At 59.5% G+C, this 113,353-nt stretch carries 106 protein-coding genes, 4 tRNA genes, 1 pseudogene and 1 riboswitch (1 of these 112 only partly in view); of the genes and pseudogenes, 71 read left to right on the top strand and 40 right to left on the bottom strand.

Annotation, left to right across the window (positions count from 1 at the left end):
• A protein-coding gene (locus KDX39_RS20025; RefSeq protein WP_231661555.1) for a response regulator crosses the window boundary here: on the bottom strand, positions 1-1,242 show its 5' end (the start). 1,512 nt of this gene lie to the left of the window's left edge; 1,242 of the gene's 2,754 nt are visible here — the first part of the coding sequence; its start codon is at positions 1,240-1,242; its stop codon lies off the left edge, out of view.
• Positions 1,243-1,489: 247 nt separating this feature from the next.
• Between KDX39_RS20025 and cysM the strand changes: the two genes are divergently transcribed.
• The 5 genes from cysM (at position 1,490) to KDX39_RS20000 (ending at position 7,626) form a co-directional block, all read left to right on the top strand.
• A complete protein-coding gene (cysM, locus tag KDX39_RS20020) occupies positions 1,490-2,392 on the top strand; it encodes a cysteine synthase CysM (protein WP_099229259.1) in 903 nt (300 codons plus the stop codon).
• Positions 2,392-3,747: a 23S rRNA (uracil(1939)-C(5))-methyltransferase RlmD gene (gene rlmD / locus KDX39_RS20015; RefSeq protein ID WP_231661554.1), complete on the top strand. Its 1,356-nt coding sequence runs from the start codon at positions 2,392-2,394 to the stop codon at positions 3,745-3,747. Before cysM ends, rlmD begins: the two co-directional genes overlap by 1 nt.
• Positions 3,748-3,904: 157 nt before the next feature.
• On the top strand, positions 3,905-6,148 hold the full coding sequence (gene relA, locus KDX39_RS20010; protein WP_025993800.1) for a GTP diphosphokinase: 2,244 nt from the start codon (positions 3,905-3,907) through the stop codon (positions 6,146-6,148).
• 75 nt (positions 6,149-6,223) lie between these two features.
• Entirely contained in the window at positions 6,224-7,057 is an 834-nt protein-coding gene (gene mazG, locus KDX39_RS20005) for a nucleoside triphosphate pyrophosphohydrolase (RefSeq protein WP_184320534.1), read from the top strand.
• A 26-nt stretch (positions 7,058-7,083) separates the two neighbouring features.
• Positions 7,084-7,626 (top strand): DUF2058 domain-containing protein, encoded by a 543-nt coding sequence (locus KDX39_RS20000; protein WP_099229256.1) that lies wholly within the window; start codon positions 7,084-7,086, stop codon positions 7,624-7,626.
• A 64-nt stretch (positions 7,627-7,690) separates the two neighbouring features.
• On the opposite strand, the gene KDX39_RS19995 is transcribed toward KDX39_RS20000, so the two are convergent.
• From KDX39_RS19995 to purM, 4 genes are all read right to left on the bottom strand, one after another.
• A complete protein-coding gene (locus tag KDX39_RS19995) occupies positions 7,691-7,870 on the bottom strand; it encodes a hypothetical protein (RefSeq protein ID WP_231661553.1) in 180 nt (59 codons plus the stop codon).
• Between the two features lie 402 nt (positions 7,871-8,272).
• Positions 8,273-8,986: a DUF3108 domain-containing protein gene (locus tag KDX39_RS19990; RefSeq protein WP_231661552.1), complete on the bottom strand. Its 714-nt coding sequence runs from the start codon at positions 8,984-8,986 to the stop codon at positions 8,273-8,275.
• A gap of 8 nt (positions 8,987-8,994) precedes the next feature.
• Entirely contained in the window at positions 8,995-9,645 is a 651-nt protein-coding gene (gene purN, locus KDX39_RS19985; protein ID WP_184320531.1) for a phosphoribosylglycinamide formyltransferase, read from the bottom strand.
• Positions 9,645-10,703 carry a phosphoribosylformylglycinamidine cyclo-ligase gene (gene purM, locus KDX39_RS19980; RefSeq protein ID WP_231661551.1) on the bottom strand — a complete coding sequence of 353 codons (1,059 nt, stop codon included), beginning with the start codon at positions 10,701-10,703 and terminating at the stop codon, positions 9,645-9,647. Before purM ends, purN begins: the two co-directional genes overlap by 1 nt.
• A 356-nt stretch (positions 10,704-11,059) precedes the next feature.
• Between purM and KDX39_RS19975 the strand changes: the two genes are divergently transcribed.
• The 6 genes from KDX39_RS19975 to KDX39_RS19950 all read left to right on the top strand — a co-directional run bounded on the left by KDX39_RS19975 (position 11,060) and on the right by KDX39_RS19950 (position 16,360).
• A complete protein-coding gene (locus tag KDX39_RS19975; protein WP_231661550.1) occupies positions 11,060-12,133 on the top strand; it encodes a DUF2066 domain-containing protein in 1,074 nt (357 codons plus the stop codon).
• A 39-nt stretch (positions 12,134-12,172) separates the two neighbouring features.
• Positions 12,173-13,246 carry an AI-2E family transporter gene (locus KDX39_RS19970; RefSeq protein ID WP_231661549.1) on the top strand — a complete coding sequence of 358 codons (1,074 nt, stop codon included), beginning with the start codon at positions 12,173-12,175 and terminating at the stop codon, positions 13,244-13,246.
• Between the two features lie 216 nt (positions 13,247-13,462).
• Positions 13,463-14,167 carry a DnaA regulatory inactivator Hda gene (gene hda / locus KDX39_RS19965; protein WP_054986322.1) on the top strand — a complete coding sequence of 235 codons (705 nt, stop codon included), beginning with the start codon at positions 13,463-13,465 and terminating at the stop codon, positions 14,165-14,167.
• Positions 14,161-14,925, top strand: a complete 765-nt coding sequence (locus tag KDX39_RS19960) for an NAD-dependent deacylase (protein ID WP_231661548.1) — start codon at positions 14,161-14,163, stop codon at positions 14,923-14,925. Before hda ends, KDX39_RS19960 begins: the two co-directional genes overlap by 7 nt.
• A 75-nt stretch (positions 14,926-15,000) precedes the next feature.
• Positions 15,001-15,723 (top strand): C40 family peptidase, encoded by a 723-nt coding sequence (locus KDX39_RS19955; RefSeq protein ID WP_231661547.1) that lies wholly within the window; start codon positions 15,001-15,003, stop codon positions 15,721-15,723.
• A gap of 94 nt (positions 15,724-15,817) precedes the next feature.
• Entirely contained in the window at positions 15,818-16,360 is a 543-nt protein-coding gene (locus KDX39_RS19950) for a C40 family peptidase (RefSeq protein WP_231661546.1), read from the top strand.
• Between the two features lie 171 nt (positions 16,361-16,531).
• Here the strand turns inward: KDX39_RS19950 and KDX39_RS19945 are convergent, their stop codons facing one another.
• Complete coding sequence (locus KDX39_RS19945) at positions 16,532-17,860, bottom strand: PQQ-dependent sugar dehydrogenase (RefSeq protein ID WP_231661545.1); 1,329 nt, start codon at positions 17,858-17,860, stop codon at positions 16,532-16,534.
• A gap of 161 nt (positions 17,861-18,021) precedes the next feature.
• Positions 18,022-18,237: riboswitch (cobalamin riboswitch) on the top strand.
• A gap of 92 nt (positions 18,238-18,329) precedes the next feature.
• Here KDX39_RS19945 and cobO point away from each other — a divergent pair.
• The 13 genes from cobO (at position 18,330) to KDX39_RS19885 (ending at position 29,188) form a co-directional block, all read left to right on the top strand.
• Positions 18,330-18,941: a cob(I)yrinic acid a,c-diamide adenosyltransferase gene (cobO, locus tag KDX39_RS19940; protein ID WP_004884152.1), complete on the top strand. Its 612-nt coding sequence runs from the start codon at positions 18,330-18,332 to the stop codon at positions 18,939-18,941.
• A gap of 25 nt (positions 18,942-18,966) precedes the next feature.
• A complete protein-coding gene (locus KDX39_RS19935; RefSeq protein ID WP_231661544.1) occupies positions 18,967-20,262 on the top strand; it encodes a cobyrinate a,c-diamide synthase in 1,296 nt (431 codons plus the stop codon).
• Positions 20,259-20,909: a 5,6-dimethylbenzimidazole synthase gene (gene bluB, locus KDX39_RS19930; RefSeq protein ID WP_210076123.1), complete on the top strand. Its 651-nt coding sequence runs from the start codon at positions 20,259-20,261 to the stop codon at positions 20,907-20,909. Before KDX39_RS19935 ends, bluB begins: the two co-directional genes overlap by 4 nt.
• Positions 20,906-21,814, top strand: a complete 909-nt coding sequence (gene cbiB, locus KDX39_RS19925; protein WP_099229244.1) for an adenosylcobinamide-phosphate synthase CbiB — start codon at positions 20,906-20,908, stop codon at positions 21,812-21,814. The genes bluB and cbiB overlap by 4 nt, the downstream gene beginning before the upstream one ends.
• Positions 21,807-22,808 (top strand): threonine-phosphate decarboxylase CobD, encoded by a 1,002-nt coding sequence (gene cobD, locus KDX39_RS19920; RefSeq protein WP_231661543.1) that lies wholly within the window; start codon positions 21,807-21,809, stop codon positions 22,806-22,808. The genes cbiB and cobD overlap by 8 nt, the downstream gene beginning before the upstream one ends.
• Positions 22,808-24,268: a cobyric acid synthase gene (locus KDX39_RS19915; protein WP_231661542.1), complete on the top strand. Its 1,461-nt coding sequence runs from the start codon at positions 22,808-22,810 to the stop codon at positions 24,266-24,268. Before cobD ends, KDX39_RS19915 begins: the two co-directional genes overlap by 1 nt.
• A gap of 1 nt (position 24,269) precedes the next feature.
• Entirely contained in the window at positions 24,270-24,791 is a 522-nt protein-coding gene (gene cobU / locus KDX39_RS19910; protein WP_231661541.1) for a bifunctional adenosylcobinamide kinase/adenosylcobinamide-phosphate guanylyltransferase, read from the top strand.
• Positions 24,788-25,840, top strand: coding sequence for a nicotinate-nucleotide--dimethylbenzimidazole phosphoribosyltransferase (cobT, locus tag KDX39_RS19905; RefSeq protein ID WP_231661540.1), 1,053 nt, complete (start codon positions 24,788-24,790; stop codon positions 25,838-25,840). The genes cobU and cobT overlap by 4 nt, the downstream gene beginning before the upstream one ends.
• Positions 25,837-26,409: an alpha-ribazole phosphatase family protein gene (gene cobC / locus KDX39_RS19900; protein WP_231661539.1), complete on the top strand. Its 573-nt coding sequence runs from the start codon at positions 25,837-25,839 to the stop codon at positions 26,407-26,409. Before cobT ends, cobC begins: the two co-directional genes overlap by 4 nt.
• 1 nt (position 26,410) lies before the next feature.
• Positions 26,411-27,142, top strand: a complete 732-nt coding sequence (locus KDX39_RS19895; RefSeq protein WP_231661538.1) for an adenosylcobinamide-GDP ribazoletransferase — start codon at positions 26,411-26,413, stop codon at positions 27,140-27,142.
• 105 nt (positions 27,143-27,247) lie between these two features.
• Entirely contained in the window at positions 27,248-28,456 is a 1,209-nt protein-coding gene (locus KDX39_RS19890) for an MFS transporter (protein WP_231661537.1), read from the top strand.
• Positions 28,453-28,575 (top strand): hypothetical protein, encoded by a 123-nt coding sequence (locus KDX39_RS26395; protein ID WP_257108943.1) that lies wholly within the window; start codon positions 28,453-28,455, stop codon positions 28,573-28,575. The genes KDX39_RS19890 and KDX39_RS26395 overlap by 4 nt, the downstream gene beginning before the upstream one ends.
• Before the next feature lie 61 nt (positions 28,576-28,636).
• A complete protein-coding gene (locus KDX39_RS19885; protein WP_069144793.1) occupies positions 28,637-29,188 on the top strand; it encodes a glutathione peroxidase in 552 nt (183 codons plus the stop codon).
• A gap of 140 nt (positions 29,189-29,328) precedes the next feature.
• Here the strand turns inward: KDX39_RS19885 and KDX39_RS19880 are convergent, their stop codons facing one another.
• The 4 genes from KDX39_RS19880 to KDX39_RS19865 all read right to left on the bottom strand — a co-directional run bounded on the left by KDX39_RS19880 (position 29,329) and on the right by KDX39_RS19865 (position 32,533).
• On the bottom strand, positions 29,329-30,603 hold the full coding sequence (locus tag KDX39_RS19880) for an OmpP1/FadL family transporter (protein WP_210043345.1): 1,275 nt from the start codon (positions 30,601-30,603) through the stop codon (positions 29,329-29,331).
• 159 nt (positions 30,604-30,762) lie between these two features.
• Entirely contained in the window at positions 30,763-31,242 is a 480-nt protein-coding gene (locus KDX39_RS19875; RefSeq protein WP_231661536.1) for a hypothetical protein, read from the bottom strand.
• 276 nt (positions 31,243-31,518) lie between these two features.
• Positions 31,519-31,743, bottom strand: a complete 225-nt coding sequence (locus KDX39_RS19870) for a hypothetical protein (RefSeq protein ID WP_083184807.1) — start codon at positions 31,741-31,743, stop codon at positions 31,519-31,521.
• Positions 31,744-32,227: 484 nt separating this feature from the next.
• Positions 32,228-32,533 carry a hypothetical protein gene (locus KDX39_RS19865; protein WP_231661535.1) on the bottom strand — a complete coding sequence of 102 codons (306 nt, stop codon included), beginning with the start codon at positions 32,531-32,533 and terminating at the stop codon, positions 32,228-32,230.
• A gap of 780 nt (positions 32,534-33,313) precedes the next feature.
• Between KDX39_RS19865 and rmuC the strand changes: the two genes are divergently transcribed.
• Positions 33,314-34,678 (top strand): DNA recombination protein RmuC, encoded by a 1,365-nt coding sequence (gene rmuC, locus KDX39_RS19860; RefSeq protein WP_231661585.1) that lies wholly within the window; start codon positions 33,314-33,316, stop codon positions 34,676-34,678.
• A 176-nt stretch (positions 34,679-34,854) separates the two neighbouring features.
• Complete coding sequence (locus KDX39_RS26390) at positions 34,855-34,977, top strand: PA1414 family protein (protein ID WP_143518980.1); 123 nt, start codon at positions 34,855-34,857, stop codon at positions 34,975-34,977.
• 90 nt (positions 34,978-35,067) lie between these two features.
• Here the strand turns inward: KDX39_RS26390 and KDX39_RS19855 are convergent, their stop codons facing one another.
• On the bottom strand, positions 35,068-35,382 hold the full coding sequence (locus tag KDX39_RS19855; protein ID WP_231661534.1) for a hypothetical protein: 315 nt from the start codon (positions 35,380-35,382) through the stop codon (positions 35,068-35,070).
• A gap of 207 nt (positions 35,383-35,589) precedes the next feature.
• On the opposite strand from KDX39_RS19855, the gene KDX39_RS19850 reads away from it, so the two are divergent.
• On the top strand, positions 35,590-36,192 hold the full coding sequence (locus KDX39_RS19850; RefSeq protein ID WP_231661533.1) for a tRNA-uridine aminocarboxypropyltransferase: 603 nt from the start codon (positions 35,590-35,592) through the stop codon (positions 36,190-36,192).
• 101 nt (positions 36,193-36,293) lie between these two features.
• Complete coding sequence (locus KDX39_RS19845) at positions 36,294-37,253, top strand: DMT family transporter (RefSeq protein ID WP_231661532.1); 960 nt, start codon at positions 36,294-36,296, stop codon at positions 37,251-37,253.
• Between the two features lie 6 nt (positions 37,254-37,259).
• Here KDX39_RS19845 and KDX39_RS19840 read toward each other — a convergent pair whose 3' ends face one another.
• Together KDX39_RS19840 and KDX39_RS19835 are read right to left on the bottom strand one after the other, a co-directional pair.
• Positions 37,260-37,874 (bottom strand): NAD(P)H-dependent oxidoreductase, encoded by a 615-nt coding sequence (locus KDX39_RS19840; protein WP_210043301.1) that lies wholly within the window; start codon positions 37,872-37,874, stop codon positions 37,260-37,262.
• The gene (locus tag KDX39_RS19835) at positions 37,867-39,261 is read right to left on the bottom strand and encodes a class II fumarate hydratase (protein ID WP_231661531.1); all 1,395 of its coding nucleotides are present in this window, start codon (positions 39,259-39,261) and stop codon (positions 37,867-37,869) included. Before KDX39_RS19835 ends, KDX39_RS19840 begins: the two co-directional genes overlap by 8 nt.
• Positions 39,262-39,430: 169 nt before the next feature.
• Between KDX39_RS19835 and KDX39_RS19830 the strand changes: the two genes are divergently transcribed.
• The 7 genes from KDX39_RS19830 to KDX39_RS19800 all read left to right on the top strand — a co-directional run bounded on the left by KDX39_RS19830 (position 39,431) and on the right by KDX39_RS19800 (position 47,243).
• Positions 39,431-39,958 (top strand): DUF2059 domain-containing protein, encoded by a 528-nt coding sequence (locus KDX39_RS19830; protein ID WP_004884127.1) that lies wholly within the window; start codon positions 39,431-39,433, stop codon positions 39,956-39,958.
• Between the two features lie 12 nt (positions 39,959-39,970).
• A complete protein-coding gene (locus KDX39_RS19825) occupies positions 39,971-40,264 on the top strand; it encodes a BolA family protein (protein WP_099229226.1) in 294 nt (97 codons plus the stop codon).
• 171 nt (positions 40,265-40,435) lie between these two features.
• Complete coding sequence (trhO, locus tag KDX39_RS19820; RefSeq protein WP_231661530.1) at positions 40,436-41,386, top strand: oxygen-dependent tRNA uridine(34) hydroxylase TrhO; 951 nt, start codon at positions 40,436-40,438, stop codon at positions 41,384-41,386.
• Between the two features lie 3 nt (positions 41,387-41,389).
• On the top strand, positions 41,390-42,022 hold the full coding sequence (locus KDX39_RS19815) for a DsbA family protein (protein WP_231661529.1): 633 nt from the start codon (positions 41,390-41,392) through the stop codon (positions 42,020-42,022).
• Between the two features lie 34 nt (positions 42,023-42,056).
• Positions 42,057-43,841: an ABC transporter ATP-binding protein gene (locus KDX39_RS19810; RefSeq protein WP_231661584.1), complete on the top strand. Its 1,785-nt coding sequence runs from the start codon at positions 42,057-42,059 to the stop codon at positions 43,839-43,841.
• A 123-nt stretch (positions 43,842-43,964) separates the two neighbouring features.
• Positions 43,965-46,427 carry an EAL domain-containing protein gene (locus KDX39_RS19805; RefSeq protein ID WP_231661528.1) on the top strand — a complete coding sequence of 821 codons (2,463 nt, stop codon included), beginning with the start codon at positions 43,965-43,967 and terminating at the stop codon, positions 46,425-46,427.
• A 30-nt stretch (positions 46,428-46,457) separates the two neighbouring features.
• Positions 46,458-47,243 (top strand): TenA family transcriptional regulator, encoded by a 786-nt coding sequence (locus tag KDX39_RS19800; RefSeq protein WP_099229221.1) that lies wholly within the window; start codon positions 46,458-46,460, stop codon positions 47,241-47,243.
• A 31-nt stretch (positions 47,244-47,274) separates the two neighbouring features.
• On the opposite strand, the gene KDX39_RS19795 is transcribed toward KDX39_RS19800, so the two are convergent.
• From KDX39_RS19795 to KDX39_RS19775, 5 genes are all read right to left on the bottom strand, one after another.
• The gene (locus KDX39_RS19795; protein ID WP_231661527.1) at positions 47,275-48,198 is read right to left on the bottom strand and encodes a GGDEF domain-containing protein; all 924 of its coding nucleotides are present in this window, start codon (positions 48,196-48,198) and stop codon (positions 47,275-47,277) included.
• Positions 48,199-48,498: 300 nt separating this feature from the next.
• Complete coding sequence (locus KDX39_RS19790; RefSeq protein ID WP_231661526.1) at positions 48,499-49,239, bottom strand: YciK family oxidoreductase; 741 nt, start codon at positions 49,237-49,239, stop codon at positions 48,499-48,501.
• A 27-nt stretch (positions 49,240-49,266) separates the two neighbouring features.
• Positions 49,267-49,938 (bottom strand): N-acetylmuramic acid 6-phosphate phosphatase MupP, encoded by a 672-nt coding sequence (gene mupP / locus KDX39_RS19785; RefSeq protein WP_184320490.1) that lies wholly within the window; start codon positions 49,936-49,938, stop codon positions 49,267-49,269.
• A gap of 3 nt (positions 49,939-49,941) precedes the next feature.
• A complete protein-coding gene (gene ubiG / locus KDX39_RS19780; RefSeq protein ID WP_099229217.1) occupies positions 49,942-50,640 on the bottom strand; it encodes a bifunctional 2-polyprenyl-6-hydroxyphenol methylase/3-demethylubiquinol 3-O-methyltransferase UbiG in 699 nt (232 codons plus the stop codon).
• Positions 50,641-50,722: 82 nt separating this feature from the next.
• Positions 50,723-52,075, bottom strand: coding sequence for a TRZ/ATZ family hydrolase (locus KDX39_RS19775; RefSeq protein WP_231661525.1), 1,353 nt, complete (start codon positions 52,073-52,075; stop codon positions 50,723-50,725).
• Positions 52,076-52,193: 118 nt separating this feature from the next.
• On the opposite strand from KDX39_RS19775, the gene mtnA reads away from it, so the two are divergent.
• From mtnA to KDX39_RS19705, 15 genes and pseudogenes are all read left to right on the top strand, one after another.
• A complete protein-coding gene (gene mtnA / locus KDX39_RS19770) occupies positions 52,194-53,270 on the top strand; it encodes an S-methyl-5-thioribose-1-phosphate isomerase (protein WP_231661524.1) in 1,077 nt (358 codons plus the stop codon).
• Positions 53,271-53,574: 304 nt separating this feature from the next.
• Positions 53,575-56,361 carry a DNA gyrase subunit A gene (gene gyrA / locus KDX39_RS19765; RefSeq protein WP_184320476.1) on the top strand — a complete coding sequence of 929 codons (2,787 nt, stop codon included), beginning with the start codon at positions 53,575-53,577 and terminating at the stop codon, positions 56,359-56,361.
• 210 nt (positions 56,362-56,571) lie between these two features.
• Positions 56,572-57,657, top strand: coding sequence for a 3-phosphoserine/phosphohydroxythreonine transaminase (gene serC, locus KDX39_RS19760; protein ID WP_231661523.1), 1,086 nt, complete (start codon positions 56,572-56,574; stop codon positions 57,655-57,657).
• Positions 57,657-58,751: a prephenate dehydratase gene (pheA, locus tag KDX39_RS19755; RefSeq protein WP_099229212.1), complete on the top strand. Its 1,095-nt coding sequence runs from the start codon at positions 57,657-57,659 to the stop codon at positions 58,749-58,751. Before serC ends, pheA begins: the two co-directional genes overlap by 1 nt.
• 87 nt (positions 58,752-58,838) lie before the next feature.
• Positions 58,839-59,363: pseudogene (locus KDX39_RS26690) on the top strand (prephenate dehydrogenase/arogenate dehydrogenase family protein); the annotation flags it as partial.
• Between the two features lie 18 nt (positions 59,364-59,381).
• Complete coding sequence (locus KDX39_RS19750; RefSeq protein WP_442964564.1) at positions 59,382-60,431, top strand: prephenate dehydrogenase dimerization domain-containing protein; 1,050 nt, start codon at positions 59,382-59,384, stop codon at positions 60,429-60,431.
• On the top strand, positions 60,428-61,117 hold the full coding sequence (gene cmk / locus KDX39_RS19745) for a (d)CMP kinase (protein ID WP_099229210.1): 690 nt from the start codon (positions 60,428-60,430) through the stop codon (positions 61,115-61,117). The genes KDX39_RS19750 and cmk overlap by 4 nt, the downstream gene beginning before the upstream one ends.
• A gap of 122 nt (positions 61,118-61,239) precedes the next feature.
• On the top strand, positions 61,240-62,925 hold the full coding sequence (gene rpsA, locus KDX39_RS19740) for a 30S ribosomal protein S1 (RefSeq protein WP_025261287.1): 1,686 nt from the start codon (positions 61,240-61,242) through the stop codon (positions 62,923-62,925).
• 296 nt (positions 62,926-63,221) lie between these two features.
• Positions 63,222-63,518 (top strand): integration host factor subunit beta, encoded by a 297-nt coding sequence (ihfB, locus tag KDX39_RS19735; protein ID WP_003369729.1) that lies wholly within the window; start codon positions 63,222-63,224, stop codon positions 63,516-63,518.
• A 24-nt stretch (positions 63,519-63,542) separates the two neighbouring features.
• Complete coding sequence (locus KDX39_RS19730; protein ID WP_231661521.1) at positions 63,543-63,791, top strand: lipopolysaccharide assembly protein LapA domain-containing protein; 249 nt, start codon at positions 63,543-63,545, stop codon at positions 63,789-63,791.
• A 400-nt stretch (positions 63,792-64,191) separates the two neighbouring features.
• Positions 64,192-65,613: an MBL fold metallo-hydrolase RNA specificity domain-containing protein gene (locus KDX39_RS19725; RefSeq protein WP_231661520.1), complete on the top strand. Its 1,422-nt coding sequence runs from the start codon at positions 64,192-64,194 to the stop codon at positions 65,611-65,613.
• A 212-nt stretch (positions 65,614-65,825) separates the two neighbouring features.
• Complete coding sequence (locus KDX39_RS19720) at positions 65,826-66,803, top strand: UDP-glucose 4-epimerase family protein (RefSeq protein ID WP_231661519.1); 978 nt, start codon at positions 65,826-65,828, stop codon at positions 66,801-66,803.
• Entirely contained in the window at positions 66,796-67,812 is a 1,017-nt protein-coding gene (locus KDX39_RS19715) for an MraY family glycosyltransferase (protein WP_231661518.1), read from the top strand. The genes KDX39_RS19720 and KDX39_RS19715 overlap by 8 nt, the downstream gene beginning before the upstream one ends.
• Before the next feature lie 98 nt (positions 67,813-67,910).
• A complete protein-coding gene (locus tag KDX39_RS19710; RefSeq protein WP_231661517.1) occupies positions 67,911-69,905 on the top strand; it encodes a polysaccharide biosynthesis protein in 1,995 nt (664 codons plus the stop codon).
• Positions 69,906-70,063: 158 nt separating this feature from the next.
• Positions 70,064-70,402, top strand: a complete 339-nt coding sequence (locus KDX39_RS19705; protein ID WP_231661516.1) for a ComEA family DNA-binding protein — start codon at positions 70,064-70,066, stop codon at positions 70,400-70,402.
• A gap of 56 nt (positions 70,403-70,458) precedes the next feature.
• Here the strand turns inward: KDX39_RS19705 and KDX39_RS19700 are convergent, their stop codons facing one another.
• Positions 70,459-71,079, bottom strand: coding sequence for a TetR/AcrR family transcriptional regulator (locus KDX39_RS19700; protein WP_231661515.1), 621 nt, complete (start codon positions 71,077-71,079; stop codon positions 70,459-70,461).
• A 316-nt stretch (positions 71,080-71,395) separates the two neighbouring features.
• On the opposite strand from KDX39_RS19700, the gene KDX39_RS19695 reads away from it, so the two are divergent.
• Positions 71,396-72,673: an aromatic amino acid transport family protein gene (locus tag KDX39_RS19695; protein ID WP_099229202.1), complete on the top strand. Its 1,278-nt coding sequence runs from the start codon at positions 71,396-71,398 to the stop codon at positions 72,671-72,673.
• A gap of 243 nt (positions 72,674-72,916) precedes the next feature.
• Here KDX39_RS19695 and KDX39_RS19690 read toward each other — a convergent pair whose 3' ends face one another.
• From KDX39_RS19690 to KDX39_RS19680, 3 genes are all read right to left on the bottom strand, one after another.
• A complete protein-coding gene (locus KDX39_RS19690; protein ID WP_025993849.1) occupies positions 72,917-73,123 on the bottom strand; it encodes a hypothetical protein in 207 nt (68 codons plus the stop codon).
• A gap of 113 nt (positions 73,124-73,236) precedes the next feature.
• Entirely contained in the window at positions 73,237-73,719 is a 483-nt protein-coding gene (locus KDX39_RS19685; RefSeq protein WP_231661514.1) for a GreA/GreB family elongation factor, read from the bottom strand.
• Between the two features lie 3 nt (positions 73,720-73,722).
• Positions 73,723-74,109: a hypothetical protein gene (locus KDX39_RS19680; protein ID WP_231661513.1), complete on the bottom strand. Its 387-nt coding sequence runs from the start codon at positions 74,107-74,109 to the stop codon at positions 73,723-73,725.
• Between the two features lie 162 nt (positions 74,110-74,271).
• Between KDX39_RS19680 and earP the strand changes: the two genes are divergently transcribed.
• Together earP and KDX39_RS19670 are read left to right on the top strand one after the other, a co-directional pair.
• Positions 74,272-75,405: an elongation factor P maturation arginine rhamnosyltransferase EarP gene (earP, locus tag KDX39_RS19675; protein WP_231661512.1), complete on the top strand. Its 1,134-nt coding sequence runs from the start codon at positions 74,272-74,274 to the stop codon at positions 75,403-75,405.
• A gap of 99 nt (positions 75,406-75,504) precedes the next feature.
• On the top strand, positions 75,505-76,074 hold the full coding sequence (locus KDX39_RS19670; RefSeq protein WP_083184765.1) for an elongation factor P: 570 nt from the start codon (positions 75,505-75,507) through the stop codon (positions 76,072-76,074).
• Positions 76,075-76,152: 78 nt separating this feature from the next.
• Here KDX39_RS19670 and KDX39_RS19665 read toward each other — a convergent pair whose 3' ends face one another.
• The 4 genes from KDX39_RS19665 to KDX39_RS19650 form a co-directional block, all read right to left on the bottom strand.
• Positions 76,153-77,172 carry an alpha/beta hydrolase gene (locus tag KDX39_RS19665; protein ID WP_099229198.1) on the bottom strand — a complete coding sequence of 340 codons (1,020 nt, stop codon included), beginning with the start codon at positions 77,170-77,172 and terminating at the stop codon, positions 76,153-76,155.
• A gap of 24 nt (positions 77,173-77,196) precedes the next feature.
• A complete protein-coding gene (locus KDX39_RS19660) occupies positions 77,197-77,616 on the bottom strand; it encodes an organic hydroperoxide resistance protein (protein ID WP_099229197.1) in 420 nt (139 codons plus the stop codon).
• 331 nt (positions 77,617-77,947) lie between these two features.
• Positions 77,948-80,041: a TonB-dependent receptor gene (locus KDX39_RS19655; protein WP_231661511.1), complete on the bottom strand. Its 2,094-nt coding sequence runs from the start codon at positions 80,039-80,041 to the stop codon at positions 77,948-77,950.
• A 145-nt stretch (positions 80,042-80,186) separates the two neighbouring features.
• Positions 80,187-80,660, bottom strand: coding sequence for a MarR family winged helix-turn-helix transcriptional regulator (locus tag KDX39_RS19650; RefSeq protein WP_099229195.1), 474 nt, complete (start codon positions 80,658-80,660; stop codon positions 80,187-80,189).
• 201 nt (positions 80,661-80,861) lie between these two features.
• Between KDX39_RS19650 and KDX39_RS19645 the strand changes: the two genes are divergently transcribed.
• Positions 80,862-81,608 (top strand): sulfite exporter TauE/SafE family protein, encoded by a 747-nt coding sequence (locus tag KDX39_RS19645; RefSeq protein ID WP_029243880.1) that lies wholly within the window; start codon positions 80,862-80,864, stop codon positions 81,606-81,608.
• Here KDX39_RS19645 and KDX39_RS19640 read toward each other — a convergent pair.
• The 3 genes from KDX39_RS19640 to KDX39_RS19630 form a co-directional block, all read right to left on the bottom strand.
• Positions 81,598-82,452, bottom strand: a complete 855-nt coding sequence (locus tag KDX39_RS19640; protein WP_231661510.1) for a LysR substrate-binding domain-containing protein — start codon at positions 82,450-82,452, stop codon at positions 81,598-81,600. The genes KDX39_RS19645 and KDX39_RS19640 overlap by 11 nt on opposite strands.
• Before the next feature lie 88 nt (positions 82,453-82,540).
• Positions 82,541-83,572 (bottom strand): glycosyltransferase family 4 protein, encoded by a 1,032-nt coding sequence (locus tag KDX39_RS19635; protein WP_231661509.1) that lies wholly within the window; start codon positions 83,570-83,572, stop codon positions 82,541-82,543.
• Positions 83,573-83,574: 2 nt separating this feature from the next.
• Entirely contained in the window at positions 83,575-84,699 is a 1,125-nt protein-coding gene (locus KDX39_RS19630; RefSeq protein WP_231661508.1) for a hypothetical protein, read from the bottom strand.
• A gap of 440 nt (positions 84,700-85,139) precedes the next feature.
• Here KDX39_RS19630 and KDX39_RS19625 point away from each other — a divergent pair, with 440 nt between their 5' ends.
• Both KDX39_RS19625 and KDX39_RS19620 read left to right on the top strand, forming a co-directional pair.
• Positions 85,140-85,373 carry a DUF1127 domain-containing protein gene (locus KDX39_RS19625; RefSeq protein ID WP_231661507.1) on the top strand — a complete coding sequence of 78 codons (234 nt, stop codon included), beginning with the start codon at positions 85,140-85,142 and terminating at the stop codon, positions 85,371-85,373.
• 54 nt (positions 85,374-85,427) lie between these two features.
• A complete protein-coding gene (locus KDX39_RS19620; protein WP_231661506.1) occupies positions 85,428-86,633 on the top strand; it encodes a winged helix-turn-helix domain-containing protein in 1,206 nt (401 codons plus the stop codon).
• 7 nt (positions 86,634-86,640) lie between these two features.
• On the opposite strand, the gene KDX39_RS19615 is transcribed toward KDX39_RS19620, so the two are convergent.
• Complete coding sequence (locus KDX39_RS19615) at positions 86,641-87,987, bottom strand: class II 3-deoxy-7-phosphoheptulonate synthase (RefSeq protein WP_231661505.1); 1,347 nt, start codon at positions 87,985-87,987, stop codon at positions 86,641-86,643.
• Positions 87,988-88,149: 162 nt separating this feature from the next.
• On the opposite strand from KDX39_RS19615, the gene KDX39_RS19610 reads away from it, so the two are divergent.
• Both KDX39_RS19610 and KDX39_RS19605 read left to right on the top strand, forming a co-directional pair.
• Positions 88,150-88,911, top strand: a complete 762-nt coding sequence (locus KDX39_RS19610; RefSeq protein ID WP_231661504.1) for a spermidine synthase — start codon at positions 88,150-88,152, stop codon at positions 88,909-88,911.
• A 407-nt stretch (positions 88,912-89,318) separates the two neighbouring features.
• Complete coding sequence (locus KDX39_RS19605; RefSeq protein ID WP_208617215.1) at positions 89,319-91,022, top strand: DEAD/DEAH box helicase; 1,704 nt, start codon at positions 89,319-89,321, stop codon at positions 91,020-91,022.
• Positions 91,023-91,095: 73 nt separating this feature from the next.
• Here KDX39_RS19605 and KDX39_RS19600 read toward each other — a convergent pair whose 3' ends face one another.
• Positions 91,096-91,863: a DODA-type extradiol aromatic ring-opening family dioxygenase gene (locus KDX39_RS19600; protein WP_231661503.1), complete on the bottom strand. Its 768-nt coding sequence runs from the start codon at positions 91,861-91,863 to the stop codon at positions 91,096-91,098.
• A 101-nt stretch (positions 91,864-91,964) separates the two neighbouring features.
• Here KDX39_RS19600 and KDX39_RS19595 point away from each other — a divergent pair, with 101 nt between their 5' ends.
• A complete protein-coding gene (locus KDX39_RS19595; RefSeq protein WP_231661502.1) occupies positions 91,965-92,636 on the top strand; it encodes a thiopurine S-methyltransferase in 672 nt (223 codons plus the stop codon).
• 192 nt (positions 92,637-92,828) lie between these two features.
• Here KDX39_RS19595 and htpX read toward each other — a convergent pair whose 3' ends face one another.
• Positions 92,829-93,716, bottom strand: a complete 888-nt coding sequence (htpX, locus tag KDX39_RS19590; RefSeq protein ID WP_004884238.1) for a protease HtpX — start codon at positions 93,714-93,716, stop codon at positions 92,829-92,831.
• Positions 93,717-93,982: 266 nt separating this feature from the next.
• On the bottom strand, positions 93,983-95,194 hold the full coding sequence (locus KDX39_RS19585) for a pyridoxal phosphate-dependent aminotransferase (protein WP_004884240.1): 1,212 nt from the start codon (positions 95,192-95,194) through the stop codon (positions 93,983-93,985).
• Positions 95,195-95,386: 192 nt separating this feature from the next.
• On the opposite strand from KDX39_RS19585, the gene msrB reads away from it, so the two are divergent.
• Positions 95,387-95,782, top strand: a complete 396-nt coding sequence (msrB, locus tag KDX39_RS19580) for a peptide-methionine (R)-S-oxide reductase MsrB (RefSeq protein ID WP_231661501.1) — start codon at positions 95,387-95,389, stop codon at positions 95,780-95,782.
• Between the two features lie 128 nt (positions 95,783-95,910).
• Entirely contained in the window at positions 95,911-96,396 is a 486-nt protein-coding gene (locus tag KDX39_RS19575; protein WP_099229183.1) for a glutathione peroxidase, read from the top strand.
• Here KDX39_RS19575 and KDX39_RS19570 read toward each other — a convergent pair.
• Positions 96,393-98,756, bottom strand: a complete 2,364-nt coding sequence (locus tag KDX39_RS19570; protein WP_231661500.1) for a hybrid sensor histidine kinase/response regulator — start codon at positions 98,754-98,756, stop codon at positions 96,393-96,395. The genes KDX39_RS19575 and KDX39_RS19570 overlap by 4 nt on opposite strands.
• An 89-nt stretch (positions 98,757-98,845) precedes the next feature.
• Here KDX39_RS19570 and KDX39_RS19565 point away from each other — a divergent pair, with 89 nt between their 5' ends.
• Both KDX39_RS19565 and KDX39_RS19560 read left to right on the top strand, forming a co-directional pair.
• Entirely contained in the window at positions 98,846-99,736 is an 891-nt protein-coding gene (locus KDX39_RS19565) for an ATP-binding protein (protein WP_099229181.1), read from the top strand.
• A complete protein-coding gene (locus KDX39_RS19560) occupies positions 99,733-100,215 on the top strand; it encodes a GAF domain-containing protein (RefSeq protein ID WP_231661499.1) in 483 nt (160 codons plus the stop codon). The genes KDX39_RS19565 and KDX39_RS19560 overlap by 4 nt, the downstream gene beginning before the upstream one ends.
• 152 nt (positions 100,216-100,367) lie before the next feature.
• On the opposite strand, the gene KDX39_RS19555 is transcribed toward KDX39_RS19560, so the two are convergent.
• Positions 100,368-101,126 (bottom strand): hypothetical protein, encoded by a 759-nt coding sequence (locus KDX39_RS19555; protein WP_231661498.1) that lies wholly within the window; start codon positions 101,124-101,126, stop codon positions 100,368-100,370.
• A gap of 285 nt (positions 101,127-101,411) precedes the next feature.
• On the opposite strand from KDX39_RS19555, the gene KDX39_RS19550 reads away from it, so the two are divergent.
• From KDX39_RS19550 to KDX39_RS19535, 4 genes are all read left to right on the top strand, one after another.
• Positions 101,412-101,487, top strand: a tRNA-Glu gene (locus KDX39_RS19550).
• Between the two features lie 2 nt (positions 101,488-101,489).
• Positions 101,490-101,565, top strand: a tRNA-Gly gene (locus KDX39_RS19545).
• Between the two features lie 99 nt (positions 101,566-101,664).
• A tRNA-Glu gene (locus tag KDX39_RS19540) sits at positions 101,665-101,740 on the top strand.
• A gap of 3 nt (positions 101,741-101,743) precedes the next feature.
• Positions 101,744-101,819, top strand: a tRNA-Gly gene (locus tag KDX39_RS19535).
• A 61-nt stretch (positions 101,820-101,880) separates the two neighbouring features.
• Here the strand turns inward: KDX39_RS19535 and KDX39_RS19530 are convergent.
• On the bottom strand, positions 101,881-102,306 hold the full coding sequence (locus KDX39_RS19530; RefSeq protein WP_231661497.1) for a cupin domain-containing protein: 426 nt from the start codon (positions 102,304-102,306) through the stop codon (positions 101,881-101,883).
• Positions 102,307-102,519: 213 nt separating this feature from the next.
• Positions 102,520-103,242, bottom strand: a complete 723-nt coding sequence (locus KDX39_RS19525) for a pirin family protein (RefSeq protein WP_231661496.1) — start codon at positions 103,240-103,242, stop codon at positions 102,520-102,522.
• 336 nt (positions 103,243-103,578) lie between these two features.
• On the opposite strand from KDX39_RS19525, the gene KDX39_RS19520 reads away from it, so the two are divergent.
• Positions 103,579-104,529, top strand: coding sequence for a GlxA family transcriptional regulator (locus KDX39_RS19520; RefSeq protein ID WP_231661495.1), 951 nt, complete (start codon positions 103,579-103,581; stop codon positions 104,527-104,529).
• Between the two features lie 124 nt (positions 104,530-104,653).
• On the top strand, positions 104,654-106,162 hold the full coding sequence (locus KDX39_RS19515) for an ATP-binding protein (protein WP_231661494.1): 1,509 nt from the start codon (positions 104,654-104,656) through the stop codon (positions 106,160-106,162).
• Here the strand turns inward: KDX39_RS19515 and KDX39_RS19510 are convergent.
• From KDX39_RS19510 to KDX39_RS19500, 3 genes are all read right to left on the bottom strand, one after another.
• Positions 106,142-108,913, bottom strand: coding sequence for an ATP-binding protein (locus KDX39_RS19510; protein WP_231661493.1), 2,772 nt, complete (start codon positions 108,911-108,913; stop codon positions 106,142-106,144). The two genes, KDX39_RS19515 and KDX39_RS19510, sit on opposite strands and share 21 nt — an antisense overlap.
• Positions 108,914-108,976: 63 nt before the next feature.
• Positions 108,977-109,414, bottom strand: coding sequence for a helix-turn-helix domain-containing protein (locus tag KDX39_RS19505; RefSeq protein WP_231661492.1), 438 nt, complete (start codon positions 109,412-109,414; stop codon positions 108,977-108,979).
• A 160-nt stretch (positions 109,415-109,574) separates the two neighbouring features.
• Entirely contained in the window at positions 109,575-111,002 is a 1,428-nt protein-coding gene (locus KDX39_RS19500; protein ID WP_231661491.1) for a mechanosensitive ion channel family protein, read from the bottom strand.
• A 115-nt stretch (positions 111,003-111,117) separates the two neighbouring features.
• Between KDX39_RS19500 and KDX39_RS19495 the strand changes: the two genes are divergently transcribed.
• Together KDX39_RS19495 and KDX39_RS19490 are read left to right on the top strand one after the other, a co-directional pair.
• Positions 111,118-112,026, top strand: coding sequence for a LysR family transcriptional regulator (locus tag KDX39_RS19495; protein WP_231661490.1), 909 nt, complete (start codon positions 111,118-111,120; stop codon positions 112,024-112,026).
• Between the two features lie 174 nt (positions 112,027-112,200).
• Positions 112,201-113,112 (top strand): ABC transporter substrate-binding protein, encoded by a 912-nt coding sequence (locus KDX39_RS19490; RefSeq protein WP_231661583.1) that lies wholly within the window; start codon positions 112,201-112,203, stop codon positions 113,110-113,112.
• Positions 113,113-113,353: the final 241 nt, after the last annotated feature.

The following is a 113,353-nucleotide window of genomic DNA, read 5'->3' as shown; positions in this document are numbered from 1 at the left end:
CTTGATCGCGTTGCTGACCAGATTGGTCAGGATCTGACGAAGCCGCAGCGGGTCGCCCGACAGCGCCAGCGGCGTATCGCGGTAGACCAGACTGACCAGCTCCAGCTGTTTGGCGTGGGCGGCCGGCGCGAGGATGGTCAGGGTGTCCTGCAACAGGTCTCGCAGGTTGAACGGAATGTTGTCCAGCACCAGCTTGCCGGCCTCGATCTTCGAGAAGTCGAGAATCTCGTTGATGATGCTCAGCAGGTTGTCGGCGGATTTTTCGATGGTGCCCAGATAATCGTACTGGCGCGGGGTGAGCTCGCTTTTCTGCAGCAGGTGGGTAAAGCCGAGGATTCCGTTGAGCGGCGTGCGGATTTCGTGGCTCATGTTGGCCAGGAACTCGGATTTGATCCTGCTGGCCTCGAGCGCTTCTTTACGGGCCAGGTCCAGTTCGATGTTCTGGATTTCGATGGTTTCCAGATTCTGCCTGACGTCCTCGGTCGCCTGATCAATGCTCATCTGCAGCTCTTCCTGCGCATTCTGCAGGGTCGCGGCCATGCGGTTGATGCCGGAGGCGAGTTCGTCCAGTTCGCGGCTGCCCAGCAGCGGCAGACGTGTCTCCAGGTTACCGTCCTTCAATTGCGACACGGCCTGCTTGATCTGGCTCAGCGGGCCGTTGATGGTGCGGCTCATGCGCACCGCCAGAATGGCCGTCAAGGCCAGTCCGGTGAAAATCAGCAGCAGGCTGGCGAACAGGCTGCGGTAACCGCGCAACAGCGTGCCGTTGTGGGAAATCTCCAGTTCGACCCAGCCCAGCAGTGTGTCGGCTTCGGCAGGGATGATCGGGCTGGTCAGGTGGCGCTGATGACCGAACACCGGCAGCAGGTAGCGAGTGGCGTCATTGCCGGACGAGCTGAGCAATTGGGTGCCGCTGCCGATGGGTGACGGGCTGATCATGGTCGGCCCGGCGTGGGCAAGTACGCTGCGGTCGGTATCCAGAAACGATACGGCGCGCACGTCGGATTGTTCAAGGGTCTGGGTTGCTATGCGGGTCAGCAGGATCTTGTCCTTGCGACCCAGCGCATTGGCCGACAGCGGTGCCAGGTCCTGCGCGATCATCTCGCCGCGCTGTAACAGCTGGCTCTGCAACTCATACAGTTGCATCCAGGTGAAATAGCCACCCAGCACCGCCGCCATCAGGGTGGCGGGCAAAATGGTCAATAGCAGTACGCGGCCTTTTATACCCAGCTTGTTCAGCACGCTCGTTCTCCAGCAACCGGTATCAGTCCGTCGATTTCAGGCAGCAGTCGCCTGGCCTTATCGGCACAAGGGGATGAGTTTAGCCATTTACCGACAGTGTGGGCACATTAGTGTTGCGGTCCGTATGCACTGAGTTGCACAGGTCTGTTTATGCGTTTCAGTTATAGGCCGCGCACTTTGCGTGATATGGGGTTTGAGCGTTTGCCGTTATGATAGGCGCCCCCGCAGTCTGGATTGCGAATACGCCATGACCCTGCAGTATCAAACCATTGCCGATTGCGTCGGCAACACCCCGCTCGTGCGTCTGCAACGCATGGCGGGTAACACCAGCAATACCCTCTTGTTGAAGCTTGAAGGTAACAATCCGGCCGGCTCGGTGAAAGACCGTCCTGCGCTGTCGATGATCACCCGCGCTGAACTTCGCGGCCAGATCCATGCCGGTGACACCCTGATCGAAGCCACTTCCGGCAACACCGGGATTGCGCTGGCGATGGCTGCTGCCATCAAGGGTTACCGCATGATCCTGATCATGCCGGACAATTCCAGCGCCGAGCGCAAGGCCGCGATGACGGCCTACGGTGCCGAGCTGATTCTGGTCAGCAAGGAAGAAGGCATGGAAGGCGCGCGTGATCTGGCCGAGCGCATGCAGGCCGAAGGTCGTGGCAAGGTGCTGGATCAGTTCGCCAATGGCGATAATCCCGAGGCGCATTACACCTCCACCGGTCCGGAAATCTGGCGGCAGACGGGCGGTACGGTCACCCACTTCGTCAGTTCCATGGGCACCACCGGCACCATCATGGGCACGTCGCGCTACCTCAAGGAGCAGAATCCCGAGGTGCAGATCGTCGGTTTGCAGCCGATGGAAGGCGCTTCCATTCCCGGCATCCGTCGCTGGCCCTACGAGTACCTGCCGAAGATTTATCAGGCCGATCGCGTCGACCGCATCATCGACATGGGGCAGGCCGAAGCCGAAGACACCATGCGCCGACTGGCTCGCGAAGAGGGCATCTTCTGCGGCGTGTCCTCCGGTGGTTCGGTGGCGGGCATGCTGCGTATTTCCCGTGAAGTCGAAAACGCCGTGATCGTGGCAATCATCTGTGACCGAGGCGACCGTTACCTGTCGACTGGCATTTACGACGCGCCCAACTGATGGCCAAGCATGAGAGAGGGTTGCGCTTCCAGCCGACTGGAGGCGTCAAGTCCGTGCAGGTGCCTGTCGGTAAAAAACAGCGCCTGACCATCGAGCGCCTGTCGGATGACGGGCGTGGCATCGCGTTTCTGGAAGGCAGGACCTGGTTCGTCGCCGGCAGTCTGGCGGGTGAAGAGGTTGAAGCGCGGGTGCTCAATGCCCGCGGCAAGGTCGTCGAGGCGCGCACCGAGCGTGTGTTCAGCGCCAGCGAAATGCGCCGTGCGCCTCTGTGCAAGCACTTCGGGCGTTGCGGGGGCTGCAGCGTGCAGCATGTGCCTCATGACGAACAGCTTGCCCTGAAACAGCGCATGCTCACCGAGCAGCTTCTGCGCGTGGCCAACGTTGCACCTCAGGAATGGGCGCCGCCGCTGACCGGCTCCGAACTGGACTACCGCAGACGCGCGCGGGTCGCCGTGCGCTGGGACGCGAAGGCCAGACGGCTGGATGTCGGCTTCAGGGCAACGGCCAGTCAGGACATCGTCAGCATCGAGGAATGTCCGGTGCTGGTACAGGCCTTGCAACCGATCATGGTGCAACTGCCGACGATGCTGCGCAGCTTGAGCAAACCTCAGGCGCTGGGGCATGTCGAGTTGTTCAGTGGTTCTGCAACGACGGTCCTGCTGCGCCATACCGCGCCGCTGGCCGATGCGGATCTTGCGATTCTCAAGGCATTCTGCGCAGAACACGGCGCGCAGTTGTGGCTGCACGGCGAGGGTGATCCGCAACCGGCAAACCCGGACGATCAACCGGGCTATCGCCTGGAGCCCTGGAACCTGCAACTGGACTGGCGTCCGGGGGATTTCATTCAGGTCAACGCGGCGGTCAATACCGCAATGATCCAGCAGGCGCTGGAGTGGTTGGCACCGCAGGCCAATGAAAGGGTCATGGACCTGTTCTGCGGCCTCGGCAATTTCGCCTTGCCGCTGGCCGGGCTGGCGAAAGAAGTGGTGGCGGTCGAAGGCGTTGCGACTATGGTCGAGCGTGCGGCGGCAAACGCAGTGAGTAATGATCTGCACAATGTGGCGTTTTTTCAGGCGGATCTTTCGCAGCCGCTGACGAACGCGAGTTGGGCAGCCGAGGGGTTTTCTGCGGTACTCTTGGACCCACCGCGTGACGGCGCATTTGAAGTGGTGCGCCAGATCGGCAAAACAGGCGCCCGACGGTTGCTTTATGTGTCATGCAACCCGGCAACTTTGGCTCGTGATACGGTCGAATTGGTCAATCAGGGCTACCGTTTAAAACGTGCCGGAATACTCGATATGTTTCCTCAGACGGCGCATGTCGAGGCGATGGCTTTATTTGAAATGAGTAAGTGAGCAGCGGTTCATTGGATCGAGTCAGCGGCTGACAGGGAATCTCATTTAATCCGACTGGCCCGCGAATGCCGGTCCTTGCTTGCCCGGCAAGTGGCATTCGCTCAGAAGGCTGGCGACTGATGGCGCTATTCATCGCGCCGTAGGGAAGGTAAGCAGCATGGTACAGGTGAGAGCGCACCAGCCGATAAATACAGACGGCAGCATCAACCTCGACGCATGGCTTGATCATATTGTCAGCGTCGACCTGGTCCTGGACCGGGAAGTCATGAAAAAGGCCTGTGAGTTCGCCCGGCAAGCCGAGCAGAACGACAAGGCACTCAAGAATCACTGGGCAGACGGCACCTCCAGTTTCCAGACCGGTCTGGAAATCGCGGAGATTCTGGCTGACCTCAAGCTGGATCAGGACTCGCTGGTCGCAGCGGTCATCTACCGGGGCGTGCGCGAAGGCGTGATTCCGCTGCCGGACGTCGAGCAGCAGTTTGGTGCAACAGTGGCCAAACTGATCGACGGCGTGCTGCGCATGGCGGCGATCAGTGCCAGTCTCAGCCCGCGCCAGTCGCTGGTGTTGGGCAGTCAGGCGCAGGTCGAGAACCTGCGCAAGATGCTGGTGGCGATGGTCGACGACGTGCGCGTCGCGCTGATCAAGCTTGCCGAGCGTACCTGTGCGATTCGTGCGGTGAAAAACGCCGACGACGAAAAGCGCAACCGCGTGGCGCGGGAAGTCTTCGACATCTATGCGCCGCTGGCCCACCGACTGGGTATCGGGCACATCAAGTGGGAGCTGGAAGACCTGTCTTTCCGCTACCTTGAGCCTGACCAGTACAAGCAGATCGCCAAGCTGTTGCATGAGCGTCGTCTGGATCGCGAGCGGTTCATCAGTGACGTCATGTCCCAGCTGGAAAACGAGCTGCTGGCGACCGGTGTCACCGCCGATATCAGCGGCCGTGCCAAACACATCTATTCCATCTGGCGCAAAATGCAGCGCAAGGGGCTGGCGTTCAGCCAGATCTATGACGTGCGTGCGGTGCGTGTGCTGGTCCCGGAAATGCGCGACTGCTATACCGCGCTGGGCATCGTGCACACCTTGTGGCGGCACATTCCCAAGGAGTTCGACGACTACATCGCCAACCCCAAGGAAAACGGCTACCGCTCGCTGCACACTGCGGTCATCGGGCCGGAAGGCAAGGTGCTGGAAGTCCAGATCCGTACTCATTCGATGCACGAAGAGGCCGAACTGGGCGTCTGCGCGCACTGGCGCTACAAGGGCACGGACGTCAAATCCGGCTCCAACCACTACGAAGAGAAAATCTCCTGGCTGCGTCAGGTGCTGGAATGGCACGAAGAGCTGGGTGACATCGGCGGGCTGGCGGACCAGTTGCGGGTCGATATCGAACCGGACCGGGTCTACGTGTTCACGCCTGATGGCCACGCCATCGACCTGCCCAAGGGCGCGACGCCGCTGGACTTCGCCTATCGGGTGCACACCGAGATAGGCCACAACTGTCGTGGTGCGAAGATCAACGGCCGGATCGTGCCGCTCAACTACAGCCTGCAGACCGGTGAGCAGGTCGAGATCATCACCAGCAAGCACGGCACGCCGAGCCGCGACTGGCTGAACTCCAACCTGGGTTACATCACCACGTCGCGGGCGCGGGCCAAGATCGTTCACTGGTTCAAGCTGCAGGCGCGCGATCAGAACGTTGCCGCGGGCAGAACCTTGCTCGAGCGCGAACTGGCGCGTCTGGCGTTGCCGCAGGTCGATTTCGACAAGCTCGCCGACAAGGCCAATCACAAGACCGCCGACGACATGTTCGCCGCGCTCGGTGCCGGTGATCTGCGTCTGGCGCAACTGGTCAACCTGGCTCAGCAACAGGTCGAACCCGACCGCATGAACGAACAGCTGGAGCTGATTCCGCGCAAGGCCACTGGCTACAAGCCGGGCAAGCGTGGCGATATCCAGATCCAGGGCGTGGGCAACCTGATGACGCAGATGGCCGGCTGCTGCCAGCCGCTGCCGGGCGATGCCATCGTTGGTTACATCACCCAGGGGCGCGGGGTGAGCATTCACCGCCAAGACTGCGCCTCAGTGCTGCAACTGGGCGGGCGCGAACCCGAGCGGATCATTCAGGTCAGTTGGGGGCCGGTCCCGGTGCTCACGTATCCTGTGGACATCATCATCCGCGCCTACGACCGTTCCGGTCTGTTGCGTGACGTGACCCAGGTGCTGCTCAACGAGCGGATCAACGTGCTGGCGGTCAACACGCGCTCGAACAAGGAAGACAACACCGCGCTGATGTCGCTGACCATCGAGATTCCGGGTCTGGACGCGCTGGGGCGGTTGCTGGGGCGTATTTCCCAGCTGCCGAACATCATCGAGACGCGCCGTAACCGGACGCCCTGATCCAGGGTATCCATCGTCGTCACTGCCCGCAGATATTCAGGGCGGTGGCGACCCTGCGGTGAAAGAGATTTTGCAATGCACACACTTCAAGACCTGCTGCACCTCATGGCCCGGCTGCGCGATCCGCAGTACGGCTGCCCTTGGGATCTGAAGCAGACCTACGCCACCATCGTCCCGCACACGCTGGAAGAAGCCTATGAAGTGGCCGATGCCATCGAACAGGGCGACTTCGATCAGCTTCAGGGCGAGCTGGGCGACCTGCTGTTTCAGGTGGTGTTCTACGCCCATCTGGCCAGGGAAGAAGGGCGCTTCGAATTCGAGGGTGTGGTCGATGGCATTGTCCGCAAACTGCTGCGCCGTCATCCGCATGTGTTTCCGACCGGCGAGCTGTATGCGCCTGAGGAAACCCCGCGTCTGACAGACGAAGAGGTCAATCGACGTTGGGATGAGATCAAGGCCCAAGAGCGTGCGGAAAAATCGTCCGCGCCCGAACAGTTGTCCCTGCTCGACGATGTGCCCGTTGCACTGCCTGCGCTGAGCCGCGCCACCAAGCTGCAGAAACGCGCCGCTCAGGTCGGCTTCGACTGGCCTGCCGCCTTGCCGGTGATCGACAAGGTGCGCGAAGAACTCGATGAAGTGCTCGAAGCGATGGTCGATAATGACGCTGACGGCATTGCCGAAGAAATCGGCGATCTGCTGTTTTGTGTGGTGAATCTGGCTCGACACCTTAAAGTCGATCCGGAAACTGCGTTACGCTCGGCCAACAGCAAGTTCGACAGACGCTTCCGATTTATTGAACAGGCGTTGCGCCACGCCCGGCGACCCATCGAGGAGTGCAGCCTCGAAGACATGGACGCGCTGTGGGGCGAAGCCAAACGTCAGGAAAAAAACGCACCCCGCTGCGGCTGAGTGGTTGCTTAAGAGAGAGAAAAGAGATGGCGGGTATTTCACTTCGCGACCAGTTGCTCAAGGCGGGCCTGGTCAACCAGAAGCAGGCCAAGCAGGTCAGCAAGGAAAAGCAGAAAGAGCAGCGTCTGGTGCACAAAGGCCAGGCTCAGGTCGATGATTCGCAGAAACGTGCGGCTCAGGAAGCGCTGGCCGAGAAGGTCAAGCGCGATCAGGAGCTCAATCGTCAGCAACAGGAGAAGGTCGAGCAGAAAGCTCGTACCGCACAGGTCAAGCAACTGATCGAGGCCTCGCGTCTGCCCAAGCTTACCACCGAGGATTACTACAACTTCGTCGATGACAAGAAGGTCAAGCGCATTTCGGTCAACACGCTGGTGCGCAACAAGCTCAGCAGCGGCTCGCTGGCCATTGTTCACCATGGCGGCGGCTACGAGATCATTCCGCGCGAAGCGGCGCTGAAGATCCAGGAACGCGATCCGCGCCGCGTCGTATTGCTCAACACCCCGACCGAAGCGCCGGATGCGGACGACCCGTACGCGGCCTATCAGGTGCCCGACGACCTGATGTGGTAAGCGCCGCCAGAAAAACAAAACCCGCCATGAGCGGGTTTTGTTTTTTACGATTCTGAAGTTGCGGTCAATGGTTGCTCTGGCTTTCCAGCGCTTCCAGCTCTTCTTTATACCGGTACGCTTCGGATTCTATGTGAAACATGCCTACCAGTTGATCCTGTTGATGCACGTCCCAGATCTGAATGCCGTCGGCAACGGCTTCGTGAGAGAGGTGGGCGTCGTCGCGTTCAGTAACTCTGACAGTCATAGTGTTAGCTCCTGACTTTGGCAGCCTTGATGGTTAGGCTTCTGGATACTGCGGCGATGTGTCGCAGGACTCTTTTATAGAATCCGTTAGCAGGCTAAGTAAATAGCCCGTTCAGGTTCCCGGCTGGTCAGAAATTAGCCACTGCGCTGCAGCCCTCGGAACACGTGGGCTGCGGCCAAGTATTGGTTAAATGAAGGATTTTTCATGTGGCCTGGTGGAAGGTGTAATTGCCATAAACAGTGTTGCCTGATGGTGCGGACGCGGAGCGTCCTGAAAGGCATTACCCTGCTCTGCGTCGGTATGCAGCCGTGGCGCTTTGCATCACAAGCACGGTGCTGAAGGCCAGACAATAAAAAGCCCCGCATCAAGCGGGGCTTCGTGCAGCGAACAGAGTAAGGTCAATCAGGTGCCTTTGACAGCCTTGCCGTTCACCGTACCGTCCTGCAGCATGATGTTGTATTCCTTGCCGTCGGTTTCAACCTGTTGCAGGCGGACCAGCAGGTAGTCCCAGTCCTTGGCGAACCACAGCACGGTGATACGTTTGCTTTGAGTCGGGTCGCGCACGCGCTCGACCTTGATCGCATCGACCTGACCGGCCTTGGTGTCGACTTTTTCCGAGCCCAGCACGCGGAAGTCGTAGGTATCGACTTCGTCACCATCAACCACTTGGTAGCTCATGCTTTTCTTGCCCGCAGCGACGTCATGCTGCAGGGCGAGCTGGTACGTGGATTTGTCAAGAATGCCGCGGTTGAGCGGCAGCTTGATCGCATCACCGCGGTCGGTGCCGGTGACGAACTTGGTGTTCCAGTCGAAGGCCAGATCGACCTTCTTGGACTTGCCCAGACCGCTACGCTCGAAGGTGTAGGTCTGCGGCAGCAGGGTTTCCTTGTCGACTTTCAGCGTGCTGACTTCGGACAGGCTGGCGATCATCATCGACGCCTTGAAGTTCAGTGTCCAGGTGCCGTTGGGCCCGGCTTCCAGGCTGCGTTCTGCCGTGCCGCTCATGGGCAGCTGTTTCCAGTCGGCGGTGTAGCTGGCGGAGAAAGGTTGAAGGTCTGCGGCCTGTGCAGCAGGTATGGCAAGCAGAGCGAAAGCGAAGAGCAAAGCGCGGCGCATAATATCTCCTAGTGTCGAATCAAATGGCCGGTGGCCGGGAGTGCCTGGCCATCCAGTAACGCGCCTTCTTCGCCCAGGCTCAATCGGCCCTCGGCGAACCAGCGTATTGCTAGCGGGTAGATCCGGTGTTCTTCAACATGCACCCGTTGCGCGAGCGTGGCGGGTGTGTCGTGTAACTGTACCGAAACAACTGCCTGTACGACCAGCGGTCCGCCATCGAGTTCCTCGGTGACGAAGTGCACGCTGCAGCCATGTTCAGTGTCACCGGACTCCAGCGCCCGCTTATGGGTATGCAAACCTTTGTAGCGCGGCAGCAGGGAAGGGTGAATGTTGAGCAGACGCCCTTGATAATGCCTGACGAAGTCAGCGCTCAGTATGCGCATGAATCCGGCCAGTACCACCAGTTCGGGCTCGAAAGTATCGATCAGCTCGACCAGCGCGGCATCGAAGGCTTCGCGACCTTCGTACGCCTTGTGGTCCAGCACGCACGCTTCGATGCCTGCGTCTCTGGCACGTTGCAGGCCGAAGGCATCGTCACGGTTGGAGATCACAGCACGAATGCGGACGGGGCTGGCCCCGTCCTTGAAGCTGTCGATCATCGCTTGCAGGTTGCCGCCGGTGCCGGACAGCAGCACCACGACATTGCAGGTGGCTGACATCAATGAGCCTTGAGGTTTTTCAGCTCGACCTGTGCAGCACCTTCTGGAGCAGTGGCAATCTGGCCGATCACCCAAGGTTGCTCGCCTGCGTCACGCAGCACGTTCAGTGCAGTCTCGACGTGCTCCTGAGCCACGCAGATCACCATGCCTACGCCGCAGTTCAGCACGCGGTGCATTTCGTTTTCTTCAACGTTGCCTTGCTGCTGCAGCCAGTCGAACACGGCCGGACGCTGCCAGCTGGCGACGTCGACCACGGCCTGGGCGCCTTGCGGCAGAACGCGCGGGATGTTGTCCAGCAGACCGCCACCGGTGATGTGGGCCATGGCCTTGACGGCACCGGTTTCCTTGATGAGCTTGAGCAACGGCTTGACGTAGATGCGGGTCGGCGCCATGAGCAGTTCGGTCAGCGGCTTGCCGTCCAGCTGGATGTTTTCGATGTCGGCACCGGCCACTTCGATGATCTTGCGGATCAGCGAGTAACCATTGGAGTGTGGGCCGGACGACGGGAGTGCCAGCAGGGCATCGCCTGCGGCGACCCTGGAGCCGTCGATGATTTCAGCTTTCTCGACAACGCCGACGCAGAAGCCGGCCAGGTCGTAGTCTTCGCCTTCGTACATGCCTGGCATTTCAGCGGTTTCGCCGCCGACCAGCGAGCAACCGGCCAGTTCGCAGCCTGCGCCGATGCCGGTCACGACCTGTGTCGCGGTCTCGACGTTCAGCTTGCCGGTGGCGTAGTAGTCCAGGAAGAACAGCGGCTCTGCACCGCAGACCACGAGATCGTTGACGCACATGGCAACCAGATCGATGCCGATGCTGTCGTGCTTGTTCAGGTTGAGTGCCAGACGCAGCTTGGTGCCGACACCGTCGGTGCCGGAAACCAGAACCGGTTGCTTGTAACCAGCCGGGATTTCGCAGAGGGCGCCGAAACCTCCCAGGCCGCCCATGACTTCCGGACGCTTGGTGCGCTTGGCGACGCTCTTGATGCGTTCGACCAATGCTTCACCGGCGTCGATGTCTACACCGGCGTCTTTGTAGCTCAGGGAGGGTTGCTTGCTCATAAAAAATCCAGGCCTTTAGGGGGGATTCGGAGGTATCGACCGCTGCGGTGGCACCCGTTCAGCAAAGTGCTGTCGCGCAGTGCTATGTTGGGCCATCGCGATTGCCGGTCTGCGAAGGCGCGCGATTTTATCAGGCTTGCCCTCGTGGGGCCATCCTTGCGCCGACGGTAGGAGGAGGTTCTACTAAATAAACCTCACGGTCTTGCCGGGGCCGACTTCGACTCCAGATGTTTAGGGTGTACTTTAGGCGGGCAGTGAATGATTGGTGGCAAAGCGCTGTCTCACGCTTGTCCGTTCAATGAATCCACCTTCCGAGACCGCTTTTTCTTTACCTTTTTTCCGTTTGGGAACTGTCCATGCGTTTTTCCAGAATTCTTCTCATCGGCTGTCTGTCCCTGTTCAGCCTGCCGACCCTTGCTGAAACAGTGAACAACCTCTATCAGGTGCGCGAACCGGTCAACGGCCAGTCGCCCGATGAGCGTACACGCGCCACTCAGGCGGCCGTCGAAACCCTGGTGCTGCGCCTGACCGGCGACACCAAGGCCGCTCAGGGTTCGGCGCTGGCCGCCTTGCGCAAGGACCCGCAGCAGATCATCAGCCAGTACGGTTACGAAGCGGGTCCGCCCGAGACCCTGCTGGTGGATTTCGATCCGGCGACCACCGACCGCGCCTTGCGTCAGGCCGGTTTGCCCATCTGGGGCAGCAATCGCCCGTCAATTCTGGGCTGGTGGCTGAATGACTCGGTCGAAGGTTCCAATCTGGTTGGCGACGGTCAGGCGGCCGCCGAGCCGTTGCGCCGCGCCGCGCAGCACCGTGGCCTGCCGTTGCGTCTTCCCCTGGCGGACCTGAGCGAGCAGGGCATCGGCACCGCCAAGACCCTTGAAGGCTCTGATGCCGCACCGCTCAAAGAAGCCTCGGAGCGTTATGGCGCCGACGCGATTCTGGCGGTTCATGCCAAAGAGGACGCCGGGCAATGGCAAGGCAAGTGGAATCTGTGGCTGGGCGAGCAGCGTGAACAGGGCACTGCCACCGGTGCCACGTCCGACGCCCTGGCTGACGCGGTATTGCTGTCGGTGAGCCAGCGTCTTGCCCCGCGTTTTGTGGCTAAACCGGGTGCGTCAACCGGGCTGCTGATGCAGGTTCAGGGCATGAACCTTGAACGTTATGCGCAACTGTTGCAGTTGCTTGATCCGTTCGGCGTGCGTGTGATGCTGGTCGAGGGTGATCGTGTGACATTCGAAGTCAACGGCAGCGCCGACCAGCTTCGTTCGCAGATGTCGCTGGCTAAACTTCAGGAAGTACCGGCGAGCGAGGCAGCAGCGGCTGTGCCGCCTGCACCTGCGGCACCGGTCGATGCGTCGGCGCCTGTCGCCGCGCCAGCTCCGATGATCGTCCCGGCGTCCGCGCCACAACTGTATTTCCGCTGGTAATGCGGCAAGCGCACTTTTCCCTTGGGTTGAGAGACATTGATGACTGATACGCGACGTTGGTTCTGGATTGGCGGGCTGGCCCTGCTGGTCGCATTCGTGGTGTTGCTGCACACGATCCTCACCCCGTTTCTGGTGGCGCTGCTGCTGGCGTACATGGGCGATCCACTGGTGGATCGTCTGGAGCGGGCAGGTCTGTCCCGCACGTTGAGCGTCGTGGCGGTATTCGGCCTGTTTACACTGGTGCTGATGGCATTGCTGCTGGTGCTGGTGCCGATGCTCGCCAAGCAGTTGTACCGCCTGTATGAACTGGCACCACAGATGCTCGACTGGTTGCAGCATTCGGTGCTGCCGTGGGTGCAGACCAAGTTCGGGCTGTCCGAAGGCTTCTGGAAGTTCGACAAGATCAAGGCCGCGCTGTCCGAGCACATGGGGCAGGCCGGCGATATCGTCTCCATCGTGCTGTCCCAGGCCACGGCGTCGAGCCTGGCGCTGATCGGCTGGCTGACCAATCTGGTGCTGATCCCGGTGGTGTGCTTCTACCTGCTGCGTGACTGGGACGTGATGGTGGGCAAGATTCGCGGCCTGCTGCCGCGCCAGCGCGAAGGGCAGATCGTCAAGCTGGCCGGTGAGTGTCATGAAGTGCTGGGTGCGTTCATTCGTGGACAGTTGCTGGTCATGGTCGGCCTCGGGGTGATCTACGCAAGCGGCCTGATGCTGGTCGGCCTGGAACTGGGGCTGTTGATCGGCGTGATCGCGGGTCTGGCGGCCATCGTGCCTTATATGGGCTTCGTGATCGGGATCGGTTCGGCGCTGGTGGCGGGTCTGTTCCAGTTCGGCGGTGACCTGTACCCGATGATGGGCATCGTCGCGGTGTTCATGATCGGTCAGGCGCTGGAAGGCATGGTGCTCACGCCTTTGCTGGTGGGAGACCGCATCGGACTGCACCCGGTGGCGGTGATCTTCGCGATCCTTGCCGGCGGCGAGCTGTTCGGCTTCACTGGCATTCTGCTGGCCTTGCCGGTGGCAGCGGTGATCATGGTGCTGGTCCGTCATGCCCATGACGTGTACAAGGATTCACAGATCTACGCCGGGGCTGAAGACCCTGATCTGTAAGCCGTTACAGCCGCTGATCAAGCGACCCCTTCACAGACGCAGGCCAGGTCCGTGAAAGGGTCGCAGATGCCTGAAACACCTCATCGCTTTACACAGCCTGACGCAACCCTTTGATTTTGCTTGGGGTCTGTCGCATTGTGCGACCAGCGTCACGGGTATAAACTTTGCGCACTTTACACAGAGGCCCTTGGCGGTTCGCACGAACCGTTCGTCAGCATGAAACCGATTCAGCTGCCCCTGAGTGTGCGTCTGCGTGATGACGCCACCTTCGTCAATTATTATCCAGGCGCCAATGCCGCTGCACTCGGCTATGTCGAGCGGCTGTGCGAAGCCGACGCCGGATGGACGGAAAGCCTCATTTATCTGTGGGGCAAGGACGGGGTAGGGCGTACGCATCTGTTGCAGGCGGCCTGCCTGCGCTTCGAGCAGATGGGTGAGCCTGCGGTCTATCTGCCGCTGGCCGAAGTCATTGACGAAGGGATCGAGCTGTTCGACCATCTCGAACAGTACGAACTGGTGTGTCTGGACGACTTGCAGGCCGTGGTCGGCAAGCCGGACTGGGAAGAGGCCCTTTTTCACCTGTTCAACCGCCTGCGTGACAGTGGACGGCGTCTGCTGATTGCGGCGTCCAAGTCGCCTCGCGAACTGCCGGTCAAGCTGCCGGACCTCAAGTCCCGCCTGACCATGGCGCTGGTGTTCCAGATGCGCGGCCTGTCCGATGAGGACAAGCTGCGCGCTTTGCAACTGCGTGCTTCGCGACGCGGCCTGCACCTGACGGACGAAGTCGGGCATTTCATCCTCACCCGCGGCACCCGCAGCATGAGTGCGCTGTTCGAATTGCTGGAGCGCCTCGATCAGGCCTCCCTGCAGGAGAAGCGCAAGCTGACCATTCCCTTCCTTAAAGAGACGCTGGGGTGGTAGACGACGCACTGGTCATGCAAACGGCGGCGGCACTGCGTCACGCCAGGCGAATTCTGATCATTACCGGTGCCGGACTGTCCGCCGATTCGGGCTTGCCGACTTACCGAGGCATAGGCGGACTCTATAACGGCCGTACCGATGACGGTCTGCCGATCGAAGTGGCATTGTCCGGTCCCATGCTGCGGCGTGATCCCGAGCTGTGCTGGAAATACATCGCTCAACTGGGCAAGGCCTGCCTGGGCGGGCAACCCAATTCTGCTCATTATGCGATTGCCCAGTTGCAGCGCATCAAGCCTGAGTGCTGGGTGCTGACCCAGAATGTCGATGGTTATCATAGGGCTGCAGGCAGCCCGCCTGAGCGTCTGATCGAGATTCATGGTCAGATGGCTCCGCTGTTCTGTCAGTCCTGCGGCGCAAAAGATCCGCAACTGAGCGAGCACCTGCAGCGGCCACTGCCACCTTTATGCTCAATCTGTGGTGGCGTTTTGCGACCGTCCGTCGTTCTTTTTCAGGAAATGCTCCCGGAGCAGGCCCTGGAAACACTGTATGAACAACTGGCTATAGGCTATGACGCGGTGCTGACCATTGGCACTACGGCAAGCTTCCCCTATATTCACGAACCGGTCATCAGGACCAGAGTTTCCGGGGGTTTTACCGCCGAAATCAATCCTGAGGCAACCGATCACAGCGCGCAAATGGACGTGTTTTTGAAGTGCCGGGCGGCACATGTCATGGAAAAACTCATAAGTCACATTTAGTTCGATTGAATTTGCAAATGACCTGGATAGCGGGCATAGTCTCGCCTTCTTAACAGTTCAGCCACGGTCGTGCCCATGCAAGTTGTTCGCTTCGCACCCCTCGTGCCCCTCGCACTCGTTACATTCCTGTTCGGTTGCTCGGCCAACATGCCGGTTTCTCAGCAAGAACAGGCTCAGCAAGCGCCTCGTTATCAGAACACTGTCACGGCCCAGTCCGCAGCTCGTCGCGCCGACGCCGCTGCCCTGCAGGACGAAATGGCTACAGAAGACGAACTGGCCCAGTTTGCTGACAACCAGTCCTACAAACTGCCGGTTCTGGCCGACAGTATCCTGGAACGTGGCAAGGCCCTGATCGGTACGCGTTACCAGTTCGGCGGCACTTCGACACGTTCGGGCTTCGATTGCAGCGGCTTCATCGGTTTCCTGTTTCGCGAAGAGGCCGGCATGAACCTGCCACGCTCGACCCGCGAAATGATCAACGTGGATGCACCTCTGGTGTCGCGCAACAACCTCAAACCGGGTGATCTGCTGTTCTTCAGCACACGCGGCCGCGGTCGTGTCAGCCACGCAGCAATCTATGCCGGTAACGATCAGTTCATTCACTCCAGCAGCCGCCGCAGCGGTGGCGTGCGCATCGACAGCCTCGATGACGCGTACTGGAGCAAGACCTTCATCGAAGCCAAGCGTCCTCTGGCAATGGCACCCGGTGCCGTTGCAGTGAAGGCGCCCGCAGTTGCCGCGCAGACAACGGCGATGACATCGACTACAGTCAAGACCGCAGTAAAACGCCGTAAGTAAACGAAATATGGAAAACGCAGACAGGCCGATGGCCTGTTTTCGTTTTTGAGCTTCTCGGCAGCGTAAGCCGCATCCGGATCAGGTTGTTGTGGTTATGTCGATTGCTTTGCGCCTGATGGTTATCTCTTTTGTTGCGTTGCTTGGCGCCTGCGCCAGCGCACCGCCGCCTCCCCAGCCCCGGGTCGTTCAGCGTCCGGTGGTGACTGCTCCTCCCCAGATTCTTTCCCAGGCTGCCGAAGATGTGCTGTTTCGCGCATTGGGGCTGGTCGGCACGCCTTATCGTTGGGGTGGCAACACACCGGATTCGGGGTTCGATTGCAGTGGCCTGATCGGCTATGTGTACCGTGATGCTGCGGGGATATCCCTGCCGCGCTCCACGCGTGACATGGTGGTGATGGGCGCGCCGAACGTGCGCCGTGAACAGCTGCAATCAGGGGATCTGGTGTTCTTCGCCACCTCGGGTGGCTCGCAGGTTTCTCATGCCGGGATCTACGTCGGCGAAGGCCGCTTCGTGCATGCGCCGGCTACCGGTGGCACGGTCAAGCTGGACAGCCTCGACAAGCCGTATTGGCAGAAGGCTTACCTCAACGCCAAGCGCGTGATTCAACCGTCGAACCTGGCGCAGAATCGTCCCTGATTACCGCCGTTTCGAGGGCGCAAGCGCCTGTCTATGTATGGCAGTTGGCAGGGGAATGTGGGAGGCGGCTTGCCGGTGATCCGGTTTCCTGACCAGCGTTCTCAGTGCCTGAAACAGCCATGTCGCCGGCCACCGCCTCCTATAAAACTTACGCCCTGAGGCAGCTTGTATCTACTGAGCCGCCTTTATCGACGTCACCCGCCAGATCTTATTGCCCACATCATCCGCCACCAGCAACCCGCCGCGATGGTCATTGACTACTCCTACCGGGCGGCCCATGGCTTTTTCGTCTTTGTTGAGGAAGCCGGTCAGCACATCAACCGGTGCGCCGTTGGGTTTGCCGCCGCTGAAGGGCACGAACACGACCTTGTAGCCGCTGTGCGGTTTGCGGTTCCAGGAGCCATGCTGGCCGATGAACAGACCTTCGTTGAACGGTGCTGCCAGTGTCTTGCCGTCAGCGAAGACCAGCCCCAGTGAAGCCGTGTGTGGGCCGACCGCGTAATCCGGGGAGATGGCCTTGGCGACCAGGGCCGGGTTCTGCGGTTTGACGCGCTCGTCCACGTGCTGGCCGTAGTAACTGTAAGGCCAGCCGTAAAAACCGCCGTCCTGCACCGAGGTCACGTAGTCGGGCACCAGATCGCTGCCGATCTCGTCACGCTCGTTGACGGCGGTCCACAGCTTGCCAGTGGCAGGCTCCCAGTCCATGCCATTGGGGTTGCGAAGGCCCGAGGCGAAGATGCGGTGGTTGCCGGTGGCAGGGTCCACTTCCCAGATCGCTGCACGGCCTTCTTCCTTGTCCATGCCGTTCTCGGCCACGTTGCTGTTGGAGCCGACGGTCACGTACAGCTTGCTGCCGTCTTTGCTGGCGATGACGTTCTTGGTCCAGTGGTGATTGAGCGTGCCGCCCGGCAAATCGACCACTTTGGTCGGCTGCGCGCTGATTGAAGTCTGGCCGCTTTCATAGGGGAAGCTGATCAGCCGGTCGGTGTCGGCCACGTACAGCTTGTTTCCCACCAGTGTCATGCCGAACGGCGAATTGAGGTTCTGCAGGAAGACACTGCGGGTTTCGGCCACGCCGTCGTTGTTGGTGTCGCGCAGCAGGGTGATGCGGTTGGCGCTCGGTACGCCTGCACCGGCGCGGCCCATGACCTTCTCCATGACCCAGCCGCGGATGCCTTTTCCGTCATCCGGTTTGGCCGGCGAGTTGGTTTCCGCAACCAGCACATCGCCATTGGGCAGCACATACAGCCAGCGCGGGTGATCCAGATGTTCAGCGAAGGCGCCGACCTGAGTGCCTGGCGCAGCCACCGGTTTGGCGTCTTTTTCCCAGCCGATGGCCGGAGCGATGTTGACCGTCGGAATCAGTGTCTTATTGGGCTCCGGCAGTGTGGGAGAAGGCCCTGTTCCATCCGAGACCTGCAAGGTCGAAGACTCGCCGCACGCCGCAAGGCCGCCTGCGAGCAGAAGCAGTACGGCGTACTGTGGTCTGATTTTGAACATCGTGAATCTCCATCGAAAAAGGCTGGGTCCAGTAAGGGATAGAGACACCCTGATGGCTGAGGTTCAATTGCGTGTCGCCCTCCGGCGGTGCCATGCAGGTGAATGGCCTTTATGCCCTCGGTACTGCGGTGTCGATTGACGCTCCACCCCCAACCCTCTACCCTTCGCGGTTTGTTTCAGGTGCTCTGCAATCCTCCCGATTGGCAGGGTGAAACAGGGAAGCCGGTGAGGGTCTGACGATTCGATTCCGGCGCTGCCCCCGCAACGGTAAATGAGTCAAGGCTGTGCATGATGCCACTGCGTTTCGACGCGGGAAGGCGCACTGTCAGGGTGACCCGCTCATGAGCCCGGAGACCGGCCTGAAATACTCAATGGCATCACGGAGGGTGATGCTCTGTGCAGGGCGTTGCCGTGCTGTTCAGTGCTGTCCTTCCGTCTGCTTTCGCGACCCCCCGAGCGGAGAGCCGAGATGAACGAATCCCCCGAACGCGACGAACGCCATCTGGCGCGCATGCAGCGCAAGAAAGCCGTGATGGACGAGCGTATCGCCAGCTCACCCAATGAATGCGGTCTGTTGCTGGTGTTGTCCGGCAACGGCAAGGGCAAAAGCAGCTCGGCGTTCGGCATGCTCGCGCGCGCCATGGGCCACGGCATGCAGTGCGGCGTGGTGCAATTCATCAAGGGGCGCAACAGCACAGGCGAAGAAATGTTTTTCCGCCGTTTCCCCGAGCAGGTGCGCTATCACGTGATGGGCGAGGGCTTCACCTGGGAAACCCAGGATCGCCAGCGCGATATCGCGGCCGCCGAAGCCGCCTGGGCCGTGAGTCTGGAAATGCTGCGCGACCCGGCCATCGGTCTGGTCGTGCTCGACGAGCTGAACATTGCCCTCAAGCACGGCTATCTGGATCTTGAGCAGGTATTGACCGACTTGCAGGCCCGTCCGCCGATGCAGCATGTGGTAGTGACCGGCCGTGGTGCCAAACCCGAATTGATCGACCTGGCAGATACCGTTTCGGATATCGGCGTAGTCAAACATGCATTTCAGTCCGGCATTCGGGCGCAGAAAGGTATAGAACTGTGAGCCTTTCAGTTGTGAGCATTCGGTCATGAGAACCCCCAGGGATTGTCCGGCAGTTCTGATTGCTGCACCCGCATCCGGCCAGGGCAAGACCACGGTCACGGCGGCGCTGGCACGCCTGCACCGCAATCAGGGGCGCAAGGTGCGCGTCTTCAAGTGTGGCCCGGACTTTCTCGATCCGATGATTCTGGAGCGCGCGAGCGGGGCACCGGTGTTTCAACTGGACCTGTGGATGGTCGGTGCCGACGAAAGCCGTCGCCTGTTGTGGGAGGCGGCCGAAGAGGCGGACCTGATCCTGATCGAAGGCGTGATGGGCCTGTTCGACGGTACGCCGTCCAGCGCTGATCTGGCGCGCCATTTCGGTGTGCCGGTGCTCGGCGTGATCGATGGCACGGCCATGGCGCAGACCTTTGGTGCTCTGGCGCTGGGGCTGGCGCGCTATCAGCCTGATCTGCCGTTTGCCGGCGTGCTGGCCAACCGCGTGGGTACGGTGCGTCATGCGCAGTTGCTGGAAAACAGCCTGACCGAAGGCTTGCGCTGGTACGGTGCGCTGTCCCGTGAAACCGGCTTCGAGCTGCCCAGTCGCCATCTGGGGCTGGTCCAGGCCGACGAACTCAACGACCTTGATCTGCGCCTGGACATGGCTGCCGCAGCGTTGGCCAGCACCTGCGAGGTGGCCTTGCCTCCAGCGGTAACATTCACTGCGCCAGAACCTGTACATGTCGAGCGCTTGCTGGAGGGCGTGCGCATTGCGGTGGCCCGCGATGGAGCCTTTGCGTTCACCTACGGCGCGAGCCTCGACCTGCTACGCACCATGGGCGCCGAGCTGACCTTCTTCTCGCCGATCCGCGACAGCCATTTGCCGGAGGCTGACAGCGTGTACTTGCCCGGCGGCTATCCGGAGCTGCATCACGTTGAACTGTCCGCCAACACCACGATGCTGGCCGACATCCGCACGCACCACGCGGCCGGCAAACCCATGCTGGCCGAATGTGGCGGCATGCTGTATCTGCTGGAAGCCCTGACCGATGTTGAGGGCGTGCGTGCCGAACTGGTTGGCCTGCTGGCGGGCGAGGCGGCCATGCAGAAGCGTCTGGCAGCGCTGGCCCTGCAAGCAGTCGAAATGCCGGAAGGCGAGTTGCGCGGCCACACCTATCACCACTCGCTGACTACGACTGAATTGCAGCCGATTGCCCGAGGCATCAGCCCCAACGGCGGGCGCGGTGCCGAAGCGGTTTATCGCGAGGGTCGCCTGACCGCTTCCTACATTCACTTCTATTTCCCGTCCTGTCCCCAGGCGATTGCGGCCCTGTTCAAGCCATGACCGAGCACGCGTTCAATGATGAAGAGCGGGCAGCGGTGTACCGCGCTATTGCCGAGCGTCGCGACATGCGGCACTTCGTCGGTGGCAGCGTGGCGCCCGAACTGCTCGCCCGTTTGCTGGAGGCTGCACACCAGGCACCGAGCGTCGGGCTGATGCAGCCCTGGCGGTTCATCCGGATCAGCGACCCGGCACTGCGCGGCAGGATGCAGGCGCAGGTCGAAGAAGAGCGGGTCCGCACGGCCGAGGCACTGGGCGAACGCACCGAAGAGTTCATGAAGCTCAAGGTCGAAGGCATCAATGACTGCGCTGAGGTGTTGGTTGCCGCGCTGATGGAAGGTCGCGAGCAGCACATCTTTGGTCGTCGCACCTTGCCGGAAATGGACATGGCGTCGCTGTCTTGCGCGATCCAGAACCTGTGGCTGGCCGCGCGCGCCGAAGGGCTGGGCATGGGCTGGGTGTCGCTGTTCGACCCTGATGCATTGGCCGATCTGCTGAACATGCCCGAAGGGGCCAAGCCGCTGGCGATTCTCTGTCTGGGCCCGGTAAAAGAATTTTATCCCGCACCGATGCTGGTGCTGGAAGGCTGGGCGCAGGCGCGTCCGCTGAGTGAGCTGTTGTATGAGAATCAATGGGGAGTGAGTCAATGAGTGTGGCGCTGTTGAGCGTGGCCGGGGTTGCGCTGGACGCGCTGCTCGGCGAGCCGAAACGCTCTCATCCACTGGTGGCGTTCGGACGCTTTGCCAATCGTCTGGAACAGCGCTTCAACAGCGGCGGTCGCGGCTGGCGCAGCCATGGCGTCACCGCCTGGTTCGTGGCGGTGATTCCGCTGACGCTGTTGGCCACGCTGCTGAGCTGGGCGCCGTTCGTGGGCTGGCTGGTGGAGATTCTGGCGCTGTATTGCGCGCTGGGCATGCGCAGCCTCGGTGAGCATGTGCAGCCGGTGGCTCAGGCATTGCGCAGCGATGATCTGGAAGAGGCGCGCCGTCGGGTCGGCTATCTGGTCAGCCGCCAGACCAGCGAACTGGATGCCACTGAAGTCGCCCGCGCGGCCACCGAGTCGGTGCTGGAAAACGGCAGTGATGCGGTGTTTGCTGCGCTGTTCTGGTTTGTGGTGGCCGGTGTTCCGGGCGTGGTGCTCTATCGACTGAGCAATACGCTGGACGCCATGTGGGGCTACCGCAACGAACGTTTCGAGCGATTCGGCTGGGCGGCGGCAAAGATCGACGACCTGCTCAACTACATTCCGGCGCGTCTGGTGGCGTTGACCTACGCGCTGCTGGGCAAAACCCGGCTGGCACTACGCTGTTGGCGCACTCAGGGACCGACCTGGGACAGTCCCAACGCAGGTCCGGTGATGGCGGCCGGTGCTGGCGCACTGGGCGTCGAACTCGGTGGCGCGGCGATTTATCACGGCGAGTTGCACCAGCGCCCGCAACTGGGCGAAGGCGTTCCTGCCGATGCCGACTCCATCGACCGTGGCTGGGAGCTGGTGCAGCGCGGCGTGTGGCTGTGGTTGCTGGTGCTGTGCATCGGGACGGAATTCTATGCTTGAGCACGGCGGCCGACTGCGTGCAGCGGCGCAGCATTACGGCATCGATCAGGCCGACTGGCTGGACCTGTCTACCGGTATCGCGCCGTGGTCCGCGCCGGTACCGGACATTCCTTTGCGTGCATGGGCGCGCCTGCCCGAGAACGATGACGGCCTCGAGACTGCCGCCTGCGCTTATTACGGCGTGTCACAGGTGTTGCCGGTAGCGGGGTCGCAGGCGGCGATTCAGGCATTGCCGCGGGTGCGCAGCGCCGGTCGGGTGGGTGTGCTGTCGCCGTGCTATGCCGAACATGCCCATGCCTGGCGCAAGCATGGTTATGTGGTGCGCGAAGTCGGCGAGCACGAAGTGGATTACTTTCTCGACAGCCTTGATGTGCTGGTGGTGGTCAACCCCAATAACCCGACCGGTTTGCACCTGAGCGCCGAGCGCCTGCTGGGATGGCATGCGCGGCTGGCAGAGCGGGGCGGCTGGCTGGTGGTGGACGAAGCCTTCATGGATAACACGCCTGAGCTGAGTCTGGCAGCCGAGACCTGGCGCATCGGACTGGTCGTGCTGCGTTCGTTCGGCAAGTTTTTCGGGTTGGCCGGCGTCAGGCTTGGCTTCGTGCTGGCCGAACCTACACTGCTCAGGCTGCTGGCGCAGGAAATCGGCCCGTGGTCGGTCAGCGGCCCGACACGGATGCTGGGGCAGGCGTGTCTGAATGACCGCGAATGGCAGGCACAGCAGCGCTTGCGCGCCGATCAGGCGCGTGACCGTCTGGTGGCACTGCTCGAGCTGTACGGACTCGCACCGCATGGCGGTTGTGCCTTGTTTCAGTGGCTGGTCACGCCTGAAGCCCAGGCCATCCATGAGTTCTGTGCCCGACGCGGGGTGTTGCTGCGCTTGTTCGAAGGCCTGACACCTGAAGTCTCCAGCCTGCGTTTCGGGCTGCCCTGCGACGAAGCTGACTGGCGGCGTCTGCACACTGTTCTGTTCGAATACCGCAAGGAATCCTGATGGCCACGCTGATGGTACAAGGCACCACGTCCGACGCCGGCAAAAGCACGCTAGTGACCGCGCTGTGCCGCTGGTTGACGCGACAGGGTGTCAAGGTCGTGCCGTTCAAACCGCAGAACATGGCGCTCAACAGCGCCGTGACCGCCGACGGCGGCGAGATTGGTCGTGCACAGGCGGTGCAGGCTCAGGCCTGCTACCTGCAGCCGCACACCGACATGAATCCGGTGCTCCTCAAACCCAACAGCGACACCGGCGCACAGGTCATCATCCATGGCCGTGCGGTGACCACCATGAATGCGGTGGCGTATCACGGCTATAAAGAGATCGCCATGCGCGCGGTGCTGGAGTCCCACGAGCGGCTGGGGCACAGCTATCCGGTGATCATGGTCGAAGGCGCCGGTTCGCCTGCCGAGATCAACCTGCGTGCCAACGACATCGCCAACATGGGCTTCGCCGAAGCCGTCGATTGCCCGGTGCTGCTGATCGCCGACATCAACCGTGGCGGCGTTTTCGCGCATCTGGTCGGCACCCTGGAACTGCTGTCGCCCAGCGAGCAGGCGCGGGTCAAAGGCTTCATCATCAACCGTTTTCGCGGTGACATCGCCTTGCTGCAGCCGGGCCTGGACTGGCTGGAAGCGCGCACCGGCAAGCCGGTGGTAGGCGTGTTGCCGTACGTGATGGACTTGCATCTGGAAGCTGAAGACGGTCTGGATCAGCGTCAGACCGACAAGGTCGAGCAGGTGCTGAATGTGGTGGTGCCGGTGTTGCCGCGCATCAGCAATCACACCGATTTCGACCCGCTGCGCCTGCATCCTCAGGTCAATCTGCAATTCGTCGGGCCTGGTCAGGCGATACCGCCTGCCGATTTGATCATTCTGCCCGGCTCGAAAAGCGTGCGCAGTGACCTGGGATACCTGCGTGCCAATGGCTGGGAAGACGCCATCCGCAAGCACCTGCGCTACGGCGGCAAGCTGATGGGAATCTGCGGCGGGTTGCAGATGCTCGGCGAGCAGATGCATGACCCGCTGGGTCTGGAAGGCGCGGCGGGTTCAAGCCCGGGTCTTGGCCTGTTGGCGATGAGCACCATTCTGGAGTCCGAGAAGCAACTGCGTAACGTGCGTGGCCGCCTGACGCTGGAAGACGCCGAGGTCAGCGGCTACGAGATCCATGCCGGTGTCACCACGGGGGCGGCGCTGGAACAGGCTGCCGTTCGGCTGGACGACGGTCGTTGCGATGGCGCGCAGAGCGCAGACGGGCAGATTCTCGGGACCTACCTGCACGGGCTGTTCGAGTCGCCTGCCGCGTGCAGCGCCTTGCTGCGCTGGGCCGGTCTTCGCGATGTGCAGGCGGTGGATTATCACGCCCTGCGCGAGCGTGACATCGAGCGTCTGGCGGATCTGGTGGAAAAGCACCTGGACGGAACCTTGCTGCGTCAACTGTGCGGGCTGGAGGCGAACTGAAATGCTGCAACTGATTCTGGGGGGCGCGCGCTCCGGCAAGAGTCGACTGGCTGAAAAGCTGGCGGCGGAATGCGGCCTTAACGTGACCTACATCGCCACCAGTCAACCGCTGGACGGCGAGATGAACCAGCGCGTCGCCACCCATCGCGCCCGTCGCCCCGAGCAATGGGGATTGGTGGAAGAGCCGGTCGAGCTGGCACGCGTGCTGCGAGACAATGCTGCGCCCGATCACTGTTTGCTGGTGGACTGCCTGACCCTGTGGTTGACCAACCTGCTGATGCTCGACAACCCTGAGCGTCTGGCGCAGGAGCGTGATGCGTTGCTCGACTGTGTGGCAGCGCTTGCGGGTGAAATCATTTTCGTCAGTAACGAAACTGGACTTGGCGTTGTGCCGCTCGGCGAGCTGACCCGTCGCTATGTCGACGAAGCCGGCCTCCTGCATCAAGCCTTGGCCGAACGCTGTCAGCGCGTAGTGCTGACCGTGGCGGGCTTGCCCCTGACTTTGAAAGGAACTGCGCTATGAGTAACGCCTGGTGGCTCGAACCCGCACAAGCCATCGACGCGTCGATGCGTGAAGCCGCGCTGGCCCGTCAGCAACAATTGACCAAACCGGCCGGCTCGCTGGCGCAATTGGAGCGTCTGGCCGTGCAACTCGCTGGTCTGCAGGGGCGTGAGCGTCCGGCGGCTGATCAGGTGTGGATCGCGATTTTTGCCGGTGATCACGGCGTGGTCTCTGAAGGCGTTTCGGCTTATCCGCAGGCAGTGACCGGCCAGATGCTGCACAACTTCGTCAATGGCGGCGCAGCCATCAGCGTGTTGGCGCAGCAGCTTTCGGCGCAGCTGGATGTAGTGGATCTGGGCACGGTTCTGCCGGTGGACCTGCCGGGTGTGCGTCATTTACGCCTGGGCGCAGGCACCGCCAATTTCGCCCAAGGGCCGGCCATGTCGGCCGACCAGGGGCTGGCAGCCTTGCAGGCCGGGCGTGACGGCGTCTTGCGCGCCAAGGCGGCAGGGACCGAATTGTTCATCGGTGGCGAGATGGGCATCGGTAATACCACCGCTGCCAGTGCGGTTGCCTGTTTGATGCTGGAGTGTGCGGCGCAGTTGCTGGTCGGCCCAGGCACTGGCCTGAACGCCGAAGGCATCGAACACAAGACTCGGGTCATCGAGCGTGCCTTGAAGCTGCACGCCGAGCATGCAGGCGATCCGCTGCACAGCCTGTTCAGCCTCGGCGGTTTCGAGATTGCCGCGTTGACGGGCGCTTATCTGGCCTGCGCGCAGGAAGGTATCGTGGCGCTGGTGGACGGTTTTATCTGCAGTGTGGCGGCATTGGTGGCGGTGCGCCTGAATCCGTCGTGCCGCAACTGGCTGTTGTTCGGCCATCGTGGCGCTGAAACGGGTCATCGTCATGTGCTGGAGATTCTCCAGGCTGAACCGCTGCTCGACCTCGGTCTGCGACTGGGCGAGGGCAGCGGTGCTGCGTTGGCTGTTCCTCTGGTGCGAATGGCCTGTGCGCTGCATAACGGCATGTCGACCTTTGCCGAAGCCAGCGTGTCGGATCGCCCGGCATGACCCTGCGTCTGGATTTGCTGCGTCATGGTGAAACCGAACAGGGCGGCGGCCTGCGGGGCAGCATCGACGATGCGCTGACTGATCGGGGGTGGCAGCAGATGCGCTCGGCCGTCACTGAAGCCGGGCCTTGGGACCGAATCGTCAGCTCACCCTTGCAGCGCTGCGCGCGTTTCTCCGAAGAACTGGCCTGCCGACTGTCCCTGCCCATCGAGCTTGAGCCTGGACTGCAGGAACTGCATTTCGGTGACTGGGAGGGTCACAGTCCTGCACAACTGATGGAAACGGATGCCGAAGGTCTGGGGCTGTTCTGGAACGACCCTTATGCCTTCACGCCGCCCCGTGGCGAGCGCGTGATCGACTTTTCAACGCGGGTGCTGAATGCGGTGCAACGTCTGCATGACAGGTACGCCGGCGAGCGGGTGCTGCTGGTCAGCCATGGTGGCGTGATGCGCCTTTTGCTGGCCCAGGCGCGTGGCTTGCCGCGTGAGCAGCTGCTGCAAGTGGTGGTGGGGCATGGCGCTCTGTTGTCGATTGATGTCGCCGCTCATGGCGTGTTGACGGAGGTCTGAGATGCTCCCGTTCTGGATTGCCCTGCAATTTCTTGGCAGCTTTCCGATCCGTCTGCCCGGCATGCCGAGGCCTGAGGAAACCGGCCGCTCGCTGTTGTTCTATCCACTGGTGGGCGTGCTGTTCGGCATCGTATTGATGAGCCTGAATGCGTTGCTGGCCGGTGCACCCTTGATGCTGCACGCTGCCTTGCTTCTTTGTGCCTGGGTGCTGCTCAGTGGTGGATTGCACCTGGATGGCCTTGCAGACAGCGCCGATGCCTGGCTGGGTGGCTTTGGTGATCGTGAGCGAACACTGACCATCATGAAAGACCCGCGCAGCGGGCCGATTGCCGTGGTCGCGCTGGTGCTGGTGCTGCTGCTCAAATTCACCGCCATTCTGGCGCTGATCGAAAATCATCACGGCATCGCATTGTTGTTGGCACCGCTGATTGGGCGCAGTGCCATGCTGGGTCTGTTTCTCTGCACGCCCTATGTGCGTGCCGGTGGTCTGGGGCAGGCGCTTGCCGACCATTTGCCGCGTGGCGCTGCACGTCAGGTGCTGCTGGCCAGCGCCGCGGCCTGTATGCTGCTTGCGGGCTGGTCGGGACTGGCTGCTGTGGTGGCTTCGATCGCCTGTTTTCTGTGGTTGCGTCAGGTGATGATCCGACGTCTGGGCGGTACTACCGGTGATACGGCGGGCGCGCTGCTTGAACTGCTCGAAGTGGTGGTGCTGCTGGCGATGGTGCTGTTCTGAGCATCCGCTGATATCCGATTGACAGGCTCTTGCACCAAGGCGTAATTTCGCCGTTATCGATTTACGGGTATATCCACGCATTTTCGTTCAGGGAGCATGAGAACAATGACATCAGTCTGGCGTACCAGTGGCTGGATACTGTTCGGGAGTGCGCTGATCCTCGCGCTTTCCTTGGGCACACGGCACGGTTTCGGTCTGTTTCTCGCGCCCATGAGCGCAGACTTCGGATGGGGTCGTGAGGTCTTCGCGTTCTCCATCGCCCTGCAGAATCTGATGTGGGGTCTGGCCCAGCCATTTGCTGGCGCGCTCGCCGATCGGTTCGGCGCGGCCAAGGTCGTGTTTGTCGGCGGTGTGCTGTATGCCGTCGGCCTGCTGTGCATGAGCATGGCGGATTCACCGCTGAGTCTTTCGCTGAGCGCGGGCCTGCTGATCGGCATCGGTCTGTCCGGTACATCGTTTTCCGTGATCCTTGGCGTCGTCGGGCGGGCCTTGCCAGCCGAGAAACGCAGCATGGGCATGGGAATCGCCAGTGCTGCAGGTTCTTTCGGCCAGTTCGCCATGCTGCCCGGCACGCTGGGTCTGATCGGTTGGCTGGGCTGGTCCGGCGCTTTGATGGTGCTGGGTGTGATGGTGGCGCTGATCCTGCCGCTGGTGGGCATGCTCAAGGACAAGCCGACCGAATCCGTGGGCATTCAACAGACGCTGGGTGAAGCGTTGCGCGAGGCCTGTTCGCATTCGGGCTTCTGGCTGCTGGCGTTGGGTTTTTTCGTCTGTGGCTTTCAGGTGGTATTCATTGGCGTGCACCTGCCGGCCTATCTGGTCGACCAGCATTTGCCTGCCAAGGTCGGCACCACGGTGCTTGCGCTAATCGGCCTGTTCAACATCTTCGGTACTTACACGGCGGGCTGGCTGGGGGGGCGCATGTCCAAGCCGCGCCTGTTGACGACGCTGTATCTGCTGCGCGCCGTTGTGATCGTGCTGTTCCTGTGGATTCCGCTCAGCCAGACCACCGCTTATCTGTTTGGTGTCGCAATGGGGCTGTTGTGGTTGTCCACAGTGCCGCTGACCAACGGTACGGTCGCGACCCTATTCGGGGTGCGCAACCTGTCGATGCTCGGGGGTATCGTCTTCCTGTTCCACCAGTTGGGCGCGTTCCTCGGCGGCTGGCTGGGTGGGCTGGTGTATGACCATACCGGGAGCTATGACTTGATCTGGCAAGTGTCGATCCTGCTCAGCCTGTTGGCGGCGGCCCTCAACTGGCCCGTGCGTGAGCGTCCTGTGGCGCGGTTGCAGGCGCAGGCAGGTGTCGCGTGAGCCGGCACTGGCCTTTGCTGGCGGCGCTTGTATCCGGCGGCGCAGTGCTGGCGCTCGTCTGGTGGGGCTGGCAGCAGGTCGGGCTGGCCGCGTTGCAACTGGGCATGGGCGCTTGCTAGGCAGAAGGCGTCCGTTGCGGTAGCGTGTCGGCAGACAGCCACCGACTCCAGGGACGCCTTGATGAACACTCGCTTTATATCAATTCCCTTCCTGCTGCTGGCCATGAGCGGCACTGCCATGGCCGCCGACTGCCCGGCACTGCTGCAAGGCGAGCTGCCCAAGCTGCGTTCCAAGGAAAACATCGACCTGTGCCAGCGCTATGCAGGCAAGCCGATGGTGGTGGTCAACACGGCCAGCTTCTGCGGCTTCGCTCCCCAGTTCAAAGGTCTTGAAGAACTGAGCCAGCGCTACAAGGGGCAGGGCCTCGAAGTGCTCGGCGTACCGTCCAATGACTTCAAGCAGGAAGCCAAGGACGGAGAAGAGACCGCCAAGGTCTGCTACGTCAATTATGGCGTGACCTTCACCATGACCGAACCGCAGGCTGTACGAGGCGATGACGCCACCCACCTGTTCAAGGTGCTGGCCGAACAGAGCAGTGCCCCGCGCTGGAACTTCTATAAGTACGTGGTGGATCGCAAGGGCAACGTGGTCGCCAATTTCTCGAGCATGACCAAGCCGGATGATCCTGATCTGATTGCGGCGATCGAGAAGGCGATTGCTTCGAAGCCTTGAGGTGGGCGGCATGAGGTGACGCTCTGCGTCATGTTCGAGAGCAGACGCAGAGCCTTTACCGAGCACAACAAAAAACCCGCCATCCCTGAGGATGTGCGGGCTTTTTTTCAGCCGGTTTTCAGCCGGTTTTCAGTCGTTTATCAGAAGCGATAGGTAACCGAGGTGCCGATGCCGTGCGCAGTGTTGCGGAAGTCCGCGCTGTACGAGCCTTTGGTGGCGCTGCTGTTGCGGATCTTGGCTTCGTCTTCACGCAGGTACGAGTACGCCACGTCGATGGTCAGATCGTCGGTCGGGCTCCAGCCAGCACCGAAGCTGACGATCTTGCGGTCGCCGGTCGGGATGCGTGGAGAGCGATTGACGTTGTTGGTCGGTGCCTGATCCACGGAGAAGCCAGTGCGCAGTGTCCACTCCTTGTTGACCTTGTACGAAGCACCGATGGCGTGAGCCCAGGTGTCGTGCCAGTCCTGCTCTTCGGAGATGGTACCGATCGGGCCTGCAGAGCCACCCAGTTGTGGGGGAACGCCGTCGTTGTTGACGGTGATGTCGGACAGACGACTCCAGCGGGTCCAGGTGCTGCCTGCGTAGACAGTCCAGTTTTCATCGATCTGCTGGGTGATGGAGAAGTCCACCGACTCGGGCGTGGAGATGTCCAGCGACGCGTCGTATTTCTGGCCGCCGAACGGACCGAAGCCGGAGCCTTCTACCTTGGTCTTGCCCTTGAGCTTGTAGTCCACCTTGGAGTGGTAGGTCAGGCCCAGACGCGTGGTGTCAGTGGCCTGTACCAGCACGCCGACATTGAAGCCCAGGGCGGTGTCGTCACCTTCGATCTTCACCTTGCCGTCGTTGCGGCCCGGCGTTGCGGCGTTGAGGGTTGAGGAGGTCAGCTCGCCGTCGATACGGTTGATCGTGGGGCCGAAACCAATGGATACCTTGTCATTGAAAGCGTAACTGACGGTTGGCTGGAGGGTCACGACTTGTACGTGACTCTTGTCGCCCCAGTAGCGGCCGGCGAAGCCGCTTTCGTAGTCGGTTACGAGGCCGAACGGGGCGTACATGCCCAGGCCGAATGCCCAGTGATCATCGATCGGCTTGACGTAGTAGCCCATGGGCACGCCCACGACAGGGACCATGTCGCCGTCGTTGCTGCCACCAAAGGTTCCACGGCCATTGTCGATGTCGGTCTTGGCAATCACGGCTGCCGCGCCCACGCTGATTTCTTCGCGCTTGAGACGGGACATGCCGGCAGGGTTGCCAAAGACGGTGCTTGCATCATCGGCAGACGAGGAGCGACCGGCAAAACCGGTGCCCATGCCGCTGACGCTTTGTTCGTTGAGTGCGAAGCCGGCAGCGAAGAGCTGAGAGGAAGCCAGACCGATAGCCAGACCCAGTGTTGTCCTGTTCATTACTTTTGTCATTGTTTTCATTATTAGAACTCCTTTTGATCACCGGGCGGAAATTACCAACATTTTCGACGGCGCGCTATAGCCTGAAGAGCCCGAGTTAGAGCTATTCTTGTAGGACAATCCATCTATCTTGCAGCGAACACTGCCGATCTTCGAATTCCGGTGTCGGCCTCATGCCGGCAAATACAAAGGTGCGACACTGGCATTCCAGCATGCGACGAAGTCTCTGAGCCGTCCCTGCGGCTGAAAAACAGTTCTCCAGATTCTGGCCATTGCCAATGGATCGTATTCGGCGGGCAGGACGGTGTTTCCGGCTTCGATCATCATCCAGGCGATGGCGGTCGAATAGCGCAGATTAACGGTCAGTTCCAGGTGCGGACCGCTGAGAAACGCGTGCTGGCTGGCCAGGCCTCTGACTCTGCTGGCGAGGTCGGGGTCCAGTGCCAGATAGTTATCCCAGAGTTGCCGGTGCCTGGGCTCCGGGATGCGGTAGAGACCATGCCCGCGGCGGCTGTCCAGGGCGGCACCGAGTGCTGACTGACTGGCGGCAATGCCCAGCAGCAGGGATTCGGCACGGTGGCTTCGGCGATCCAGATACGTCAGGGTCGGGCGGATGACGTGACGGCATAGTTCTATGGCTGCAATACCCATAATACTGTCGGCGCTCGGATGTGAGACTGATTGCCCCTGATACACGGCGGAGGCAATGATGCGGGGGCTGCCCTGGGCGGCTTCAGGTCGCCCGAGTTGAAGTGTAGTGTCAAATTTGCAGCGTAAAGGTCTGTTTTTAAATTGTTTGCAGCTTTCCCATCACGGAGATAGATCAGTTGGTGATTAGCCAGGCGGAGCGGGCCACCGAATGCCGGGCAATAAAAAACCCCGCCAGGTGAGGGCGGGGGTTCGGGCTTGCGGTGTTGCGTTCGTCTTTTAGGCGGTGAGGGCCTGACGGGTACGCTCGATCACGGCCTGCAGCGGTTCGGCGCTGGCGTATTGATCGGGGTACAGGCGCTCGCTATGGCGGGCGATGCCGTGCTCGTTGACGATGGTGAAGCTGAAGCAGCCTTTACGGGCCGCCATGATCAGGCAATTCATGGGCGCGAATGCGTTGGTCAGCGTATGAATGGCATGTTGGGTCTGGTTATGGTGAGTCATGTTAGGTGTTTCCTGAATCAACACGGAACAATACCGTGCATAAATAAAGATTCCAGTAAACGCGGGCCGGCAGTGATTGGTAAAGCCTGGCTGGGCGGAGAACCTGACTGGAACAAGACAGTCAATTGAAGCGCGCTTTATCGTATGGCGCTCTGGCTGGCTGGTAGGTACTTAGGAGGGCAGGCAACACAACAGGAGCAAAGGTTCGACGCTCCGGGTGAAGATCCTGATCAATTGCAGGCTGGTTGAAGCAGAACATGATAGCCGTAACTGCATTGTCGCCAAGGTGTGGCTCACATATGCGAAAGGGTCATGCCTGGAAACCATCGAGGTGGTCGATCCCTTGTAGCCAGCATTCTCTTTCTTTGGAAAGAGCTAAAACTGGGGGACTTGTCGACCGGAATTGATTTTCAGCTTGGTACTAACGGCGACTATGCTAATCAAGCCTGAAGCGAATTGCAAGGGTGTATAAACAATAAAACGGCTACCAAGGGCCCGAGATTCGATAGATCAGCACCGTGGCACAGGCGACCATCGAGCAGCCCAGCACGTAGGCTGCCATGGTGAGGCGTGTGGACGTGCGACTTTCGATAGCGCGCATTATATCGCCGACGTTGTTGATGCGTCCCTTGCTCAGGTCACTGCAGATGATCAGGGCAACGGCGATACCTGACAGCAGGATGGTGTAGGCGAAGACGGCGCCATCCGGCGGCGGCAAGACGATGCTGGCGCCCACCGCCGTGATGCAGACAGCCATCAGCAGCACGAAGAACTTCACTACTTCTTTCATCGTGTCCCTTCAATAATCGAGGCATGAGCCGTGATGCGCTGTTCTCGGCGCTCGTTTGGACCACAGCGAACGCCTTTTGTCGCACTCAGAGATTCAGAGGCGCGATCCGGCTCGCCATCGGGTCGTCGGAGGGTAATGCAGCGTGTTGAGAAAATGCCCTGTGAGCCACGGTTTTATTGAGAAAACGTCGCAATCAGGTGGCTTCTGCAACGGATTTGAAACGCCTGAGATAACGGTCGTTCCAGAGTTGTGCACATTAGCGCCACAAGCTGCCACATCACTGTCACATGCATCGCTAAGGGTTTGATTTCTGATGGTGAATTATTAAGTCAATGAAAAACATCGTTTTTTTAAACTGGTGAAAAAATCGTCAGTTTGAGCGCAAGCCCCATTCTGCCTGCGTTTGAGAGAGTTAAAGGGGTGTTGTCCACTGAGTTATCCACAGCTTCTGTGGATTGTCCCGATCCGAAACGACACAGAATTGGGGGTTTCGCTGACATCAAAAGCGAGTAGAATCTCGTCCCCCGATTTGCCCGGCACTGTTCTCGATGGCTGTCCGAGGCGCTGTCATTGCTGCCCGCTGCATCGTCATTGATGCACTCTCTATTTTTCTGAACGCTTTACGCATAATGCGGCTGGCACTCATTCGCCACGTACGGAGTCGTTATGGCATTTGACTTGAACAGCCTGTTGTCTGGCCTGGGCGCTGCAGCGTTGCCGTTGCTGGCGTGGGTCTGGCAGCTGCAACGCCGTCTCACACGTCGTGATGCCGATGCCGCCTTGCTGGATGAGCGCCTGAGCATGGCGCAGATGGCTCAGGACGGCCTCAATGCGCAACTGGACGCCAGTCGTGACGAGATCAGCGACCTGAGTCAGGCCAACGCCGCCAAGCAGGCTGACCTTGCGGCCTTGCGGCGGGAAGTCGAGTTGTTGCGGCAGGAGTCCGATAATGCGCGCGATGTTGCTCAGGGCCTGAACCACGAGCGCGCCATCAAGGAGGCCGAGTTGCGTCGCCTGGATGCGCAATGCGCGGCGCTCGGTGCCGAATTGCGTGAGCAGCAGGACAGCCATCAGCAGCGGCTGACGGATCTTCAGGGTTCTCGTGACGAATTGCGTGCCCAATTCGCGGAACTGGCGGGCAAGATTTTCGATGAGCGCGAGCAGCGCTTCGCCGAAACCAGCCAGCACCAGTTGGGGCAATTGTTGACGCCCTTGAAAGAGCGTATTCAGTCGTTTGAAAAACGCGTTGAAGAGAGCTATCAAAATGAAGCCCGTGAGCGATTCTCGCTGGCCAAGGAGCTGGAGCGGCTTCAACAGCTCAATCTGCGCCTGAGCGACGAGGCCACTAACCTGACGCGCGCACTCAAGGGGCAGAAGACTCAAGGGAACTGGGGGGAGTTGATCCTCGAGCGAGTGCTGGAACATGCAGGGCTCGAGAAAGGGCGCGAGTATCAGACCCAGGTCAGCCTCAAGGGGCCGGATGGCGAACGGTTTCAGCCTGACGTGCTGATCATGCTGCCGGGCGACAAGCAGGTGGTGGTGGATGCCAAGGTCAGTCTGACGGCTTATCAGCAATATGTGTCGGCAGATGACGAGGTCATCGGACAGGCCGCACTCAAGCAACACGTCCTGTCTCTGCGCAATCACGTCAAAGGCCTTTCGGGCAAGGATTACAAACGCCTTGAAGGACTGCACAGTCTGGATTTCGTGTTGCTCTTCGTGCCAATCGAAGCAGCCTTTTCCGCCGCGCTGCAGGCCGAGCCGAACCTGTTTCAGGAAGCCTTCGACCGTAACATCGTGATTGTCAGCCCCACGACGCTGCTGGCCACGCTGCGGGTGATCGACAGCCTGTGGAAGCAGGAGCGCCAGAGTCAGAATGCCCGCGAGATCGCCGAGCGTGCCGGCTGGCTGTACGACAAGTTCGTGCTGTTCATTCAGGATCTTGACGAGGTGGGCAGTCGTCTTCAGCAATTGGACAAGGCCTATTCGGCCGCTCGTAACAAGCTGACGGAAGGGCGCGGGAATCTGGTCAGTCGCAGTGAGCAGTTGAAGCTGTTGGGTGCGCGTGCCAGTAAAAGCCTGCCGCCTGATCTGCTTGAGCGGGCCATGACCGACGAAGAAGGTCTGGTCCGTTTGCCTGAATAAGAAAATGTTGGTGTCCGTCCGTCGCAAAGACTAGAAGGAATTTCCCGCAGCTGTCACATTGCCCATATCGGGAAAATTGTTTTCCGTAGCGCTCGGCGAACCGAACGGATGCTTCTATGATCTCTATTGAGTGATCAGCACAGGTTGGTTGCCGTGTTTTCCCTGAAGGGGGCTTTATGAACAGCAAACTGCAAGAATGGCTCCATGATCTGGGTGTTGCGCTGGGTCTGATCGAACGACCAAAGCTGCAGCCCATTCCGGTTCGCACGAACGACACACGTCGTCGCCCGCGCCGATAAGTTGTACCGGTTCGTGCTGTCGCCAGGACAGCACAAAAATGCCATCGCATCGGGGCGCGCCCGCGTCCCGACATGAAACCACGCTATCAATCAATGTCGCGAAGGGGCACGACGGCGTTTTTTCGTCTGGTTATCACCGTCCGGCGAAGACTCCTGCTGCATCAACAGAATCAGGTCTACCACCATGGGCAATGAAAGATGCTCGGGTTTGTTCAAGGCGCGTTTGCGAATAAAGTCGGGAAATTCGACATTGAACTCGCCTCCCAGTTGAGCGAACAGTTCGTCTACGTCTTCATCATCCAGTCTCAGGTCCTTGAATGTGGCGTCGTCGCGAATCTCGGCCTTGTCCACGAGTATCACGCCCAGTGCATCCAGTACTCTCTGTTTGATCTCCTCGCGACTCATGAGAACCCCTGATATTGATCGTTATGATCCAAGCAGGGGGACTTCATGTCACCAGCCCTGTGCATTGAGGCTAGCTCAAATCCCAAGCGCAGCCGCTGATAGCCCGGCGCAATGTTGACGAGTTGTTTAAACTGCCGCGTTGCGCGACAGACGGCATGCCCGGCCTGTCGTGTGGTCTGCCAGTGTTGCCAGCGAGTTGTACAAGCGATGTCCCGAAGCCGATGTGAACGTTGCCTGCGCCCTGATGCGCACTGCCTCTGTGCCTTGATTCCGCACTTGGACAGTCGAACCCGGGTGCTGATCCTGCAGCACCCGGACGAAGCGAAGCACGCGCTGAACACGGCCCGCCTCGCCGCGCTCGGGTTGAGCAATACAGAGCTCAGGATCGGCGAGGTGTTCGAAGGCCTCGAAGAATTGCTCAGTCTGCCCGGTTATCAGCCTCGGCTGCTGTTTCCAGGCGATGCCGCGCAACGGTTGACTGTCGGACAGACCGAGACGCTGCCGACTCTGCTGGTGGTGCCTGATGGCACCTGGCGCAAGGCGCGCAAGTTGCTGCACCTCAATCCGCCGCTGGCTGCGCTGCCGCGTGTGACGCTTGGCGAAGTACCGGCTTCGCGCTACCGATTGCGCAAGGCGCCCGGACCGGATGCCCTGTCAACGCTGGAGGCGATTGTCCATGCCCTGCAGACACTGGAGGCGCCTGCGTCCTTCGAGGCGCTGCTCAAACCGTTCGATGCCTTGATAGACGGGCAGATTAGGGCCATGGGCAACGAGATCTACCAGCGCAACCATGGGGAGCGTCATTCGTGAGTAAAACACTTTGCGTCGATAACACTCCCCAGCTGTAACTGTCGCTTTGCGGATCAGCGCCTAGAATGAAGGCCTTGTCCTGCCTTGTTTCGGAACCTGTGATGCATATTTCTTCTGGCCGCTGGGTGTATGGCCTTTGCCTTGCGTTGTTGACTGCGCTGCTCTGGGGCATCTTGCCCGTCAAACTCAAACAGGTTCTGCAGGCGATGGACCCGGTCACCGTCACCTGGTTCAGGTTGCTGGTGTCCGGCTCTCTGCTGTTTGTCTGGCTGGCCTCGGTCAAGCGTCTGCCCAGCTTCAGGTTGCTCGGCCGCAAGGGCAAGGTGCTGGTCGTGCTGGCGGTATTGGGGCTGGTGGGCAACTACATGTTGTATCTGGTCGGGCTGCGCATGCTCAGCCCCGGTACGACGCAATTGCTGATTCAGATCGGCCCGATCCTGTTGCTGATCAGCAGTATCTTTCTATTCAAGGAACGCTTCAGCCTGGGGCAGGGCATTGGTCTGGCGATACTGCTGATCGGCTTCGGGCTGTTCTTCAATCAGCGTCTCGTCGAGCTGCTCACCTCGCTGGGCGACTACACCCTGGGCGTCCTCATCGTGATCATGGCGTCAGTGGTCTGGACCTTCTACGGGCTGAGTCAGAAGCAACTGCTGACGGTGTGGAACTCGCTGCAGGTCATGATGGTGATCTACCTGTTCTGCGCGCTGCTGATCACGCCATGGGCGCACCCCGCCGAGGCCTTGCAACTGAGCCCGTTGCAGGGCTGGCTGTTGCTGGCCTGCTGCCTTAATACACTGGTCGCCTACGGTGCCTTCGCCGAAGCGCTGGCACACTGGGAAGCCTCGCGGGTGAGTGCGACGCTGGCCCTGACGCCATTGATCACCCTTGCATCAGTGGCGATTGCCGCCTGGTTGTGGCCGACCTATGTTCAGGCCGAAGAGATCAACGCGCTGGGTTACGGCGGCGCGTTGCTGGTGGTCCTCGGGTCGGCGCTCACGGCGCTGGCGCCATCGCTGATTGAAGGATTGAAAGCGAGAAAGGCGAGGTTGGCTCAGGCTTGACCCGTTTCAGCGCTTGCCCAGCGCCACTGCCTGATGAAGCCATTGTTGCCGCTGTTCTTCGGTCGAGGTGCGCACCGGAGCGAACTCGGTCAGGCGTTGGGTCTTGATGCCGCAGAAGCCAAGAATGGTGCGGATCATCTGCCGGTGCGCTGGAGCGCCGTAGATCCAGTGGAAATAGCGGGGCGGGGTGTCCATGGTCACCAGCAGCTCCGCCGTCCGGCCCTTGAGCAGTTCGTTGGAAGGATGCCGGCGTCCGTGGGCCTTGAAGGCGAAACCCGGCGTCAGCACCCGGTCGAAAAAGCCGGTCAACAGCGCAGGCAGGCCGCCCCACCAGACCGGATAGACGAACACCAGATGTTCGGCCCAGTGAATCTGCCGCTGGGCTTCAAGCAAGTCATGTTCCAGGGTCTGGCTCTGCTCATAGCCGCTGTGCAGCACCGGATCGAAATCCAGCTCCCCGAGTTTCAACACCCGGACCACATGCCCTTCACTGCGAGCGCCTTGTGTATAGGCTTCTGCGAGTGCATGACACAAGCTGATGGTCTTGGGCGTGCCATAGACCATCAGAATGCGTTTGCCGCTGCCTTCCAGCGGCGTGGCGCCACTCCTGGCGTCAGCCATTGCTGCCTGCCTCGAGCATTTTTTCAGGACGTACCCAGGCGTCGAACTCCTCGTCCGTCAAATAACCCAGCGCCAATGCGGCTTCACGCAGGGTCAGCCCCTCGGTGTAGGCTTTCTTGGCGATCTGTGCAGATTTGTCGTAGCCGATGTGCGGGTTCAAGGCGGTGACCAGCATCAGGCCGCGTTCGAGGTGTTCGGCCATCTTCTCGGCATCCGGTTCCATGCCGACAACGCAGTGTTCGTTGAAATTACTGCACCCATCGGCCAGCAGACGGATCGATTGCAGAATGTTGTGAATGATGACCGGCTTGTAAACGTTGAGTTGCAGGTGGCCCTGGCTTGCGGCAAAACCCACTGTCACGTCGTTGCCCATGACCTGACAGGCCAGCATCGACAGCGCCTCACACTGGGTCGGATTGACCTTGCCGGGCATGATCGAGCTGCCGGGTTCGTTGGCGGGCAATTTCACTTCGGCCAGGCCAGCGCGTGGTCCGGAGCCCAGAAGACGCAGGTCATTGGCGATTTTCATCAAGGTGCCAGCAAGAGTCTTCAGGGCACCGGAAAGTGAAGTGAGCGCTTCGTGACCCGCCAGCGCCGCAAATTTGTTGGGCGCGGTGACAAATGGCAGGCCCGACAACGCGGCCAGTTCAGCGGCCACGGCTTCGGCAAAGCCTTTCGGCGAATTGAGACCCGTGCCTACGGCGGTGCCGCCCTGAGCCAGTTCGTAGACTGCGGGGAGCGCGGCACGAATGGCTTTTTCCGAATAATCCAGTTGCGCCACGAAGCCGGACAGCTCTTGGCCGAAGGTGATCGGCGTCGCGTCCATCATGTGGGTGCGTCCGGTCTTGACCAGCTTCGTATGCCGGGCCGCCTGTTCGGCAAGGCCTGCCGACAGCTCGGCAATCGCAGGCAGCAGGTTTTCTTTCACCGCTTGTGCTGCCGCGATGTGCATGGCTGTAGGGAAGCAGTCATTGGAGCTTTGCGAGCGATTGACGTGGTCGTTCGGGTGGACCGGCGATTTGCCGCCGCGACCCTGACCCGCCAGTTCATTGGCGCGTCCGGCGATGACTTCATTGACGTTCATGTTGCTTTGCGTGCCACTGCCGGTCTGCCAGACCACCAGCGGAAACTGGGCGTCGTGCTGGCCGTCCAGCACTTCGTCGGCGGCCTGTTCGATAAGGCGGGCGATGTCGGCAGGCAGGTCACCGTTGCGGTTGTTCACGCGCGCAGCGGCTTTCTTGATCAGCGTGAGCGCATGCAATACCGGCAGCGGCATACGCTGATCGCCGATGGCGAAATTGATCAGTGAGCGTTGGGTCTGGGCTCCCCAATAAGCGTCTTCGGGGACTTCGATCGGGCCGATGCTGTCGGTTTCTGTGCGGCTCACTGTGCTTACTCCTTTAAGTGCATTGCAGCGTTAGGTGTCCATATGCGGACAGGGTTCCCGATCATTGCTTTTTAACCGCTCGGCGAACCGGGGGTTGAGCCAAAAGCCTGTATAAGCGCAGAATGGTCGGCCCTGAGGTATTGCCTCGCCTGCTAGATAAGGAAACTCGATGACCCGTCTTCGTGCCATTTGTACCGCGGTAGTTCTGGTCTGCGCCAGTGGCCAGGTCCTCGCCGATACCGCCAGTCACAACGCGAGCGCCGAAACGTTCCTGAAACTTGCCAATGCCGATCGCCTGGGTGCTCCGGTGTACGCACAAGTACAGCAGATGTTTGCCCAGCGCTTCGCCGAAACCAAGGCGCCAGCCTCGAAAAAGGCGCTGCTGGAAACCTATCAGGCCAAGGCCAACACCGCGCTGGACCAGGCCATTGGCTGGAACAAGCTGAAGCCTGAAATGGTCAAGCTCTACACCGCCAACTTCACCGAAAGCGAGCTCAAGGACCTGGTTGCGTTCTACCAGTCCCCACTGGGCAAGAAAGTGATGACCAAAATGCCTGAGCTGGCCCAGCAATCTGCTCAACTGACTCAGGGCAAGCTGGAAAGCGCGGTGCCTGTCGTCAACAAACTGCTCGCCGACATGACCGCCGAACTGGAACCTGCCAAGGCAGCCGCTCCAGCGCCGGCCAAGAAGCCTTAAGCGGATCCCGTCATGACCATGCAAACACGTATCGAGTCGGCGCTGGCGCTGCTGCAGCCGCATCATCTGCAAGTGCTGGACGAGAGCCACATGCACAGTCGTGGCGAGCAGACGCACTACAAGGCCATTCTGGTCAGCGACCAGTTCCAAGGTCTGAACTCGGTCAAGCGCCACCAGAAGGTGTACGCCACATTGGGTGCTCTTATGGGCGAGTTTCATGCCCTCGCCTTGCACACCTATACGCCTGAAGAATGGGCGAAGACTGGCGCAGCACCGGCATCGCCGACCTGCGCTGGCGGTCACTGAGCATTCAGAGACCCGGGCTGTCGGGTCGTTGATTCAAATCGGCGACCCGATGTGCCTGTCTATCCACGGTTTTTGCTAGAATCCGCACCGCGCCGCATGGCCGGTGCGTTTTTTCGTTCAGATTTTTTTGTCCGGTAGGCCCTTTGCGAGGGTCGCCACCTGGAGAGATACATGACACAACAGTCGATCAGTCAGCCGATCGTCGTGGCTGCGCTATACAAATTCGTCACCCTCAGCGACTACGTCGCGTTCCGTGAGCCGCTGCTTCAGGCCATGGTCGATAACGGCATCAAGGGCACTCTGCTGATTGCCGATGAAGGCATCAACGGTACGGTGTCCGGCACCCGTGAGGGCATCGACGGCCTGCTGGCCTGGTTGCGCAGCGACCCGCGTCTGGTCGACATCGACCACAAGGAATCGTACTGCGAAGAGCAGCCGTTCTATCGCACCAAGGTCAAGCTCAAGAAAGAGATCGTGACGCTGGGTGTGGAAGGCGTTGATCCCAACAAGGCCGTGGGCACCTACGTCGAGCCCAGGGACTGGAACGATCTGATCGCCGATCCGGAGGTCCTGTTGATCGATACGCGCAACGACTACGAAGTGTCCATCGGCACCTTCCAAGGCGCAATCGACCCCAAGACCACGTCTTTCCGCGAGTTTCCCGACTACATCAAGGCACACTTCGACCCGGCCGTGCACAAGAAGGTGGCGATGTTCTGCACTGGAGGCATTCGCTGCGAAAAGGCCTCCAGCTACATGCTGGGAGAAGGTTTCGAGGAGGTCTATCACCTCAAGGGCGGCATCCTGAAGTACCTGGAAGAAGTGCCGCAGGAAGAAAGCCAGTGGCGCGGTGACTGTTTTGTCTTCGACAACCGGGTCACCGTACGCCACGATCTGACCGAAGGTGACTACGACCAGTGCCATGCCTGTCGTACTCCGATCAGCGCCGAAGACCGAGCGAGCGAGCACTATTCGCCGGGTGTAAGCTGTCCGCATTGCTGGGACTCGCTGAGCGAGAAAACCCGCCGCAGTGCCATCGATCGGCAGAAGCAGATCGAGCTGGCCAAGGCGCGTAACCAGCCCCATCCGATCGGTCGCAATTACCGTCTGCCCGAGGCCTGAGCCATGTCCGCCCGCCTGATCTATGTCATGGACCCCATGTGTTCGTGGTGCTGGGGCTTTGCCCCGGTCGCTGATGCGCTGGTGCAGCAGGCCCGGACGGCAGGTGTGCCGCTGCATCTGGTCATGGGCGGGCTGCGTTCGGAGGCTTCGCCGCTGGAAGCCTCCAAAAGACGCTACATCCTTGAGCACTGGCAGGCGGTCGAGCAGGCCACCGGTCAGCCGTTTCTGTACGAAGGCGCGTTGCCGGAAGGCTTTGTCTACGACACCACGCCCGCCTGTCTTGCGGTCACGGCGGCGCGGTCTCTGGAGCCTGAGCGCGCCTGGGAACTGGTCAAGCTGATCCAGCAGGCGTTTTATGGACAGGGCCGTGATGTAACGCTTCCTTCGGTTCTGGCCGAGCTTGCCGAACAGGCCGGCTTTTCCCGCCAGCAATTTGCCGACGCGTTCGACAGTGACGAACAGCAGGCCGCCACGACAGCCGACTTTGGCTGGTCGCAGGATCTGGGTATCGCTGGCTTTCCAACGCTGCTGGCCGAGCGTAACGGCCAACTGGCCCTGTTGACCAACGGTTATCAATCTCTGAGCGAACTGTCGCCGTTGCTCGGCCGATGGCTGGAGCGTGCGGCCAGTGCTTGATGATTCGACGGGTCATTCGCCGAAACCCGAAGGCTTGCGACATGATGCGTTGAGTTGGGCCGAGATTCGCCGACTTGCCCTGCGCCACAAGAAGGCCCTGTGGATCGCCAATGGCGTTGCGATACTGGCAACCCTGTGCAGCGTGCCGATCCCGTTGCTGTTGCCCTTGCTGGTGGATGAAGTGCTGCTGGGGCGTGGCGACGCGGCGCTCAAGGTCATGGATCACCTGTTGCCCGACAGTTTGCAGAAGGCGGTCGGCTACATCGGGCTGATGCTGTTGCTGACATTGGTTCTACGCGTCGGGGCCTTGCTGTTCAATGTGCTGCAGGCGCGGCTGTTCGCCCGACTGGCCAAAGACATTGTCTACCGCATCCGGTTGCGCCTCATCGAGCGGCTCAAGCGCATTTCCCTGCGTGAATACGAAAGTCTGGGCAGTGGCATGGTCACCACGCATTTGGTCACCGATCTCGACACGCTGGACAAGTTCGTTGGAGAGACCCTGAGTCGGCTTCTGGTGGCGACCCTGACCCTGGCGGGCACGGCGGGCATCCTGATGTGGATGCACTGGAAGCTGGCGCTGCTGATCATGCTGTTCAACCCGTTGGTGATCTTTGTCACGGTAAAACTCGGCAAGCGGGTCAAACACCTGAAGAAGCTGGAAAACGACAGCACCTCGCGCTTCACTCAGGCCCTGACCGAAACCCTGGATGCGATTCAGGAAGTGCGTGCCGGCAATCGTCAGGGCTTTTTTCTCGGTCGGTTGGGCGTGAAAGCTCAGGAAGTGCGCGATTACGCCATCAACTCGCAATGGAAAAGCGATGCTTCCGGGCGTGCCAGCGGGTTGCTGTTTCAGTTCGGTATCGACATCTTTCGCGCCGCCGCCATGCTCACGGTGCTGTTCTCGGACCTGTCCATCGGCCAGATGCTCGCGGTGTTCAGTTACCTGTGGTTCATGATGACGCCTGTCGAGCAGTTGCTGAACCTGCAATACGCCTATTACGCGGCCGGTGGTGCGCTGACGCGAATCAATGAGCTCCTTGCTCGTGGCGACGAGCCTCAATACGTGGGCAGCGTCGATCCGTTCGAAGGGCAGGAGACCGTGGGTATCGAGGTGCGTGGCGTCAGCTTCGGTTACGGCGAGGATCTGGTGCTGGACCAGTTGAATCTGACCATCGCACCGGGCGAAAAAGTGGCCATTGTGGGCGCCAGTGGCGGCGGCAAAAGTACGCTGGTGCAACTCTTGCTGGGTTTGTATGCCGTGCAGAGCGGCTCGATCCGCTTTGGCGGGGCCACTCAGCAGGAAATCGGTCTGGAACGGGTACGCGAGAACGTGGCGGTGGTTCTGCAGCACCCGGCGCTGTTCAACGACACTGTCCGGGCCAACCTGACCATGGGTCGCGACTGTTCCGACGAGGCCTGCTGGCGGGCGCTGGAAGTGGCGCAACTGGAGCCCGCGATTCGCGAATTGCCCGATGGCCTGGATAGCGTCGTGGGGCGTTCCGGGGTTCGTCTGTCCGGCGGGCAGCGTCAGCGCATGGCGATTGCCCGCATGGTGTTGTCCGATCCCAAGGTGGTGATTCTCGACGAAGCGACCTCGGCGCTGGATGCCGCCACCGAATATAACCTCCATCAGGCGCTGGCGCGCTTTCTGCGCAGCCGCACCACCCTGATCATCGCCCACCGTCTTTCGGCTGTTAAACAGGCTGACCGCGTTCTGGTATTCGACGGCGGACGCATTGCCGAAGATGGCGAGCATCAGCAACTGATCGCCGATGGTGGCCTTTACGCCAAACTGTACGGTCATCTGCAACAAATCTGAGTCATTACGTCCCGTATTTACGCGAACGTTGTGTCAAATTCGAAAAAATGACCTGCCATCATGGGCGGATTTAGCCTAGGCTTTGCCCTGAACGAACCTTCAGGCCTGTGGTGACGCGAACCCATGAAGCAGACATGGACCTTTCCCAAGCCTCGCCTGACAGGCATCGTCTGGCCCTTCATTGCGGTGGCGTTGTTTCAGGCGCTGTTGGGGTGTGTCAGCCTCTATACGATGTCTGCGGTGCGCAGCTATGTGGTAGGCGAAAGCCTCTGGTCAAAGGGCCAGAAGGACGCCATTCATTACCTCGGTCTTTATGCCAACTGGCATGAGGAAAGTGACTATCTGAAGTACCAGGAAGCCTTTGCGGTTCCGCAAGGCGGGCATGCCTTGCGCGAAGCATTGAACAGACCCGTTCCGTCGCTCTCCGATGCCAAGGCAGGGATTCTCCAGGGCGGCAATCACCCGGACGATGCAGCCGGCATCATCTGGATGTACCTCAATTTCCGCCATTTCAGCTTCATGAAAACCGCCATTGAGCACTGGGCGGTCGGTGACAGCTATCTGATGCAGCTTGACACGCTGGCCGGAGAGATTCACGACCGGGTCCGCGCAGGGGGCGTCACACCAGGTGAGGTCGAGCAATGGCGCACCCGGATCAAGGCGATCAACGAGGGCGTGGCACCGGCTGCCAAGGCGTTCAGCGACGCATTGGGGGAAGGCTCGCGATTCATTCTCAAGCTGTTGGTGGTGATCAATCTGGTCACGGCGTTCGTTTTGATCCTGCTGGCGTTCTGGCGCGTTCGCAAACTCATCGCCCAGCGACGGCTGTTCGCCGATGCCTTGCAACTGGAGCGCGAGCGGGCGCAGATCACGCTGGAGTCGATTGGCGACGGTGTGATCACCACCGACGTCAAGGGCGCGATCATCTACATGAACCCGGCCGCTGAAGGGCTGACGCACTGGAAAAACGCACAGGCCAACGGATTGCCGCTGGCGGCGCTGTTCAACCTGCTGGACGAAAACGATCAGCGTGACAGCTCGACGCTGATCGAGCACATCCTTGACGGCAAGCTGAAGGGCGGAAGCGCCAACAGCAAGCTCATTCAAAGGCTCGACGGCAGTACGGTGTCCGTGGCGCTGGTCGGTTCGCCAATCTACACGGATGGCTCGGTCAGTGGCGCAGTGCTGGTCCTGCACGATATGACGCAGGAGCGGCAGTACATCGCCAACCTGTCGTGGCAGGCGGCCCATGACGCGTTGACCGGACTGGTCAACCGCGGTGAGTTCGAGTACCGCCTGCAACAGGTCCTTAACGTTGCCCAGTCTGAGTCCGGCAGCCATTGCCTGATGTTCCTGGACCTCGATCAGTTCAAACTGGTCAACGACACCAGCGGGCACGCTGCGGGCGACGAGTTGCTGCGTCATATCTGCAAGGCGCTGCCGCAGGGCCTGCGCGATGGCGACACACTGGCGCGGCTGGGCGGAGACGAGTTCGGGGTACTGCTGGCCGACTGTTCCGTAAACAGGGCTCACGAGATCGCCGAAAACCTGCGCCAGATCGTGCAGAACCTGCATTTCATGTGGAAGGGCCGACCGTTCGTGACCACCGTCAGTATTGGTCTTGTGCACCTGGGTGACGCCCCTGTAACGCTGGAAGCTTCGCTCTGTGCCGCCGACATGGCGTGCTACATGGCCAAGGAGAAAGGGCGCAACCGGGTTCAAGTGTACCGTTCCGACGACGCTGCGCTGTCGATACGGTCCGGCGAGATGGCGTGGATCCAGAGACTGCACATTGCGATGGATGAAAATCGCTTTTGTCTGTTTGCGCAGGAAATCGCATCGATCAGACAACCTGGCGATGGCGTCAGGCATATCGAGATTCTGTTGCGCCTGCGCGATGAGTCGGGACGGATGGTTGCGCCCGACAGTTTCATTCCCGCCGCCGAGCGCTATGGATTGATGACTACACTTGATCGGTGGGTCGTCCACAACGTTTTTCAGGTCATAGCCAGGTGCCACAACGATCAACGGCATCAGGCGCCACAGGCCATGTGTGCGATCAATCTGTCCGGATCGAGTATCGGTGACGATGCATTCCTCGACTATTTGAAATCGCAATTCAGACTGTTCGGAGTGGCTCCCGAAATGATCTGTTTTGAAATCACCGAGACCAGTGCCATTGCCGATCTTGGAAGCGCCATTCGCTTCATCAATGAATTGAAGTCGCTCGGTTGTCTGTTTTCACTGGATGATTTCTGCTCGGGCATGTCGTCGTTTGCCTACCTCAAACACTTGCCGGTCGATTTTCTGAAAATCGACGGAAGTTTCGTCAGGGACATGCTCGACAACCCGATCAATCGAGCCATGGTCGAGGTTATCAATAATATCGGTCATGTCATGGGCAAGCGCACGATTGCAGAGTTTGTGGAAACACCGCAGATTGAAGCCGCGCTGGAGGAAATAGGCGTGGATTTTGCTCAGGGGTATTTGATCGGGCGTCCTGAGTTGTTGACCTGTGAAAGTCTTTATACCCATCCCGTACGACCCGACCCTGTCATGTTCCACTCGCCGGGAACGTTCAGTTAAACCGTATAAGTCACGACAAGGAGCTACACAGTGATCGACACTTTCAATAGAACCGGTCCGCTCATGGAAGCCAGTAGTTATCCGGCATGGGCGCAGAAGTTGATCAAAGACTGCAGTGCCGCCAAGGCGCGTGTGGTCGAGCACGAGCTTTATCAGAAAATGCGTGATGCAACGCTCAGTCCCCGAATCATGCGTCATTACCTGATTGGCGGCTGGCCCGTGGTCGAGCAGTTTGCCGTTTACATGGCCAAGAACCTGACCAAGACCCGTTTCGGTCGCCATCCGGGTGAAGACATGGCGCGTCGCTGGCTGATGCGTAACATCCGCGTAGAACTCAACCATGCCGATTACTGGGTGAACTGGTGTGCTGCGCATGACGTATCGCTGGATGATTTGCATGCCCAGCAGGTTTCACCCGAATTACACGCGCTTAGCCACTGGTGCTGGCAGACCAGTTCTTCGGATTCTCTGGCCGTCGCGATGGCTGCGACCAACTACGCAATCGAAGGGGCGACGGGGGAGTGGTCGGCTGTGGTCTGTTCCACCGGCGCTTACGCCGAGGCGTTCCCTGACGAGACCCGCAAAAAAGCCATGAAATGGCTCAAGATGCATGCGCAGTACGATGACGCGCACCCTTGGGAGGCACTGGAAATCATCTGCACGCTGGTGGGCAATAATCCCGGTGTGCAGTTGCAGAACGAGTTGCGTCAAGCCACCACCAAGAGCTACGACTACATGTATCTCTTCCTGGAACGCTGTATGCAGCTTGAAAAGGTCAAGCCGACGCGTGAGCGCGCCATGGCCGAGCAGGCCTGACCGGCCCATCGCAAGCGAGGGGCCTGATACCTCAGCAGGCCATGGCCAGCCGGTTACGGCCTTCGCGCTTCGCTGCGTAGAGCGCGTCGTCCGCCCTGCGCAGCAGGCTGTCAGCGGTTTCCGCTGACAGCAGCGTTGAGCAGCCCAGGCTTACCGTCATCGTCAGGGCTGGCGCATCCTTGAAACGTAATTCCCGCACAGCCTGTCGCAGGCGCTCGCCCACCAGTCCGGCGCTGACGCCGTCGGTATTGGCCAGAATCACCACGAACTCTTCTCCGCCATAGCGAAAGATCCGGTCTATGTTGCGCAATTGTCCCTTGAGGGTCAGTGCAATGCTTTTGAGCACCTGATCGCCGGTGTAATGGCCGTAACCATCGTTCACTTTCTTGAAGTGATCAATGTCCACCATCAACACCGATAACGGCTGCTTGTGGCGACGTGATATGTCCACCTCCCGGGCCAGACTCTGGTCCATCGCTACGCGATTGCCGGTACTGGTCAGGGCATCGCGTAGCGCACTCTGCGTGGCGATGCGATAAAGCAATGCGTTGAGTAGTGGATACAGAAGGCAGGCCAGCAGGGTTTCCAGATCATGCAACCGGGCGTCATCGATCACTTGAGCAGTCTGCAACTCGAGTTGCCCGATGTCTTCGCCGTCATGACGCAGATGGAAGTCGGTAGCGTGAAGTGCGGTTTCACCCAGGCGCAGTTGCAGATCGCTCTTTGCGTGGCGATAGACGAGACCTTCCAAGGGGATGAGCCTTTGAACACCCTGAAAGAACAGCGTCAGTATTCTTTCGGCTTCCAGGCTGGTCTGCAATTGCAGCCCCAGTTGTTTGACCAGTTCATCCAGCGTGACAGGCGGCAGTTCGGCGTTTGGACGATTGCGAAAACCGAGGCATTGCAGCCTGGCGGTATCGAAATCGATTGCATGGGTCCGGGTAGGAGAACTCATTGGTTCGCTCCTCAGCACGTTGCTGGCTTGGCAGGGTTAGAGCGAAAGTCGTGCCATTCGGTTCATTAACGGCGGGAGATTAAAATAATCAATGAGTTAGATAATTTTTTCTCAGTGACGAACTTTGGGGTCGGCGTTTTTTTTGACGCTGCTTTAAAGCGCTGCAAGTCACTGATCCTGGGAGACGAATCGCCGGAAATGTCATTTTTCAGGCACTTCAGCAGGCGCTGAGCCGGCGCTGACGCCGGCACGCTGCATCCGGTAAAAACGCTTCCATTCGATCAAGCGCGGTCCGGAATGTTATTGGGCATTCAGCGCCTGGCCATTGATGCCCTTGCTGTCAGGTCCCATCAGGTACAGATACACCGGCATGATGTCTTGCGGTGCAGGGTTGTTCAGCGGGTTTTCGGCCGGATAGGCCTGGGCACGCATGCCAGTGCGGGTTGCGCCAGGGTTGATGCTGTTGGCGCGGACTGACGTGACACCTTCCAGCTCGTCCGCCAGCGTCTGCATCAGGCCTTCGGTGGCAAATTTCGATACCCCATAAGCACCCCAGTGCGCGCGGCCCTTGCGTCCCACGCTGCTGGAGGTGAATGCAATCGACGCATCTTCGGAGCGTTTCAGCAACGGCAGCAAGGCTTGAGTCAGCATGAACGTGGCATTGACGTTGACATGCATGACCCGTACGAACTCCTCACTGGAAAGCTGCTCAAGCGGGGTGCGTGGACCGATGATCGAGGCGTTGTGCAGCAGGCCGTCCAGGTGGCCGAACTCTGTCTCGATCATTGTTGCCAGTTCGTCGTACTGCTGGGGCAAAGCGGTTTCCAGGTCAAACGGGATTACCACCGGCTGAGGCTGTCCGGCGGCTTCGATCTCGTCATAGATGGCGGTGAGGCTGGCTTCGGTCCTGCCCAGCAGCAGGACGGTTGCGCCGTGGGCGGCATAGGTTTTTGCAGCGGCAGCACCAATGCCCCGACCGGCACCGGTCACCAGAATCACCCGGTCCTTGAGCAGGTCCGGGCGAGCGGAATAATCAAACATGAAAGACCTCGAACGATTGTCTGTGGCTCAGCAACTGCACAGGGCGTTATCCAGCACCTTGCGCAGTTCCAGCGGGTGATCGACCACGACGTCGGCGCCCCAGTGATCGGGATTATCGTTAGGGTGGATATAACCGTAGCGCACGGCTGCGGTCCGTGTTCCCGCATCGCGACCGGATTCGATGTCGCGCAGGTCATCGCCGACGAACAGGACGCTGGCCGGGTCCAGGTCGAGCATCCTGCACGCCAGGATCAGCGGCTCCGGGTGAGGCTTGCTGTGCGTCACGTGATCCGGGCATATCAACAGTGCCGAGCGTTCGGCCAGACCAAGCTGTTGCATGATCGGCTCGGCGAAGCGCACCGGCTTGTTGGTGACAACGCCCCAGATCAGTCCGGCTTTCTCGATGTCGGTCAACAGTTCGGCCATGCCGTCAAACAGCTTGCTGTGCACGGCGCAGTCGCGCTGATAGCGCTCGAGGAACTCCAGGCGCAGGGCTTCGAATTCCGGCTCGTTCGGCGACATCGCGAAAGTCGCTGCGACCATGGCTTTGGCACCGCCTGATATTTCGTCGCGAATCAGCTTGTCCGACACCGCAGGGAAGCCGCGGTCAGCCAGCATCGCCTGGGCAATGGCGATGAAGTCCGGCGCCGTATCGAGGAGCGTGCCGTCCATGTCGAATAAAACCGCTCTCAAACGCATGCCTCAAGCCTCCCGCAGGGTCTGGATCATGTAGTTGACATCGACATCCGAGGCCAGCTTGTAGTGCTTGGTCAGCGGGTTGTAGGTCAGGCCGATGATGTCCTTGACCTGCAGGCCGGCTTCGCGGCTCCAGGCGCCCAGCTCGGACGGGCGGATGAATTTCTTGAAGTCATGGGTGCCGCGCGGCAGCAGGCCGAGAATGTACTCGGCACCGACCACGGCGAACAGGTAGGCCTTCGGGTTGCGGTTGATGGTCGAGAAGAATACCTGGCCGCCGGGCTTGACCATGCGGTAGCAGGCGCGGATCACCGACGAAGGGTCAGGCACGTGCTCCAGCATTTCCAGGCAGGTCACCACGTCGAACTGCTCGGGCATTTCCTCGGCCATGTCTTCAGCGGTGATCTGCCGATACTCGACGCTCACACCCGATTCCAGTTGGTGCAACTGGGCAACGGCCAATGGCGCTTCGCCCATGTCGATGCCGGTCACCGTTGCGCCCCGCAGCGCCATGGCTTCACTGAGGATGCCGCCGCCGCAGCCGACGTCGAGGACCTTCTTGCCGGCCAGATTGACGCGCTCGTCGATCCAGTTCACACGTAGCGGATTGATATCGTGCAGCGGCTTGAATTCGCTTTCACGGTCCCACCAGCGATGGGCCAGGGCCTCGAATTTGGCGATTTCTGCGCGGTCGACGTTGCTCATGGGATATCCCTCTTGAACTCAAAATTCGGTTTCATCTGTCTGGCTATAGATAACCAGACAGTCATCTGTTCGGTTTGATCGGTCAGCGCGTTTCTTCGCCTTGCGCGGATGTCTGCCCGGAAATGCGGTGACCCCAGGCGATGGCTGTATCGCGCAGGGCCTGTTCGTCCATCCGGGTCAGGCGGCGGTCGTCGAGCAATTGCTTGCCAGCGACCCAGACATGGCTCACGCAATCGCGGCCGGTGGCATATATAAGTTGGGAGACCGGATCGTAGATCGGTTGCTGCGCCAGGCCGGACAGATCGAACGCGACCATGTCGGCAGCCTTGCCCAATTCCAGCGAGCCGGTATCGGCCTGGATGCCGAGCGCTCGTGCGCCGTTGAGCGTGGCCATACGCAGCGCACGGTGCGCGTCGAGCGCCGTCGCCGAACCGGCAACGGCCTTGGCGAGCAGGGCGGCGGTGCGGGTTTCTCCCAGCAGATCCAGGTCGTTATTGCTGGCAGCGCCGTCAGTGCCCACGGCCACGTTGACACCCGCCTGCCACAGGCGCTCGACCGGGCAGAAACCGCTGGCCAGTTTCAGGTTGGATTCGGGGCAGTGAATGATATGGGTATTGCTCTCGACCAGCAGGGCCAGATCGTCATCGCTGATCTGGGTCATGTGCACAGCCTGGAAACGCGGGCCGAGCAGGCCCAGACGGTTGAGGCGTGCCAGTGGTCGCTCCTGATGCTGCTTCACGGCCTGCTCGACTTCGAACGCCGTCTCGTGGACATGCATCTGGATGGTGGCGTCGAGTTCGTCGGCAATGACCCGAACTTTCTCCAGATTTTCATCACCCACGGTGTAGGGTGCGTGCGGGCCGAAGGCAATGCGGATGCGCGGGTGATGAGCCAGATCGTTGAACAGCTCGATCCCTGCGTGCAGGGCTTCTTCGGTGTTGCGGGCACCGGGAATGGGAAAGTCCAGCACCGGCACCGTGATCTGGGCGCGCATGCCGCTGACATGCACGCGGTCGGCGGCCACCTTGGGATAGAAATACATGTCCGAGAAACAGGTGATGCCGCCCTTGAGCTGCTCGGCAATGGCCAGGTCCGTGCCGTCACGCACGAAATCCTCATCGACCCATTTGCCTTCGGCAGGCCAGATATGGTCCTGCAGCCAGGTCATCAGCGGCAGATCGTCCGCCAGGCCGCGAAACAATGTCATCGCAGCATGTCCGTGGGCGTTGATCAGGCCAGGGCTGAGCAGCATGCCGGGCAGTTCCCGGATCTGCGCAGCATCCTGCTTCAGTGCCTCGGCTTTCGGGCCTATGTAAACGATCAGGCCATCACGGATGCCGATGCCATGTTCCCTGAGGACCACGCCTGCGGGCTCGACCGGTACCAGCCAGGTGGGCAGGAGCAGAAGGTCGAGCGGGGCTGTGGCGTTCGGCATGACAGGGCTTCCAGAGCTTATTACGGTGATGGCGAAGTATACCCGAGCGTCTTGGCGGGCGGCTCGCTATAATCAGCCGCTTTTGATTCTGGCTTTGGATTTCAAGATGGAGTGGGCGATGCGCGATCGACTGTTGGCTGCGGAGAAAGTAAAGGCCATCGATTGGCGGGACGACGCTCTGTACCTGCTGGATCAGCGGGTGCTGCCGTTCGAGGAAACCTGGCACGCCTACACCAGTGCTGCAGGCGTGGCTGAGGCCATTCGCTTGATGGTCGTGCGCGGTGCGCCGGCCATCGGCATCAGTGCTGCCTACGGCGTGGTACTCGGCGCGCGTGCCCGGGTGGCGGCCGGTGGCGACTGGCGCACGGCGCTGGAAGAAGATTTTGCGCTGCTTGCCGATTCGCGCCCTACGGCGGTCAACCTGTTCTGGGCGTTGAACCGCATGCGTGATCGCTTGCAGCGTCTGAAGGCGACCGATGATCCGCTGGTGATTCTGGAAGCTGAAGCTGTGGCCATTCACCTGAGCGACCGCGAAGCCAACCTGACCATGGCGCAACTCGGTGCCGACCTGATCCGCAAGCATCAGGGCAATCTGCAGACCGTGCTGACCCACTGCAACACGGGCGCTCTGGCCACTGGCGGATTCGGTACGGCACTGGGCGTGATCCGCGCTGCGCACCTGGAAGGCATGATCGAGCGCGTCTACGCCGACGAAACCCGTCCCTGGCTGCAAGGCTCCCGGCTGACCGCCTGGGAACTGGCCAACGAAGGCATTCCCGTGACCCTGAACGCCGACTCCGCTGCTGCGCACCTGATGCGCACCAAAGGCATCACCTGGGTCATCGTCGGTGCCGACCGCATTACGGCCAACGGTGATGTGGCGAACAAGATCGGTACGTATCAACTGGCGGTCGCCGCCATGCATCACGGCGTGCGCTTCATGGTGGTTGCGCCGAGTTCGACCATCGACATGGACATGGCCAGTGGCGAAGACATCATCATCGAAGAGCGCGACGGGCGCGAGCTGCTGGAAGTGGGCGGGCAGCGGGTCGGTGCCGACGTCGATGCCTTCAATCCGGTCTTCGATGTGACGCCTGCGGACCTGATCGATGCGATCGTGACCGAAAAGGGCATTGTCGAGCGTCCCGATACCGCCAGAATGGCCCAGTTGATGAGCCGCAAACATCTTCATTGAAATTTCATCTCCTCATGATCGCCTCGGGCACGGGGCGGCTGAACGGGCCTGTAAGCGTCTCTCAGCCGTCCTGCGTGGATGTGGCTCGTTTTCAGCGCTTGCAAAGGATGTGAGCGCCTCGGCGATTGTGGTAACATCCGACGGTTTCCGGGGACGCTATTCGTAGCCTCCCGCACTGTGCAGAACCAAGTCTTAACTCATTGATTTGTCGTAAGTCGTTGCCCGGCACATGCTGGCAGCGGCGAGCTTCGTTTACCCCGAATGGGTTTGCGAGGTTTCACCAGAAAAAGGAATCAGGCTTCTCATGGGCGAACTGGCCAAAGAAATCCTCCCGGTCAATATCGAAGACGAGCTGAAACAGTCCTACCTCGACTACGCAATGAGCGTGATCGTCGGTCGAGCTCTGCCGGATGCGCGCGATGGCTTGAAGCCCGTGCACCGCCGTGTGCTGTTCGCAATGAGCGAACTGGGCAACGACTGGAACAAGCCGTACAAGAAATCCGCCCGTGTGGTTGGTGACGTGATCGGTAAGTACCACCCGCACGGCGACACGGCTGTCTACGACACCATCGTCCGTATGGCTCAGCCGTTCTCGCTGCGTTACCTGCTGGTTGACGGCCAGGGCAACTTCGGTTCGGTCGACGGCGACAATGCCGCTGCGATGCGATACACCGAAGTGCGCATGACCAAGCTGGCTCACGAGCTGCTGGCCGACCTGCACAAGGAAACCGTGGACTGGGTTCCGAACTACGACGGCACCGAAATGATCCCTGCGGTCATGCCGACACGTATTCCCAACCTGCTGGTCAACGGCTCCAGCGGTATCGCTGTAGGCATGGCGACCAACATTCCGCCGCACAACCTCGGTGAAGTCATCGACGGTTGCCTGGCACTGATCGACAACCCCGAGTTGACGGTCGACGAATTGATGCAGTACATCCCGGGCCCGGACTTCCCGACGGCGGCGATCATCAACGGTCGTGCCGGCATCATCGAAGCCTATCGCACCGGCCGTGGCCGCATCTATATGCGCGCCCGCTCGATCGTCGAAGACATCGACAAGGTCGGCGGACGTCAGCAGATCGTCATTACCGAACTGCCGTACCAGTTGAACAAGGCGCGTCTGATCGAGAAGATCGCCGAGCTGGTCAAAGAGAAGAAGCTTGAAGGCATCACCGAGCTGCGCGACGAGTCCGACAAGGACGGCATGCGCGTGGTCATCGAGCTGCGTCGTGGCGAAGTGCCTGAGGTCATCCTCAACAACCTCTACGCCCAGACTCAGTTGCAGAGCGTGTTCGGCATCAACATCGTTGCGCTGATCGACGGCCGTCCGCGGATCCTGAACCTCAAGGACCTGCTGGAAGCCTTCGTTCGTCACCGTCGCGAAGTCGTCACCCGCCGTACCGTATTCGAACTGCGCAAGGCCCGTGAGCGCGGCCATATCCTTGAAGGTCAGGCGGTTGCGCTGTCCAACATCGATCCGGTCATCGCCCTGATCAAGGCGTCACCGACCCCTGCCGAAGCCAAGGAAGCGCTGATCAGCACGCCTTGGGAATCGAGTGCCGTGGTCGAGATGGTCGAGCGTGCCGGTGCCGATTCGTGCCGCCCGGAAAACCTCGATCCTCAATATGGTCTGCGCGAAGGCAAGTACTTCCTGTCGCCGGAGCAGGCACAGGCCATTCTGGAACTGCGTCTGCACCGTCTGACGGGTCTGGAACACGAAAAACTGCTGGGTGAGTATCAGGAAATCCTGAACCAGATCGGCGAGCTGATCCGCATTCTGAACAGCGCCACGCGCCTGATGGAAGTGATCCGCGAAGAGTTGGAACTGATTCGCTCCGAATACGGCGATGCCCGTCGCACCGAAATTCTCGATGCGCGTCTGGACCTGACCCTGGGTGACCTGATCACCGAAGAAGAGCGTGTCGTGACCATTTCCCACGGTGGCTATGCCAAGACCCAGCCTCTGGCGGTCTATCAGGCACAGCGCCGTGGCGGCAAGGGCAAGTCGGCGACTGGCATCAAGGATGAGGATTACATCGCTCACTTGCTGGTTGCCAACAGCCACACCACGCTGTTGATGTTCTCCAGCAAGGGCAAGGTCTACTGGCTCAAGACCTACGAAATTCCGGAAGCGTCCCGCGCCGCCCGTGGTCGTCCGCTGGTCAACCTGCTGCCGCTGAGCGATGGCGAGTACATCACCACCATGCTGCCGGTCGATCTGGAGGCCATGCGCAAGCGGGCTGACGAAGAAGGCGAAGCGCTTGAAGGCGATCTGGTCGACGATGCGGAAAACAGCAACGAGACCGAAGAAGAGCGCAAGGCGCGCGTCAAGGCTGCTGACAAGAAGAAGGCACCGTTCATCTTCATGTCTACCGCCAACGGCACGGTCAAGAAAACCCCGCTGGTGGCGTTCAGCCGTCAGCGCAGCTCCGGCCTGATTGCACTTGAGCTGGACGAAGGCGATATCTTGATCTCCGCCGCCATTACCGATGGTGAGCAGGAAATCATGCTGTTCTCCGATGGCGGCAAGGTCACGCGCTTCAAGGAGTCCGACGTTCGCGCCATGGGCCGTACGGCCCGCGGTGTGCGCGGCATGCGTCTGCCGGAAGGTCAGAAACTGATCTCCATGCTGATCCCTGAAGAGGGCAGCCAGATCCTGACTGCCTCCGAGCGTGGTTACGGCAAGCGCACGGCGATCTCCGAGTTCCCTGAGTACAAGCGTGGCGGTCAGGGCGTAATCGCCATGGTCAGCAACGAGCGTAACGGTCGTCTGGTCGGCGCGGTTCAGGTGCTCGACGGTGAGGAAATCATGCTGATTTCCGACCAGGGCACACTGGTTCGTACTCGTGTCGGCGAAGTGTCGAGCCTGGGTCGTAACACTCAGGGCGTCACCCTTATCAAGCTGGCCAGCGACGAGAAACTGGTCGGTCTGGAGCGTGTTCAGGAGCCATCGGAAGTCGAAGGCGAAGAACTGCTTGAAGGCGAAGAGGGCGTTGATGCTCTGGTCGCCGACGTGTCTGAGCCGGGCGATGTCGGTGAAGACGTGCAGGTGGATGCCGCATCGGATGACGATGACTCGCAAGGCTGAGCAGTGAAGTAAGTAATACCGTTGAGGGCTGGCTCGTCTGTAAGTGCATGTGCATTTCAGGCAAGTCCAGCCCTTGCGCCATTCGGCCAGCTCTACGGGCGAATCGGAATGCCTGCCAACGCTGGCGGAGACCGAAGCTGCGGTTTCGTCTCTGCCCGGCGCGTGCGGGGAAAGTGCGTACAGACCCAAACGTATTTGACGAGAGTGGATATGAGCAAGCGAGCCTTTAACTTCTGCGCAGGTCCTGCTGCGCTTCCTGAAGCTGTTCTGCTGCGTGCCCAGGCCGAACTCCTGGACTGGCACGGCAAAGGTCTGTCGGTCATGGAAATGAGCCATCGCAGCGATGAGTTCGTTTCCATCGCCACCAAGGCCGAACAGGATCTGCGTGACCTGCTGGCCATTCCCTCCAATTACAAAGTGCTGTTCCTGCAGGGCGGCGCCAGCCAGCAATTTGCGCAGATCGCGCTGAACCTGCTGCCCGAGAATGGCAAGGCCGATTACATCGATACTGGCATCTGGTCGCAGAAAGCGATCGAGGAAGCCTCGCGTTACGGCACTGTCAACGTCGCGGCCAGCGCAAAGCCCTACGATTATTTTGCTATTCCCGGCCAGAATGAATGGAAGCTGTCCAAGGACGCTGCCTACGTTCACTACGCGCCGAACGAAACCATTGGTGGTCTGGAATTCAACTGGATTCCCGAAACCGGTGATGTGCCACTGGTGGCTGACATGTCTTCGGACATTCTGTCGCGTCCGGTGGATATCTCGCGTTTCGGCATGATCTACGCCGGTGCCCAGAAAAACATCGGTCCGAGCGGCATCGTGGTGGTGATCATCCGCGAGGACCTGTTGGGCCGTGCGCGCTCGCTGTGCCCGACCATGCTCAACTACAAGGTCGCGGCTGACAACGGCTCGATGTACAACACCCCGCCGACGCTGGCCTGGTATCTGTCGGGTCTGGTCTTCGAGTGGCTCAAGGAGCAGGGTGGCGTCGAGGCAATCGGCAAGCTCAATGACATCAAGCAGCGCACGCTGTACGACTTCATCGATGCCAGCGAGCTGTACAGCAACCCGATCAACAAGCCGGATCGCTCGTGGATGAACGTGCCTTTCCGTCTGGCGGATGATCGTCTGGACAAACCGTTCCTGGCGGGTGCTGACGCTGCGGGACTGCTCAATCTCAAAGGGCACCGTTCAGTTGGCGGTATGCGCGCGTCCATCTATAACGCAGTGGACATCAATGCGATCAACGCACTGGTGTCCTACATGAAAGACTTCGAGAAGGAGCACGGCTGATGTCCGAACAGGAACTCAAGGCGCTGCGCGTCCGTATAGACAGCCTCGACGAAAAGGTTCTGGAGCTGATAAGCGAGCGTGCCCGCTGTGCGCAGGAAGTCGCCCGGGTCAAGATGTCTTCCCTGGCGGAAGGCGAGGCGCCGGTGTTCTATCGCCCCGAGCGTGAAGCGGCAGTCCTCAAGCGTGTCATGGAGCGCAACCGTGGCCCGTTGAGCAATGAAGAAATGGCGCGTCTGTTTCGCGAAATCATGTCTTCCTGCCTGGCGCTCGAGCAGCCCCTGAAGGTGGCCTACCTGGGGCCGGAGGGCACGTTCACCCAGGCCGCGGCCATGAAGCACTTCGGTCATGCCGTGATCAGTCTGCCCATGGCGGCTATTGATGAAGTGTTTCGTGAAGTGGTTGCCGGGGCCGTGAACTTCGGCGTCGTGCCGGTGGAAAACTCCACCGAAGGCGCGGTCAATCACACACTGGACAGCTTTCTCGAGCACGACATGGTCATCTGTGGTGAAGTCGAGTTGCGCATCCACCACCATCTGCTGGTCGGCGAAAGCACCAAGACCGAAAGCATCTCGCGCATTTACTCCCATGCCCAGTCACTGGCCCAGTGCCGCAAATGGCTGGACGCCCACTACCCGAACGTGGAGCGCGTCGCTGTTGCCAGCAACGCCGAAGCAGCCAAGCGGGTGAAGGGTGAGTGGAATTCAGCGGCCATTGCCGGCGATATGGCGGCGGGCCTGTATGGTCTGACGCGGCTGGCTGAAAAGATTGAAGACCGTCCGGACAACTCCACACGTTTTCTGATCATCGGCAATCAGGAAGTACCTCCGACCGGAGACGACAAAACCTCGATCATCGTATCGATGAGCAACAAGCCAGGTGCGCTGCATGAATTGCTGGTGCCGTTCCACCAGAACGGCCTGGACCTCACGCGTATCGAAACCCGCCCGTCACGCAGCGGTAAGTGGACCTACGTGTTCTTCATCGATTTCGTCGGGCATCACCAGGATCCGCTGGTCAAGGCGGTGCTTGAGCAGATCAGTCATGAAGCCGTTGCCTTGAAGGTGCTGGGTTCCTACCCGAAAGCGGTTCTTTGAAGGGGCGTTACATGATTCATCTCTTTATCGCCCTGGAGCGTCGTGAAAGTCGCTCGGGCTTTCAGGTAGTTGCACGTGGTTGAAGTCATGTCAGAGCAAGCGACCGGTCCGGTCATCGGTCGTCTGGTCGTGGTCGGTCTGGGACTGATCGGTGGCTCGTTCGCCAAGGGTGTTCGTGAAAGCGGTCTTTGTCGGGAAGTGGTTGGCGTCGATCTGGACCCGCAATCGCGCAGGCTGGCTGTGGAGCTGGGTGTCGTGGATCGGTGCGAAGAGAGTCTTGCAGCCGCTTGCTGCGGTGCCGATGTCATCCAGCTCGCAGTGCCCATTCTGGCGATGGAAAAACTGCTGGCGTTGCTGGCGTCTCTGGATCTGGGTAACGCTGTATTGACCGATGTCGGCAGCGCCAAGGGCAATGTCGTGCGTGCGGCGCGTCAGGCGTTTGGCCGCATGCCATCGCGCTTCGTGCCGGGGCACCCGATTGCAGGCTCCGAGCAGAGTGGTGTCGAGGCTTCCAATGCCGGTTTGTTTCGCCGACACAAAGTGATTCTGACACCGTTGGCCGAGACTGACGCCGGCGCGGTTGCGCTTATCGATCGTCTGTGGTCGGCGCTCGGTGCCGATGTCGAACATATGCAGGTCGAGCGTCATGACGAAGTGCTGGCGGCGACCAGTCATTTGCCGCACCTGTTGGCCTTCGGTCTGGTGGATTCGTTGGCCAAACGAAATGAAAACCTCGAAATATTCAGGTATGCCGCTGGCGGTTTTCGGGATTTCACCCGTATCGCGGGTAGCGATCCGGTCATGTGGCACGACATTTTTCTGGCCAACCGTGACGCCGTGCTGCGCACGCTGGACACCTTTCGCGCCGACCTGGATGTTCTTCGCGATGCTGTTGATGCCGGAGACGGTCATCAATTGCTGAGCGTGTTCACGCGCGCCCGTGCGGCCCGTGAACATTTCGGCCGGATTCTGACACTTCGCGCCCGCGGGGAAGCCCGTTCGTCCGAGGTCACCGGTGTGCAGGGTGCTGCAGTGGGTGCGGCAAGTCACCGTATCGAAGGTCCGGTTGACGCTGCTTCGGCAGCGCTGTTCATGGTGGCAGCATCCATTCACGAAGGTGTTGATCTGGTGCTCGCAGGCGTCAGCATGGACGATACGTGCATCGGCATGATCGACATCCTGCGCCTGCTTGGTGCCGATATCGTGTTGCACGATGTCCGTGAGCAGGCTGGTGAAACCCTCGCGGATGTGCATGTGCGCTCCGCCCGACTGAGGGGGGCTGATATTCCTGAAGCGCTCGTCCCGCTGGCGCTCGACGAATTTCCTGTGCTGTGCATTGCCGCAGCCTGCGCGGAAGGGCGTACCATTCTGCGCAGCGCGCAGGCGTTGCAGGGTGATGAACTCGAGGTCGTGCGGGTGGTTGCAGAAGGATTGAGTGTACTGGGCATCGAGGTTGAACTCGCGCCTGACGGCCTGCTCATCGAAGGCGGAGCCATCGGCGGTGGCGAGGTCGATGTGCGCGACGATCAGCGCATCGCCATGGCCTTCAGTGTGGCTGCATTGCGGGCCTCGGGGCCTGTACATATTCATGATTGCGCGAATGTCGCTCCATCGTTTCCCGATTTTCTGGCGCTATGCGCTCAAGTCGGTATGCATGTAGCGCAAGAGGACACAAAGTGAAGATCAAAGCACCTGTTATAACCATCGACGGACCCAGCGGTTCCGGCAAGGGCACTGTGGCCGGATTGCTGGCGGGAAAACTGGGCTGGTGCCTGCTCGATTCGGGCGCCCTTTATCGTCTGCTGGCATTCGCTGCGCGCAATCACGGCGTCGATCTGACCAACGAGGAGGCGCTCAAGCTGCTGGCTGCCCACCTGGATGTGCAGTTCGAGACCTCGGCGAACGGCCAGAGTCAGCGCATCGTTCTCGAAGGCGAGGACGTCACGCATGCCATTCGCAATGAGCAGATCGGCAGCGGCGCGTCGCAAGTGGCTTCGCTGCCGGCGGTGCGTGATGCGCTGTTGCAGCGTCAGCGTGCCTTTCAGGAAGAGCCGGGCCTTGTGGCGGACGGCCGCGACATGGGCACCGTGGTATTTCCGGACGCCCCGTTGAAGATATTCCTCACTGCCAGTGCCGAGGAGCGTGCCCGCCGTCGTTACTTGCAGTTGAAGGCCAAGGGCGATGATGTTAGTCTGTCGAGTCTGCTAGATGAGATAAGTGCACGCGACGAGCGTGACACCCAGCGAGCGGTAGCCCCGCTCAAGCCGGCGCACGACGCCATACAGCTGGATTCCACCGAATTGTCCATCGAGCAGGTGCTGGAACGCATCCTGAGTGAAGTCGCACTGCGCGATATCGCCGGATGATCAAGGAGCCATGCAGGAGACCAGACCCCGTCCTGCAGGCTTCCTTTCATATGAACGAAACCCACGTTGTCTGGAGCGTGGCAGATGGGCGTATTCTTCGCCCTTGATCAACAGGAATTAAAATGAGCGAAAGCTTTGCAGAACTTTTTGAAGAAAGCCTAAAAACCCTGAACCTTCAGCCGGGCGCAATCATTACCGGTATCGTTGTTGACATCGACGGCGATTGGGTAACTGTACACGCTGGCCTGAAGTCCGAGGGCGTCATCCCGCTCGAGCAGTTCTACAACGACGCTGGCGAGCTGACCATCAAGGTCGGTGACGAAGTGCACGTTGCGCTGGACGCGGTCGAAGACGGCTTTGGCGAAACCAAGCTGTCCCGCGAAAAAGCCAAGCGCGCCGAGTGCTGGATTGTTCTGGAAGCAGCTTTCGCAGCTGAAGAAGTGGTCAAGGGCGTTATCAACGGTAAGGTTAAAGGCGGCTTCACTGTCGACGTTAACGGCATCCGTGCGTTCCTGCCTGGTTCTCTGGTTGACGTTCGCCCTGTGCGCGACACAACTCACCTGGAAGGCAAAGAGCTCGAGTTCAAGGTCATCAAGCTGGACCAGAAGCGCAACAACGTTGTCGTTTCTCGTCGCAGTGTCCTGGAAGCCGAGAACAGTGCCGAGCGCGAAGCTCTGCTCGAGTCCCTGCAGGAAGGTCAACAAGTCAAAGGTATCGTCAAGAACCTCACCGATTACGGCGCATTCGTCGATCTGGGTGGCGTCGATGGCTTGCTGCACATTACCGACATGGCCTGGAAGCGCATCAAGCATCCATCCGAAATCGTCAACGTTGGCGACGAGATCGATGTGAAGGTCCTGAAATACGATCGCGAGCGCAATCGTGTTTCCCTGGGTCTGAAGCAACTGGGCGAAGACCCATGGGTTGCTATCAAGGCTCGTTACCCGGAAAGCACCCGCGTGACCGCGCGTGTGACCAACCTGACCGACTACGGCTGCTTCGCAGAGCTGGAAGAAGGCGTGGAAGGCCTGGTACACGTTTCCGAAATGGACTGGACCAACAAGAACATCCACCCATCCAAAGTCGTTCAGGTTGGCGACGAAGTGGAAGTCATGGTTCTGGACATCGACGAAGAGCGTCGTCGTATCTCTCTGGGCATCAAGCAGTGCAAATCCAACCCGTGGGAAGATTTCTCGGGCCAGTTCAACAAGGGTGACAAGATCTCCGGCACCATCAAGTCGATCACCGATTTCGGTATCTTCATTGGTCTGGACGGCGGCATCGACGGTCTGGTTCACCTGTCCGACATCTCCTGGAACGAAGTGGGCGAAGAAGCCGTACGTCGTTTCAAGAAGGGCGACGAGCTCGACACCGTGATCCTGTCTGTTGATCCAGAGCGTGAGCGTATCTCGCTGGGTATCAAGCAGCTGGAAAGCGATCCGTTCTCCGAGTACGTCACTGTCAATGACAAAGGCGCAATCGTCCGCGGTACCGTTAAAGAAGTTGACGCCAAAGGCGCCATCATCACTCTGGCCGACGACATCGAAGCGACCCTCAAAGCCTCTGAAATCAGCCGTGACCGCGTTGAAGACGCGCGTAACGTCCTGAAAGAAGGCGAAGAGATCGAAGCCAAGATCATCAGCGTTGACCGCAAGAGCCGCGTAATCAGCTTGTCCATCAAGTCGAAAGACGTTGAAGACGAGAAAGAAGCCATTCAGAGCCTGCGTAGCAAGCCTGAAGCCGCTGAAAGCACTGGTCCTACCACTATTGGTGACCTGCTGCGTGCGCAGATGGAAAAACAGAACTGAGTTCTGCTTGACCATTAAAAAGGGCGACTTCGGTCGCCCTTTTTTATACCTTTATTTTGTGTTTTTCCCATGCGCAGTTACGCCTTTCAGGTAATGCTTCTGGCCTTCCAGGCCACGTCCCTTCTATGTTCCTGTCAGGCCTTCAGTGTGGTTGCCATGCGATCATGTGTTCGTCTTGCGTCAGCAAGTCATTGACAATGCTTCACATAAGTCAAGAGACGGGCTGTTCAAATTCATCCGGCCATGCTAAAACCTTCGGAGCGCTGACCTAGCTGCTTGAAAAAGAAGGGAAAAATATGACGAAGTCGGAGTTGATCGAACGAATTGTCACCCATCAAGGGCTGCTCTCATCCAAGGATGTCGAGTTGGCCATCAAGACCATGCTTGAACAAATGTCCCAGTGCCTTGCGACGGGCGACCGTATCGAGATCCGTGGGTTTGGCAGCTTTTCCCTGCATTACCGCGCACCCCGTGTAGGGCGCAATCCCAAAACGGGTCAGTCGGTCAGCCTTGACGGCAAGTTCGTTCCCCATTTCAAACCGGGCAAGGAACTGCGTGACCGCGTCAACGAGGACGAAGAAGAAGGCCTCTGAAATCGTAAATCGAAGGATCACCCGATGCGTCTTTTCAAACGAGTCATTCTGATCGCCGTTGTGCTGTTCATCGTGTTGGCCACGACGGTTTTTGTGCTGGAAAATCGGCAACCCGTTGATCTTGTGCTTTTCGGTTGGTCGGCGCCGCAACTCCCTTTCGCTGTACCGGTCGTGCTTGCCTTGCTGGTGGGCATGCTGATAGGTCCGGTTTTCGCCTGGATCGCGAGTCTGCGCAAGCGCCCCTCCTACGCTCGATCGATCAAGGCCGAGTGAATCAGACATCGCCGGGTCCATGTCCGGCAGTCTTATTTTCCGTTTCCTTCAGTTTTCAATTCTTTCGTAAAGCGACATCCTCCGACTTATAGCATTCTTGTCGTCGGAGTTAAGTGTTCGCGACTCGTGATCCTGCTTATAGCTCTGTAAGAGTTTTCCTGTCTTTTAATGGAATATTCATTTCTGTTGTAAGACGTTTTCTACCTGCGCCGCCATATGCCCATTTGTCGGGACTTCCGGTCGCATCTTTGATTAACCAGCGTGTTTGTTGTCGCTGAGGTCTCTTGTGTCAAGGCTTGAATGCCGGATTTTCGGACGCAGAATAGTGCGGGCTCACAACTCGAGTCACTCGCCAGAAATCATCCGCAATCCAATCTGGCCTTTACACAAAGGTAGTTGAATGTCTTTTCCCAAACTTGTGCATCACGGTGCAGTCGAGACCGTGACGGGCTCGTGCCATCAGTTATGCATGGATGCTGTAAACAGTCTGTTGATCGATTGTGGTTCGACACAGGCCGCCGAGGCTGTTGACGTGGCAGGGTTCGGTTTTTCCCCGGCGAATATCCGGGCGCTTCTTTTGACTCACGTGCATAACGACCACGTGGGGCGTATTCCGGAGTTGCTGGCAAGCGGTTACAAGGGGCCGATCATCTGCAGCGAACCCAGTGCTCATCTCTTGCCGCTGGTCATGGAAGATATTCTCGGCATTCAATTCGGCCATGATTCCGCGCAGGTGGGCCGCCATGTCGACGCTATCGGCAAGCGAATCATTGCGCTGCCCTTTGACACCTGGTTCGAACTGATCGCTAACGAGTCGCTGCATTGCAGAATCCGACTGCAGCGTGCCGGTCACATCCTGGGATCGGCCTGCATCGAATGCGATCTCACCTATCCGCTGGAGAACCGTTCGCAGCGCGTGGTGTTTTCCGGCGACCTGGGTGCGTCGAGTACACCTTTCCTGCCTGCGCCCCGGCCGCCTGAGCGTGCCGATGTTCTGGTACTGGAGGCAACTTATGGCGATCGTCTTCATGAAGATCGCGTCACTCGCCAGCAGCGCCTGGAGCGGTTGATCGACAAGGCTCTGGAAGATAAAGGCACCGTGTTGATTCCAGCCTTCAGTCTGGGACGCACCCAGGAGCTTCTGTATGAACTGGAGGACATTCTGCACAGGAAAGGGCTCTCTCGTGCGCAACCTGCGAACGATGAGGTGTCAACAGTGGACTGGCCACAGCTGCCCGTCATCCTTGATTCTCCGCTGGCCAGTCGGTTTACCAAGGCTTATCAGTCGTTCTCCGACTACTGGAGCGAGGGTGCCCGCGAACGTCTTGAGCAGGGCCGGGCACCTCTGGGCTTCTCGCAGTTGATCACCGTGGATAGCCATGCCAGCCACTTGCAGGTCGTCAACTACCTGACCAGTACTGCTCGCCCGGCCATCGTCATCGCGGGCAACGGAATGTGTGCAGGCGGACGTATCGTCAACTACCTCAAAGCCATGCTGGGTGACAGCCGACACAACGTCCTCTTTGTCGGTTATCAGGCCAAGGGCACGCCGGGCGCTGCCATCCAGGCGCATGGTCCGCGCGGCGGTTACGTCGAGCTTGATCGAGAGCGCTTTGACATTCTGGCTGGCGTCGCCACTGTCAACGGATATTCGGCACATGCCGATCAGGCAGGACTGGTTGCATTCGTGACCGATATGGATGAATGGCCAGCGCAGATACGACTGGTTCACGGAGATCGGCCAGCAAAGAAAACCCTGGCTCAGGTGCTGGAGCGCAAGTACTCGTTGCGCAAACGGGCGGTTGAATTGATTATTCCCTGATCAAGGACAATTCGTCGTACGCTTAGTATGTCATTTAAAGTATGAAAGTCCGGCCGGTGGCAATTGTTTTGAGTCTCAGGTCGTTGAAGGCAATGATTCTGGTCGGCTGCAATATCATCGGCACGTTCTTGAAAATGGCATTTATAGGTGATTAAGGTTGCTAAAATGTCTCGCGTCAGTAATATTTCCACGCTTTGAAAAGGCGTTGCGATATGAGCGATGAGGCTGCATGCATTGCGATAACAGGTGCAACAGGCTTCGTTGGCAGCGCCCTCGTTCGTCAGTTGATCGAAAGGACCGAACACCCAATACGTGTTGCGGTACGCGGTTCTTACGTTAACTCCGGCGAGCGTGTCCATGCAGTGACCGTTGGCTCCCTTTCACCGGACAATCAATGGGCCTCGTTCGTGGAAGGCGCGAGCGTTGTGATTCACTGCGCGGCACGTGTACACGTATTGAATGATTCGGTTGCGCATCCCGAGCTGGAATATTTTCGGGCCAATGTCGAGGCAACCCTGAATCTGGCAGAGCAGGCCGCTGCGGCGGGCGTCCGGCGTTTCATCTTTCTCAGCTCGATCAAGGTCAATGGTGAAACCACTTCACCAGGCCAGCCCTTCAAGTCCACAGACACTTGTAGCCCTGCCGACCCTTACGGCGTGTCCAAGTACAAGGCCGAACAGGGCCTGCGTGAGTTGTCCGCCCGTACGGGTATGGAAGTGGTGATCATTCGTCCGGTGCTGGTCTACGGCCCGGGCGTCAAGGCCAATTTTCTCAACATGATGCGTTGGCTGGACAGACGCGTGCCGATGCCGCTGGGCGCGATCAATAATCGTCGCAGTCTGGTGGCTTTGGGCAATCTTGTGGATCTTCTGGTGACCTGTATCGCTCATCCGGCAGCGGCAGGAGAAACGTTTCTGGTCAGTGACGCTCACGATCTGTCCACGACCCAACTGTTGGAAGAGATGGGCAGGGCGCTGGCCAAGCCTGCCCGGCTGATACCCGTTCCGGGCTGGATGCTGCGCTGTGCTGCGACGCTGCTTGGAAAAAAAGAGTTTTCCCAACGACTGTGCAGCTCACTGCAGGTCGATATTTCCAGAACGTGCGAAGTGCTCGATTGGCTGCCGCCCATAAGATTTGAAAACGCGATGAAAGAGACCGCTCGACACTATCTGGAACACAAACATGCTTGAGTGGCTTGCGATCACGACCATTGCGCTGCTTTCACTGCTGCTGACGGCACTGCTTCGCAGGTATGCGCTGTCCAGAAGCCTGCTGGACGTTCCCAACGCCCGCAGTTCACATTCCATTCCAACCCCCAGGGGCGGAGGCGTGGCGATCGTCGTCGCCTTTCTGCTCGCGATCGTCGTGCTGGCGGGCTCCGGGCAGATTTCTGTCGCCACCTCGATGGCAATCGTCGGTGCAGGTGGTATGGTCGCGGTCATCGGCTTTATGGATGATCATGGGCATATCGCTGCCCGCTGGCGTTTGTTGGGGCACTTTGCGGCGGCTGTGTGGGCACTGGTCTGGTCTGGCGGGTTGGCACCGCTCAGCGTCATGGGTACGACGGTCGACCTGGGTGTTGTCGGTCAGATTTGCGCGGTGTTCTATCTGGTCTGGATGCTCAACCTGTATAACTTCATGGATGGCATCGACGGGATCGCCAGCGTCGAAGCGGTAACGGTGTGCGGCGGCATTGGTCTTGTCTGCGCGTTGAGCGGTTTTGGTGAGCTGCTCTGGGGACCGTTGCTTCTCGCGGCATCGGTTGTCGGGTTTCTCTATTGGAATTTCCCGCCAGCGCGCATATTCATGGGCGATGCTGGCAGTGGATTTCTGGGTATTGCTCTGGGAATACTTTCTTTGCAGGCAGCGTGGGCCTCACCTCAGCTATTCTGGGCGTGGCTGATTCTGTTGGGTGTGTTTGTCGTGGACGCAACGGTTACGCTTCTGCGCCGCCTCGTACGTCGAGAGAAGGTTTATGAAGCGCATCGCAGCCACGCTTACCAGTTTGCGTCACGTCGTCTCGGCGGCCATCTTCCCGTTACGCTGGCCGTCGGTCTGATCAACGTCTGCTGGCTGCTTCCTGTGGCACTGTGGGTCGTCTTGACGGATGCGGAAGGAATCGTGGGGGTCATGGTCGCCTACGTCCCGCTGATACTACTTGCCTTTCGATTCAACGCCGGTCAGGCAGAGACGACTTAACTAAAGGTGATATCGAGTGTCCTATCACGTGCAGCGTTGCATCGAGAAGGTTTTTCAGCAGTGAATCAAGGCTAAGGCGAAGGAGTACTGACCAATTGATGAGCAAGTTGCGAGCTACTCTGCTGGCGTTGCCGCGCCGAAAAAAGCGGATAATTCAGGTTGCTGCTGACATTCTTCTGGTCTGGATCGCCCTGTGGATGTCGTTCGTCGTCCGTCTCGGGATTGACGAACTGATCAATCCGCTTGAAAAACACACGTGGCTTTTCATCAGTGCGCCACTGGCCGCCATTCCCTTGTTCATCCGGTTCGGGATGTACCGGGCCGTGATGCGTTATTTCGGAAACGACGCCCTTATTGCGATCATCAAGGCGGTCACGCTCTCCTCTCTGATTCTTGGTTGCATGGTCTATGTGTACAGTAATCACCAGCAACTGGTGCCTCGCTCGGTCATCTTCAACTACTGGTGGTTGAGCCTGGTCATGATCGGCGGACTGCGTCTGGCGATGAGGCAGTATTTTCTGGGTGACTGGTTTACCGCTGCACAGCATGTGCCCTTTGCCAGGAGCGACAACGGTCTGCAGAAGGTCGCTATTTATGGTGCCGGAGCGGCCGGCAATCAACTGGTCGCGGCCTTGCGGATGGGTCGAGTGATGCACCCGGTCGCGTTTATCGACGATGACGAGTCCATCTCGAATCGAGTCATTTCCGGGCTTCAGGTCTACAAGCCCAAACATATCCAGCGAATGATCGACGCCACGGGCGCCCAGGAAATCCTGTTGGCCATCCCTTCGTCATCGCGGGGGCGACGCCGCGAGATATTGGGATATCTCGAAGGTTTTCCGCTGCACGTGCGAAGTGTTCCGGGCTTCATGGATCTGGCTGCCGGACGCGTCAAGGTAGACGATCTCCAGGAAGTCGACATCGCCGACCTGTTGGGACGCGACGCTGTGCCGGCCCGTGACAACCTGCTGGAGCACTGCATCAAGGGCCAGACCGTTCTGGTCACCGGGGCTGGGGGTTCCATCGGCTCCGAGCTGTGCAGGCAGATCCTGCTGCTCGGTCCGACCAAGCTGCTGCTGCTCGACCACAGTGAGTTCAATCTCTACAGCATCGTGTCTGAACTGGAACAGCGCTCCTCGCGCGAGTCATTGAGCGTCAAGTTGTTGCCGATCCTGGGGTCGGTACGCAACCACCCCAAACTGCTGGCGATCATGAAAGCCTGGAAGGTCGACACGGTGTACCACGCTGCCGCCTACAAGCATGTGCCGATGGTCGAGCACAACATTGCAGAAGGGGTGATCAACAACGTCGTGGGCACCCTCCATACCGCTCAAGCGGCTTTACAGGCGGGTGTCTCGAACTTTGTGCTGATTTCCACCGACAAGGCCGTCAGGCCCACCAATGTGATGGGCAGTACCAAGCGTCTGGCCGAGCTGATACTGCAGGCGCTCAGTCGTGAAACCGCCCCGGTCATCTTTGGCGACAAGGCCAACGTTTATCAGGTCAACAAGACGCGGTTCACCATGGTGCGTTTCGGCAACGTTCTCGGGTCGTCAGGATCGGTGATACCGCTGTTCCACAAGCAGATACAGACCGGCGGACCACTGACCGTCACTCATCCCAAGATCACGCGTTACTTCATGACCATTCCGGAAGCGGCCCAACTGGTAATCCAGGCAGGTTCCATGGGGCACGGCGGTGACGTATTTGTCCTCGACATGGGAGAGCCTGTGAAGATCATCGAACTGGCTGAGAAGATGATTCATCTTTCAGGGCTCAGTATCCGTTCGGAGAAAAACCCTCAGGGGGATATCTCCATCGAGTTCACGGGTCTGCGTCCGGGTGAAAAGCTTTACGAAGAACTGCTGATCGGCGATAACGTAGTGGCCACCGAGCATCCGATGATCATGAGCGCCACTGAAGATTATCTGCCTTGGGATGTATTGAAAGGCCGCCTGACCCGGTTGTTGGATGCGGTTGAGCGTGATGACTATTCCAGCGTGCGCCAGTTGCTTCGAGAGACAGTCAGTGGTTATGCGCCGGAAGGCGAGATTGTCGACTGGATGCATCAGGAACGTCGCAGCGAAACGTGATGTTACGTGATTAAAGTCAGCGCGCTGCCTGTATTTATTGGGAGTTGGATTGTTGTAATAACTGGCAATGCCAGGCGCCGTTGACATGGAGTAACGCTCGCCCTAAGTTTCAAGCGCAGCTTCGGAAAGCTGCCTTAAACTGTTATGGAGCGTTAACTATGCGAACCGCCTTTTTCTCTTCCCTGATGTTTGCCTTGCTGACCAGTGCCTCGTTCGCTGTCAGCGCAGCGCCTGCGCCAACTCCCACCCCCACCCCGTTAGAAGCCCCGGCTTCAGTGGCTGTACAGGAGCAGCGCGCTGACCTTATCAATCTCAACAAGGCCGATGCAGAAACCTTTCAAAAGGAACTCGCGGGTGTTGGCAAAAACAAGGCAGATGCCATCGTGGCCTATCGCGAGAATAATGGCGAGTTTACATCGGTCGACGAACTGATCGAAGTCAAAGGCATCGGAAAGTCCATTCTTGAAAAGAACAGAGACAGACTGACGGTTGAGTAAGGTGGCGTTTCGCTAAATAAAAAAACAGGCCGATATCATACCGGCCTGTTTTTTTGTCATGTATTAAACGGCCGTTCTTCGGGGACAGGGGGCTGAACGGAAACACTCACAGTGTCCGGTTTGCTGATATGCAGTTTCACATGTTCACGAGTGAGGTTCAGAATATGTTCCGACAGCTGCTTGTCATGCACGCTGCGTGACAACATCAGGGCGCCTACCAGACTCGACAGAACCAGCATGCTTTTAGGTTCGGGGTTTTCGATCTGCATGGCTTCATCGAAGGTGTCCAGCAGATGGACGATGATTTCGTCCGTCAGCGGGCTGGGCTGATTCAGCTGACCCAACTCGGCACACATGTTCGGCAACGGGCAGCCGGTACCGGGTTCGTCACGGTGGAGGGGGGACAGATAGACATCGATGAACTCGTTCAGCGAGTCCGGTCCGGTGAATGTCTCGCGAGTGAATGCCTTCGCTTCATCGGCAGCCAGCCTCAAGGCCTGCTCGACGAGGTCATCCTTTGATTTGAAATGCGCGTAGAAGCCACCGTGTGTCAGCCCCAGCGATTTCATCAAAGGTTGAAGGCCAGTCGCGCCTATGCCATCCCGGCGAAAACGTACGGATGCTTCCTTGACAATCCGCTGATGGGTTTGAGCTTTACGATCAAGCGCGTAACGCATGCGCCGAGTCTCCAGGAAGTGGCCGAAATGCTACAGAGCCTTTATACATAGGTGAAACGATGCAGCATAGGTTTTGAGTGGCTTTGGTCCGCATTTCAGGGGTATTACCACGGCTTCCAGGGAAGATTTGGCAATGGCTCCAGTCGTGTCGGCGTACCTGCTGCAGCGTCGTGTTTACAAAACTGTCGGACAAAAAACGTTGATTTCTCGCTGTAATCCCGGACAATCCGGCCCCTGTTTTCGAGGGAAGCGCTGACTGCCAGGTTTTTTCGATGCGTTTCCCTTTTTGATTAACCGGCCACGGAGAGTCCACCGGATGAATGATCAGGCAAATGGCGTCGTAGAACGTCTGGATGTAACACCTGCGAGTGTCGCTGCGTGGAATCGCAACGACACCACCTGGATGCTCGGCCTGTTTGGTACTGCCATTGGTGCAGGCACGCTGTTCCTGCCGATCAACGCAGGCATTGGTGGGTTCTGGCCCCTGATGGTTCTGGCAGTGCTCGCATTTCCGATGACGTTCTATGCGCACCGGGGCCTGACGCGTTTTGTATTGTCTGGCCGTGAAGGCGCCGACATCACCGAAGTGGTCGAACAGCATTTCGGCAAGGCTGCCGGCGCGTTGATCACCCTGCTGTATTTCTTTGCAATCTTTCCGATCCTGTTGATCTACAGCGTGGCGCTCACCAACACAGTAGGCAGCTTCCTTGAGCATCAGCTTCATCTGGAACCGCCACCGCGTGCGATTCTGGCATTGCTGTTGATCGTCGGCCTGCTGGCCGTGGTGCGCTGCGGAGAGCGATTCATCGTCAAGGCCATGAGCCTGATGGTCTACCCTTTCATCGTGGCGCTGCTGTTCCTCGCCGTTTTCCTGATTCCGCACTGGACCGGCGGCATTCTGAGCACCGCAACCACATTGCCCGACGCTTCGGCATTCTGGCCCACGCTGTGGCTGGCCATTCCGGTGATGGTGTTCTCCTTCAACCATACCCCGATCATTTCGGCTTTCGCGGTTGACCAGAAACGTCAGTACGGGGAGAACGCGGAAGTCCGCAGCTCGCAGATTCTGGCGCGTGCCCACGGTCTGATGGTGGTGATGGTGCTGTTCTTCGTGTTCAGTTGCGTCCTGACCCTGTCGCCGATTCAACTGGCCGAAGCCAAAGCCCAGAACATTTCGATTCTGTCCTACCTGGCCAATCACTTCAGCAACCCGACCATCGCATTCGTCGCGCCACTGATTGCCTTCGTGGCGATCTCGAAATCGTTCCTGGGCCACTACATCGGTGCAAGCGAAGGCTTGAAAGGCCTGATCGTCAAGACAGGTCGTCGTCCCGCGCCCAAAGTGCTGGATCGCGTGACCGCTGCGTTCATGCTGGTGGTGTGCTGGATTGTGGCGACGCTGAACCCGAGCATCCTGGGCATGATCGAGACACTTGGCGGCCCTGTCATCTCGGCGCTGCTGTTCCTGATGCCGATGTACGCCATCCACAAAGTACCCGCCATGCGCCAATACGCGGGCAAGCTGTCCAACGTCTTCGTTGTGGCTGCTGGCGTAGTCGCCATCACCGCACTGGTCTATTCGCTGGTTCAATAGTCATCGGCCTGGACGGAAACGGCGCAGTCATCTGCGCCCTTCGTTTGATGATGAGCGTAATAACCTGTTGATGATGGTCGCAATTAAATAATTCGATAAGGAACGGCCCGGCGTGGATCCAGGCTGGAAGTACAGGATGCGCAGTGCCCGGTTTCCGGGGCTTGTAGAGATGCCCGGGGCTCCATTGCGGATGCCCCGAACGCTGTAAATAAATGCGTTGCGCGTCAGTCGAACGTCATGCGGTCAGTCGACAGGCTCCGGGTGCAGAGGTCTGGACAGGTGCATGATGCTCGCGTAGTCGTACACGTACTGACGTCCCGCGTGGCTGGTCGAACGCAACTGGTCGATCAGCAGTCGCTCTTTTTTATTCAGGTACCTCAACGCCGGATCTTGACTGGACTTCAGGCGATCACGTTCATGGGCGTCAGGGAATGCAATGACGTTCGTCATGAAAAATCTCCTTGGGTTTGAGTCCTTGCTTGCTTTGATGTAGCCCCGAGTGCTGCGACGTTGCCACCTTACCCATAAAAACTTGGCGTGATCAACCCTGTTAACGGAGCGGGTTACAGGGTTCGGTTAATCGCGAAGCAATGCTGGCTACCGTTGATGACAATCTGTACCTCGTCATCCTCGGACTTGCCCAGCAAGTGCTGGCCCAGCGGCGCATGAGTGGTAATAACCGTGACCAGTTGCTCGTCCATCCGCACCTTCAGCCCCGCAGCATCAGGCCCCAGAAACAGATACTGAACCTGGCCTGCATCGTTTTCGATCATCACCAGATCACCAACTTGAATACCACGTGATTCATCAAACGCTTTAAGCCACCAGCCCTCATAGCGCTTGAGCGACTGACGAATTTCCTCGACTCGTCTGGCTTGACCGGCAGCAAGGTAAGAGGCTTCCAGTCCCAGTGTGTCGTACTTGTTTTCGGCGATGTTTTCTTCGTGTGTCGCAGCTTCATGAGCGGTCTGGGCGGCTCGTTGTGCAATGTCCAGATCGACTTTCAGTTTCTCGGTGATGTGGTGCAAGACGTCCTTCTTGTTCATGGGTTATCCGCAGTATTCATTGATGCTTGCGCGGCTTTTTTCGCTCGGCGCGGTACGATCCTGCTGCATCCAGAAATCGCATTTGGAGCGGCTGAAGTTGCGTTGCTGTTGTTCCTGGACCTGCTCGCGCGCCTGGCGTGCTTCGCTTTCGCGCAAGCTTTGCTCGTATTTACGAAACATGGCTGTTTCCGGCTCCACCTGTGGCGCGGGCGGTGCCGTCAGTTGCGCAGCGGCCTTTTCCAGTGCCACGGTCTGCGCCGGGGGCAGGCTTTTGTAGACCAGCCAGCCAGTCAGTACCACCGCCATCGCACCGAGCCAGATGCCCAGGGCGATACAGATGATCAACTTCAGGGAGGCAGACAGTTCGTGACGGCGAATGTGAGACGGCATGGCTGGATTCCTGGCGAGAAGGCACAGTGTGATTGTGCCATGCCTGAAGAGTGTGGATGACAATCGTGCATCCGGCGAATATCCGATAAGGGCTCCAGTCTGGTGCAGGCGGGTCGTTCTGAAGGACAATCACTTTTTATTACTCTGCCTCAGGGAGCCGGGATGAAAGCCTCTTGGGACATTTTTTGCAGCGTCGTCGACAACTACGGCGACGTCGGCGTGACGTGGCGACTGGCTCGCCAACTGGTCGCCGAGCACGGGCTGAAGATACGATTATGGATCGACGATTTGCCGGCATTTGCTCGCCTGTGTCCTCAGGCGGATGTTCATGTCGAGCAACAATGGCACGAAGGTGTGGAGGTCTGTCTCTGGCCACAGGAGTGGGTGAGTACGGATATACCGGAAGGCGTGATCGAGGCGTTTGCGTGCCGTTTGCCGGAGGCCTATACCGACACGATGCTGCAACGCTCGCCACGTCCGGTGTGGCTGAATCTCGATTACCTCAGCGCCGAGGAGTGGGTCACGGGGTGTCACGGCCTGCCATCTCTGCAGTCCAGCGGTCTGAAGAAATTCTTTTTCTTTCCCGGTTTTCGTGACACCACCGGCGGCCTGTTGCGTGAGAGCCGTCTGATCGAGCAGCGTCGAGTTTTTCAACTCGACAGCAAGGCGCGTCTGGATTTTCTTTCCCGCCTGGGCGTCGAACCCCGGATCGATGCGCGTCTGATCTCGGTGTTCGCCTACGAAAACCCGGCGCTAGGCAGTTGGCTGGATACGCTTTCCAGCGATTCAGATGCCACCCATCTGTTGGTGCCTGAAGGACGCATTCTGGGTGACCTGCAGCAATGGCTGGGCGTTGATCATCTTCAGGTCGGCGATGTGCTGCAACGACGCTCGCTGACTGTTCAGGTGCTACCGTTTGTCAGGCAGGAGGATTACGACCGAGTGCTGTGGAGTTGCGATTTCAATGTGGTGCGCGGCGAGGATTCATTCGTGCGAGCACAATGGGCAGGCCGGCCGATGCTGTGGCACATCTATCAGCAGGAAGGCGACGCTCATCTGCCCAAGCTTGATGCCTTTCTCGAGCTTTATCTGGCAGGGCTTTCACCTGCCGCCGGTCAGGCGCTCGATGCGTTCTGGCAGGCGTGGAATGCCAGTCAGCCACTGAATGAAAGCTGGCAGTTGCTCATGAATCACTGGCCCGAAGTCGAACGGCATGCCGAACAGTGGTGTGACGAACAGGCATCCCGGACTGATCTTGCGGCAGCGCTGGTGCAGTTTTATGGAAATTCGCTATGATACGCGGCCTTGATGTAAGGCTCTGTACGAAAAGTGCCTGCGCAGGCCATTTCTCGTACAGAGCCTTTGGTTAATTCAATCCAAATTCGGATATATGCAATGAAAACTGGTAAAGAGCTGAAACCCGGTACTGTGATCCGTCTGGAAAACGATCCTTGGCTGGTTCAGAAAGCTGAATTCACCAAGTCCGGTCGTAACAGCGCGATCATGAAGACCAAGCTGAAGAACCTGTTGACCGGTTACAAGACCGAGATCGTTTACAGCGCTGACGACAAACTGGACGACGTGATCCTCGACCGCAAGGAAGCGACTCTGTCCTTCATCAGCGGCGACACTTACACGTTCATGGACACCACTGACTACACCATGTACGAACTGAACGCCGAAGACATCGAAAGCGTTCTGCCTTTCGTTGAAGAAGGCATGACCGACGTGTGCGAAGCCGTGTTCTTCGAAGAGCGTCTGGTTTCCGTAGAGCTGCCGACCACAATCGTGCGTCAGGTTGACTACACCGAAGGTTCGGCCCGTGGCGACACGTCAGGTAAGGTCATGAAGCCTGCCAAACTGAAGAACGGCACCGAGCTGAGCGTGGCTGACTTCATCGAAATCGGCGATATGATCGAGATCGATACCCGTGATGGCGGTTCTTACAAAGGCCGTGCAAAGTAAGCATGGTTTTGTAACCCCGTTACGCAAGAAACCCGCAGCGATGCGGGTTTCTTTTTGCCTGCGATTTGACCGAGGCTGTTACTTCAGGTGTGTTTTCAGTTCTTCGGACGCCTGCAGCATCGCAGAGCGAACCGCCGGAACCTGACTGACAACGTTGAGCAGACCGTAGTCGTGGATCATGCCGTTGTAGCGAACGGCGGTTACCGGCACGCCAGCCTGATCCAGCTTGCGAGCATAGGCTTCGCCTTCGTCACGCAGTACATCGGCACTGGCTGTCTGAACCAGCGCCGGTGGCAGGCCTTTCAACTGCTCGGTCGTGGCCCGCAGCGGTGATGCGTAGATCTCGTTACGCTGTGCCGCGTCGGTGGTGTAGTTGTCCCAGAACCACTTCATCATGTTGCGGGTCAGGAAGTGGCCTTCGGCATACTGGTCGTAGGACGCGGTGTTGAAGTTGGCGTCGGTGACCGGCCACAGCAGCACCTGATACCGCAACGCCGGTGTCCCTTTCTCTTTGGCCATCAGCGCCACGACTGCCGCCATATTGCCACCGACACTGTTACCGGCCACGGCCAGACGCTTGCCGTCGACGTTGATTTCCTTGCCGTGCTCGGCCACCCAGCGAGTGGCGGCATAGGCCTGGTTGATGGCGGTCGGGTAGTGCGCTTCAGGCGAAGGCGTGTAATTGACGAATACCGCCACTGCCCCAGAGCCTGCTACCAGATCCCGAACCAGTCGCTCGTGGGTCTGGAAGTCGCCCAATACCCAGCCGCCACCGTGGAAGAACATGAAGACCGGCAAAGTCCCTTTGACACCTGCAGGGCGCACGATATTCAGGCTGATGGACTGCCCGTCGACCTTGATGGTCTTCTCGCTGACATCGGCCTTGGGCAGGGTCAGTTTCACACCCGATTGAGCGCCGACCAATACCGCGCGGGCATCCTGGGGCGAAAGCTGCTCGATGGGTTTGCCAGTGCCCGCGTTCAGGGCATCGAGGAACGCCTGGGTGTTGTGTTCAACACCCGAATCGCCTGCGGCAAATGCGCTGCTGACAGACAGGGCGAGCAAGGTACCGGTCAAGACTTTGCTGAAGGTTTTCATGTTCGATTCCTTTGAACGACTGGTTTAGACGGTGACGTGCAGACGCACATCGACGTTGCCGCGGGTGGCGTTGGAGTAAGGGCAGACCTGGTGAGCGGCATCGACCAATTGCTGAGCGTCGGCCTGTTCCAGGCCGGGCAGGCTGATGTGCAGGTCGATGTCCAGACCGAAACCACCGGGGATCTGGCCGATGCCGACATGGGCGGTGATGGACGCATCGGCCGGAATGCTGCGCTTGCTCTGGCCAGCGACAAACTTCAGGGCGCCGATGAAGCAGGCCGAGTAACCGGCGGCAAACAGCTGTTCAGGGTTGGTCGCTTCGCCGCCTGCACCACCAAGTTCTTTCGGGGTCGCGAGTTTGACGTCGAGAATCCTGTCGCTGGAAACAGCACGGCCATCACGGCCACCCGTGGCGGTTGCAACTGCGGTGTAGAGAGCGTTCATGGGGTCGGTCCTCAATAAATTTGAATTTATGCGCCAAATACTTGCGCGCTAACTAATCGCGGATTGAATGTAGCCCGACAATACTTTGCGCGCAAGTTAATTTTTGAAAAGAATGTGGATGTGAGCAAAAAGGGGGGAGAAGCGGGTACAGATGGGCGCTCCGCATCACACTCAAGAGTGGACGCGGAGCGTTCCGGGGGCGTTACGAGGCAGCGTGGGAACAATCATCAAAGCGTCTGACTGGATGTCTCCCACAGGCCGGTGATTGCAGCAGGACATGCGTGTAACGCTGAGCACGCAGGATGGCCACGATCAGGAAGAGGTGCTGTACTCAGAAGCTGTAAGTTCCGGTCACCACCAGATTGCGTGGATCGCCGACGCGAATCTGGCCTGCACTGGTGGCCGAGCTGTAGTAGGTGCGATCCGTCAGGTTGTTGAGCGCGGCACGCACATCCCAGTCTTTCTGACGCCACCCTGCCAGTGTGTCCCAGCGGCCGTAGCCCGGCAGCACCGTGGTGTTCTGGTTATCCGCGTAACGCTCGCCGACCAGCGTCATGCCGGTCTCGGCGTACCAGCCCATCTGCGGTTTCCAGGTCAGGAACACGCTACCATTGCGCCGCGCTACGTTGCTGACGCGATTGCCTTCAAGACCATTGTCGTCTTCCACGATTGTCGCATCCTGCAGGCCGATGCCGCCGCGCATGTACCAGTTGCCGGCCAACTGGCCGGTGGCAGTCAGCTCGATTCCGCGTGAGCGCTGCAGGCCGGTCAGGAGGGTGATGGTCGGGTTCACCGGGTCTGTGGTGCGACGGTTGTACAGTTCCAGTTCGTAGACTGCCAGCGTGGTGCTCAGGCGCTCGTTGAGCCAGTCGCTTTTGACACCGATTTCCTTCTGCCGGGTCATTTCCGGGCTCAGGTCGTTGGCGTTGCCCGAAGCGCCTGGCGTAATGCCGATCAGACCTCCGCCGACCGGCGAGAATGTCTTGGTCCACGAGGCGTAGAACGAATGATCCTGCAGGGGTGTCCAGACCACTCCCGCGCGTGGGCTGGTGCTATGACTGTCGCGCTGATCCTTGATGCCGCGAAGCCGGTTGGTGGTTTCCACTTCGAAGCGGTCATAACGCAGCCCGCCAAGCACTTGCCACTGATCGTTCAGGCGCAATTGATCCTGCACGTAAAGACCACGGCTCTCGACCTCGGTGTGGTTGTCGCTGGATACGATCATCCGCCCGGTATGGCTCAGGTTGCGATCAGGCTTGAACAGGTCGAGCGCAGGAACCGGTCGTGCTCCGGCCCCCGTCGTTGCGGCGGTATACAGCGTCGGGTCGCGACGCTGACTGCCCAGTTCCACGCCGGTCAGCAGCCGATGCTCCAGGCCAAAGGTCTCCACGACGCCTTCCAGTTCAAGGTTATTGAAGATGTTGCGGGTGGTGAGATCCTGCTGCCAGTGCTGGCGGGTGACATTCCGGGTTCTCGGGTCGTAGCCGGTCAGGTACGTATTATCGAAATCGCTGTCGAGCTTGAACACGCCCAGTGTATGACGCAGTTGCCAGTCGGCACTGAGTTCATAGCTCAGTTTTGAGCGCAACGATTGCGATCTGTCGTCGATGTAATCGCGGTCATCGCCGTAAGTCGTGCCACGATGCACATCGGCGGGGCGTCCACCGACACCGGGAATACCACGATCTGGCGTTCGGTCGTAGCGGCTGTATTCGTATTGCATCAGCCAGTTCAATGCGGGCGTCAGTTGCCAGCTGATCGACGGCGCGAAGAGTTGTCGACTGCTCGAAATATCATCGCGAAAGCTGTTGCTGTCCTGATTGCCCATGTTCAGGCGCAAGCTGACGTTCTCGCTCGGGTCGGCGCTCAGGTCCGCATAAAGACTGCGCAGGTCTTCGCTGCCAGCCTGCGCTTCAAGCGTGGAGCGCCTGCCAGCCTGAGGCGCCTTGCTGACCCGGTTGACAATGCCGCCTTGACTGCCACGGCCGTACAGAACGGCTGCCGGTCCTTTGAGCACTTCAATTCGCTCGATGTTGTGCAGATCCCTTACGTACTGGCTGTCGTCGCGAATACCGTCCAGATAGAAATCATTGCTGGCGTCAAAGCCCCTGATCCGAAGGCCGTCGAAGCGCGTGTCCGCCGCGCTGCTGACGTTGGGAAGGCCGCTGAGTGCGGTGCCCAGATCATTGGTGCCGTAATCCAGGACGCTGGAAGTCTTTACCGAGTCGATGGCCTGCGGCACATAGCGCGCCGGAGTCGAAGTACGTGTTGCGGTGCTGACGTCCTTGACCCGGGGATCATCGGTCTGGGTGTCTGCATTGATCGACAGTTCCGGCAGAGTCGTGGGCGCAGCGCAGGCGTAACCGCCGGCCAGCAGAATGGAGAATCCGAGCGAAGCAGGTTTGAGACGCAGAGGGGCAGGCATGAAGATGCGCATCCAGATGGGGTTATGATTTTCAGGATGCGAATGGTAATGCTTGCTATTTGCTTGTGCTAAGTATTCCTGATTGTGCTAGTACTGTGTTTGTATCGGCATGTTTCAAATTCGTTACGCTTCGGTCCGATGCTCATCACAGGCTGTCATGCAGATGCCCGCGCAGACCCAGCAGCTTGCCTTGTAACTCGCGCAACTGATCCATATTCAAACCGCTGGCGGACAGAATGCACCCCGGTACGGTCGTGGCTTTCTGCTGCAGAGCACGGCCCTGTTCGGTGAGGTGCAGCAGCACCACACGCTCGTCTTCCTTGCTGCGCGTGCGACTGATGAGGCCCTCACCTTCCAGGCGCTTGAGCAACGGCGTCAGCGAGCCCGGATCTGTCAGCAGACGGGTACTCACATCGCCGACGGTGAGACCGTCCTGCTCCCACAGCACCATCATCGCCAGGTATTGCGGATAGGTCAGCCCCAGCGCCTGGAGCAAGGGTTTGTACACCTTGGTCATCATCAGCGAGGTGGAATACAGGGCAAAACACAACTGGTTATCGAGCAGCAGCGAGTCGCAATCGGCGGAAGCGTTGGGGTTGGTGCTGGCGTCGGCGTCCATGGGAAGTCCTCGTGCGTTGTGAAGGAGGCTTAATTTAGTGTTGCGATCTTTAATGCGCCAGATAATTCCACTGATGTGTTCCAGAGCGCTGCGCACCAACGGCTTGCAGTACCCAGAAAAAAGTAGCGTTACCTGTTTTCGTTGTTTGCGTCACGTTCAAGACTGCGTAGCATTTGGCCATTGACTGGTTGGGGATGTGGCGTGATCGACGTTGTAATGTTTGTGTTGTTGGGAGCGGCAATGGGCACGCTGGGCGGGCTCTTTGGAATCGGTGGTGGTCTGGTGGCGATTCCTGCGCTGGGTGTGCTGTTCGGACTGGATCAGCAACTGGCGCAGGGCACCGCTTTATTGATGGTCTTGCCCAATGTCTTGCTCGCGTTGTGGCGGTACAACCAGCGCAACCGGATTCTGCTGCGCAACGCCTTGATGCTGATTATCCCCAGTTTCATCTTCGCCTGGCTGACCTCACTGCTGGCGGTTCGCCTCGATCCCCAGGGAATGCGCTTGGGGTTCATCGGCTTTCTGGTCGTCCTGACCGGGTTCAACGTTGCGCAGATGTTCTGGCGCAAGGGGCAGGCAAGCACGCAACTGCGTCACGAGAACAGACTGTGGATGCTGGGCGTCGGTTCCGGCGTCACGGGCGGTCTGTTCGGGGTGGGTGGCGGGGTCATCGCGACGCCGATTCTGACCAGTGCCTTTGGCGCCACTCAGGTCGTGGCGCAAGGTCTGGCGCTCTCTCTGGCCGCGCCCAGTACGGGCATCACTCTGGTGACCTATGCACTGCATGATCATGTGAACTGGTCGATCGGTCTGCCGCTGGCCATTGGCGGGCTGGCCAGCATCAGTTGGGGCGTGAAGCTGGCGCATTCTCTGCCGGAGCGGACCCTGCGTCTGATGTTCTGTGTATTTCTGGTGCTGTGCGCGGTGATCCTCGCGCTCAAAGTCTGAAGCCCTCGGCAATGTAGTCGGCCATGCATTCGGTGATGGGCGAAGGGTTTTTCGTGTTGCGCAATAGCACCACGCTGGCGACCGGCAGTTGCGGCAGGTTTTCCGCTTCGCCAAGCACACGCAGATCCGGCGTGATCAGGCTCTGTAACTGTGCCGTGACTGCCAGACCGGCACCGACCACCGCCATGATCGCCGACATGCTGGCACTGCTGTAGGCGATCCGGTATTCGCGCTCGATGGTGTCCAGAGCATTGCAGGCCCATTCCCGACAAAAGCAATGTGTGTTGAACATCGCCAACGGCATGGGCGTCTGGTCGTGAGGCGCATGCCCATCGGCCTCGACCCACACCAGATGCTCGCGTCGCAGTAACTGACCGATCTCGTTTCCGGGCTGACGCGTCACGATGGTCAGGTCCAGGTCGTGACGCTGGAGCAGCATGTCCGATGGCTCGCAATGCACTTCGACCTGAACCAATGGATAAGCCTGCGCGAACTGCGACAGGATGCCGGGCAGGAAGCGCATCACGTAATCATCGGGCGAGCCGATCTTTACTACGCCTACCATGTGCGGCTCGCGCAACGTGTTGAATACTTCGCTGTGCAGTTTGAGAATGCGCCGCGCGTAGCCGAGCAGCACCTGGCCCTCGGCTGTCAGGCTCAAGGTGCGGCCGTCCTTGCGAAACAGCGAGCGCTGGACGATGTCCTCCTCCAGCCGCTTCATCTGCATGCTGACCGCTGATTGAGTACGATTGACCGCGTCGCCTGCCTTGGTAAAGCCGCCATGGTCGGCGATGGCGACAAAGGTGCGCAGCAGTTCGGTGTCGATGCTGGGGTAACTGGCCAATACATCAATCTCCCGGATGAATTGCTCTAGAAACATTCTTCACGCTGATCTTAAGCCTGAACACTGTTTCCTGCCATTACCCTTCATCTCACCGAGACCGCTCAATCAGCGACTGGTAGGCAAGGACATATTTTTCAGCCATATGACCTGCAGTGAAACGCTTGTCGAACTGCTCCCTTATCTGCCGGGCGGACAACTGGTCAATGTTATGCACGGCCGCCACAGCCTGCGCTTCGTTCTCGACAATGAAACCGGTTACCCCGTCGTCTATCACCTCACGAACCGAGCCGAAGGGGAAGGCGATCACCGGAGTGCCGCACGCCATGGCTTCTATCATCACCAGACCGAAAGGCTCCGGCCAGTCGATGGGAAACAGCAGTGCCAGAGCGCCGGACAGGAAGGCAGTCTTTTCGTGTTCGTTGATTTCGCCGACGTAGTCCACCAGAGGCGAATCAAATAAAGGGTGTATGTGGTGTTCAAAGTAAGCCCTGTCGACGGCATCAATCTTTGCAGCGATTTTGATGGGAATGTTGCACTGTTGAGCGATGCGAATAGCTGCGTCTACTCTCTTTACGGGCGTGATGCGACCCAGAAAAGCCAGATAGGTCCTCTCCATTTGCAGGGGGGTATGGAGTTTTTGAGGCAGGCCGTGGTGAACCGTGCCTGCCCAGTTGGCGGATGGCAGATCATTGCGTTGAGCCTCAGAGATTGCAATGAAGGGCATGGCAGCAAACGCGTCGAACACAGGTTGTAGTTCCGATGTATCCACGCGGCCATGCAGGGTGGTCACATAAGGCGTGGATTGGCGGCTGAACAGGGAGAAAGGATAAAAGTCCAGGTGGAAGTGAAGGATATCGAACTCTTGGGCACGCCGTCTTACTCGTTCCAGCATGACCAGATGCGGGCCGAGAGCGTCATGGTTTCCATAATCGAGCCGTAGCGCCGAGGGCCAGACTGCATCGAGCTCGGCTGATGTTATCGAGTCACCGCTGGCGAACAGCGTCACCTCATGGCCTGATTCAACCAGTGCCTCACTGAGGTAGGACACGACGCGCTCCGTGCCCCCGTAACGATGAGGCGGGACCGCCTCGAACAGGGGAGCAATCTGGGCAATTTTCACTGTCAATCTCCACGACCGGGTTTCTCTATCCATTCCTTGATTTTTTGGGCGGCGACCGCATCACCGCCGCTGCCGAAGCGCTCGATCAGTGGAGAAGTCCTGCCTCTTTTGCACGTGCTGATCCGGGCAACTGCGTCTGCCATTTTTTCATTCAGAGCGGCGCGCCGCTCCAGGCTCCCCAGCGTTGAAATCGCATCCCCGATGCTATTCATGCAGGTTGGCAGAGGCGCGGTGTAATCGATGTGGACGCCCAGCCTTTCCCAGCTCAGTTCCGCGTCAATCAGGCCTGCGTTGCGCAGGTGCGCCAACTGCAGACCTTGTGTGTTATTGACCGGAGGCAGCCATATGACCGGCGTCTGCGCAGCAGCCGATTCATAGATATTGCCCAGTCCGGGTGTGCAGACCGCGAACTTGCAGTCGCGCAGCATCCGGGAAACTTTTTCCGGAGGGTGCGGGGCGGCGTCCGTTGATTCGAGCGCATGTGCAATCGTTTCGCTGGTGACAATGTGAAGTTTCACTCCCTGCCCAAGCGCCTGACGCAAGGCGAAGGTGATCGCGCGGGCAAATTCGATAAGCAGCGCATCATCCGTATAAGGGTTCTTCAGTCCGCCAAGATTCAGCAGAACAAAATCTGAGTGGTTATCCGGGTACCGTTCATTCACATGAGGCGTAATAGGGGGGACGATTGAATAGTGGTTCGGCTCCAGGTCTGCCAGGCGGTCGCGTACACCTATAAAGTTTTGCGCAATATAGAATGCACGGGGATGATGGATCAGCGCTTCAATGCCGGGCCATTGCGTTTCGGCATGCCAATACCAGGTCAGTGCGTCGTAAAAGACGACCCGTTTACCCTGGGATAATGATCGGTTGGCGATACCAAGGTCCATGGCGGTTATAACAATGTCGAAACCGGATATCGTGACGTCCCAGTCTTTGGGGCTGCATCCGGTCATATTGAAAATAGCCCGATAGGGCAGGTGCTTCTGCAGGTCCAGCGAGTGCTGTTCACCTGCGTAGGCGCGGCTGCCGCTGCCTGTGAAGTACTGCGCAATCGCTGCGATTGCTGCGGAAGGCCCGAACCCGAACGGCTCGGCGTTGAACAGGATGCTAGTGGCGTCAATGCCCATGTGTTTCTCCTCAATGGCTGAGTATTACGTTGTGTTTATAGATTCATCCATTGATCAGGTCCGCGTGATAGAAGTGATTTAATGTTGTTTAAGTAGAGCGGTAGGTTTAGAGGTTAACGATTCCCGCGACGTACAACAGGTGCGTCAGGTGCTCATGAGTAAGCCTTTTTAATATTAGAAGCTGAGGAGTGACCGTCAATAAAGGGGGGGCAGTTTTGCGATTTATCGGACGGGATGAAGTTTGAAGTATGATTTTCTGGTCGAAGTTTTTAGTGGGTTGAAAAGATAGTTCTGGCAGTTATAACGGTGCGTTGAGGGGCATAAATAAAGAGCTGTTCAGTGCTGATACATCAATCCTGCGAATGCCTTGCATAAGAAACATTCGTTGGAATGATCTCAAGCCCGAAGTGAGACTTCAGTCATCCCACAAGGAGGGCAAGATGATGAAAGGTCAAAAGGGTTATGTACTGGTTGCCAGATCGTCGCTGCTGGCGCAGCTTGGCAAGGCACTGCGGTCAATGAAAAATCACCTTGGGCGCTGGCAGGAACTGCACCGCCAACGCCGCCTTCTGGCACAAATGAGTGATGGTGCATTGAAAGATCTAGGACTGAGTCGGGCCGATATTCAACAGGAGATCGAGCGTCCGTTCTGGGACGATCCCTTGAGCCGCTGACAAGACAGACCGGAATCGGCTAGCGTGACGGTTCGAACCGGGAGCGCTAAGCCTATGGAGTTGTCCCTCAAACAAGCACGTCGTCTGGCACTGGCTGCCCAAGGTTTCAACGGGCGTCAGCCGCCAGCGACGATCAAGGCCAGCCACATCACACAACTGATCAGCCGACTTGGCGTGTTGCAGATCGACTCGGTCAATGCGCTGGTGCGTTCTCATTACCTGCCGCTGTTTTCGCGGTTGGGCCACTATTCGCCGACATTGCTTGATCAGGCCGCATGGAGCCAGGGTCGGCATCGGCGCCTGTTCGAATACTGGGGGCACGAGGCGTCGTTGCTGCCTGTCGAGCTTTACCCGCTGATGCGCTGGCGAATGCGCCGTGCGGCTCAGGGCGAGGGCATTTATCAGGGACTGGCCAGATTCGGTCGTGAACAGCAGACAGCCATTTCGCGAGTACTGCAAGCCGTTCGCGAACGCGGTGCATTGGGCGCGGGCAGTCTGAGTACGCGTCAGGAAAAAGCCGGACCCTGGTGGGACTGGAGCGTGGAAAAACAGGCACTGGAATGGCTGTTCGCCGCAGGCGAGGTAACCGTGGCCGGGCGTCGTGGCTTCGAGCGTTTGTACGACCTGCCCGAACGGGTCCTGCCGAGGGTAATACTCGATCAACCTGAAATCGGCGAAGCCGATGCCCAGCGTGCGCTGTTGTTGCAGGCGGTGAGCGCTTTGGGTGTCGGCACCGAGAAGGATCTGCGCGATTACTTCCGTCAGGACCCGCAACCCAGCCGGATCCTGCTGGCGGAGTTGGTGGAGGATGGGACGCTTGAGGTGGCACAGGTCCAGGGCTGGACGCACAAGGCGTTCTGTCTGCCAGGCAGCAAGGTGCCGCGCAAGGTCGGCGCCAGCGCGCTGCTGTCGCCGTTCGACTCACTGATCTGGGAGCGGGCGCGCACCGAGCGGCTGTTCGATTTCCGCTACCGGCTGGAGATCTACACACCGCAGCACAAGCGCGTGTACGGCTATTACGTTCTGCCGTTCCTGCACAATGAGCGTATCGTCGCGCGGATAGATCTGCGTGCCGAGCGCGCAGCCGGTCGCCTGGCGGTGCATGCCGTGCATGAAGAACCGAGCGGGCTGGATGAGGAGGGCATGCCAGCCTTGGCAGATAATCTGCGCCAACTGGCCAATTGGCTGGGGTTGGCGCAGATTCAGGTCAATTGCCAGCGCGAAAGCGGGGCGCGTCTGGCGAGAGCGCTGGAAAGCTGAAGGCAGTCTAGCGGCGTACCTGTTTCAGGGTCTCGGCAATCAGGAACGCCAGCTCAAGCGACTGATCGGCGTTCATCCGCGGGTCGCAATGAGTGTGGTAACGATCCGACAGGCCATCTTCGGTGATCGGGCGGGCACCGCCGATGCATTCGGTGACGTTCTGACCGGTCATCTCTATGTGGATGCCGCCTGCGTAGGTGCCTTCGGCCTGATGCACCTGAAAGAACTGTTTGACCTCGCCCAGAATCTGCGCGAAATCGCGGGTCTTGTAACCGCTGCTGGCTTTGATGGTGTTGCCATGCATCGGGTCCGAGCTCCACAGCACCTTGCGACCTTCACGCTCGACGGCGCGAATCAGCTGAGGCAAGTGATCGCCGACCTTGTTCGCGCCCATGCGCGCGATCAGGTTCAAGCGGCCCGGGTCATTGTCCGGGTTGAGAATATCGATCAGGCGGATCAGATCGTCGGTATTCATGCTCGGCCCGACCTTGACGCCGATTGGATTGTTCACGCCGCGCAGAAACTCGACATGCGCGCCATCCAGCTGCCGTGTGCGGTCGCCGATCCACAGCATGTGTGCGGAGCAGTCGTAGTAATCATTGGTCAGGCTGTCACGGCGAACGAAGGCTTCCTCATAGTTGAGCAGCAGGGCCTCGTGAGCGGTGAAGAAGCTGGTCTCGCGCAATTGTGGCGAAGTGTCCATGCCGCAGGCGCGCATGAAGGCGAGCGTTTCGTCGATACGGTCGGCGAGCTGGCTGTACTTTTCGCCCAGCGCCGAATTGGCGATGAAGTCCAGGTTCCACTGATGCACCTGATGCAGGTCGGCAAAGCCACCCTGGGCAAAGGCGCGCAGCAGGTTGAGCGTGGCGGTGGACTGGTTGTAGGCCTGCACCAGACGATCCGGGTCGGGAACGCGGCTCTTCTCGTCGAAGCCGATGCCGTTGACGATGTCGCCACGGTAGGCCGGGAGGGTAATGCCATCGATGGTTTCATCGTTGGCCGAGCGCGGCTTGGCGAACTGCCCCGCCATACGTCCGACCTTTACCACCGGGCAGCCTGCGGCAAAGGTCATTACCACAGCCATCTGCAGTAGCACCTTGAACGTGTCGCGAATCTTGCCGGCCGAAAACTCCATGAAGCTTTCAGCGCAATCGCCGCCCTGCAGCAGGAACGCGCGGCCTTGAGTCACTTCGGCGAACTGGCGACGCAGCTCTCGGGCTTCGCCGGCGAACACCAGCGGCGGGTAACTGGCCAGGCTTTGTTCGACCCTGGAAAGATGCTCGGCGTCCGGGTAGTGAGGTTGCTGTTGAATCGGCAGTGCCCGCCAGCTATCGGGGCTCCAGGGTTGGCTCATTGTTGGCTCTAGGGTTGTGCAATCGGATCGGCATGTTAGCAGTTCGCCGTGCTGCTGCCAGCGGACTGCAGATAACCGGGAGCCTGTTGCGCCCCGTGAAAATGTGACAAAGCACGTGGCTTGGCCGACAATCCGCGTTTTGCGGGCCAATCGGGAACGGTAATGACGGAAGAGCGTGAACGCGTAGAACGGATTCTGGCGGAAGTCCACGATGATTTCGGCATGATCCGCGTGCTGGAAGTCGACGACTATCGCTTCCTCGAATTTGGCGATGCCATCGAACAGAGTTGCACTTTCACGGCCGATCCCAGTTGGCTGGAGTATGACTACACCCGCGCAATGCTGATTGGTGCGCTGTGCCATGAGGCGCCCGAAAGCGCGCTGTTTCTGGGATTGGGTGCCGGGACACTGACCCAGGCGTGCATGAAGTTTCTGCCGCTTGAAGACGTCGAGGTGATCGAGCTGCGTCCGGACGTACCGCGCCTGGCGATGGAGTACATGGGGCTGGACGACGATCCGCGTCTATATATACGTATCGGCGATGCGCTCGATCTGCTCGATACCACGGAGCCTGCGGACCTGATTTTCGTCGACCTCTATACGGATGTCGGCCCCGGTGTCGGGCATCTGGCCTGGAATTTTCTGCACGGCTGTCAGCAGCGTCTGAACCCCGGTGGCTGGCTGATCATCAATCAATGGGCGACCGACGATGGCAAACCCTTGGGTGCCGCCCTGTTGCGCGGCCTTTATCATCGCCATTACTGGGAGCTGCCGGTGAAGGAGGGCAACGTCATCCTCATCGTGCCTGCGGACCTGGAACAGACGCTGGACCTCGAAGCACTCGCCCGACGCGCCGAAGCGCTGACGCCCCGGCTGGGTTATTCGCTGGACTCATTGATCAAGTCAGTCAGGCCTGCGACCTGAGCCTGACAAATCCAAAAACGAGTGTGGGACAATTCGCCGCACGTCGAAAGTCCTGACCCGGATCATTTGCAGGAATCAGTGAAACGTTTAAGCTGCCGTCCCCGCAATCGCGGGGCCGTACGGTGCCAGGCAGGAAGCTCAGGGTTTGAAACGCCTGATTTTTCTCGCTTGGCCGGCAACGTTTCGCAAAAAAAAGACTCACTTTCGTGCGTAATTCCGGTATAGTGCGCGCCGGCCTTAACGAGGCCCTCGTCGTGATATAGCAGTTCTCCGAAGCCCGCTTCGGTCGCGCGTTCGCACTGCGAACTATCATTGGCGATCCATTCATCAAACGTTTTCGCAAATCCCCGCCGACAAAGCAGCCAGGGTGACCTCAAGGTCGTACACGGCACGCGCAGCTTTGAAGCATGGGTCTTTGCGGATGCACTAGAGGCAGACCCATGACCCAGGAAATCGGCGGCTTCGCCGCTCTCGAACTTCATCCCAATATCGTTGCAGCAGTCGTCGCCACTGGCTACGAAGAGCCTTCGGCCATTCAGCAGCAATCGATCCCGATTATTCTCGCCGGTCACGACATGATTGGTCAGGCGCAGACCGGTACGGGTAAAACCGCCGCGTTCGCACTGCCTATCCTGCATCGCATCGACCCGAGCAAGCGCGAGCCGCAAGCACTGATCCTGGCCCCGACCCGCGAGCTGGCACTTCAAGTTGCCACCGCGTTCGAGACCTACGCAAAACAAATGCCGGGCGTGACCGTTGTAGCGGTCTACGGCGGCGCGCCTATGGGCCCTCAGCTCAAGGCTATCCGCAACGGCGCACAAATCGTTGTCGCCACCCCGGGCCGTCTCTGCGATCACCTTCGCCGTGACGAAAAAGTCCTGGCGACCGTGAACCATCTGGTTCTCGACGAAGCGGACGAAATGCTGAAGCTGGGCTTCATGGACGACCTGGAAGTGATCTTCAAGGCCATGCCTGAGACCCGCCAGACCGTTCTGTTCTCGGCCACACTGCCACAGTCGATCCGTGCCATCGCCGAACGCCACCTGCGCGATCCGAAGCACGTCAAGATCCAGACCAAGACCCAGACCGTTACCGCGATCGAGCAGGCTCACCTGCTGGTTCACGCTGACCAGAAGACCTCGGCTGTTCTGAGCCTGCTGGAAGTCGAAGACTTCGATGCTCTGATCATGTTTGTCCGCACCAAGCAGGCGACTCTGGATCTGGCGAGCGCGCTGGAAGCCAAAGGCTACAAGGCCGCTGCACTGAACGGCGACATCGCGCAGAACCAGCGCGAGCGCGTTATCGATTCCCTCAAGGATGGCCGTCTGGACATCGTTGTAGCGACCGACGTTGCTGCCCGTGGTCTCGACGTTCCGCGTATCACTCACGTGTTCAACGTGGACATGCCGTACGACCCAGAGTCCTACGTACACCGTATCGGCCGTACCGGTCGTGCCGGTCGCGAAGGTCGCGCACTGCTGCTGGTTACGCCGCGTGAGCGCCGCATGCTGCAGGTTATCGAGCGTGTGACCGGTCAGAAGGTTGCGGAAGTCCGCCTGCCGGATGCCCAGGCTGTACTGGATGCCCGTATCAAGAAGCTGACCAACAGCCTGTCGCCACTGGTTGCCGACGCCGAGTCGACCCACGGTGATCTGCTGGATCGTCTGACTGCCGACATCGGTTGCACGCCACGTGCACTGGCTGCCGCTCTGTTGCGCAAGGCTACCAACGGTCAGGCCCTGACGCTGGCTGCCATCGAGCGCGAGCGCCCACTGGTTCCGAACAACGCCCCGCGTGGCGATCGTCCGGACCGTGGTGATCGTGGCGATCGTCCAGAGCGCGAGCGTCGTGCGCCGGTTCCATTGGCCGAAGGTCGTGCCCGCTGCCGTACCGCGCTGGGCGCGCGTGATGGTATCGCTGCCAAGAACCTGCTGGGTGCCATCCTCAACGAAGGCGGCCTGGCCCGCGAAGCGATCGGCCGTATCCAGGTCCGTGACAGCTTCAGCCTCGTCGAACTGCCGGAAGATGGCCTTGAGCGTCTGCTGACCAAGCTCAAGGATACCCGCGTTGCTGGCAAGCAGTTGAAGCTGCGTCGCTATCGCGAGGATTGATCTGCTCTTGAGCTGATCGTCCAATAAAAATCCCCGACTGGTTCGGGGATTTTTTATTGGGATTTTTCAGGTATCAGCCGAACCGATAGATGTCCATGCCCAGCGCGCCCATGGTGAACCCCTGATGCGCAACGCTGAACTCACCGCCTGCGCCTCTGGCGAAGTACAGCGGCAACAGGTGCTCGTCGCTCGGGTGGGCGCGGACAGCATGCGGCGCGAGGCTGCGGTAGTGGTGCAGTGCGCTTTCGTCATTGCTGCTCAGCTTGTCGATCATCCAGTCCCTGAATGCCTGAGCCCATGGCTCCACGCGCGGCGAGTCACCGTTCCAGCTCAGTTCGCCCAGATTATGGGTGATGCTGCCGGAACCGATGATCAGTACGCCTTCAGCGCGCAAACCTGCGAGCGCCTGGCCGATAAGGGTCTGCAGCTCGGGGCCTTGTCTGCTGGGCAGGGAAATCTGCACCACCGGAATATCGGCCTCTGGATACATCAGTGACAGCGGCACCCAGACGCCATGATCGAATGGGCGTCTGCTATCGACACGTGCAGGCAGGCCGCTGGCGGCCAGCAGCTCGACCACTTTTCGAGTCAGATCAGGCAGGCCGGGGGCGGGGTACTGAACGGCGAACAGTTCTGCGGCGAAGCCGCCGAAGTCGTGCCAGGTTTCCGGCTGCGGGTTACCGTTGACAATCAGCTCGTGGCTTTCCCAATGGGCCGATACCATCACGATGGCGCGTGGTCTGGGCATTTCGGCTGCGAGACGTGCCAGCGCAGGACCGCTCTCGCCGGGCTCCAGCGCCAGCATCGGCGAGCCGTGCGAGATAAACAGGCTGGGAAACATATGGACTCCGTGAAAATAGTGATGCCTCATCTTCCGCCAGGGCCGGGATCCAAATCTAATATAAGTTTTGATGCTGTTTGATCGGATTATCAGGAGGGTTTATGGAAGCGGAGTTTTGGCAGCAGCGCTGGACGGCGGGGCAGATCGGGTTCCATCAGGCCGACGTGAATCAGGACTTGCGCAGACTCTGGCCTGAACTGGGGCTGGAGAAGGGTGCCCGCGTTCTGGTGCCCTTGTGCGGCAAGAGCCATGACATGAGCTGGCTGGTCGAGCAGGGGTATCAGGTGGTCGGTGTCGAGCTGTCGCAGGCGGCGGTCAAAGACTACTTTGCTGAGCATCAGATCGAGCCGAAGTTGACGCAGCGGGAAGGCTTCGACCTGTACTCGGCATCGGGCATCGAAATCTGGTGCGGTGATTTCTTTGCGCTGACGGCTGAAGAGATCGGCCGGTGCGCAGCATTTTATGACCGCGCCGCGTTGATCGCGCTGCCGCCTGACATGCGTGAGCGTTACGTCCGACAGCTTGAACAATTGATGCCGCCTGTATGCAGCGGATTACTCATCACTCTGGATTACGATCAGGCCGAACTGGATGGCCCGCCGTTCTCGGTTCCTCACGAGTGGCTGCAGGCTCATGTGTCGGCACACTGGAGCGTGAGGCGGGTCAGCGAGCGCGATGCTCTCCAGAGCAGCCCCAGGGCGTTGGGTGCAGGCGTGGGGCGTATGCAAGAGTGTGTTTACTGGATGGAGCGCAGGGTTACAGCCGACGCTTGATTCTGCAGACACAGCGTCTCGTACCAGGCAGTGGACTGTGGGAGGTCTCACCACGTCTTCGACGTAGCCAGTCCGCTCCCGCAAAGCCGCGTCCCACGCTCCTCGGTCTGCTGTGAGCAGTGTTGCGTCGGCTACCGAAAAGCATAAAAAAGGGCGACTCACGTCGCCCTCTTTTCGTCACTGTCAGCTTGATCAGCCGCGGCGGCGCAGCGCCTCGATACGCACTTCCAGCGGCGGGTGGCTCATGAACAGGCCAGCGATACCGTGCTTCAGGCTGGCGTTGATGCCGAACGCCGTCAGGCTGTCAGGCATGTTCACCGGTACACCCTGCTCGGAGCGCAGACGCTGCAAGGCACTGATCATCGACTGGGTTCCGGCCAGGCGTGCACCGGCATCGTCAGCGCGGAACTCACGTTTGCGCGAAAACCACATCACGATGGCGCTGGCCAGGAAACCCAGAACCAGTTCGGCGAAAATCGTCGTGATGTAGTAGGCGATGCCCTGACCGTTTTCGGTCTTGAAGATGACCTTGTCCACAAAGTTACCGATGATACGGGCAAAGAACATCACGAAGGTGTTCACCACGCCCTGTACCAACGCCAGCGTTACCATATCGCCATTCGACACGTGGCCGATCTCGTGGGCCAGCACCGCCTTCACCTCGTCGGGCGAAAAGCGCTCGAGCAGACCCTGGCTGACGGCAACCAGTGCGTCGTTCTTGTTCCAGCCCGTCGCGAACGCGTTGGCCTCGTAGGCCGGGAAGATACCGACTTCCGGCATCTTGATGCCTGCATCGCGGGACAGTTGTTCCACAGTCTGCAGCAACCATTGCTCATGGCGGGTACGCGGCTGGGTAATGATCTGAGTGCCGGTGCTCATCTTTGCCATCCATTTGGAAATGAACAGCGAAAACAGAGAGCCCGCGAAACCGAACACAGCGCAGAAAACCAGCAGCTGATTGAGGTTCAGATCAACCCCGTTGGCCGCCATGAACCCATTGAAGCCAAAAAGGCTCAGGGTAATGCTGGCTATCAGCACGACCGCAAGGTTAGTGGCCAAAAACAGCAAAATGCGCATCATGGTCGTAACGTTCTCCTCAGGACAAAATGTAACTGGATGCCGGGTATATAAGGTGATGCCTGTCGCTATTCAACAGGGGGACTATTTCAAACTGTGTCCTCTGGTCAGATTCGATGTTAATCCCGGCAACCTGAACGGCGCCTGAGCCATAGCCTCCGACCTTGCAGCGGCTGAAAGCCGAAAGTCGACCGTGTCAGTCCAGGTCATAAATAAAATGCCCCGAACAGGTCGGGGCATGGTGCGAGGGCGTCACATCCGGTAATGGCCTACTGGCGATAACCCTTCAGGAAGTTGCCGATGCGGCCAATGGCCTGCTCCAGTTCGTCCACGCGAGGCAAGGTCACCACGCGGAAGTGATCGGGCCATGGCCAGTTGAATGCGGTGCCTTGTACAACCAGCAGTTTTTCCGACAGCAGCAGGTCCAGCACGAATTTCTCGTCGTTGTGGATCGGGCAGATTTTCGGGTCGATGCGCGGGAAGGCATACAGCGCACCCATTGGCTTCACGCAGCTGACGCCGGGAATGTCGTTGAGCAATTCCCAGGTACGGTTGCGTTGCTCCAGCAGGCGGCCCGGCGGGAGAATAAGGTCATTGATGCTCTGGTAACCGCCCAGTGCGGTCTGGATGGCGTGCTGGCTCGGTACGTTGGCACACAGGCGCATGTTGGCCAGAATGTCGATGCCTTCGATGTAGCTCTGTGCATTGTGCTTGGGGCCGGAAATCGCGATCCAGCCGGAGCGGAAGCCTGCGACCCGGTACGACTTGGACAGGCCGTTGAACGTGAGGCACAGCAGGTCCGGTGCCAGGGACGCGGTGCATACGTGTACGGCGTCGTCGTAGAGAATCTTGTCGTAGATCTCGTCGGAAAACACCACCAGATTGTGCTGGCGGGCCAGCTCCAGCATGCCCAGTAGTACTTCTTTCGAGTACACCGCGCCCGTCGGGTTGTTCGGGTTGATGATCACCATGGCCTTGGTATTAGGGGTGATCTTGGCCTTGATGTCGGCCAGGTCCGGCCACCAGTTGGCCTGCTCGTCGCACAGATAATGCACCGGGTTGCCGCCGGACAGCGCGACCGCGGCAGTCCACAGCGGATAGTCGGGCGCCGGGACCAGCACTTCATCTCCGTTGTTGAGCAGCGCCTGCATCGACATCACGATCAGTTCGGACACGCCGTTGCCCAGGTAGATGTCTTCGATGCCGACACCTTCGACCTGCTTCTGCTGGTAGTACTGCATCACGGCCTTGCGGGCGCTGAACAGGCCTTTGGAGTCGCTGTAGCCCTGCGCGGTCGGCAGGTTGCGGATCACGTCCTGCAGGATTTCATCCGGCGCCTCGAATCCAAACGGTGCCGGGTTGCCGATGTTCAGCTTGAGGATGCGATGGCCTTCCTCTTCCAGGCGTTTGGCGTGCTTGAGCACCGGCCCGCGAATGTCGTAGCAGACGTTAGCGAGCTTGTTCGATTTGCTGAACTGCATGGTGATGATCCCGAAAATGGACGAGCTGTTGCTGACTTGCAATTGAAGGTCGCTGCACGAAACACGATGAAAATGGGTTTGTGTGCGACAAACGCGGGTGCCAGACTGACGCCTGACCTGGCGCAATCATACGTGCCACCTGATCTGCGGAAAAGATACAGATCAGGCTTTTTCAGAATTGGAGGTGTACCCGTGGAAAAGTTTGAGAAGACGCTCGAAGAGTGGAGGGCGATGCTTGACCCCGAGCAGTACAACGTCTGTCGTCTGAAAGCCACCGAACGCCCTTTCAGCGGCAAGTACAACGATACCAGGACTGACGGTGTCTACCATTGTGTGTGCTGTAACGCGGCGCTGTTCGACTCTGCCACCAAGTTTGATTCGGGTTGCGGCTGGCCCAGTTTCTACGCGCCCATCAAAGACAGTGCAGTGGTGGATGTGCGCGACATCAGTCACGGCATGATCCGTACCGAAGTGGTCTGTGCCCAGTGTGACGCGCATCTGGGGCATGTGTTCCCGGATGGCCCTCCGCCGACGGGCCTGCGCTACTGCATCAACTCGGTGTGCCTTGACCTGAAGTCACGCGCATAGCCACGGCCTGCCGGGCGGTCGCTGCGCTTATCGCGTTTCATCAGCGTCGGAAATTGAAGTGCGCGCCGCTCGATTGCACGCTAACGTCATGGGTCATAACTTGATCCCTATTAGCCTGAGGCACCGTCATGAGCGAAAACCTGCTGAGCATCCCGTGCACCACCATCAAGGGTGAGCAGAAAACCCTCGCTGATTTTGCCGGCAAGGCCGTGCTGGTGGTCAATACCGCCAGCAAATGCGGTTTCACGCCGCAATACAAAGGGCTGGAAAAACTCTGGCAGGATTACAAGGATGAGGGGCTGGTCGTACTCGGTTTTCCCTGCAATCAGTTCGGCAAGCAGGAGCCCGGAGACGAGGGCGCAATTTCCGGATTCTGCGAACTCAACTACGGCGTCAGCTTTCCGCTGTTCAAGAAAATCGACGTCAATGGCGACCAGGCGCATCCTTTGTTCGTGCAGCTCAAGAAACAGGCGCCGGGGCTGCTGGGGTCGGAGCGCATCAAGTGGAACTTCACCAAGTTTCTGATCGGCAAGGACGGCAAGCTGGTCAAACGTTTTGCGCCGCTGACCAAGCCTGAAGAACTGACCGGGGAAATAGAAGCGCTGTTGCGTTAAACGTTCTGATCAGCCTGTTCGGTGATCGGAATCCACTGGTCCAGAATGCTTACCAGCTCGGCCCGTCTGAAGGGCTTGGCCAGGTAATCGCTCATCCCGGCGGCCTTGCAGCGCTCGCGTTCGTCGGGCATGGCGTTGGCGGTCAGGGCGACGATGGGCAGGTTGGGCCAGCGACCGCTGGCGCGGATCTGCCGGCTGGCCTCATAGCCGTTCATGACCGGCATGTTGCAATCCATCAGCACCAGATCGAAATCACCGCGCTCCAGCTCTTCCAGTGCCTCGCCGCCGTGACTGCTGACCACCACGTCGCAGCCAAGTTTGGCGAGTATCCCCTTGGCCACCAGTTGATTCACCGGATTGTCCTCCACAAGCAGGATGCGTGCTGGACGTTGTGTGGCCGGCTCCGGCAATGCGTTGGCCCTCACGCTGTTCTCTTCCTGAGCCAGCACGCGACGCAGCGTGTGGTAGAGCGCATTTCTGGCCAATGGTCGGGCCTGTTGCTGCAGGGGCGCCAAGGCGCTCACCTGTTCGCCGGGCATGAAATTACCGTAAGCGGTCACCAATAGAATGGGCGCGGGCGTCGCGGGGCGAATGGCGAACAGGCATTCAGGGCAATCGGTGATCACCAGATCAGGGCGTGTGTCGAGTTCCAGCTCGTGGGCGCGGTCATTGATGCTGCGCAGCTCCAGATCCACCCCCCACGCGGGCAGCAGGCTGCCCAGCAACTCCACCAGGCCGCTGCCATCGGAACTGATAACGGTCACGCGGCCTTTGAGCGGGGCAGGGGATATGGCTTCAATGTGGACAGGCAGTGGTAGCTCTGCGCAGAACAGGCTGCCGAAGCCTGACCGCGACTGAAAGGTCAGCGTGCCGTTCATGGCCTGACACAGACTGTGCGTCAGCGACAGTCCGAGCCCGGTGCCGCCGTATTGCCGGGTGATCGCCGCCTCTGCCTGGGTGAACGGCTGAAAGATTCGCGTCTGCGCTTCCTGTGCGATGCCGATGCCAGTGTCGCGTACCTCGATTTTCACCCGATTCTCTCGGGTCTGCGGGTCCACAACGTGGCTCAGTCGCACGTCCACTCGCCCGAAGCGGGTGAATTTGAGCGCATTGGACAGCAGGTTGCTGACAATCTGCCTGACTCTGGTCGGGTCGCCGGAAACCATGGCCGGGAAGTCCTGCGCGATCAGGCATGTCAGTTCAACGCTGGGCGCGGCGTTCTGGGACAGCAGGTTGGCGGTGTCCTCGACCAGCAGGCCCAGGTCGAACGGGATGCGTTCGATCTCCAGATGCCCGGCATTGAATTTGGACATGTCGAGAATATCGTTGAGCAGTTCCACCAACACCTTGCCCGAGTCATGGGCAATCAGCAGCTGCTGACGCTGCTCGGCATTCAGCGGGCCATCCAGCGACAGCGCCAGCATGCCCAGCAGCCCGTTGAGCGGCGTGCGGATTTCATGGCTCATGTGTGCCAGGAATGCCGAGCGCGCATGGGCCATGTCGAGCGCGGTGCTGCGTGCGATCTGCAGTTCTTCGTTGGACTGGCGCAGACGGATATTGCTGGTGCGCAACTCGTTGGTACGGGCCGAGACGATACTTTCCAGCTGATTCAGGTGGTCAGTGAGGCGATCCTCGGCTTCCCGGCGTTGGGCGAACTCGCTGGTCACGGTCTCGATCTGGCGGTTGAAGGTTTCGACCAGTACCCCGATTTCATCCCGCTCATGGTTCGGCGGGCAATTGATGTTCGACCGCTGCGGACTGCGCGGATCATGGCTGCTCAGCTCGCGGATCAAGCTGACCAAGGGTTTGGTCAGCGTTGCGTAGAACAGAATCGTCAGAATGGCGGCCAGCGCCAGGCTGCGTACGAAGCCGTTGAGCAGGGTGATTTCGGCGCGCTGCATGAAATGGCTGCCGAAGGCAAAAGTGTCGACCGTCAGGTACAGCGTGCCGATGGTTTCATTCGGCAGGTGGTCCAGTTTCAGCGTTTCCTCGAACTGGCGGCTCTCGCCGAACATCCAGTCGCTGAGAACCCGGTAGCGACCGGTTGCCATCGGGCGTTCCACGCTGGAGAGCACCATATTGTTGTTGTCGGTCAGCCTGGCGCTGACCACGGCAGGCGAGCGCAGCAGGCCCAGGGTCAGTTCCTGGGCCAGCTCGGCATCGATGTTGTAAGCGATGCGCGAGGCGGGGTTCTGGATGATTTCCAGCAGGGAATTGATTTCGCGATCGATGGACGCGTCTTCGCTGGCATAATCGATTGCGATTTGAAACAGGCTGAGCAAGGTCCCAAGCGCAAAGCCGATCAGTACGGCCAGCCGCGCCTGCTTGAACGAAAGCCTGTTGTTGAGCCTTATATCCATGAATACTAACTGCCACTTCAGGTGCCCAGTGCCGGGCAAGCATAGCTGATCGGGGCAGATGATCAGTCAGTTAAATATGAGGAGAAACCGTGGATTCCCGGATGAATGCATTTCTTGAGCGTGCAGACGCGGTACTTGCACGTCTGGAGCCTTTGCTGCCCGCGCTGCGCGAACCGGTGGACTGGACGCAGGCGCTGGCCGCCCGCTGGGTGCGTGAGGGCCGTAGCGGCTATCTGATGCCGCTTGAGGTCAGTCTCGACATGCGTCTGTCCGACTTGATCGGTGTCGATCTGCAGCGTGAGCAACTGGGCCGCAATACTCGCCAGTTCATTGACGGCCTGCCGGCCAACCATGCGCTACTGTGGGGTTCGCGCGGTACGGGCAAGTCATCGCTGATTCGCGCGCTGCTGGCCGAATATGCAGCGTCGGGCCTGCGCCTGATCGAGATCGAACGCGATCACCTGGGCGACCTGCCGCGTCTCGTGGAGCAACTGCAGAAGTTGCCACAGCGCTTCGTGTTGTTCTGTGATGATCTGTCTTTCGAGTCGGGCGAGGGTGATTATCGGGTGCTCAAGAGTGTCCTCGACGGGTCGCTGGAGCAGGCGCCCGACAACGTGCTGCTTTACGCCACCTCCAACCGTCGTCATCTCGTGCCTGAAAAGGAGAGCGACAATGCCAACTGGCAGCAGGTGGACGGCGAGCTTCATCCGAGCGAGGCGGTGGAGGACAAGATTGCCCTGTCCGACCGTTTCGGGCTGTGGCTGTCGTTCTATCCCTTCACGCAGGATCATTACCTGAATGTCGTCGAACACTGGATCACTCAACTGGCGCTGAAATCCGGCCTTGGCTGGAAGCGCGACGAGGATCTGGACAAGGCCGCGGTCCGCTGGGCGACCGGACGCGGTAATCGAAATGGTCGCTGTGCCTACCAGTTCGCACGTTACTGGGTGGGCCTTCAATTGCTGGAGCAACATACATGATCAATCTGCAAGACACGGGCGCAGGCCTGGACGGTTACAACCTGCTGGCCGCGCAACTGGAAGCCTTGCTGGCGGATGAGCGCGACTTCATTGCCAATGCCGCGCAGTTTTCCGCGTTTCTGTACACCCAGATCGACGATCTGAACTGGGCGGGCTTTTACCTCAATCGCAACGATGAGCTGGTTCTCGGGCCGTTTCAGGGGCAGGTTGCCTGCGTGCGAATTCCTTTCGGGCGCGGTGTGTGCGGCGCAGCGGCGCAGAGCAGAGAAACCCAGCGTGTCGAGGATGTGCACAGTTTTGCCGGTCACATTGCCTGCGACAGCGCATCGAACAGCGAACTGGTCGTGCCATTGGTCAAGGACGGAAAACTGGTCGGTGTGCTGGACCTGGACAGCCCGAGCGTGGGGCGTTTCAGTGAGGTGGATCAGGCGGGTATCGAACGTCTGGCGGCGATCTTTCTGGCTGCGACCGACTGCTGAGTCGGTTGCGGCAGACGCTTATAAACGGGTGGAAGGCGGCTTCCCAGGCGACCTGTCAGCGACTGACAGGACGCCATCACCGGCAAGCCGCTTTGCACAGTCAGATGTTTGCAAGTGCATCTGGTTGTGTCGGGGGCAGAGGTGGCAAGTCATCAATCGTAGATGACTTTCTTCTTCCATTCCGATTCGGTTTCGTCAGCCTTGAGGCCTTCAGTCAGCGCGTTGTCGTCGTCGGCAGTCGGGGCGGTATTGGTCAGGACCATGGAATTGGCGCGGGCCAGTTGCTTTTCCATCGCCAGCAATTGCTGTTGATAAGTGACCGGGTCCGGCTGGTTGCGCAGGTATTGCACGCCACGTTCGAATGCCAAACGCGCTTGACCTGGCTGATCCTGGGAAAGCGCCATCTGACCGAGGTTGTTGAAGAACTCGATATGCAGGTTGACCAGAATCGTGCGGATTTCGCGAATCCAGTGCTTGGCTTCGCTGGTTTGCAGGAAGCCATCGTGGGCAGCGCGTGTCACCTGACCATGCAGCGCTTCAAGCAGGAAGCGCACGTCCTTGGCCTTGGCTTCGGTCTGGATCGGTGTGACAGGGTTGGTCACTTCGATGCGGTCGCCCTTGGCCACTTGTTCTTCAAGTTCGGCAACGCGGTTCTTGAGTTGGGCGTTGCCTTTTTCCAGTGCCAGCATGCGCTGCACGACATTCAGCTCCAGGCGGGTCAGCAGCAGTTTGAGTGCCGGAGACATCAGTTGGCCCGGAAACACTTCGGTGATCTCGCCGCACCGACGCAGACGATCATTCAGCTCGACCTTGGTGCGTGCCTTGTCCAGTTTGCTGTTTTCAGCGACATGGTTCAAATAGCCGATCGCGATCAGCACAGCGATACCGGCTATTACCATCAGTGTGATCATGAGTGGAGTCACTGCACAAACCTCAGTTGTTCAAGTAATTTTGCAGGGAGTGTAGTGGCTAAGCACTACTGCGCATAGATGTGCCCGTCGGACTTTGTCATATCGCTTCTATTATAGGTACGTAATCGCAAACCGTCGGTCGGTGCCCTGAACGGGTGCGAAGTCGTTGATTTCAATAAATTTTCAGAATGGGGTTGACGACCCTTCAAACCATCCATAGAATGCGCGCCACTTACAGCGTAAAGCACACAGCGAAGCGCAATAAGCAGTGAATGTTGTACGTGTGTCCCCTTCGTCTAGTGGCCTAGGACACCGCCCTTTCACGGCGGTAACAGGGGTTCGAGTCCCCTAGGGGACGCCATTGCGGGAATAGCTCAGTTGGTAGAGCACGACCTTGCCAAGGTCGGGGTCGCGAGTTCAAGTCTCGTTTCCCGCTCCATTTTTAAGCAGCCTTGCTTCACGGCAGGGTTGAGTGAAACCAGAACCCTCTTCGGATGAGGTCTGGAACTGGAACATACACCATGATGTTTCAGGCAGTGTCCCCTTCGTCTAGTGGCCTAGGACACCGCCCTTTCACGGCGGTAACAGGGGTTCGAGTCCCCTAGGGGACGCCATTTGCGGGAATAGCTCAGTTGGTAGAGCACGACCTTGCCAAGGTCGGGGTCGCGAGTTCGAGTCTCGTTTCCCGCTCCAAATTCACAAAAACGCCGCTCAATAGAGCGGCGTTTTTGCATGCGCGTTTTAAGCCCGGCGTTCAAGCCAGTCGTTCAGCCAGCAATGCATCCAGTTCCGGCATCAGCGTCACGCTTTCCTGTTCGTTGGGGTCGGTGCGAGCGATGAGGGCGGTGGCCTCATGCTCGTTGCTCAGGTTGTACGGCACGTGCGGCATGCCTGCGGGAATGTAGAAAAAGTCGCCTTCCTCCACGGTCGCGTGTTTCTCCAGCGCTTCGCCGTACCAGCAACCTGTTCCGCCTTTCAATGAATAGATGGCGGTCTCGTGCTCCTGGTGTTTGTGCGCCTTGCCTTTGCCGCCAGGCGGGATGGTCAGCAGCTGCATGTGAATATGCCGGGCGCCTGCGCTTTCGGCCGATATCCCGACCTTATAATCAAGGCCCTGTTTGCCCTGATAGGTCGCAGCAGGTTTCAACAGCACGCAATCCTGTTGATGGTCGTGGGGCATGGGCAATCCCTCCGGCTGATAGTTAGAAATTGGCAGCGATAAGGGGCGAAACGCCAACACGCTTTGTTCGGAGCGTGAATCAGGCAAAGAAGGCGTTCAAGTGAAACAAAGTAACAAGTATGCCCTGGCGCTATGCGCCTGAAGTATGGCGTATACAGAAACGCCGTCCAATGAGACGGCGTTCTGCATGTTTCGATGAAAGGCTTTCAACCATCACGGCATCTGCGGCAGTTCATTGGGCCGCAGGTCGAACACCAGCACCTCGGCATCCACCCCTTGAGTCAGGGTTATGACCTGCTCGTTACGCAGACGTACACCATCGCCTTCACCAAGCGCCTGACCATTGAGTACCACGCTGCCGCGTGCAACGTGTACATAGGCGTAGCGATTGGCGGCCAGTTCAAGCGTGGCGGTTTCGCTACCGTCGAACAGACCCGCATACACGCGAGCATCCTGACGCACATTCAGCGCTCCGTTCTCGCCGTCGGGCGAAATGATCAATTGCAGGCGGCCGCGTTTCTGTTGGGGGCTGAAATGCTCTTGCTGATACTTCGGAGTGGCACCGCTGACATTCGGTACGATCCAGATCTGCAGAAAGTGCACGCCCTCGGTTTGCGAGTGGTTGAACTCACTGTGCGCCACGCCGCTGCCGGCACTCATCAGTTGCACGTCACCGGGACGAATCACCGAGCCCGTCCCGAGGGTGTCCTTGTGTTCCAGTGCACCTTCAAGCACGTAGGAGAAAATCTCCATGTCACGGTGCGGGTGCTGTCCGAAGCCTTTGCCAGCGGTCACGCGGTCGTCGTTGATCACCAGCAGGTCGGAGAAGCCCTGTTCGTTCGGGTTGCGATAGCTGGCGAACGAGAAGGTGTGAAAGGATTTCAGCCAGCCGTGATCGGCTGCGCCACGATCGGAAGCTTTGCGAAGAGTCAGCATGATAGTTTCTCCATCCAGATGTCGACGCTGCAGATTCAGACATCGACCAAGTGAGATGAAGGTTACTGGTTATCTGCAGGTGCAATAAGTAGCTGAAAGACGAATGACTGTCTCGCTGAAGTTGACAGTCATTCAGTCGAGCGCTTTGCCCTCACCTGTAATAGCGCTGTTTCACCGTCGCGTCTCTACCAACGGGTGTCTTTCAAGAGACCTATACCGCTTCGGGTGGTACTGCCTGCCTGAATCAGGTCTGATCCAGGCACATAATCCCCATCGCCCGCGATCTTCGCCATAATGCGCCTCCGACCTTTACTTTTTTCAAGTGACGCCTCATTCATGAAAACCGTAGCAATGGTCCTGTTCCCGGAGTTTCTTCTGCTCGACATGGCAGGCCCCATGGAAGTCTTTTCCATCGCCAACCGCTATCTGGCGCTGGAAAAGCACTACCAGATAAGCACCGTGGGTACGCAACACGGTGTCATCCAGGCATCCAACGGTGTGCGGGTGATGGCCGATGCTCATCTGGAGCAAGTCGCTGGCAGCCATGATTTGCTGTTGGTGCCCGGCGGGCCGGGAGCCTACGACAATAAACATCAGCCGCTGGTGGACTGGCTATTGAGCGCCAGAGAGCAGGCGGGATGTATCGGCTCGATCTGCACGGGCGCGTTCATTCTCGGCGAGGCAGGCCTGCTGGACGATCACCGAGTCACCACCCACTGGCATTACACCGAACGTCTGATCAAGCGGTTTCCCAAGGCCATCGTCGAGACCGATCAGATCTACATCAATGACCGCAACCTGCTGACCTCCGGCGGGGTAACGGCCGGTATCGACCTGGCGCTGGCAATCGTTGCTCAGGATCACGGCAAGAAAGTCGCGCAGGACGTCGCCAAGGTACTGCTGGTACTGATGAAGCGTCAGGGCGGCCAGGCACAGTTCAGTCCGTTGATGGCGGCTGTCGCGCCTAACGAAACCGCTGTTACACGGGTGCAGAATTACGTGCTGGAGCATCTGGACGAATCGTTCAGCGTCGAACGCATGGCCAGTATGGCCAACATGAGCGCCCGGCATTTCGCCCGGCTGTTTTCCCGTGAAGTGCAGATGACGCCCATGGAGTTTCTGCAGAACGCACGTATTGATCGCGCCAGAAGCCTGCTGGAAATCAGTGACCTGCCGCTCAAGACAGTGGCTTACCGGAGCGGCTTTGGCAGCGTGCGGCACATGCGCTTTCTGTTCGGTGAAAAGCTGGGTCTGACGCCGAGCCAATACCGTGAGCAGTTCAGTTAGTTTCGGGTGAATTGCGGGGGTGTCCGTATCTGGCATCGCATTGACCGTGTGACTCCCCCCGTGCAACTTGTTCCATCTTCATTGCCTGCCAAGATGAATAGGATCTATTCAGCAAGGTGATGCAATGGACTGCCAGCCCAGGCGTTTCAGCCAGCCAGACACATCGAAGCTACCGGAAACGTCTCCCCGGGATGAGGTGCTGCGGTTCGGTCCCTACGTATTCCATGTGCGCCAGCGCCAGATTTTGCGCGAGAGTGAACCGTTGCGTCTGGGTGGGCGAGCACTGGATATCCTGCTGGTCCTGATAGCGCGCGCAGGTAGCGTGGTAGACAAGGAGGCCCTGATCGCGCAGGTCTGGCCCGATTCCTTCGTCGAAGAGATCAACCTGCGGGTGCAGATTGCAGCCTTGCGCCGCGCGCTCGATGACGGGCAACGTTACATCGAGACGCTGCCACAGCGCGGATATCGATTCGTGGCGCCTGTTCACAGGACCGCGACCTCAGAAAGGCCCGAGCCGGCCTGCGCTCCCAACAATCTGCCTGTGCGTCTCACTCATGTCGTGGGGCGCGATGAGGTGGTGGGCAAGCTGGTGCGGCAACTGCCTGCAAAACGCTTCATCACGCTGACGGGGGCGGGCGGAATCGGCAAGTCGACCGTGGCCTGCCGCGTGGCTGAGCGTCTGGTGTCGCGCTATCAGGATGGCGTGTGTGTCATCGATTTCTCTGTGGTGGACAATGAGCAGGCGCTGGCTGTCTGCCTGGCCGGTCTCTTGCGGCGGGACGGGGAGCCGTGCCTGTCGAGCCTGACTGCTGAACTGGCGCAGGGGCGTCGCCTGTTGATTGCCGACAATTGCGAAACGATCGACGATGGCTGTCGGCAGTGGGTCGGCGCGCTGTTGACGCAGTCCGGGGAACTCGCCGTTCTGGCGACCAGTCGACGACCGCTGGATCTGCAGGACGAGCGACTGTTTGCACTGGAACCGTTGACCGTTCCGCCTGCATCCGCGCAGCTCAGTGTCGAGCAGGGCCTTGCGTATCCGGCGGTGCAACTGTTCGTCAGTCGCGCCCAGGCCTGCCAGCAGGGTCTGGTCCTGCGGGACCGTGACATGAAGGTCATGGGCGAGCTCTGTCGCAAGCTCGATGGTGTGCCTTTGGCACTGGAACTTGCGGCAGCGCAGATCAACGCCTTTGCGCTGGTCGGCTTGCACGCGCGTCTGGATCAACGTTTTCAGTGGCTGACGCAGGGTCGCCGTACGGCCGTCCCCCGTCATCAGTCGCTCAGGGCTTCGCTTGACTGGAGTCATCAATGCCTGAGCCTGCGCGAGCAGGCAGTGCTGCGGCGCCTGGCTGTCTTCGACAAAGCCTTCACGAGCGAATCCGCAGTGGATGTGATCGGGTGTGACGGGCTGGACGCGCACTCGGTGCGGGAGGCACTTGTCCAGCTGGAGCGTCACTCCTGGCTATCGAGTGTGCCTGGCGTCGGCGTGTCGCGTTACCGGCTTGCGCACACCACCCGCCTGTATGGGCTGGAAAAGCTCGAAGATGCTGGTGAACTTCAAACGTTCATGGCGCGCCACGCCCGTCACGTCAGCCTGCAGCGTTTTATGGCGAAGTCAGTGCAAGCGGTCGAGTAGCGCACGTGCCGCCAGCAGGTCCGGCGTAGCAAATCCTTCGCTGAAGCGGGCATGAACCGGCGCGAGCAGAGTCCGTGCCTGCTGCCCCTTGCCCTGGCGCTGCCAAAGCCCCGCCAGTGATGTCGCACTGCGTAATTCCCACGCCAGCGCGTGCTGAGCGCGCGCCACTTCCAGCGCCTGGATCAGCAGCGCCTCGGCGCCGTCCTCGTCATACGCCTGCACGGTTTCGGCTCGGCACCGCAGCATCTCCGCCGTGCACCAGCCTGCCAGACCTGCCTGAGCCCGTTCCACCAACGCCAGGTCCAACAGACCGGGGCGCAGTGTGACCATGATGTCCCGAATCAGGCCTGAGCCCTGAGGCCGGTCGTCTGGCGTGGCGGACTCGCTCAACAATTGCTCGTAAAAGCCCGCCCAGCGATGGAACAGCAGAACCGAGTGTTTCTGGGTCTGTTCCTGCAACAGTTTCACCCTCACGCCTGCAACCTGGAGATCACCGTTGTAGAACGCGATGGCGCAACCGGCCACAGCCAGGCTGTAGCAGATGGACGCGCCATGGTTGATCTGTAACGCAATCTCCAATGCTTGAGTGGCCGTGCGTGCGGCCTGCTCAGGCAGGCCCTGCATCCAGAGAATGCGCGCCAGTAAGGTCAGGGACGCGACGCTCAGGTCGTACTGAATGCCGAAACCCTGGGTAAAACGGTTCAAATGGCCGTTATGCGCCATGTGCTGGATGACCTGTTCGGCGTCTCGCCTGGCCTGTCGCTGGTCGCCGTTGTAATGCAGCGCCAGTGCCCGCAGACGCTGCGCGCTCAAACGCAACGCCTCATTGGTGTCGAACCCCAAGCGGTTGAACCGGCGGCTCTGTTCAATCGTTTGCGGGTAGTGACCATTGCACAGGTTGACAGCCACCAGACCGGAAATCGCCTGCAGTTGACCGGCCAGATCGCCCGACTGCTCTGCCAGCACCTGCGCAGTGCTGAACGCCTCCACCGTTTCCGGCGTACCGCCAACGGTGTGGTAGGAAAAGTTGCCCTGCGCCAGTTTCAGGACCATTTTCAAGTCCAGGCAGGGCAGGGGGTTGGCGTCCAGCAGTCTCAACGCCCTGCGCACGTAATGGCCGTGCTCCTTGAGCAGAGACAGTTCCTGCCAGAGCGGTGCCGACTGAGCCACCAGGCGAATGGCAACGATCTGCGGCGCGTCTGTGTTCAGTCCCCAGGCCAGCGCAGACCGAATGTCTTCCAGGTTACGGCTGTAACGTTCGATCCACTGCGCGGTGGAGACCTTTTCCCAGTCCAGTCGCGCCTGCTCCATGATGGCCAGACAGCGTCGCGCGTGCCGTTCCTGCGTGGCAGGCAGCTCATGGTGAATGCGCAGTTTTTCCAGCGCATAACGGCGCGTGGTGTCGAGCAGGTGATAGAACACCTCGTCATCGCCGACCTCCACGTTCAGCAGGGATTTGGCCACCAGTTGCGTGATGGCGTTGAACACTTCGCAGGTCGCCACTGGCTGATCGGTGATCACTGCGGCGGCCGACTCCAGCGAGAAACGGCCCTTGAAGATCCCCAACCGTTGCAGACAGTTCTGTTCGCACACGTTGAGCATCTGGTAGCTCCAGTCCAGCGTGGTGCGCAGCGTCTGGTGGCGGGTCATCGCGTCGGACGGGTCGTCGCAATGCTCCCGGCAGCTCTGCTGCAAATGTTCCAGAACGCCGCTCAGGCGCAGGTTTCCGACTTGCGCCGCAGCAAGCTCGATGGCCAGCGGGATACCGTCCAGTCGCTGACACAGCTCGATGGCCAGCGGCAGGTTTTCATCGGTCAGTTCGAACTGTTCATGACTGGCCATGGCTCGCTCGACAAACAGTTGCAAGGCCGCGAAGCCCATGGCGCAAGCGCGATCGCTGTGCGGCGGCGGGCAATCCAGCGCATCCACCCGCTGCACGAATTCGCCTTCAGCCCTCAAAGGCTCGCGGCTGGTGGTCAGGATATGCACGTGCGGCGCGCTGCGCAGGATGTGTTCACTGAGCTGCGCGATGGCATCGATCATGTGTTCGCAGTTGTCGATCACCAGCAGTATGTGTCGCTCGCGCAGATACGCAGCCATGTGATTGACGGGGCGCTCGTCGGGCAACGACAGTTCCAGCAGTGACGCCAGGTGCGGGACGATTACCGCAGGATCGGTCAGCGGTGCCAGATCGAGCAGACGGACGCCGTCGTGATAGCGGTCGATCAACTGTTCGGCAACGCGCAGGGCGGTGGTGGTCTTGCCGATTCCGCCGGGGCCGACCAGAGAAATGAATCGGTGCTGCTGCAACTGGCTGACCAGGCGTTCGACCAGTGCTTCCCGGCCCAGCATGCGTGCGCGCCGCATGGGCAGATTGTGATGGGGCGGGGTATTCATCCAGGCATCCGGCGTGTTTTCGCTATGTTCCAGGGTAAACGGGGCGACAAAGCTGTAACCGCGTTGCGCCACTGTCACGATGTAGCGTTGCCCTGCCTGACCATCGCCAAGCGCCTTGCGCAAGGCAGCCATGTGCACACGCAGGTTGCCGTCTTCGACCACGGTTCTGGGCCAGACCCGGTTTATCAGATGCTGCTTGCTGACCACCTTTCCGGCGTGTTCCAGCAGCACCAGCAGGATGTCCACGGCGCGCTTGCCCAGCCGCAACGGTCTATCGGCTTCCAGCACCAGACGCTGTTGCGGATAGATGCGATAAGGGCCGAAACGCATGGCCTGCTCGTTGAGAACGGTCAACGGTCTTTTCCAGTTCAGAGGGATTGGGGACGTCTGCGTGCAGCGTAGCTTAACGGCTGCCAGTCACGACGCTGACATCCCTTCACCCTGACCTGCATTTCTCGCATGGCCGCGCCACGTGAAGGGGTTGATGCCTTCGGCGCGGGAGAAGATATGCGAAAAATGAGATTGATCACAGAACCCGCACTCCTGACTGATCTGGGTCAGGCTCATGACGGTGTGTTGAATCAGGCATTTGGCGCGGGCCAGACGCTGCTCGCGGATCCACTCCTGAGGCGACAGTCCGGTGCTGCATTTGAAGGCGCGGGAGAAGTAACTGCGCGACAGGGCGCAGGCCCGTGCCAGCTCGGCCACTTCGATGTTTTCACTCAGGTTGTCACGAATCAGTTGCTTGGCCAGACGTTCTCGCCAAGGGGACAACCCACCGCTGTTGCGGACGTTTTTTTCGCTGTGCAGCGCATCAGGGCAAAGCTTGCAGGCATAACTTGAATAGTGGTTCATGGCAAATGTCCGTGGTGGGGTGAGCTTTCCATGGGCAAGAATTTTCGCAGAGGCCGCTATTCTTGATTTCCGCGAGCCGTACTGACGAGTTAATCGTTGTTAATTCCGGGTCTTCCGAGTGGTGGCTAACTGATTGCGCGACAGCTCTGCCACGGGCATCTCAACGGCTTTGCAACCAGCCGAGGAAGCCGCCCTTCCTGACCTGCGGCGGGCGGGCCAGCAGGATCGAATGGCTGTTCTTCTGACGCACCGCCTGCAGCTTGTGCAGGGCCGTATTGACCTGGCTGGATTGCGCCATGCAGGCGCGGGCGATGTCCTTGTCGATGCGATAGACGATGCTGGAAGTCAGCGCGGTGAAACAAGCTTCGGACGGCGTGTCGTCCAACAGGCCCTGTTCGCCCAACACTTCGCTCGGCCCCATGCGACCGGCTTCGACGCGTTGCTCGCCATTGACCACGGCCGCACTGATCACACCGGTGGCGATCACGAACAGGCCGTCGGGCACCTCGTTCAGGTCCAGCACCACCTGGCCTGCGGAATACTGCTGAGCGGTCATGTGTTGTGCCAACTGATCACGCTCCTCCTCGCTGAGCGAACGGAACACTTTCACTTCTTCCAGCAGTGCACGGGCACGGGAAGCTGGCTCGACGACGGCGTCGGGCTGGCGAACGATCCCGGCGGCTTCCAGGTGTCGGTGGGCGAGGTCGAACAATTGGTTGCGCACTTCGCCTTTTTTACTCAAGTCGGCGATGAAACCACTGGCCACGTATTCCGACATGCTGTCCCCCGACGCATGCAGTACGGCCTTTGGCGCAGGGCTCAGCAACAGGCTGCTGCTGCCCTGTAGGGTGCGCTCCAGAGCGTCGAGCACCCGGCGTGGACGTATGTGGGTCGGTACCTGGATGCTGATCGAAACGCCGTGCATGTTGGTCGGGCGACTGAGGTTGACGATCTTGGCCTTGGCCGCCACCGAGTTGGGCACTACGGCGGTGCTGCCTGCGTGAGTCAGCAGATGTGTGGCGCGCCAGTCGATGTCGAGCACCTTGCCCTCGACGCCGTCGATCGACACCAGATCGTCCACTTGATAAGGCTTGGTAGTGTTGAGCACGATCCCGGAAAACACGTCGCTTAGCGTGCTCTGCAACGCCAGACCGACGATGATCGCCATCGCCCCTGACGTGGCCAACAGGCCCTTGACCGGCAACTCCAGTACATAGCCTGCGGCCGCCACCACGGCAATCAGGAAAACCAGCGCGCCGATCACGTCCTGCAACAGGCGTCCGCTGTGTCCGATACGGTGCATCAGCGCCAGACCGATCAACACGGTCAGCACCCTTGCGGCGTAGACCCACCAGAGAATCGCCAGGGCCGTGGCACCCAGTTGGATCACGCTGTCATCCGGCCAGGACGGGGCCTGCAACGGACTGATCCCTGCGTTGATGATGATTGTGCTGAACGCCAGAAACAGCGCCAGCCGAATGCTGACCTGCGCCACCCGCTGACGCACCGGTGCCAGGTGCCAGATCAGCACATCGGCCAACAGCAGCAGGGCGCTCCAGAGCAAGGGATGGCTCAATGACTGATGCATGGGATGACTCCACAGAACGTTGGGAATGGGCTTTTGCCTGTGGACACAGACTAATCAGGTGCTGAAATGCAAAAAAGCGGCTATAAAGCGTTTTACTGTCAACCAGGTCGTGACAATGAACCCTTTTGAAGACATGCGTATCTTTTGCCAGGTGATGGAGTCGGGCAGCTTCACGGCGGCTTCCGACAAGCTGGGACTGTCCAAGCAGTTCGTCAGCAGACGGCTGATGCAACTGGAAGAGCGATTGGGCGTACGCCTGCTTAACCGCTCGACGCGGCGGCTGGACGTCACGCCGCTGGGCCAGAGTTACTACGAATCGTCCCTGCGTCTGCTCGCTGAAGTCGAGCAGGTGGAGCAGGGCATCACAGGCCAGAACAGCGAGCCACGCGGCACCCTGCGCCTGAGTGCGCCGCTGTCGTTTGCCGTGGCACACCTGGGCTGCCTGCTGCCGCTGTTTCTGCAGCGCTACCGCGATGTGTCGGTCGAAGTGGACCTGAGTGACCGTCCGGTGGACCTGCTCAGCGAGGGCTATGACCTGGTGCTGCGCATCGGCATGCTGGAGGACTCCTCGCTGATTGCCCGGCGCATCGCGACAATCGACCGGGTCTACTGCGCCAGCCCGACTTATCTGGCCGAGCGCGGCACGCCGGAGAAACCTGAGGACCTGCACGCCCACGACTGCCTGCCGTACGGCCATGGTCGTCAGGTGCAATGGCGTTTTCAGGGCGCAGGCAAACCGCTGAGCCTTAGCGTCAGCGGGCGGATGCGGGTCAACAATGGTGAGCTGTTGCGCGATGCGGCGGTGGCGGGGCTGGGCATCACCTACCTGCCGACGTTCATTGTCGGCGCGGCCCTGCGCAACGGCAGTCTGGTGCGAGTGCTGGACGATCTGCGCCCGGAGCCGCTGACCCTGTCAGCGGTGTATCCACAGCATCGGCAGGCTTCCCGGCCAGTGCAGGCCTTCATCGAGTTTCTGCGCGAGCGGCTGGACTCGGGCATCGACCTGGATGACCGTCAGGGGTAAAACCTTTAGCTGATTATTTTGCATATTAGGCTAGATCAAAAATGAATTTAGCTAATTTTGTGCCGGGTGTTAGGGTCGTGCCATCTGCGTGAAGACGCATCTGTTGATGACCTGTGGAGAGCACCTGTGGCGAAAACAATCACCCGCTGGACAACGGGCCTGGCCCTGGCGCTTATGGTGTCGGCCGGTGCCCATGCCGCCAATCTCATTGTCGGCGACCAGAGCTACAGCGCCCGCACCGTGATGGAGGCCGCCGGCGTGCTCAAGGACGTGCCGTACGACATCGAGTGGAAACAGTTCACTGCAGGCTCGCCTGTGGCGGAAGCCTTGAACGTCGGCAGTCTGGATGTGGGATTGCTGGGCGATTCGCCCGCGCTGTTCATGGGGGCGCTGGGTGCGCCGATCAAGGTGATCGGTGTCTCGCGGCAAAACCTTGATGGCGTGGCGATTGTGGTGCGCAAGGACTCGCCCATCAGAACCGTGGCCGATCTGGCGGGCAGGAAGGTCGCGATCTGGAAAGGCTCGTTCAGTCAGCAGTTGATGCTGACCGCGCTGGACAAGGCCGGTATCGCGCGCGATACCGTGGATTATCGCTACCTGAGCGCGCTGGATTCCTCCCACGCGCTGGAAGGTGGCTCGGTGGACGCGATTGCCACCTGGGAGCCCTACGTCACCCAGCAGGAACGTCAGGGCGCACGCATCATCACGACGGCCAAAGGGCTGATACCGGCACAAAGTTTCATTGTCGCCAACGACCGCTCGATCAAGGACAAGCGGTCGCAGATCAGCGATTTCCTCCAGCGCCTGCAAGCCGCCCGCGCCTGGTCAGTGAGTGACCCGCAGCACAACGAAATCTACGCCAGTGCCTGGTCCGCCCTGACCAAGGCCGACGCGCAAGTCGCCAGCCGCTGGTTCTCCCGCGCCCAGGTCATCGTCGTGCCCATCACCCCTGACGTCGTTGCAGGCGCACAACAAACCATCGAGTTCTTCAACGGTGCCGGACTGACCAAAAGCTATCCCGCAGCAAGCGTGTTCGACGAATCATTCAACGCAGTGCTCCAGAGCCAGACCCAGGCGTCACGCTAGATCGAGCGTTCGGTACGACCAACGAGGGAGGATGACCGTTTGTCACGCTCCGCGTGGGAATGCCTTTCGGGACGCGCCGGGTCCGGACGTGACGGTCACGATCAGCAACGTGCAATCTGCTCAAACGCAGAAATGGTGGCCGGCGAATCGGTTTATCAAGCGACTGATCCATTGCTGAACGGACGCCATCGCCGGCAAGCCGCCCCTCGGCTTTTTTGGTTGCCACGGATTTTGCATTCGG

It is taken from the genome of Pseudomonas sp. CDFA 610 (assembly GCF_021147865.1).
Classification (GTDB): domain Bacteria; phylum Pseudomonadota; class Gammaproteobacteria; order Pseudomonadales; family Pseudomonadaceae; genus Aquipseudomonas; species Aquipseudomonas alliivorans.
This window is presented reverse-complemented; position numbering and strand designations above follow the sequence as displayed.

What these genes read in the sequence shown, in the direction of transcription:
- cysM (WP_099229259.1), top strand. Translation starts at nt 1,490, where the DNA reads ATGACCCTGCAGTATCAAACCATTGCCGATTGCGTCGGCAACACCCCG.
- rlmD (WP_231661554.1), top strand. Translation starts at nt 2,392, where the DNA reads ATGGCCAAGCATGAGAGAGGGTTGCGCTTCCAGCCGACTGGAGGCGTC.
- relA (WP_025993800.1), top strand. Translation starts at nt 3,905, where the DNA reads ATGGTACAGGTGAGAGCGCACCAGCCGATAAATACAGACGGCAGCATC.
- mazG (WP_184320534.1), top strand. Translation starts at nt 6,224, where the DNA reads ATGCACACACTTCAAGACCTGCTGCACCTCATGGCCCGGCTGCGCGAT.
- KDX39_RS20000 (WP_099229256.1), top strand. Translation starts at nt 7,084, where the DNA reads ATGGCGGGTATTTCACTTCGCGACCAGTTGCTCAAGGCGGGCCTGGTC.
- KDX39_RS19995 (WP_231661553.1), bottom strand. Translation starts at nt 7,870, where the DNA reads ATGACTGTCAGAGTTACTGAACGCGACGACGCCCACCTCTCTCACGAA.
- KDX39_RS19990 (WP_231661552.1), bottom strand. Translation starts at nt 8,986, where the DNA reads ATGCGCCGCGCTTTGCTCTTCGCTTTCGCTCTGCTTGCCATACCTGCT.
- purN (WP_184320531.1), bottom strand. Translation starts at nt 9,645, where the DNA reads ATGTCAGCCACCTGCAATGTCGTGGTGCTGCTGTCCGGCACCGGCGGC.
- purM (WP_231661551.1), bottom strand. Translation starts at nt 10,703, where the DNA reads ATGAGCAAGCAACCCTCCCTGAGCTACAAAGACGCCGGTGTAGACATC.
- KDX39_RS19975 (WP_231661550.1), top strand. Translation starts at nt 11,060, where the DNA reads ATGCGTTTTTCCAGAATTCTTCTCATCGGCTGTCTGTCCCTGTTCAGC.
- KDX39_RS19970 (WP_231661549.1), top strand. Translation starts at nt 12,173, where the DNA reads ATGACTGATACGCGACGTTGGTTCTGGATTGGCGGGCTGGCCCTGCTG.
- hda (WP_054986322.1), top strand. Translation starts at nt 13,463, where the DNA reads ATGAAACCGATTCAGCTGCCCCTGAGTGTGCGTCTGCGTGATGACGCC.
- KDX39_RS19955 (WP_231661547.1), top strand. Translation starts at nt 15,001, where the DNA reads ATGCAAGTTGTTCGCTTCGCACCCCTCGTGCCCCTCGCACTCGTTACA.
- KDX39_RS19950 (WP_231661546.1), top strand. Translation starts at nt 15,818, where the DNA reads ATGTCGATTGCTTTGCGCCTGATGGTTATCTCTTTTGTTGCGTTGCTT.
- KDX39_RS19945 (WP_231661545.1), bottom strand. Translation starts at nt 17,860, where the DNA reads ATGTTCAAAATCAGACCACAGTACGCCGTACTGCTTCTGCTCGCAGGC.
- cobO (WP_004884152.1), top strand. Translation starts at nt 18,330, where the DNA reads ATGAACGAATCCCCCGAACGCGACGAACGCCATCTGGCGCGCATGCAG.
- KDX39_RS19935 (WP_231661544.1), top strand. Translation starts at nt 18,967, where the DNA reads ATGAGAACCCCCAGGGATTGTCCGGCAGTTCTGATTGCTGCACCCGCA.
- bluB (WP_210076123.1), top strand. Translation starts at nt 20,259, where the DNA reads ATGACCGAGCACGCGTTCAATGATGAAGAGCGGGCAGCGGTGTACCGC.
- cbiB (WP_099229244.1), top strand. Translation starts at nt 20,906, where the DNA reads ATGAGTGTGGCGCTGTTGAGCGTGGCCGGGGTTGCGCTGGACGCGCTG.
- cobD (WP_231661543.1), top strand. Translation starts at nt 21,807, where the DNA reads ATGCTTGAGCACGGCGGCCGACTGCGTGCAGCGGCGCAGCATTACGGC.
- KDX39_RS19915 (WP_231661542.1), top strand. Translation starts at nt 22,808, where the DNA reads ATGGCCACGCTGATGGTACAAGGCACCACGTCCGACGCCGGCAAAAGC.
- cobU (WP_231661541.1), top strand. Translation starts at nt 24,270, where the DNA reads ATGCTGCAACTGATTCTGGGGGGCGCGCGCTCCGGCAAGAGTCGACTG.
- cobT (WP_231661540.1), top strand. Translation starts at nt 24,788, where the DNA reads ATGAGTAACGCCTGGTGGCTCGAACCCGCACAAGCCATCGACGCGTCG.
- cobC (WP_231661539.1), top strand. Translation starts at nt 25,837, where the DNA reads ATGACCCTGCGTCTGGATTTGCTGCGTCATGGTGAAACCGAACAGGGC.
- KDX39_RS19895 (WP_231661538.1), top strand. Translation starts at nt 26,411, where the DNA reads ATGCTCCCGTTCTGGATTGCCCTGCAATTTCTTGGCAGCTTTCCGATC.
- KDX39_RS19890 (WP_231661537.1), top strand. Translation starts at nt 27,248, where the DNA reads ATGACATCAGTCTGGCGTACCAGTGGCTGGATACTGTTCGGGAGTGCG.
- KDX39_RS19885 (WP_069144793.1), top strand. Translation starts at nt 28,637, where the DNA reads ATGAACACTCGCTTTATATCAATTCCCTTCCTGCTGCTGGCCATGAGC.
- KDX39_RS19880 (WP_210043345.1), bottom strand. Translation starts at nt 30,603, where the DNA reads ATGACAAAAGTAATGAACAGGACAACACTGGGTCTGGCTATCGGTCTG.
- KDX39_RS19875 (WP_231661536.1), bottom strand. Translation starts at nt 31,242, where the DNA reads ATGGGTATTGCAGCCATAGAACTATGCCGTCACGTCATCCGCCCGACC.
- KDX39_RS19870 (WP_083184807.1), bottom strand. Translation starts at nt 31,743, where the DNA reads ATGACTCACCATAACCAGACCCAACATGCCATTCATACGCTGACCAAC.
- KDX39_RS19865 (WP_231661535.1), bottom strand. Translation starts at nt 32,533, where the DNA reads ATGAAAGAAGTAGTGAAGTTCTTCGTGCTGCTGATGGCTGTCTGCATC.
- KDX39_RS26390 (WP_143518980.1), top strand. Translation starts at nt 34,855, where the DNA reads ATGAACAGCAAACTGCAAGAATGGCTCCATGATCTGGGTGTTGCGCTG.
- KDX39_RS19855 (WP_231661534.1), bottom strand. Translation starts at nt 35,382, where the DNA reads ATGAGTCGCGAGGAGATCAAACAGAGAGTACTGGATGCACTGGGCGTG.
- KDX39_RS19850 (WP_231661533.1), top strand. Translation starts at nt 35,590, where the DNA reads ATGTCCCGAAGCCGATGTGAACGTTGCCTGCGCCCTGATGCGCACTGC.
- KDX39_RS19845 (WP_231661532.1), top strand. Translation starts at nt 36,294, where the DNA reads ATGCATATTTCTTCTGGCCGCTGGGTGTATGGCCTTTGCCTTGCGTTG.
- KDX39_RS19840 (WP_210043301.1), bottom strand. Translation starts at nt 37,874, where the DNA reads ATGGCTGACGCCAGGAGTGGCGCCACGCCGCTGGAAGGCAGCGGCAAA.
- KDX39_RS19830 (WP_004884127.1), top strand. Translation starts at nt 39,431, where the DNA reads ATGACCCGTCTTCGTGCCATTTGTACCGCGGTAGTTCTGGTCTGCGCC.
- KDX39_RS19825 (WP_099229226.1), top strand. Translation starts at nt 39,971, where the DNA reads ATGACCATGCAAACACGTATCGAGTCGGCGCTGGCGCTGCTGCAGCCG.
- trhO (WP_231661530.1), top strand. Translation starts at nt 40,436, where the DNA reads ATGACACAACAGTCGATCAGTCAGCCGATCGTCGTGGCTGCGCTATAC.
- KDX39_RS19815 (WP_231661529.1), top strand. Translation starts at nt 41,390, where the DNA reads ATGTCCGCCCGCCTGATCTATGTCATGGACCCCATGTGTTCGTGGTGC.
- KDX39_RS19805 (WP_231661528.1), top strand. Translation starts at nt 43,965, where the DNA reads ATGAAGCAGACATGGACCTTTCCCAAGCCTCGCCTGACAGGCATCGTC.
- KDX39_RS19795 (WP_231661527.1), bottom strand. Translation starts at nt 48,198, where the DNA reads ATGAGTTCTCCTACCCGGACCCATGCAATCGATTTCGATACCGCCAGG.
- KDX39_RS19790 (WP_231661526.1), bottom strand. Translation starts at nt 49,239, where the DNA reads ATGTTTGATTATTCCGCTCGCCCGGACCTGCTCAAGGACCGGGTGATT.
- mupP (WP_184320490.1), bottom strand. Translation starts at nt 49,938, where the DNA reads ATGCGTTTGAGAGCGGTTTTATTCGACATGGACGGCACGCTCCTCGAT.
- ubiG (WP_099229217.1), bottom strand. Translation starts at nt 50,640, where the DNA reads ATGAGCAACGTCGACCGCGCAGAAATCGCCAAATTCGAGGCCCTGGCC.
- KDX39_RS19775 (WP_231661525.1), bottom strand. Translation starts at nt 52,075, where the DNA reads ATGCCGAACGCCACAGCCCCGCTCGACCTTCTGCTCCTGCCCACCTGG.
- mtnA (WP_231661524.1), top strand. Translation starts at nt 52,194, where the DNA reads ATGCGCGATCGACTGTTGGCTGCGGAGAAAGTAAAGGCCATCGATTGG.
- gyrA (WP_184320476.1), top strand. Translation starts at nt 53,575, where the DNA reads ATGGGCGAACTGGCCAAAGAAATCCTCCCGGTCAATATCGAAGACGAG.
- serC (WP_231661523.1), top strand. Translation starts at nt 56,572, where the DNA reads ATGAGCAAGCGAGCCTTTAACTTCTGCGCAGGTCCTGCTGCGCTTCCT.
- pheA (WP_099229212.1), top strand. Translation starts at nt 57,657, where the DNA reads ATGTCCGAACAGGAACTCAAGGCGCTGCGCGTCCGTATAGACAGCCTC.
- KDX39_RS19750 (WP_442964564.1), top strand. Translation starts at nt 59,382, where the DNA reads ATGCAGGTCGAGCGTCATGACGAAGTGCTGGCGGCGACCAGTCATTTG.
- rpsA (WP_025261287.1), top strand. Translation starts at nt 61,240, where the DNA reads ATGAGCGAAAGCTTTGCAGAACTTTTTGAAGAAAGCCTAAAAACCCTG.
- ihfB (WP_003369729.1), top strand. Translation starts at nt 63,222, where the DNA reads ATGACGAAGTCGGAGTTGATCGAACGAATTGTCACCCATCAAGGGCTG.
- KDX39_RS19730 (WP_231661521.1), top strand. Translation starts at nt 63,543, where the DNA reads ATGCGTCTTTTCAAACGAGTCATTCTGATCGCCGTTGTGCTGTTCATC.
- KDX39_RS19725 (WP_231661520.1), top strand. Translation starts at nt 64,192, where the DNA reads ATGTCTTTTCCCAAACTTGTGCATCACGGTGCAGTCGAGACCGTGACG.
- KDX39_RS19720 (WP_231661519.1), top strand. Translation starts at nt 65,826, where the DNA reads ATGAGCGATGAGGCTGCATGCATTGCGATAACAGGTGCAACAGGCTTC.
- KDX39_RS19715 (WP_231661518.1), top strand. Translation starts at nt 66,796, where the DNA reads ATGCTTGAGTGGCTTGCGATCACGACCATTGCGCTGCTTTCACTGCTG.
- KDX39_RS19710 (WP_231661517.1), top strand. Translation starts at nt 67,911, where the DNA reads ATGAGCAAGTTGCGAGCTACTCTGCTGGCGTTGCCGCGCCGAAAAAAG.
- KDX39_RS19705 (WP_231661516.1), top strand. Translation starts at nt 70,064, where the DNA reads ATGCGAACCGCCTTTTTCTCTTCCCTGATGTTTGCCTTGCTGACCAGT.
- KDX39_RS19700 (WP_231661515.1), bottom strand. Translation starts at nt 71,079, where the DNA reads ATGCGTTACGCGCTTGATCGTAAAGCTCAAACCCATCAGCGGATTGTC.
- KDX39_RS19695 (WP_099229202.1), top strand. Translation starts at nt 71,396, where the DNA reads ATGAATGATCAGGCAAATGGCGTCGTAGAACGTCTGGATGTAACACCT.
- KDX39_RS19690 (WP_025993849.1), bottom strand. Translation starts at nt 73,123, where the DNA reads ATGACGAACGTCATTGCATTCCCTGACGCCCATGAACGTGATCGCCTG.
- KDX39_RS19685 (WP_231661514.1), bottom strand. Translation starts at nt 73,719, where the DNA reads ATGAACAAGAAGGACGTCTTGCACCACATCACCGAGAAACTGAAAGTC.
- KDX39_RS19680 (WP_231661513.1), bottom strand. Translation starts at nt 74,109, where the DNA reads ATGCCGTCTCACATTCGCCGTCACGAACTGTCTGCCTCCCTGAAGTTG.
- earP (WP_231661512.1), top strand. Translation starts at nt 74,272, where the DNA reads ATGAAAGCCTCTTGGGACATTTTTTGCAGCGTCGTCGACAACTACGGC.
- KDX39_RS19670 (WP_083184765.1), top strand. Translation starts at nt 75,505, where the DNA reads ATGAAAACTGGTAAAGAGCTGAAACCCGGTACTGTGATCCGTCTGGAA.
- KDX39_RS19665 (WP_099229198.1), bottom strand. Translation starts at nt 77,172, where the DNA reads ATGAAAACCTTCAGCAAAGTCTTGACCGGTACCTTGCTCGCCCTGTCT.
- KDX39_RS19660 (WP_099229197.1), bottom strand. Translation starts at nt 77,616, where the DNA reads ATGAACGCTCTCTACACCGCAGTTGCAACCGCCACGGGTGGCCGTGAT.
- KDX39_RS19655 (WP_231661511.1), bottom strand. Translation starts at nt 80,041, where the DNA reads ATGCCTGCCCCTCTGCGTCTCAAACCTGCTTCGCTCGGATTCTCCATT.
- KDX39_RS19650 (WP_099229195.1), bottom strand. Translation starts at nt 80,660, where the DNA reads ATGGACGCCGACGCCAGCACCAACCCCAACGCTTCCGCCGATTGCGAC.
- KDX39_RS19630 (WP_231661508.1), bottom strand. Translation starts at nt 84,699, where the DNA reads ATGGGCATTGACGCCACTAGCATCCTGTTCAACGCCGAGCCGTTCGGG.
- KDX39_RS19625 (WP_231661507.1), top strand. Translation starts at nt 85,140, where the DNA reads ATGATGAAAGGTCAAAAGGGTTATGTACTGGTTGCCAGATCGTCGCTG.
- KDX39_RS19620 (WP_231661506.1), top strand. Translation starts at nt 85,428, where the DNA reads ATGGAGTTGTCCCTCAAACAAGCACGTCGTCTGGCACTGGCTGCCCAA.
- KDX39_RS19615 (WP_231661505.1), bottom strand. Translation starts at nt 87,987, where the DNA reads ATGAGCCAACCCTGGAGCCCCGATAGCTGGCGGGCACTGCCGATTCAA.
- KDX39_RS19610 (WP_231661504.1), top strand. Translation starts at nt 88,150, where the DNA reads ATGACGGAAGAGCGTGAACGCGTAGAACGGATTCTGGCGGAAGTCCAC.
- KDX39_RS19605 (WP_208617215.1), top strand. Translation starts at nt 89,319, where the DNA reads ATGGGTCTTTGCGGATGCACTAGAGGCAGACCCATGACCCAGGAAATC.
- KDX39_RS19600 (WP_231661503.1), bottom strand. Translation starts at nt 91,863, where the DNA reads ATGTTTCCCAGCCTGTTTATCTCGCACGGCTCGCCGATGCTGGCGCTG.
- KDX39_RS19595 (WP_231661502.1), top strand. Translation starts at nt 91,965, where the DNA reads ATGGAAGCGGAGTTTTGGCAGCAGCGCTGGACGGCGGGGCAGATCGGG.
- htpX (WP_004884238.1), bottom strand. Translation starts at nt 93,716, where the DNA reads ATGATGCGCATTTTGCTGTTTTTGGCCACTAACCTTGCGGTCGTGCTG.
- KDX39_RS19585 (WP_004884240.1), bottom strand. Translation starts at nt 95,194, where the DNA reads ATGCAGTTCAGCAAATCGAACAAGCTCGCTAACGTCTGCTACGACATT.
- KDX39_RS19575 (WP_099229183.1), top strand. Translation starts at nt 95,911, where the DNA reads ATGAGCGAAAACCTGCTGAGCATCCCGTGCACCACCATCAAGGGTGAG.
- KDX39_RS19570 (WP_231661500.1), bottom strand. Translation starts at nt 98,756, where the DNA reads ATGGATATAAGGCTCAACAACAGGCTTTCGTTCAAGCAGGCGCGGCTG.
- KDX39_RS19560 (WP_231661499.1), top strand. Translation starts at nt 99,733, where the DNA reads ATGATCAATCTGCAAGACACGGGCGCAGGCCTGGACGGTTACAACCTG.
- KDX39_RS19555 (WP_231661498.1), bottom strand. Translation starts at nt 101,126, where the DNA reads ATGATCACACTGATGGTAATAGCCGGTATCGCTGTGCTGATCGCGATC.
- KDX39_RS19530 (WP_231661497.1), bottom strand. Translation starts at nt 102,306, where the DNA reads ATGCCCCACGACCATCAACAGGATTGCGTGCTGTTGAAACCTGCTGCG.
- KDX39_RS19525 (WP_231661496.1), bottom strand. Translation starts at nt 103,242, where the DNA reads ATGCTGACTCTTCGCAAAGCTTCCGATCGTGGCGCAGCCGATCACGGC.
- KDX39_RS19520 (WP_231661495.1), top strand. Translation starts at nt 103,579, where the DNA reads ATGAAAACCGTAGCAATGGTCCTGTTCCCGGAGTTTCTTCTGCTCGAC.
- KDX39_RS19515 (WP_231661494.1), top strand. Translation starts at nt 104,654, where the DNA reads ATGGACTGCCAGCCCAGGCGTTTCAGCCAGCCAGACACATCGAAGCTA.
- KDX39_RS19505 (WP_231661492.1), bottom strand. Translation starts at nt 109,414, where the DNA reads ATGAACCACTATTCAAGTTATGCCTGCAAGCTTTGCCCTGATGCGCTG.
- KDX39_RS19500 (WP_231661491.1), bottom strand. Translation starts at nt 111,002, where the DNA reads ATGCATCAGTCATTGAGCCATCCCTTGCTCTGGAGCGCCCTGCTGCTG.
- KDX39_RS19495 (WP_231661490.1), top strand. Translation starts at nt 111,118, where the DNA reads ATGAACCCTTTTGAAGACATGCGTATCTTTTGCCAGGTGATGGAGTCG.
- KDX39_RS19490 (WP_231661583.1), top strand. Translation starts at nt 112,201, where the DNA reads ATGGTGTCGGCCGGTGCCCATGCCGCCAATCTCATTGTCGGCGACCAG.